General features: G+C 55.7%; 91 protein-coding genes, 5 tRNA genes and 1 pseudogene. 29 read left to right on the top strand and 68 right to left on the bottom strand.

Annotated features, from left to right (window positions below; genetic code table 11):
- Positions 1–92 precede the first annotated feature (92 nt).
- Genes hemG through pepQ form a run of 4 tightly spaced genes read right to left on the bottom strand, consistent with a single transcriptional unit; the run spans position 93 to position 4076 of the window.
- The gene (gene hemG, locus ABLV12_RS10800) at positions 93–626 is read right to left on the bottom strand and encodes a menaquinone-dependent protoporphyrinogen IX dehydrogenase (protein WP_023329109.1); all 534 of its coding nucleotides are present in this window, start codon (positions 624–626) and stop codon (positions 93–95) included.
- Positions 627–637: 11 nt separating this feature from the next.
- A complete protein-coding gene (gene trkH / locus ABLV12_RS10795; RefSeq protein WP_004107802.1) occupies positions 638–2089 on the bottom strand; it encodes a Trk system potassium transporter TrkH in 1452 nt (483 codons plus the stop codon).
- Positions 2090–2130: 41 nt separating this feature from the next.
- Positions 2131–2745, bottom strand: a complete 615-nt coding sequence (locus ABLV12_RS10790; protein ID WP_004107800.1) for an IMPACT family protein — start codon at positions 2743–2745, stop codon at positions 2131–2133.
- Entirely contained in the window at positions 2745–4076 is a 1332-nt protein-coding gene (gene pepQ / locus ABLV12_RS10785; protein WP_064398925.1) for a Xaa-Pro dipeptidase, read from the bottom strand. Before pepQ ends, ABLV12_RS10790 begins: the two co-directional genes overlap by 1 nt.
- Positions 4077–4267: 191 nt before the next feature.
- Here pepQ and fadB point away from each other — a divergent pair, with 191 nt between their 5' ends.
- The 3 genes from fadB to ABLV12_RS10770 all read left to right on the top strand — a co-directional run bounded on the left by fadB (position 4268) and on the right by ABLV12_RS10770 (position 8184).
- Positions 4268–6457 carry a fatty acid oxidation complex subunit alpha FadB gene (fadB, locus tag ABLV12_RS10780; RefSeq protein WP_064398924.1) on the top strand — a complete coding sequence of 730 codons (2190 nt, stop codon included), beginning with the start codon at positions 4268–4270 and terminating at the stop codon, positions 6455–6457.
- Positions 6458–6466: 9 nt separating this feature from the next.
- Positions 6467–7630 carry an acetyl-CoA C-acyltransferase FadA gene (gene fadA / locus ABLV12_RS10775; protein WP_023321885.1) on the top strand — a complete coding sequence of 388 codons (1164 nt, stop codon included), beginning with the start codon at positions 6467–6469 and terminating at the stop codon, positions 7628–7630.
- A 242-nt stretch (positions 7631–7872) separates the two neighbouring features.
- A complete protein-coding gene (locus ABLV12_RS10770; RefSeq protein ID WP_004107793.1) occupies positions 7873–8184 on the top strand; it encodes a hypothetical protein in 312 nt (103 codons plus the stop codon).
- 42 nt (positions 8185–8226) lie between these two features.
- Here the strand turns inward: ABLV12_RS10770 and fre are convergent, their stop codons facing one another.
- Together fre and ubiD are read right to left on the bottom strand one after the other, a co-directional pair.
- Positions 8227–8928: an NAD(P)H-flavin reductase gene (gene fre, locus ABLV12_RS10765; RefSeq protein WP_004107791.1), complete on the bottom strand. Its 702-nt coding sequence runs from the start codon at positions 8926–8928 to the stop codon at positions 8227–8229.
- Positions 8929–8982: 54 nt separating this feature from the next.
- Complete coding sequence (gene ubiD / locus ABLV12_RS10760; protein ID WP_064398922.1) at positions 8983–10452, bottom strand: 4-hydroxy-3-polyprenylbenzoate decarboxylase; 1470 nt, start codon at positions 10450–10452, stop codon at positions 8983–8985.
- A gap of 176 nt (positions 10453–10628) precedes the next feature.
- On the opposite strand from ubiD, the gene rfaH reads away from it, so the two are divergent.
- Positions 10629–11117 (top strand): transcription/translation regulatory transformer protein RfaH, encoded by a 489-nt coding sequence (rfaH, locus tag ABLV12_RS10755; RefSeq protein WP_004097595.1) that lies wholly within the window; start codon positions 10629–10631, stop codon positions 11115–11117.
- Between the two features lie 6 nt (positions 11118–11123).
- On the opposite strand, the gene tatD is transcribed toward rfaH, so the two are convergent.
- The 9 genes from tatD to udp form a co-directional block, all read right to left on the bottom strand.
- Positions 11124–11918: a 3'-5' ssDNA/RNA exonuclease TatD gene (gene tatD, locus ABLV12_RS10750; protein WP_348867033.1), complete on the bottom strand. Its 795-nt coding sequence runs from the start codon at positions 11916–11918 to the stop codon at positions 11124–11126.
- A 30-nt stretch (positions 11919–11948) separates the two neighbouring features.
- The gene (gene tatC, locus ABLV12_RS10745) at positions 11949–12722 is read right to left on the bottom strand and encodes a Sec-independent protein translocase subunit TatC (RefSeq protein ID WP_004107787.1); all 774 of its coding nucleotides are present in this window, start codon (positions 12720–12722) and stop codon (positions 11949–11951) included.
- A 2-nt stretch (positions 12723–12724) separates the two neighbouring features.
- Positions 12725–13264 carry a Sec-independent protein translocase protein TatB gene (gene tatB / locus ABLV12_RS10740; RefSeq protein WP_004107785.1) on the bottom strand — a complete coding sequence of 180 codons (540 nt, stop codon included), beginning with the start codon at positions 13262–13264 and terminating at the stop codon, positions 12725–12727.
- Between the two features lie 3 nt (positions 13265–13267).
- Positions 13268–13519, bottom strand: coding sequence for a Sec-independent protein translocase subunit TatA (gene tatA / locus ABLV12_RS10735; RefSeq protein WP_004107782.1), 252 nt, complete (start codon positions 13517–13519; stop codon positions 13268–13270).
- A 77-nt stretch (positions 13520–13596) separates the two neighbouring features.
- Positions 13597–15237 carry a ubiquinone biosynthesis regulatory protein kinase UbiB gene (gene ubiB, locus ABLV12_RS10730; RefSeq protein WP_024274886.1) on the bottom strand — a complete coding sequence of 547 codons (1641 nt, stop codon included), beginning with the start codon at positions 15235–15237 and terminating at the stop codon, positions 13597–13599.
- The gene (locus tag ABLV12_RS10725; RefSeq protein WP_348867032.1) at positions 15234–15839 is read right to left on the bottom strand and encodes an SCP2 domain-containing protein; all 606 of its coding nucleotides are present in this window, start codon (positions 15837–15839) and stop codon (positions 15234–15236) included. Before ABLV12_RS10725 ends, ubiB begins: the two co-directional genes overlap by 4 nt.
- A gap of 13 nt (positions 15840–15852) precedes the next feature.
- Entirely contained in the window at positions 15853–16608 is a 756-nt protein-coding gene (ubiE, locus tag ABLV12_RS10720) for a bifunctional demethylmenaquinone methyltransferase/2-methoxy-6-polyprenyl-1,4-benzoquinol methylase UbiE (RefSeq protein ID WP_004107776.1), read from the bottom strand.
- A 70-nt stretch (positions 16609–16678) separates the two neighbouring features.
- Positions 16679–18127, bottom strand: a complete 1449-nt coding sequence (gene rmuC / locus ABLV12_RS10715) for a DNA recombination protein RmuC (protein ID WP_064398912.1) — start codon at positions 18125–18127, stop codon at positions 16679–16681.
- A 138-nt stretch (positions 18128–18265) separates the two neighbouring features.
- Positions 18266–19027, bottom strand: coding sequence for a uridine phosphorylase (udp, locus tag ABLV12_RS10710; RefSeq protein ID WP_004097583.1), 762 nt, complete (start codon positions 19025–19027; stop codon positions 18266–18268).
- A 266-nt stretch (positions 19028–19293) separates the two neighbouring features.
- On the opposite strand from udp, the gene ABLV12_RS10705 reads away from it, so the two are divergent.
- A complete protein-coding gene (locus ABLV12_RS10705) occupies positions 19294–20106 on the top strand; it encodes a dienelactone hydrolase family protein (RefSeq protein WP_115240081.1) in 813 nt (270 codons plus the stop codon).
- Positions 20107–20109: 3 nt separating this feature from the next.
- Here ABLV12_RS10705 and ABLV12_RS10700 read toward each other — a convergent pair whose 3' ends face one another.
- The 6 genes from ABLV12_RS10700 to metE form a co-directional block, all read right to left on the bottom strand.
- Positions 20110–20799 (bottom strand): transporter substrate-binding domain-containing protein, encoded by a 690-nt coding sequence (locus tag ABLV12_RS10700; protein WP_160887399.1) that lies wholly within the window; start codon positions 20797–20799, stop codon positions 20110–20112.
- Between the two features lie 95 nt (positions 20800–20894).
- On the bottom strand, positions 20895–22187 hold the full coding sequence (locus ABLV12_RS10695) for an anaerobic sulfatase maturase (protein ID WP_348867031.1): 1293 nt from the start codon (positions 22185–22187) through the stop codon (positions 20895–20897).
- Positions 22188–22227: 40 nt separating this feature from the next.
- A complete protein-coding gene (locus tag ABLV12_RS10690) occupies positions 22228–22950 on the bottom strand; it encodes a GntR family transcriptional regulator (protein ID WP_289178941.1) in 723 nt (240 codons plus the stop codon).
- A gap of 43 nt (positions 22951–22993) precedes the next feature.
- Entirely contained in the window at positions 22994–24739 is a 1746-nt protein-coding gene (locus ABLV12_RS10685; RefSeq protein WP_023321879.1) for a sulfatase, read from the bottom strand.
- A 22-nt stretch (positions 24740–24761) separates the two neighbouring features.
- Entirely contained in the window at positions 24762–26177 is a 1416-nt protein-coding gene (locus tag ABLV12_RS10680; protein WP_032729265.1) for a PTS transporter subunit EIIC, read from the bottom strand.
- A gap of 301 nt (positions 26178–26478) precedes the next feature.
- Complete coding sequence (metE, locus tag ABLV12_RS10675) at positions 26479–28740, bottom strand: 5-methyltetrahydropteroyltriglutamate--homocysteine S-methyltransferase (protein ID WP_064398906.1); 2262 nt, start codon at positions 28738–28740, stop codon at positions 26479–26481.
- A 231-nt stretch (positions 28741–28971) separates the two neighbouring features.
- Between metE and metR the strand changes: the two genes are divergently transcribed.
- Positions 28972–29925: an HTH-type transcriptional regulator MetR gene (gene metR, locus ABLV12_RS10670; protein ID WP_004107703.1), complete on the top strand. Its 954-nt coding sequence runs from the start codon at positions 28972–28974 to the stop codon at positions 29923–29925.
- Here metR and ABLV12_RS10665 read toward each other — a convergent pair.
- The 3 genes from ABLV12_RS10665 to pldB form a co-directional block, all read right to left on the bottom strand.
- On the bottom strand, positions 29813–30712 hold the full coding sequence (locus ABLV12_RS10665; RefSeq protein WP_348867030.1) for a carboxylate/amino acid/amine transporter: 900 nt from the start codon (positions 30710–30712) through the stop codon (positions 29813–29815). The genes metR and ABLV12_RS10665 overlap by 113 nt on opposite strands.
- 78 nt (positions 30713–30790) lie before the next feature.
- The gene (gene yigL, locus ABLV12_RS10660) at positions 30791–31603 is read right to left on the bottom strand and encodes a sugar/pyridoxal phosphate phosphatase YigL (RefSeq protein ID WP_064398904.1); all 813 of its coding nucleotides are present in this window, start codon (positions 31601–31603) and stop codon (positions 30791–30793) included.
- A gap of 43 nt (positions 31604–31646) precedes the next feature.
- Entirely contained in the window at positions 31647–32639 is a 993-nt protein-coding gene (gene pldB / locus ABLV12_RS10655; RefSeq protein WP_004107700.1) for a lysophospholipase L2, read from the bottom strand.
- Between the two features lie 109 nt (positions 32640–32748).
- Between pldB and rhtB the strand changes: the two genes are divergently transcribed.
- Together rhtB and ABLV12_RS10645 are read left to right on the top strand one after the other, a co-directional pair.
- Positions 32749–33369 (top strand): homoserine/homoserine lactone efflux protein, encoded by a 621-nt coding sequence (gene rhtB, locus ABLV12_RS10650; protein WP_004107699.1) that lies wholly within the window; start codon positions 32749–32751, stop codon positions 33367–33369.
- Positions 33370–33383: 14 nt separating this feature from the next.
- Positions 33384–33653, top strand: a pseudogene (locus tag ABLV12_RS10645) (ISNCY family transposase); the annotation flags it as partial.
- Positions 33654–33695: 42 nt separating this feature from the next.
- Here the strand turns inward: ABLV12_RS10645 and rhtC are convergent.
- The 3 genes from rhtC to pldA form a co-directional block, all read right to left on the bottom strand.
- Complete coding sequence (rhtC, locus tag ABLV12_RS10640; protein ID WP_064373712.1) at positions 33696–34319, bottom strand: threonine export protein RhtC; 624 nt, start codon at positions 34317–34319, stop codon at positions 33696–33698.
- A gap of 61 nt (positions 34320–34380) precedes the next feature.
- A complete protein-coding gene (gene recQ, locus ABLV12_RS10635; protein ID WP_016808220.1) occupies positions 34381–36207 on the bottom strand; it encodes an ATP-dependent DNA helicase RecQ in 1827 nt (608 codons plus the stop codon).
- Positions 36208–36274: 67 nt separating this feature from the next.
- Positions 36275–37147 (bottom strand): phospholipase A, encoded by an 873-nt coding sequence (gene pldA, locus ABLV12_RS10630; protein ID WP_023321873.1) that lies wholly within the window; start codon positions 37145–37147, stop codon positions 36275–36277.
- 155 nt (positions 37148–37302) lie between these two features.
- Between pldA and yigI the strand changes: the two genes are divergently transcribed.
- Both yigI and rarD read left to right on the top strand, forming a co-directional pair.
- Complete coding sequence (yigI, locus tag ABLV12_RS10625) at positions 37303–37767, top strand: acyl-CoA thioesterase YigI (protein ID WP_004097567.1); 465 nt, start codon at positions 37303–37305, stop codon at positions 37765–37767.
- Positions 37768–37816: 49 nt separating this feature from the next.
- Positions 37817–38710 (top strand): EamA family transporter RarD, encoded by an 894-nt coding sequence (gene rarD, locus ABLV12_RS10620; RefSeq protein ID WP_004107689.1) that lies wholly within the window; start codon positions 37817–37819, stop codon positions 38708–38710.
- 41 nt (positions 38711–38751) lie between these two features.
- On the opposite strand, the gene corA is transcribed toward rarD, so the two are convergent.
- From corA to ABLV12_RS10585, 7 genes are all read right to left on the bottom strand, one after another.
- The gene (gene corA / locus ABLV12_RS10615) at positions 38752–39702 is read right to left on the bottom strand and encodes a magnesium/cobalt transporter CorA (protein WP_004107687.1); all 951 of its coding nucleotides are present in this window, start codon (positions 39700–39702) and stop codon (positions 38752–38754) included.
- A gap of 354 nt (positions 39703–40056) precedes the next feature.
- The gene (uvrD, locus tag ABLV12_RS10610) at positions 40057–42219 is read right to left on the bottom strand and encodes a DNA helicase II (RefSeq protein ID WP_049127671.1); all 2163 of its coding nucleotides are present in this window, start codon (positions 42217–42219) and stop codon (positions 40057–40059) included.
- Positions 42220–42296: 77 nt separating this feature from the next.
- The gene (gene yigB / locus ABLV12_RS10605; RefSeq protein WP_016808215.1) at positions 42297–43013 is read right to left on the bottom strand and encodes a 5-amino-6-(5-phospho-D-ribitylamino)uracil phosphatase YigB; all 717 of its coding nucleotides are present in this window, start codon (positions 43011–43013) and stop codon (positions 42297–42299) included.
- Positions 43013–43915, bottom strand: a complete 903-nt coding sequence (gene xerC / locus ABLV12_RS10600; protein ID WP_160887383.1) for a tyrosine recombinase XerC — start codon at positions 43913–43915, stop codon at positions 43013–43015. Before xerC ends, yigB begins: the two co-directional genes overlap by 1 nt.
- Positions 43912–44619, bottom strand: coding sequence for a DUF484 domain-containing protein (locus ABLV12_RS10595; protein ID WP_348867029.1), 708 nt, complete (start codon positions 44617–44619; stop codon positions 43912–43914). Before ABLV12_RS10595 ends, xerC begins: the two co-directional genes overlap by 4 nt.
- Positions 44616–45440 (bottom strand): diaminopimelate epimerase, encoded by an 825-nt coding sequence (gene dapF, locus ABLV12_RS10590; protein ID WP_160887381.1) that lies wholly within the window; start codon positions 45438–45440, stop codon positions 44616–44618. Before dapF ends, ABLV12_RS10595 begins: the two co-directional genes overlap by 4 nt.
- 25 nt (positions 45441–45465) lie before the next feature.
- Positions 45466–45669 (bottom strand): lipoprotein, encoded by a 204-nt coding sequence (locus ABLV12_RS10585; protein WP_016808214.1) that lies wholly within the window; start codon positions 45667–45669, stop codon positions 45466–45468.
- Positions 45670–45807: 138 nt separating this feature from the next.
- Here ABLV12_RS10585 and cyaY point away from each other — a divergent pair, with 138 nt between their 5' ends.
- Entirely contained in the window at positions 45808–46128 is a 321-nt protein-coding gene (gene cyaY, locus ABLV12_RS10580) for an iron donor protein CyaY (RefSeq protein WP_004107678.1), read from the top strand.
- 156 nt (positions 46129–46284) lie between these two features.
- On the opposite strand, the gene cyaA is transcribed toward cyaY, so the two are convergent.
- Complete coding sequence (gene cyaA, locus ABLV12_RS10575) at positions 46285–48834, bottom strand: class I adenylate cyclase (protein WP_016808213.1); 2550 nt, start codon at positions 48832–48834, stop codon at positions 46285–46287.
- Between the two features lie 346 nt (positions 48835–49180).
- On the opposite strand from cyaA, the gene hemC reads away from it, so the two are divergent.
- From hemC to hemY, 4 genes are read left to right on the top strand one after another with little or no spacing between them, the layout of a single operon-like run.
- Entirely contained in the window at positions 49181–50122 is a 942-nt protein-coding gene (hemC, locus tag ABLV12_RS10570) for a hydroxymethylbilane synthase (RefSeq protein WP_064398900.1), read from the top strand.
- A complete protein-coding gene (hemD, locus tag ABLV12_RS10565) occupies positions 50119–50859 on the top strand; it encodes a uroporphyrinogen-III synthase (RefSeq protein WP_004107673.1) in 741 nt (246 codons plus the stop codon). The genes hemC and hemD overlap by 4 nt, the downstream gene beginning before the upstream one ends.
- A gap of 21 nt (positions 50860–50880) precedes the next feature.
- Positions 50881–52059, top strand: coding sequence for a uroporphyrinogen-III C-methyltransferase (gene hemX / locus ABLV12_RS10560; protein WP_064398898.1), 1179 nt, complete (start codon positions 50881–50883; stop codon positions 52057–52059).
- 3 nt (positions 52060–52062) lie between these two features.
- A complete protein-coding gene (gene hemY, locus ABLV12_RS10555) occupies positions 52063–53259 on the top strand; it encodes a protoheme IX biogenesis protein HemY (RefSeq protein WP_004107671.1) in 1197 nt (398 codons plus the stop codon).
- Between the two features lie 584 nt (positions 53260–53843).
- On the opposite strand, the gene ABLV12_RS10550 is transcribed toward hemY, so the two are convergent.
- The 19 genes from ABLV12_RS10550 to trxA form a co-directional block, all read right to left on the bottom strand.
- Positions 53844–53920, bottom strand: a tRNA-Pro gene (locus tag ABLV12_RS10550).
- 45 nt (positions 53921–53965) lie between these two features.
- Positions 53966–54052: transfer RNA gene (locus ABLV12_RS10545), tRNA-Leu, on the bottom strand.
- A gap of 22 nt (positions 54053–54074) precedes the next feature.
- Positions 54075–54150, bottom strand: a tRNA-His gene (locus ABLV12_RS10540).
- A gap of 55 nt (positions 54151–54205) precedes the next feature.
- Positions 54206–54282, bottom strand: a tRNA-Arg gene (locus ABLV12_RS10535).
- 105 nt (positions 54283–54387) lie between these two features.
- Complete coding sequence (locus tag ABLV12_RS10530; protein ID WP_004107670.1) at positions 54388–55770, bottom strand: amino acid permease; 1383 nt, start codon at positions 55768–55770, stop codon at positions 54388–54390.
- A gap of 231 nt (positions 55771–56001) precedes the next feature.
- Entirely contained in the window at positions 56002–56742 is a 741-nt protein-coding gene (wecG, locus tag ABLV12_RS10525) for a lipopolysaccharide N-acetylmannosaminouronosyltransferase (protein ID WP_004107669.1), read from the bottom strand.
- 11 nt (positions 56743–56753) lie between these two features.
- Positions 56754–58100 carry an ECA oligosaccharide polymerase gene (gene wzyE / locus ABLV12_RS10520; RefSeq protein ID WP_004116984.1) on the bottom strand — a complete coding sequence of 449 codons (1347 nt, stop codon included), beginning with the start codon at positions 58098–58100 and terminating at the stop codon, positions 56754–56756.
- On the bottom strand, positions 58097–59176 hold the full coding sequence (locus tag ABLV12_RS10515) for a TDP-N-acetylfucosamine:lipid II N-acetylfucosaminyltransferase (protein ID WP_160887377.1): 1080 nt from the start codon (positions 59174–59176) through the stop codon (positions 58097–58099). Before ABLV12_RS10515 ends, wzyE begins: the two co-directional genes overlap by 4 nt.
- Positions 59173–60423 (bottom strand): lipid III flippase WzxE, encoded by a 1251-nt coding sequence (gene wzxE / locus ABLV12_RS10510; protein ID WP_348867028.1) that lies wholly within the window; start codon positions 60421–60423, stop codon positions 59173–59175. Before wzxE ends, ABLV12_RS10515 begins: the two co-directional genes overlap by 4 nt.
- Position 60424: 1 nt before the next feature.
- On the bottom strand, positions 60425–61555 hold the full coding sequence (rffA, locus tag ABLV12_RS10505; protein ID WP_004116980.1) for a dTDP-4-amino-4,6-dideoxygalactose transaminase: 1131 nt from the start codon (positions 61553–61555) through the stop codon (positions 60425–60427).
- Positions 61556–61559: 4 nt separating this feature from the next.
- A complete protein-coding gene (gene rffC / locus ABLV12_RS10500) occupies positions 61560–62234 on the bottom strand; it encodes a dTDP-4-amino-4,6-dideoxy-D-galactose acyltransferase (RefSeq protein ID WP_064398893.1) in 675 nt (224 codons plus the stop codon).
- Complete coding sequence (gene rfbA, locus ABLV12_RS10495) at positions 62212–63093, bottom strand: glucose-1-phosphate thymidylyltransferase RfbA (protein WP_004107659.1); 882 nt, start codon at positions 63091–63093, stop codon at positions 62212–62214. Before rfbA ends, rffC begins: the two co-directional genes overlap by 23 nt.
- A gap of 17 nt (positions 63094–63110) precedes the next feature.
- Positions 63111–64178, bottom strand: a complete 1068-nt coding sequence (gene rffG / locus ABLV12_RS10490; RefSeq protein ID WP_070555236.1) for a dTDP-glucose 4,6-dehydratase — start codon at positions 64176–64178, stop codon at positions 63111–63113.
- A complete protein-coding gene (gene wecC / locus ABLV12_RS10485) occupies positions 64175–65437 on the bottom strand; it encodes a UDP-N-acetyl-D-mannosamine dehydrogenase (protein WP_064343654.1) in 1263 nt (420 codons plus the stop codon). Before wecC ends, rffG begins: the two co-directional genes overlap by 4 nt.
- Positions 65434–66564, bottom strand: coding sequence for a UDP-N-acetylglucosamine 2-epimerase (non-hydrolyzing) (wecB, locus tag ABLV12_RS10480; protein ID WP_004107651.1), 1131 nt, complete (start codon positions 66562–66564; stop codon positions 65434–65436). The genes wecC and wecB overlap by 4 nt, the downstream gene beginning before the upstream one ends.
- A 56-nt stretch (positions 66565–66620) precedes the next feature.
- Positions 66621–67667: an ECA polysaccharide chain length modulation protein gene (gene wzzE, locus ABLV12_RS10475; RefSeq protein WP_024274881.1), complete on the bottom strand. Its 1047-nt coding sequence runs from the start codon at positions 67665–67667 to the stop codon at positions 66621–66623.
- Positions 67668–67688: 21 nt separating this feature from the next.
- A complete protein-coding gene (wecA, locus tag ABLV12_RS10470; RefSeq protein WP_004107647.1) occupies positions 67689–68783 on the bottom strand; it encodes a UDP-N-acetylglucosamine--undecaprenyl-phosphate N-acetylglucosaminephosphotransferase in 1095 nt (364 codons plus the stop codon).
- A 242-nt stretch (positions 68784–69025) separates the two neighbouring features.
- Positions 69026–70285 (bottom strand): transcription termination factor Rho, encoded by a 1260-nt coding sequence (gene rho, locus ABLV12_RS10465; protein ID WP_002883293.1) that lies wholly within the window; start codon positions 70283–70285, stop codon positions 69026–69028.
- Between the two features lie 329 nt (positions 70286–70614).
- Positions 70615–70944: a thioredoxin TrxA gene (trxA, locus tag ABLV12_RS10460; protein ID WP_004097507.1), complete on the bottom strand. Its 330-nt coding sequence runs from the start codon at positions 70942–70944 to the stop codon at positions 70615–70617.
- Between the two features lie 343 nt (positions 70945–71287).
- On the opposite strand from trxA, the gene rhlB reads away from it, so the two are divergent.
- From rhlB to ABLV12_RS10435, 5 genes are all read left to right on the top strand, one after another.
- Positions 71288–72553, top strand: coding sequence for an ATP-dependent RNA helicase RhlB (gene rhlB, locus ABLV12_RS10455; protein WP_004107637.1), 1266 nt, complete (start codon positions 71288–71290; stop codon positions 72551–72553).
- Between the two features lie 126 nt (positions 72554–72679).
- Complete coding sequence (gene gppA, locus ABLV12_RS10450) at positions 72680–74188, top strand: guanosine-5'-triphosphate,3'-diphosphate diphosphatase (RefSeq protein WP_023329098.1); 1509 nt, start codon at positions 72680–72682, stop codon at positions 74186–74188.
- 18 nt (positions 74189–74206) lie between these two features.
- Positions 74207–75127, top strand: a complete 921-nt coding sequence (locus ABLV12_RS10445) for a LysR family transcriptional regulator (protein ID WP_196558224.1) — start codon at positions 74207–74209, stop codon at positions 75125–75127.
- Between the two features lie 136 nt (positions 75128–75263).
- The gene (locus ABLV12_RS10440) at positions 75264–76262 is read left to right on the top strand and encodes an amidohydrolase family protein (RefSeq protein WP_348867027.1); all 999 of its coding nucleotides are present in this window, start codon (positions 75264–75266) and stop codon (positions 76260–76262) included.
- Positions 76263–76323: 61 nt separating this feature from the next.
- Entirely contained in the window at positions 76324–77046 is a 723-nt protein-coding gene (locus ABLV12_RS10435) for a DUF554 domain-containing protein (RefSeq protein WP_142448337.1), read from the top strand.
- Between the two features lie 34 nt (positions 77047–77080).
- On the opposite strand, the gene ABLV12_RS10430 is transcribed toward ABLV12_RS10435, so the two are convergent.
- Positions 77081–77866 carry a GntR family transcriptional regulator gene (locus ABLV12_RS10430; protein ID WP_004107628.1) on the bottom strand — a complete coding sequence of 262 codons (786 nt, stop codon included), beginning with the start codon at positions 77864–77866 and terminating at the stop codon, positions 77081–77083.
- 220 nt (positions 77867–78086) lie between these two features.
- On the opposite strand from ABLV12_RS10430, the gene ABLV12_RS10425 reads away from it, so the two are divergent.
- From ABLV12_RS10425 to ABLV12_RS10415, 3 genes are read left to right on the top strand one after another with little or no spacing between them, the layout of a single operon-like run.
- Positions 78087–79103, top strand: coding sequence for an ADP-ribosylglycohydrolase family protein (locus tag ABLV12_RS10425; RefSeq protein WP_004107627.1), 1017 nt, complete (start codon positions 78087–78089; stop codon positions 79101–79103).
- An 18-nt stretch (positions 79104–79121) separates the two neighbouring features.
- A complete protein-coding gene (locus ABLV12_RS10420) occupies positions 79122–80537 on the top strand; it encodes a cytosine permease (protein ID WP_016808202.1) in 1416 nt (471 codons plus the stop codon).
- The gene (locus ABLV12_RS10415; RefSeq protein WP_023329096.1) at positions 80521–81483 is read left to right on the top strand and encodes a PfkB family carbohydrate kinase; all 963 of its coding nucleotides are present in this window, start codon (positions 80521–80523) and stop codon (positions 81481–81483) included. The genes ABLV12_RS10420 and ABLV12_RS10415 overlap by 17 nt, the downstream gene beginning before the upstream one ends.
- A gap of 3 nt (positions 81484–81486) precedes the next feature.
- Here the strand turns inward: ABLV12_RS10415 and rep are convergent, their stop codons facing one another.
- From rep to ABLV12_RS10395, 4 genes are all read right to left on the bottom strand, one after another.
- Positions 81487–83505, bottom strand: coding sequence for a DNA helicase Rep (gene rep, locus ABLV12_RS10410; RefSeq protein ID WP_016808201.1), 2019 nt, complete (start codon positions 83503–83505; stop codon positions 81487–81489).
- Positions 83506–83607: 102 nt separating this feature from the next.
- Positions 83608–84336 (bottom strand): nicotinamide riboside transporter PnuC, encoded by a 729-nt coding sequence (pnuC, locus tag ABLV12_RS10405; RefSeq protein WP_064398882.1) that lies wholly within the window; start codon positions 84334–84336, stop codon positions 83608–83610.
- The gene (locus ABLV12_RS10400) at positions 84336–85085 is read right to left on the bottom strand and encodes a nucleoside phosphorylase (protein ID WP_004107619.1); all 750 of its coding nucleotides are present in this window, start codon (positions 85083–85085) and stop codon (positions 84336–84338) included. The genes pnuC and ABLV12_RS10400 overlap by 1 nt, the downstream gene beginning before the upstream one ends.
- 25 nt (positions 85086–85110) lie before the next feature.
- Positions 85111–85815 carry a Crp/Fnr family transcriptional regulator gene (locus tag ABLV12_RS10395; RefSeq protein WP_064373722.1) on the bottom strand — a complete coding sequence of 235 codons (705 nt, stop codon included), beginning with the start codon at positions 85813–85815 and terminating at the stop codon, positions 85111–85113.
- A gap of 193 nt (positions 85816–86008) precedes the next feature.
- Here ABLV12_RS10395 and ppiC (ABLV12_RS10390) point away from each other — a divergent pair, with 193 nt between their 5' ends.
- Both ppiC (ABLV12_RS10390) and ppiC (ABLV12_RS10385) read left to right on the top strand, forming a co-directional pair.
- The gene (gene ppiC / locus ABLV12_RS10390) at positions 86009–86290 is read left to right on the top strand and encodes a peptidylprolyl isomerase PpiC (protein WP_016808199.1); all 282 of its coding nucleotides are present in this window, start codon (positions 86009–86011) and stop codon (positions 86288–86290) included.
- A gap of 52 nt (positions 86291–86342) precedes the next feature.
- Positions 86343–86624 (top strand): peptidylprolyl isomerase PpiC, encoded by a 282-nt coding sequence (ppiC, locus tag ABLV12_RS10385; protein WP_004107616.1) that lies wholly within the window; start codon positions 86343–86345, stop codon positions 86622–86624.
- A 169-nt stretch (positions 86625–86793) separates the two neighbouring features.
- On the opposite strand, the gene ilvC is transcribed toward ppiC (ABLV12_RS10385), so the two are convergent.
- Positions 86794–88269, bottom strand: a complete 1476-nt coding sequence (gene ilvC / locus ABLV12_RS10380) for a ketol-acid reductoisomerase (protein ID WP_003018001.1) — start codon at positions 88267–88269, stop codon at positions 86794–86796.
- Positions 88270–88422: 153 nt separating this feature from the next.
- Between ilvC and ilvY the strand changes: the two genes are divergently transcribed.
- Complete coding sequence (ilvY, locus tag ABLV12_RS10375) at positions 88423–89313, top strand: HTH-type transcriptional activator IlvY (RefSeq protein ID WP_004107613.1); 891 nt, start codon at positions 88423–88425, stop codon at positions 89311–89313.
- A 9-nt stretch (positions 89314–89322) separates the two neighbouring features.
- Positions 89323–89712: a hypothetical protein gene (locus ABLV12_RS10370; RefSeq protein WP_004107609.1), complete on the top strand. Its 390-nt coding sequence runs from the start codon at positions 89323–89325 to the stop codon at positions 89710–89712.
- Positions 89713–89781: 69 nt separating this feature from the next.
- Here ABLV12_RS10370 and ilvA read toward each other — a convergent pair whose 3' ends face one another.
- From ilvA to ilvL, 6 genes are all read right to left on the bottom strand, one after another.
- The gene (ilvA, locus tag ABLV12_RS10365) at positions 89782–91326 is read right to left on the bottom strand and encodes a threonine ammonia-lyase, biosynthetic (RefSeq protein WP_024274874.1); all 1545 of its coding nucleotides are present in this window, start codon (positions 91324–91326) and stop codon (positions 89782–89784) included.
- A gap of 2 nt (positions 91327–91328) precedes the next feature.
- A complete protein-coding gene (ilvD, locus tag ABLV12_RS10360; protein ID WP_004107602.1) occupies positions 91329–93179 on the bottom strand; it encodes a dihydroxy-acid dehydratase in 1851 nt (616 codons plus the stop codon).
- A 61-nt stretch (positions 93180–93240) separates the two neighbouring features.
- Entirely contained in the window at positions 93241–94170 is a 930-nt protein-coding gene (gene ilvE / locus ABLV12_RS10355) for a branched-chain-amino-acid transaminase (RefSeq protein WP_004107600.1), read from the bottom strand.
- A 16-nt stretch (positions 94171–94186) separates the two neighbouring features.
- Positions 94187–94444: an acetolactate synthase 2 small subunit gene (ilvM, locus tag ABLV12_RS10350; protein ID WP_004107599.1), complete on the bottom strand. Its 258-nt coding sequence runs from the start codon at positions 94442–94444 to the stop codon at positions 94187–94189.
- A complete protein-coding gene (gene ilvG / locus ABLV12_RS10345) occupies positions 94441–96087 on the bottom strand; it encodes an acetolactate synthase 2 catalytic subunit (protein ID WP_004107597.1) in 1647 nt (548 codons plus the stop codon). The genes ilvM and ilvG overlap by 4 nt, the downstream gene beginning before the upstream one ends.
- Positions 96088–96226: 139 nt before the next feature.
- Complete coding sequence (gene ilvL, locus ABLV12_RS10340) at positions 96227–96325, bottom strand: ilv operon leader peptide (protein ID WP_001311244.1); 99 nt, start codon at positions 96323–96325, stop codon at positions 96227–96229.
- Positions 96326–96675: 350 nt separating this feature from the next.
- On the opposite strand from ilvL, the gene ABLV12_RS10335 reads away from it, so the two are divergent.
- Positions 96676–98196 (top strand): YifB family Mg chelatase-like AAA ATPase, encoded by a 1521-nt coding sequence (locus tag ABLV12_RS10335; RefSeq protein ID WP_004116935.1) that lies wholly within the window; start codon positions 96676–96678, stop codon positions 98194–98196.
- Between the two features lie 23 nt (positions 98197–98219).
- Here ABLV12_RS10335 and ABLV12_RS10330 read toward each other — a convergent pair whose 3' ends face one another.
- Entirely contained in the window at positions 98220–98558 is a 339-nt protein-coding gene (locus ABLV12_RS10330; RefSeq protein WP_004097464.1) for a DUF413 domain-containing protein, read from the bottom strand.
- 118 nt (positions 98559–98676) lie between these two features.
- Here ABLV12_RS10330 and hdfR point away from each other — a divergent pair, with 118 nt between their 5' ends.
- Positions 98677–99498: an HTH-type transcriptional regulator HdfR gene (gene hdfR, locus ABLV12_RS10325; RefSeq protein ID WP_160887351.1), complete on the top strand. Its 822-nt coding sequence runs from the start codon at positions 98677–98679 to the stop codon at positions 99496–99498.
- Positions 99499–99581: 83 nt separating this feature from the next.
- Here the strand turns inward: hdfR and ABLV12_RS10320 are convergent.
- Positions 99582–99657, bottom strand: a tRNA-Trp gene (locus ABLV12_RS10320).
- Positions 99658–99764: the final 107 nt, after the last annotated feature.

Raw genomic sequence — 99764 nt, 5'->3', positions numbered from 1 at the left:
CGCATTATAGGGAGTAATTACGAAGTGACAAGGGGAAATTTCAAAAAACTTTTCATTCGCTCAACTTTGCATCATCGGGGTGATTTAACGCGCTATTTGCTGGTCATTTGCGCAATTTCCCGTGCAAATCTGCCTACCTGCTGCCAGTCGGTATAGACCACTTCTTTACTGACATCGGTCTCGCCGCCGGTCATCTTCATAATAAGACGAATCATAAAGCGATCGTACCAGCGATAGCGTGGATAGCGGAGCGCACCGGCAAACACCGCGCAATGCTGGGGCTGCCAGGGCGAGTTGAGCAGAAACTTGCGCGTGTAGCTATTAGTTTGCGGCGTTCGTTTTTCTGGCTTACGCGCCACGAGGTTAACCGAGAAAAAAGCCCCCGGCAGTGCCTGTAGCGATTGAAGATGCGTTTTTACAAACCGTTCCAGCGCTGGATGAAAATGACCGTAGCGGATTGATGCGCCTATCACAACGCGATCGTATAAAGGCCACTCCACCTCGTTAGTGCGGTTGAGATCAACCGTGTCCGAATCGATCCCCTGCTCTTTTAGTTCAGAGGCCAAAAACGAGGCGATCTCGCGCGTCTGTCCGTCGCGGGTGGAAAAGAGAATCAAAGTTTTCACAGGCACTCCTGTTATTCGCGCCAGAAAGTCGGAGTAAATAGCACCAGTAAGGTGAACACTTCCAGACGACCAAACAGCATATTAGCAATCAAGATCCATTTCGCGACAGGGTTCATCGTGGCAAAGTTATCCGCCACTACGCCCAGTCCCGGTCCAAGGTTGTTCAGCGTGGCGACGACTGAAGCAAAGGCCGAGAAATCATCCACGCCGGTAGCAATTATCGCCAGCATACTGATGATAAACACCAGCGCATACGCGGAGAAGAATCCCCAGACGGCTTCGAGGATACGCTCCGGCAGTGCACGGTTTCCCAGTTTAATACTGTAGACCGCATTAGGGTGTACCAGACGTTTAAGCTCGCGGTTGCCTTGCTTAAAAAGCAGCAGGATACGGATAACCTTTAGTCCACCGCCGGTGGACCCGGCGCAGCCGCCGATGAAAGCCGAACAGAGGAGGAGCACCGGCAAAAATAGCGGCCAGCGCGCAATACTGTCGGTCGTGAAGCCCGCCGTTGTCGCCATCGACACCACCTGGAAAAACGCCTGGTTGACCGTCATTAACGCCGAGCTATAGACGTCATGCAGCCACAGTACAAGGGTGCATACCACCACCAGCGTAAACTGCACGCCGATAAACATACGGAATTCAGGGTCTCGCCAGTACACTTTCAGGCTGCGCCCGCTAAGTAATGAAAAGTGCAGGCCGTAGTTACAGCCAGAAATCAGCAGGAAAACCGCAATAATGGAGTTAATTGTTGGGCTATTAAAGTAACCCACGCTGGCATCATGGGTGGAGAACCCGCCAATTGCGATAGTAGAGAAGCTATGGCCGATGGCGTCAAATGCCGGCATCCCGGCAAACCACAGGGCCAGCGCGCAGGCCACCGTCAGCAGGACATAAATAAGCCACAGCGTTTTTGCCGTCTCTGCAATCCGCGGCCGCATCTTGTTGTCTTTCAGCGGTCCGGGCATTTCAGCCCGATACAGCTGCATCCCCCCGACGCCCAGTATCGGCAGTATCGCTACCGCCAGAACGATGATCCCCATCCCGCCAAACCACTGCAGCATCTGCCGGTAGAAAAGAATAGCATGGGGTAACGAATCGAGCCCCACCAGCGTGGTTGCCCCCGTCGTTGTCAGACCGGAGAAAGATTCAAAGAATGCATCCGTCACCGTCAGGTTCGGCTGCTCCGCAAAGATAAACGGCAATGCCCCCACGCTACCCAGCACGGTCCAGAAGAGAACCACAATCAGAAATCCTTCCCGGGATTTCAGTTCTCCCTTCTCACGACGATTAGGCCACCACAGCAGCGAACCGATGGCCAGGGCAACGAAAAAGGTCTGGGTAAACGCTCGCCCCGCACCATCGCGATATATCAGAGCTATTAATCCCGGAAGGATCATCGTCCCCGAAAACAAAATGACCAACAGTCCAACGATTCGGGTTATCGCGCGAAAATGCATCTCTGGCGCTTCCTTTGATATGCAAAAAAATCAGGTGGGGATTATTCGTCAATCTTCAGTAATTGCAACGAACCGCGACTAAAATCAGCCAGCTTTGCTGAAAATAGCGCCACTTCAGCCTGGGGAAGCGCCACGCGCAGCTGAACAGACGCCTGATATTCGCTTTCGACAATTTTTCCTGAGAACTGAGCCAACAGCGTTTCAATCCCGGCCAACTGCCCGTATTCACACTGCAAAGTATATGCGGTGAGCGGCGTCTTGCGCTGTGTTGTGAGCTGCGCTAGCGCCTGATGTACACCGCCGCCATACGCTTTCACCAGGCCGCCGGTGCCCAGCAGAATACCACCGTAGTAGCGCACGACGACAGCGGTTATCTCGCCGACGCCGCTGCCCATCAGCTGCGCCAGCATTGGTTTCCCCGCCGTTCCCGCCGGTTCGCCATCGTCGGAAAAACCCAGCTGCTGAGAATCATTTGGCGGCCCTGCAACCCACGCCACGCAGTGATGACGCGCATCCGGGTGATCCGCCCTGACTGACTCGACAAACGCCTTTGCCGCCGCTACGCCATCAGTATGGGCCAACAGCGTAATAAAGCGGCTCTTTTTGATCTCTTCAACGACGGTGACCGGCTCGGCCGGTATCAACCAGCTTTCCATTACGCCAGTTTCAGATCGCGCGTCATATTTTCGATGCTGTTTTCGTGGATCACGACGTTGTCTTCGATACGGATACCGCCAAAGGGTTTCAGCGCTTCAATTTTCTGCCAGTTAAAGTGTTTGCTGAACTGTCCTTCGCGCCACGGTGCCAGCAGCGATTCGATAAAGTAGATACCCGGCTCGATCGTCAACACCATGCGCGGCTGCAGAACGCGCGTGCAGCGCAGGTAAGGATATTTTGCCGGCGCGGCCTGGTGGGTACCGGTATCATCCTGCATAAAACCGGCAACGTCATGAACCTGCAGACCTAAGGGGTGGCCAATACCGTGCGGCATAAATGGTCCGGTCAGGTCATTTTCCACCATCGCTTCTTCGCTCATGTCTTTGACTATCTGATGTTTACGCAGCAGTTTGGCGATGCGCTGATGAAACTGGACATGATAATCCACGTAGCTCACGCCCGCCTTCATGGTGCTAATCAGCGCCAGCTGTTCATCATTAACGTCTTTAATCAAGTGAGCATAGTCATTATCGCCATGCGCCGCCCAGGTACGGGTCAGGTCGGCTGCATAGCCGTTGTATTCCGCGCCCGCATCCAGCAGGAAGCTACGCATCTCTGCAGGCGCACGATGATCAAGCTTTGTGTAATGCAGTACGGAGGCATGCTCGTTCAGCGCCACAATATTGCTGTACGGCACATCAGTGTCGCGATGGCCGGTCGCGGTCAGATAGGCCTGGTTGATATCAAACTCGCTCATCCCGGAGAGGAAAGCTTCATGAGCAGCCTGATGACCGTTAACCGCCGACTTCTGCGCTTCACGCATACAGGCCAGCTCATAGTCAGTTTTATAAGAGCGATAGTAGTGCAGATAATCGATCGCCCCTTTCGGGTTGATTTTATCCGCCGCAATATCCAGCCCCAGCGCACGTTCCGGTACCGGTCCGATATAAGCGATATTGCCACGCGCGGCAGGCAGCTGGCTGCCGATACCATCCGCTTTCGGCAGGGCGATCACCTCCACCTCTTCGGTCCAGAATGACGTCGGCAACGGTTCTACGTTATGCCAGTAATCAACCGGCAGATAGAACCACAGCTTTGGTTTGTTGACGCCGTCCACCAGCAGCCAGCAGTTCGGAACCTGCGTAACCGGTACCCAGGCTTTGAACTGTGGGTTGACCTTAAATGGATACGGATGATCGTCAAGAAAGACGTTGACCAGTTCACCGGAGTGAATCAACAGGGCATCCAGCTTAAAGCGGGCCAGAACATCGCGGGTGCGTTCTTGTAAGGTAACGATATGATTTTTATAGAGACCGGCCAGGGATTCCATCTTTTATCCTTTGATTTTATTGGATCGTGAATCTTCGCATCTTAGCACATTGGCTCCAGACGGGGTGATCTCTAGCGGGTGTGATCCGACCAGCATTTATTTAAAGACTTATTTGCATTTTCTTAACATAAATTCCACACTCCGTTGCATCTGGTACGACCAGATCATATTGCTGGATTCAGGAGACTGACATGCTCTACAAAGGCGACACCCTGTACCTCGACTGGCGGGAAGACGGCATTGCCGAACTGGTATTCGATGCCCCCGGCTCGGTCAATAAGCTTGATACCGCAACCGTAGCCAGCCTCGGTGAAGCGCTGGACGTGCTCGAAAAACAAAAAGATCTGCAAGGGCTACTGCTGCGCTCTGAGAAAGCAGCCTTTATCGTCGGTGCGGATATCACTGAATTTCTTTCCCTGTTCCTGGTTCCGCAAGAACAGTTAAGCCAGTGGCTGCATTTCGCCAATAGCGTATTTAATCGCCTGGAAGATTTACCAGTCCCCACTATTTCCGCCGTCAACGGTTATGCGCTGGGCGGCGGCTGCGAATGCGTGCTGGCGACCGATTATCGCCTGGCGACGCCGGATTTACGCATTGGTCTGCCGGAAACGAAGCTGGGTATCATGCCGGGCTTTGGCGGCTCGGTGCGGATGCCGCGGATGCTTGGCGCGGACAGCGCGCTGGAAATCATTGCCGCAGGTAAAGACGTTGGCGCCGAACAGGCCTTAAAAATCGGCCTCGTCGATGGCGTGGTTAAACATGAAAAACTGCTCGATGGCGCGATAGCAATTCTGCGTCAGGCCATTAAAGGTGACCTGGACTGGAAGGCGAAGCGCCAGCCGAAGCTGGAGCCTCTTCACCTGAGTAAAATTGAAGCCGCGATGAGTTTTACCATCGCCAAAGGCATGGTGGCGCAAACCGCCGGGAAACACTACCCTGCGCCCATTACTGCCGTTAAAACCATTGAAGCCGCCGCCCGCTTTGGCCGCGAAGAAGCCTTGAATCTGGAAAACAAAAGTTTTGTCCCGCTGGCGCATACCAACGAGGCGCGGGCGCTGGTAGGTATCTTCCTTAACGATCAATACGTTAAAGCGAAAGCGAAGAAGCTGACTAAAGATACCGACACGCCAAAACACGCGGCCGTACTGGGCGCGGGGATTATGGGCGGCGGCATTGCATACCAATCGGCATGGAAAGGCGTGCCGGTAGTCATGAAAGATATCAACGACAAATCGCTGACGCTCGGCATGACCGAAGCGGCCAAATTGCTGAATAAACAGCTTGAGCGTGGCAAAATCGATGGTCTCAAAATGGCTGGCGTTATTTCCACTATTCAGCCAACCCTGGATTACGCCGGCTTTGAGCGCGTGGACGTCGTGGTCGAAGCCGTTGTTGAGAATCCGAAAGTGAAAAAAGCGGTGCTGGCGGAAACGGAAGACAAAGTCCGTCCGGATACCGTGCTGGCATCGAATACCTCCACCATTCCCATCAGCGAGTTGGCCAGCGTACTGAAGCGCCCGGAAAACTTCTGCGGAATGCACTTCTTTAATCCGGTGCACCGGATGCCGCTGGTCGAGATTATTCGCGGTGAAAAAAGCTCGGACGAAACCATTGCGAAAGTGGTCGCCTGGGCCAGCAAAATGGGTAAAACGCCAATTGTGGTCAACGACTGCCCCGGTTTCTTTGTTAACCGCGTGCTGTTCCCCTACTTCGCCGGTTTCAGCCAGCTGCTGCGCGACGGCGCAGACTTCCGCAAAGTCGACAAAGTGATGGAAAAGCAGTTTGGCTGGCCGATGGGCCCGGCCTATCTGCTGGACGTCGTTGGCATTGATACCGCGCATCACGCGCAGGCAGTCATGGCGGCGGGCTTCCCGCAGCGGATGCAGAAAGATTATCGCGATGCGATCGATGCGCTGTTCGACGCTAACCGATTCGGCCAGAAAAATGGCCTCGGCTTCTGGCGCTACAAAGAAGACAGCAAAGGTAAGCCGAAGAAGGAAGAGGATGCCGCAGTCGATAGCCTGCTGGCGGAAGTCAGCCAGCCAAAGCGTGATTTCAGCGATGAAGAGATTATCGCCCGCATGATGATCCCGATGGTCAACGAAGTGGTGCGTTGTCTTGAAGAGGGCATTATCGCCAGCCCGGCGGAAGCCGATATGGCGCTGGTCTATGGTCTCGGCTTCCCTCCGTTCCACGGCGGCGCGTTCCGCTGGCTGGATACCCTCGGTAGCGCAAAATATCTCGATATGGCGCAGCAGTATCAGCATCTCGGTCCGCTGTATGACGTGCCGGAAGGATTGCGCAGCAAAGCGCGTCATAACGAACCGTACTATCCCCCGGTTGAGCCTGCCCGTGCGCCAGGCGAGCTGAAAACGGCTTAAGGAGTCACAATGGAACAGGTTGTCATTGTCGATGCAGTTCGTACCCCGATGGGCCGTTCGAAGGGCGGCGCCTTTCGCCATGTGCGCGCGGAAGATCTCTCCGCGCACCTGATGCGTAGCCTGCTTTCACGTAATCCATCCCTTGAAGCAAGCGCCATTGATGATATTTACTGGGGATGCGTTCAGCAGACCCTTGAACAGGGTTTCAATATTGCCCGCAACGCGGCGCTGCTGGCAGAAATCCCGCATTCCGTGCCCGCCAACACGGTCAATCGACTGTGCGGTTCTTCCATGCAGGCGCTTCACGATGCGGCCCGCATGATCATGACCGGCGATGCCAGCGTATGCCTGATTGGCGGCGTAGAACATATGGGCCACGTCCCGATGAGCCACGGTGTGGATTTCCACCCGGGCCTGAGCCGGAACGTCGCTAAAGCCGCCGGGATGATGGGGCTGACCGCAGAAATGCTGGCGCGCCTGCACGGTATCAGCCGGGAAATGCAGGATCAGTTTGCAGCCCGCTCCCACGCCCGCGCCTGGGCCGCGACGCAATCTGGCGCATTCAAAACGGAGATTGTTCCGACCGGCGGTCACGACGCCGACGGCGTACTGAAGTCATACAGCTATGATGAAGTGATTCGCCCGGAGACGACGGTAGAAGCGCTGGCTGCGCTGAGGCCCGCGTTCGATCCCGTCACCGGTACCGTAACGGCGGGTACCTCTTCTGCCCTCTCCGATGGCGCCGCAGCCATGCTGTTAATGAGCGAAAGCCACGCCCGCGAGCTGGGCCTGAAGCCTCGCGCTCGCGTGCGTTCGATGGCCGTCGTCGGCTGCGACCCGTCAATAATGGGCTACGGCCCGGTTCCCGCGTCAAAGCTGGCGCTGAAAAAAGCCGGGCTCACCACCAGCGATATCGATGTGTTCGAGATGAACGAAGCTTTTGCCGCGCAGATCCTGCCGTGCATTAAAGATCTGGGACTGATGGAACAGATCGACGAGAAGATCAATCTCAACGGCGGCGCGATCGCCCTGGGCCATCCGCTCGGCTGTTCAGGCGCGCGCATCAGCACCACGCTCATCAACCAGATGGAGCGCAAAGACGCGCAGTTCGGCCTGGCAACGATGTGTATTGGTTTAGGTCAGGGGATCGCGACGGTATTCGAGCGGGTTTAAGCAAAGAGTTAATTCCCTGAATCATTCGCGCGGCATCGCGGCGGCAACCGAGCAAATCCCCGGGAGCATAGATAACTCTGTGACCGGGGTGAGCGAGCGCAGCCAACAAAAAGGCAGCGTGAATGATAACGGGGAGAAGGTTTAGTTGCCGTTCTTCCCGCCTGTCAGGGGCGGGTTTTTTATTTCCGCTATTCAGCTATTATCACCGGATACGTCACGTTGACTAAGGATAATAACGACTTATGAAAACACTCCCTTTCATACTTCTGCTCACCGCATTCTCTGGCGCTGCTCTTGCCAGCGAACAGGATAACGCTCAGGCATGCCTCTCATGGGGAATCAATAAAATGGCGCAGAATCCGGAAAGCGAGCGGCTCAAGGACCTGACCATCACCAATATTAATACCGAACGCTATGATGAGAAGATAGGCAGCCAGCATATCGCGACGCAGTTAGCCGCCACGCTGGAAAAAGAAGGGAACCCCGTAGGGAAAATGCTCTGTTTGCTGGAAAACGATCGACCGCTGTACGTTTACTTTAGCGATGCGCGCTAGAACAGCATCCGGACCAACGCCCGGATGCCTTCACAGCGGCAATCAGATAAAGGCAAACGCGTCACCAAACAGACGCTCTTCGCGGGCGCCGCGCTCGTTGCAGAACAGATCGCGGGCAATTTTAGCCATCTCGAAGCGACCTGCAATATAGATATCATGATCGCCCAGCGTACCGTAATCCTGCAGGACCGCGGTGAGTACGGTTCCGGTACGGCCACGCCACTCAGCGTCAGGCTGCTCAACCACGGGCTCGATGCGTAAGCCCGGATGCTGCACGCTTAATGCTTCCAGTTCCGCCAGATCATAGAGATGCTTCGCTTCGCGTCCGCCCCAATAGATAGCGATATCGCGGTTTGGATTGCGCGCCAGCGCGGTAAGCAAAATCGAACGCACGTAAGAGAAGCCCGTTCCCCCAGCGATTAAAATCAGCGGGCGTTCTTCGTCATCGCGCAGCCAGGCTTCGCCATGCGGCAGATCGACCTCGATTTCACGCTCTTTCAGGATCCGATCCATCACTGCCATCGCATACAGATTAAGTTCAGATGCACCGATATGCAGTTCGATAAACTCCTGTTCCGACGGCGTAGAAGCCATGGAGAATGGGCGCTTATCGCGTTCGTCCATCACGACCATCAGATACTGACCAGCCCGGAAAGAAAACGCCGCTTCCGGCACTAATCGAACGCGATACACAGTATCGGTAATCGCCTCCACCGAGGTCACTTTACAGCTTAAGGTTGTCATGCGTCCCCTCTGTCGGGTCTATTGTGCAAAACAGCGGCGTAGCCCCGCTTACTGTTATTTGAAGATGGCCAGTTCATCCCAGATGGCGTCAACGCGCGCCGTCACCTCAGGATCTTTCTTAATCGGACGACCCCACTCGCGCTGGGTCTCACCGGGCCATTTATTTGTGGCATCCAGCCCCATTTTTGAACCCAAACCGGAAACCGGTGAGGCAAAATCCAGATAATCAATTGGCGTATTTTCTACCATTACCGTATCACGCGCCGGGTCCATACGGGTAGTAATCGCCCAAATCACATCATTCCAGTCACGCGCGTTGACATCATCATCGCAGACGATAACAAACTTGGTATACATGAACTGACGGAGGAAGGACCAGACTCCCATCATGACGCGTTTCGCGTGACCGGCGTACTGCTTCTTCATCGTGACCACCGCCAGGCGATAGGAGCAGCCTTCAGGTGGTAAATAGAAATCCACAATCTCAGGAAACTGCTTTTGCAGAATAGGGACGAAGACTTCGTTCAGCGCAACGCCCAGTACCGCGGGTTCGTCAGGCGGACGTCCGGTGTAGGTCGAATGGTAGATAGCGTCTTCACGCTGAGTAATATGGGTAACGGTAAAGACCGGGAAATTATCCACTTCATTGTAGTAGCCCGTATGATCGCCATACGGCCCTTCCGGCGCCATTTCACCGGCTTCAATATACCCTTCCAGCACAATCTCTGCGCTGGCGGGCACCTCAAGATCGTTAGAGATGCACTTCACGACTTCGGTTTTCGTACCGCGCAGCAGCCCGGCAAATGCATACTCGGAGAGGGTGTCGGGAACCGGAGTCACCGCCCCGAGAATGGTTGCCGGATCGGCACCCAGCGCAACGGAGACCGGGAAACGCTCGCCAGAGCGCGCTGCGCACCACTCCTGGAAATCCAGCGCGCCGCCGCGGTGCGATAGCCAGCGCATAATCAGCTTGTTCTTGCCAATCAGCTGCTGGCGATAAATGCCCAGATTTTGCCGCTCTTTATGCGGGCCGCGCGTCACCGTCAGGCCCCAGGTGATCAGCGGTGCGGCATCTTCCGGCCAGCAGGTCATGATCGGGATGCGGCCCAGATCGACATCATCGCCCTGAATAATTTTTTGCTGGCATGGCGCCCCGCGCAGACGCTTAGTCGGCATATTCAGCACCTGCTTGAACTGCGGCAGCTTATCAAACAGATCGCGGAAACCTTTTGGTGGTTCCGGCTCTTTCAGGAATGCCAGGAGCTTACCCACTTCGCGCAGAGAACTGACATCCTCCTGCCCCATCCCCAGCGCAACTCGCCGCGGCGTGCCGAAAAGATTACACAGCACCGGCATCGCGTAGCCTTTAGGATTTTCAAATAGCAGGGCCGGACCGCCAGCGCGCAAGGTGCGGTCGGCAATTTCGGTAATTTCCAGATGAGGATCGACCGGCAGGGAAATCCGTTTCAATTCTCCCTGCTGCTCCAGTAATGTCAGAAATTCGCGTAGATCGTGGTATTTCATGGAGTTGTTATTGACCTCTATACAGGCGGCTGATTATACGGCGTTCGCCGGAGCTATGCTGTATTTTTGTTAAATTAGCGTGAAAGAACGCTGAAATTTAGCTTTCAACTGCAATGATTTCGCGATCGCCCCGGCCTTTTGTTATGCTTGCTGCTAGTAGAGTGGAAAGAGTCATTATGCAAGCCTGGTATTTACTTTATTGCAAACGTGGGCAGCTTGAGCGCGCCCAGGAACATCTCGAGCGGCAGGCCGTCAATTGCCTGATGCCAACGATCGAACTGGAAAAAATCGTCCGCGGTAAACGCACGACGGTCAGCGAACCCCTGTTCCCAAACTATCTGTTTATCGAGTTTGACCCGGAAGTGATTCATACCACCACCATCAGCGCAACGCGCGGCGTGAACAGCTTTGTGCGTTTCGGCGCGCTGCCCGCGATCGTGCCGTCTGCGGTTATTCATCAGCTCTCCATCTACAAACCGGAAGGTATTACCGACCCGGAAACGCCGCATGAAGGCGACAGCGTGCTGATCACCGATGGCGCCTTTGAGGGTCTCCAGGCTATCTTTACCGAACCGGACGGCGAAGCCCGCTCTATGCTGCTGCTGAATCTGCTTAACAAGCAGGTATTACAAAGCGTCAAAAATACTGACTTTTATAAAATCTGACGGCGTCTAAAAACGCACGCCAAAGAGCCTTCTGACGTTAGCATCGGTAATCTCTTCCAGCCACGGCGCTTCTTCTCCGCGCCACTCCGCGATACGAGACAGAATATGCGGCAGATATGCAGGCTCGTTGCGGCGGGAAGCGGGTTTTGGCTGCATATCCCGCGGCAGCAGATACGGCGCATCGGTCTCAATCAGCAGGCGATCGGCCGGGATATCGGCCAGGAGAGCCCGCAGCTCCAGCCCCCGACGCTCATCGCATACCCAGCCGGTAATGCCAATAAATAATCCCAGCTCCACGCATTCGCGCATCTCTTCGCGGCTACCGGTAAAGCAATGCACCACGGCCCCCGGAAGCTTATCAAGCCACGGGGTTAGCAGGGCCAGGAAACGGTCGTGCGCATCGCGGCAGTGCAAAAATACCGGCATCGACAGTTCCGCAGCCAGCGCCAGTTGGGCGCTAAACGCCGCCTCTTGCTCGTGAGGCGTTGAAAAGTTGCGGTTGAAATCCAGCCCGCATTCACCAATCGCAACGACCTCTGGCTCGCGGGCCAGCTCGTAGACCGCTACCGCGGCCGATTCCGTCCAGCTGCGGCTGTCGTGGGGATGAACACCGGCCGTTGACCAGCATCCGGAATAACCATGCGCCAGCTGCTGCGCCTGCGCGCTTTCATGAAGGTTGGTCCCCGTCAACAGCATTCCTGTGACTCCCGCCGCCCGGGCTCGGGCAATAACCTCGTCCCGATCGCGGGAAAACTGCGAGCTGGTCAGATTCACGCCGATATCAAACATCATCACTCCCATACGGCAACCGCCCTGACGGGCGGTTGCGCTTTATTCTTCTTTGCCCTGCGCCTCTTCGGCTGCGGCATCCTCGTCACGCGTCAGGCGCTTACCGGTATAGAACCGCGCGAAGAAGACCCCGACTTCAAACAGGCAGTACATCGGAATCGCCAGCAGCGTTTGCGAGAACACATCCGGCGGCGTCAGCAGCATCCCAACGACAAATGCGCCAACCAGAACATAGGGGCGTTTCTTACGCAGGTCTTCCGGCGTGGTGACGCCCATCCAGCACAGCAGGACGATGGCCACGGGAACCTCAAATGAGACGCCAAAGGCGATAAACAACGCCATCACAAAGTCGAGGTAGCTGCGAATATCGGTCGAGACCTGTACGCCTTCCGGCGCCGCATGGGTCAGAAAACCAAACGCCAGCGGGAAAACAACAAAGTAGGCAAAAGCCATGCCGATATAGAATAGCAACGTACTGGAGACCAGCAGCGGCATAACCAATCGACGTTCGTGCTTATACAGCGCTGGCGCCACAAAGGCCCAAACCTGATACAAAATGACCGGCACCGACAAAATTATCGATACCATGAAGGTCAGCTTGATCGGCGTGAAGAAAGGCGAGGCCACATCCGTTGCGATCATGGTCGCGCCAACCGGCATCTGCCGAATAAGCGGCGCAGAAACCAGCTGATAGATATCATTGGCGAAATAAACCAACGCCAGGAAAATGACCAGAATCGCAAGAATGCTGTTGATTAAGCGCTTGCGCAGCTCAATCAGATGCGTAATTAGCGGTTGAGTATCGTCTACGCCCATTTTTACTGTTTATCACTCGATACGGGGGAGGAGGAATCGGAAGCCGCCACGGCAACTTTTACTTTCTCTGCCGGGATTTCACTCTGCGAAACGGGGAGCTCTTCAGACACGGGTTCAGGTACGTGCTCAGGCGCGCTGGCCTGATGTTCAGCCGTTGCTGGCGTCACGTCCTTGCGCTGCTCTTCACTCCCTTTTACAACCGGGTTATGAATCGTGTTGGCTTCGTCGCTGGCTTTTTCAGGATCGTGGGCGGAATAGGATCGCTTCATAGATTCAGCCGCTTCTCGCAGCTCATCCATAGATGCTTTTAGCTCAGGCGTCAGGTTATCCAGACTGGCCTTTTCCACCTTCTTAAGGCTTTCCTGAAACTCCTGCAGTTTTAATTCCTGGGTTATTTCATTTTGTACGGTAGCCGCCAGCGACCGCAGCGTACGGATCCAGCTGACTACCGTTTTTACCGCTACCGGTAGTCGCTGTGGCCCCAAAACGATGAGGCCAATCACGAATACCAGCAGAAGTTCACTAAAACCGATATCGAACACGAATTACACCTGCTCTTTGTCGTGGCGTTTAGTCTCGTCTTTTTTTGCGTCATCCGGCTTATCAGCAAGGGTTTTTGCCGCGAAATCTGCATCCGGCGCGGATTTTTCCGGTTTATCGTCGTCGCTCATGGCCTTTTTAAAACCTTTGATCGACGCCCCCAAATCGGAACCGAGCGAGCTCAGCTTTTTTGTCCCAAAAAGCAGAACCACAATGACGACAACAATGAGTAACTGCCAAATACTGATACCACCCATACACATTCCCCTATGACAGATGATGAATTAATAGGACGCATTATACACGTTATGCGCAGTGATAAAGGCGACTGCCGTCAGTTCGTCTTACGCCAGCCGATAAGCCAGGTTACGACGCCAGCGACCATCAGCCAGCCGGGCATCATGCCCCACTCAGGGCGGTGGATGAACAGCAGCGTACCACTCAGTAATAAAACCGCGCCTATACCAAACAGATAACGGGACTGCCCCTGGCGCACGTGCCGCACCTGGATGTCGCGCACGATGGTATCGACGCTATTCTGTAACTGCTTGCTTTGCTGCAGGCTCTGATACACCAGCTCAGGTATTTCCGGCATTCTCTCAATCCAGAACGGCGCCTTCTCTTTAAAAGCCCGCACCAGAGCCGGAATGCCCACCTGATCTTTAATCCACGACTCAAGGAACGGTTTCGCCGTTTTCCACAAGTCTAACTGAGGATAGAGCTGGCGACCTACTCCTTCTACGTAAAGTAATGTCTTCTGCAGCAGAACCAGCTGCGGCTGCACTTCCATATTGAAACGTCGCGCCGTGTTAAACAGGTTCAACAACACATGGCCAAACGAGATTTCCGCCAGCGGTTTTTCAAAAATAGGCTCGCAGACGGTACGAATGGCAAATTCGAACTCTTCGACGTTGGTATCTGCGGGAACCCAGCCGGAATCAACGTGCAGTTCCGCAACCTTACGGTAGTCGCGATTAAAGAAGGCAATAAAGTTTTCCGCCAGATAGCGTTTATCTTCTTTGTTCAGCGAGCCGACGATACCGCAGTCTATACCAATATACTGCGGGTCTTCCGGGTGGTTACGACTGACGAAAATGTTGCCCGGATGCATGTCGGCATGGAAGAAGCTGTCGCGGAAAACCTGAGTAAAGAAGACCTGCACGCCGCGCTCAGCCAGCAGCTGCATGTTGGTCCCCTGCGCTTCCAGCGCGGCGACGTCGGAAACCGGGATCCCGTAAATCCGCTCCATCACCATCATGCCTTCACTGCAGTAGTCCGAGTAAACTTCCGGGACATAAAGCATCGGGCTATCTTCAAAGTTGCGCCGCAGCTGAATAGCGTTAGCCGATTCACGCAGCAGGTTGAGCTCATCGAGCAGCGTTTTTTCGTATTCACGCACCACTTCCTGCGGGCGCAGGCGACGACCGTCCGGTAACAGACGAGGCACCCAGCGGGCAAGGCGGTAGATGAGCTTCATATCCGCTTTGATAACCGGCACGATATCCGGGCGGATCACTTTAATGACCACTTCTTTGCCGTTCTCTTTCAAGCGCGCGGTATGCACCTGGGCAATAGAAGCGGAAGCAAGCGGTTCAACAGAGAAATCATCAAACCAGGCTTCTACCGGCAGGCCGCCCATGGCTTGCTCAATTTGCTTTTTGGCCTGCAGACCATCAAAAGGCGCAACGCGATCCTGCAGCATGGCCAGCTGATCGGCAATGTGGGGAGGGAACAGGTCGCGACGGGTCGAGAGCATCTGGCCAAACTTGATCCACACTGGCCCCAGCTCCTGCAGCGCAAGGCGCAGGCGCTCGCCAAGAGGACGTTCTTTATGGCGGTTTGGCATCCAGAACAGCATCCGCCGCCAGATTCGCAGCGGCAGCGTGATACGCATTTTAGGAATGAGCTCATCAAGCCCGTAGCTCAAAAAGGTGTGGACGATGAAATACAGGCGCCGTAATTCTCCTGGCGTCATTTGCCCTCCAGCGTTTCCAGCCGTTTTTCCAGCGTGGCCAGCGCTCGCTCAACGGCTGCGGTTTCTTCAGCAAACCAGGCCAGCTCCAGCGGACCCGGCGCCAGGCGCCACTCTTCGGTAATCGCTTCCGCAACATAGCGCTGCTGGCGCTGAGCGCCACGCAGAAGAAAACGAGCACCGCCGCGGAATACTTTACTAAAGCCTTCCGCAACCACATCCCCGGTATACGGGGCGAGCAGTTCAGCCGGATCGAACTCCGCGAGATCGCACAGCGTAACGGTATTTTGTACCACCTGCAGATCGCCCTGCACTTCAAGATCGCCGCTGCGAATCAGCGCGGTAAGCTGCTGGCGATTACGTAGCTGCGGAAGCACGCTCAGGCGAGTACGCACGGTGCAGTCTGCCTCGCCTTCCCACGCCCCCAGCACATCGACCTGGCGCTCGCTAAAAACCAGCACCACGGGTTCGGAGAGCTCCTGCAGTTCGACACGCAGCACTTTCCCCAGCAGACGCTGACGGGCAGGTTTCAACGCCCGATCGCGCCAGAGGAAGGTATTCAGAACCGTCTCAAGACCGGCGGTAACCAGTGGTTTGAAAGGCATAGCGTCCCTCCTGTCAGAACTTATAACCGCGGTGTAGCGCAACGATGCCTGCCGTGAGGTTGTAGTAGTCGACGTTTTCAAATCCTGCATCCTGCATCATGCCTTTCAGCGTGTCCTGATCGGGATGCATTCGAATAGATTCAGCAAGATAACGATAGCTTTCGGCGTCTTTCGCAACCAGCTCGCCTACGCGCGGCAGGATATGGAAGGAATAGGCGTCGTAGGCTTTGCTAAGCGGCTCAATAATCGGTTTTGAGAATTCCAGCACCAGCAGACGGCCACCCGGCTTTAATACGCGGTACATAGAGCGCAGCGCTTTTTCTTTATCCGTCACGTTACGCAGACCGAAAGAAATCGTAATGCAGTCAAAGGTGTTGTCCGCAAAAGGTAGCGCTTCGGCGTTCGCCTGGACGTATTCCACGTTGCCGACAATGCCGATATTGCGCAGCTTTTCACGGCCCATTTTCAGCATAGAGTCGTTGATATCCGCCAGCATCACGCGGCCGGTTTCCCCGACCAGGCGAGAAAATTTCGCCGTCAGATCGCCGGTTCCTCCGGCCAGATCCAACACGGTTTGCCCACGGCGGACGCCGCTGCAGTCGATGGTGAAACGCTTCCACAAACGATGAATACCGAACGACATCAGATCGTTCATTACGTCATATTTTGCGGCCACAGAATGAAATACATGCGCCACCATGTCAGCTTTCTGCTCTTTGGCGACAGTCTGAAAGCCAAAATGCGTCGTTTCTTGTGAATCCTCAACCATCTCTATGCCTGCTTACTTATCAAGAAAATGTTCGTTGAGTGTAACAGGTTTAGCGCACTTCCCATACGCTTCAACGCGGCTGAGGACGGTTCTCATACGCAGCGGTAACGGCCTTATCGGCAGAAAAGTCTTTATCTTCCTGCGCGTTACCGTCTTCTGTAAGGAAGTATTCTTCATCCTGCGCGGCTGCCTGTTCGACTAAGTCAGGATTAATCCCACGTTTAACCTCCACCCCCAGCCCGCGAAATGACTCCGCCTGCACCAGCAGGTTACCGCGCCCGGAGGCGAGCTTTTTCATCGCCTGACGGTAGTTATCCTGGGCTTTATCCAGGCTCTGGCCAATGGCCGACATATCGTCAACAAACAGACGCATCTTGTCATACAGACGCCCCGCTCTTTCGGCAATTTTCTGCGCGTTACGGCTCTGATGTTCATAGCGCCAGAGATTGGCGATGGTCCGTAGCGCCACCAGCAGCGTGGTCGGGCTCACCAGCATGATGTTGTTTTTCAGCGCTTCGCTAATGAGTTCCGGCTGGCGATCGATTGCCAGCAGGAAGGCCGGTTCCACCGGGATAAACATCAGAACATAGTCAAGCGAGCGCAGCCCAGGCAGTTGCTGATAATCTTTGCGTCCCAGCAGGCGCATATGGTTGCGTACGGAAGCAATATGCTCCTGCAGCGCCGCCTCTCGGGTGTAATCATCGTCAGCGTTGAAGTAGCGCTCATAGGCCACCAGGGTCATTTTGGCATCGATGACCACATCCTTTCCCTGCGGCAAACGGACGATCACATCAGGCTGCATCCGCGCGCGGTTTTCCGTTTCGATGCTCACCTGAGTTTGATATTCATGGCCTTCCCGCAGCCCCGATGCTTCCAGTACGCGGGTCAACACCACCTCGCCCCAGTTGCCCTGGGTTTTGTTATCGCCTTTTAGCGCGCGGGTCAGATTTAGCGCTTCCTGGGCCATCTGCGCATTTAGCTGCTGAAGATTGCGGATTTCATGGGCCAGGGTGTGACGCTCCCGCGCTTCCTGGCCAAAGCTATCCTGCACCTGCCGACGAAAGCCATCCAGCTGTTCGCGCAGCGGCGTCAGCAGACCGTGCAGGCTCTGGCGGTTCTGCTCATCTACCCGACGATTACTGTGCTCAAAAATACGGTTCGCCAGATTCTCAAACTGCTCGCTAAGCCGCTGCTCGCTGTTAACCATCTGGCGGATTTTGTCTTCCGCATGCAGCTGAGTGGATTCAAGACGAGTGGTCACTTCGCGGAGGTCAGCTTCCAGCGAGGCGTTGATTTCGCGCAGGCTGCGCAGCTCGTTATTCAGCAGTTCACACTCTTCGCGCCAGTGAGACTCCTGTACCAGCCGTTGGCGGGTGGCGCTCAGCTCAATATCCAGCTCGCGCCGCTCTTCGATGAGATCGGCGCGAATTTGATCGGCGTGCGCTTTGGTCGCCAGCCAGCCGACAATCAGCCCCACGGCCAGCGCCACGACGGCACTAATAATAATTGAGATATCCACAACGCCCCCTGCGGCAACGACTTACGGCACAAAATAGAATTGTGCTGTACAAACGTCCAGTTTGAAAGGGTTTTCCTGCGAGGCGCTACGCAAAAAAGAAGGGCCGGAGAATCCGACCCTTATACGAAGAGAGAATAATTACAGCAGGCGGCGCGCCGCTTCCACGACAATTTTCACCGCGTGGCTTTCGGTTTGCTTCATGGTTTCCGCGTTCGGAATCTCCTGCTGGGTACGGTTGACGATAACCCCGGCAACCATTCCGGCGCGCAGGCCCTGGCTGGCGCACATGGTCAGCAGAGTGGCGGATTCCATTTCATAGTTCATTACGCCCATCGCCTGCCACTCTTCCATCGAGCCTTTAAAGCGGCTAACGACGCGGCCGGAGAAGGTATCGTAACGTTCCTGGCCCGGATAGAAGGTGTCGGAAGAGGCGGTCACGCCGATATGGGTGGTCGCGCCAATAGACTTCGCCGCTTCAACCAGCGCGGTAGTACATTCAAAATCAGCCACCGCCGGGAACTCCATCGGCGCAAAGTGCAGGCTTGCACCGTCCAGGCGGACAGAAGCGGTGGTCACCAGAACATCACCTACGTTAATGTGCGGCTGAATAGCGCCGGTGGTACCAATACGCAGGAAGGTACGGATGCCGAGCTGGGCCAGTTCTTCCACGGCGATAGAGGTCGATGGGCCACCGATACCGGTAGAGCAGACAATCACTGCTTTACCATCTAGCTCGGCGCGCCAGGTGGTGAATTCACGGTGAGATGCCAGCTTAACCGGCTTATCCATCAGCGCGGCGATCTTTTCCACACGCTCCGGATCGCCAGGGACGATAGCCAGCGTAGCCCCTTGTAAATCGTTTTTGGTGAGGCCGAGATGAAAAACATCAGACTTGGACATAAAAAACTCCTCTGTGGGTCGAATTATCAGCAGAAGCAAAACGGTACTTTACAGAAGCTGCTGGTTCAGTTTTGTGATACCAATCACCATGAATGAAATTCATTGCAATAAATTTCCATAAAATAGTGATATACATCACATTAACAAGCTAAATCTCAGAACCCTGAACAAAAGATAGCCGGTTTCGGGCACTGTGTTTGGTTAACGTCCTGTCCAGAGCAGCTATAGTTATTGATGCGCTAATCATTGAGGGTACGGAGAATACCATGACGATAATCAAGCCAACCGGCTTTGCACCTGCAGCCACGCCGCACGCCTCAACTGCCGTTCACACATCAGATGAGAACATCGTCTCCGGGGAGACATCCATCCCTTCGCAGGGAGATAACATGCCGGCATTCCATGCCCGCCCGCGCAGCGTCGACGGTTCGCTGCCGGTGGTTATCGTGGTTCAGGAAATTTTCGGCGTGCATGAACATATCCGCGATATCTGCCGCCGCCTGGCGAAGGAGGGGTATCTGGCTATCGCACCGGAGCTGTATTTCCGCCAGGGCGATCCTAACGATTACAGCGACATTCCTTCTCTGTTCCAGGGACTGGTCACAAAGGTGCCGGATTCTCAGGTGCTGGCCGACCTCGATCACGTGGCCAGCTGGGCCTACCGCCACGGCGGCGACGCCCACCGTCTGCTCATTACCGGTTTCTGCTGGGGCGGGCGCATCACCTGGCTGTACGCTGCGCATAACCCGCAGCTAAAAGCCGCCGTCGCCTGGTACGGCAAGCTGGTCGGCGAAAAAACGCTTAATTCGCCGAAGCATCCGGTCGATGTCGCCGTCGATCTGAATGCGCCGGTTTTAGGGCTGTATGGCGCAAAAGATGACAGCATCCCACAGGATACGGTAGAAACCATGCGCCAGGCGCTACGGGCGGCCAACGCCACGGCGGAAATTGTGGTTTATCCGCAGGCCGGCCACGCTTTTAATGCCGACTATCGCGCCAGCTATCATGAAGAGTCGGCGAAAGACGGCTGGCAGCGAATGCTGGCGTGGTTTGCGCAGTACGGCGGTAAGCGGGGGTAAAAATCAACTATTGCCGATATGGTGACTCACCATCCCGGCAATAGTCCCGTCCGCTATCCATGAAGAAAGGCAGCGGCAAATAAATTCATAGTGCTGTGTCGCATTGCGCGGCACGCATATCGCCTGATGTATCTGGCTAAAACTATCGGGTAAAACGCGAAACTGTGGATTATCCCGCGCGGCTTTCTCCAGAGGCTGACGAATACCGGCCACCATATCACCTTCGCCGTTGATGAACGCCTGTATAGCATCCTGCGAAGTGGCATATTGGCGCAGCGTCGCATGTTTCAGCGTGCGAATCAGATACAGCTCGTAGGCCGCACCTTTGCCCACGTTGATTACTGAACCTTCGCGGTCCATCTCCTGAACCGATTGAATCTTGTTCTCTTTTTTAACCATCAGCGAACTCTCGATCGTGATGTAGGAGGGCGTAAAGCGAAGCTTATCTTCCCTCGCCGGGTCGATAGCCAGAAAAGCGATATCCCATTGATCCATCAGTGCCGCATCCACGACCTGCCCGGCCGTTGGCCAGGTCACCAACCGCGCTTCACGCTGGCTCTCAGTCGCCAGTTTCTTTGCCAGTTCGACGGTTATCCCCCCCGGCGATCCATCTGGCGACAGTATCGTAAGAACCGGGTTGCCCAGATTAATGGCAAAACGTAAATACTTCTTTTGCTCGTGGCGTTCAATCATCATTCATCTCCGAAGAGTGACAGTAGACCCATTCAGTAAATGATTAACTCTGGCCATCTCCAGCGCCAGGGCTTTGACGTATTACTTTAAGCATATCAATGCTGCGCGCCGCAGCATTTTTTATATTTACGCCCGCTGCCGCAGGGGCAAGGGTCGTTGCGGGAAGCCGTTTTCGGCTGCTGCTCTTCTTGCGCCAGCCACTGCATCATGGCCGGGAGCGGATAGCCGTTTTCCAGAAGCTGCCGCCAGACGTTCATATACGGCGTCACGTGTTTGAAAAAGTGCTGGTAGCCTGCGCACAGGTAGCTATGGCCGGGGCGACCGCTCGGGGAAACGGCGAAGCGATGTTTCGGACAACCGCCGTGGCAGGCAAAGCGAAACTCGCAGCTGCGGCAATCCGCCGTTAGCGTCTCTTGTTTTGCCTGACCAAAAGCGATGGCCTGCTCGCTATTATTCAGCTCGCGGATGCTCTGCTGATGAATATTACCCAGCTTATGCTCCGGATAAACAAAGTGATCGCAGTTATACAGATCGCCGTTCGATTCCAGCGCAAAAGCGTGCCCGCAGGTTGGCGAATGTACGCAAAGCACCGGCGGCTGACCGGTCCATGCCGCCAGGGCAACGTCAAACATCTGCACGTAGACGCGATCGACGTCGCGACGCACCCAGATATCGAAAATTTGGTTAAGAAACTCGCCGAACTGCCAGGAGGGTACCGTCCAGGGCGCCAGCCGCGCCGCGCTCTCACCCGGGAGCACCAGCTGGAGCGGCGCCGAGGCGTCGCTGCTCATCCGTTCGACCAGCGGGATAAACTGCATATAGCGCGAACCGGCCGCCAGCAGGAAATCATACACTTCACGGGCATGATCGACGTTATGCTTGCCGACGACGGTCAGGGTATTGAACTCGACGTTATGCGCCTTCAGCAGCGCCATCGCCGCAACAACCTTTTCGTGGGTACCCTTTCCGGCGCGGTTAACGCGGTACTGGTTATGCAGATGCGCCGGGCCGTCTATCGACAAACCCACCAGAAAACCCTGTTCGGCAAAAAAACGCGCCCACTCTTCGTCCACCAGGACGCCGTTAGTTTGCAGCGCATGTTCTATCTTCTTACCGTTGGCGTACTGGCCGCACAGCTCAACGACCCGGCGAAAGAACGGCAGCCCCATCATGGTCGGCTCGCCGCCCTGCCAGGCAAAGGCCACCGCATCGCCGGACTGGGCGGCAATATGCTGGCGAATATAATTTTCCAGCGTCTCATCGGACATGCGCCAGTTTTTATTCCGTTCCGGATAAAGCGCTTCTTTTTCCAGATAAAAGCAGTAGGTGCAATCGATGTTACACACCGAGCCGCTCGGCTTTGCCATCACGTGGCAGCCATGAATCATGCTAATTTCCCCAGATTTGATGGCCCGGTAAATGCTGCCATTAACTGTTCTCTACAATGTACTGATAGCAGCTGGCGATATGGCGGGCGATGGTATATTCCACCAGCTCGCCGCGATCGTTAAATCCCTGGCGAGTCTTCACCAGCAGCGGCTCGCCTGCGGCAACCTGCAGAATGTCGCAGTCCTGGGCCGTCGGCAGCTCGGCGGTAATGGTGTCTTTATAGCTGTCAATATTCTCGCCGCGCTGTTCCAGCGCACTATACAAACCTTCTTTAAACGCGTCTAAAGTCAGCTCGCCCAGACGCGGCGTCAGCCAGATATAGTTTACCTGCGCGGGCAGTTCATTTTGTCGATAGATCGTGCGGGTGAGACGCTGAATTTTCTTCCCCGCCGGGAGAGCGAAGGCCTGCGCCACTTCCGCCGGCGGCAACAGCTGCTCGAGTGTCAGATTATGTCGCGAAATAGAGTGCTGCTGCTGGCCATCAACCAGCCGGATACGGGTTTTGACGCCCTGTTTCTCTGAGGTGCTGATAACCATAGTACCGATTCCAGCCTGGCGTTTTACCAGCCCTTTCGCGGCCAGCTCGGCCAGCGCGCGCCGGGCGGTGATGCGGCTGACGCCGAACAGCTCTTCAAACTCGGCTTCGGTCGGCAGGACATCATTCTTTTTGTAGGCCCCGGTTCTCAGCTTTTCCAGCAGGATATCGTGAAGCTGGGCGTACAATGGTTTCGCGCCGCGAGAATAGTCCAGTTCTTCTTTCATTAACTTCGCACTCCTGTTCCCCGGCCGCAGCCGGGGGTACCCCTTAATCAAGTCGCATTTCTAACGCCATCTTATAGTACACGCTCTGATGCTGCTCCTCCGGAACCTCGTTCTGCACGAAAGCCCACAAATTTTGCCGCGCCCAGTCCGGCTGACAGGCGGCCCGCAGTTTGTCAGCCAGAACATGCTGCCCGCTGCCCTCAAGATGCTGCAGTAGCGCAAACAGGCCGTAGCGCACCTGCGGCGTAAAGGCGGCCAGCTCCGGTAGCAGGTGCGGATCCAACCCCAGCAGCGGGCTTTGCGCATCATCCAGGCCATAGCGCGCGTACAGCTCAGCGGGCGCATCGTTCTCCTTCATCATGCAGATCATCTGCTCCCGCAGCCGCCGCGCCGCGTGTTCATCCCGGCACTGGGTTTGCTGCGTCGGATCGGTGTGTAAATCATATAGTCGATGACCGAAGCGATCGGCGCCGCGGGTCATCACCGACTCAGCGGGAATTTTCATTACCGGACAGCCCTTGGTAAAGCGAAACGGCGGATGCAGCGTCGTTTCGCGCAGCTCCTGCGGCGTGAAGCGACGATTGATACGGGTCGGCATCAGGGTGTATTCGAACAGGCCATCGACGCCTTGCTCAACGGGCGAGCGCATATAGACGTAGCGACCATCGGTAATATTAATATGGCAACCGTGATAGCCAAACAGAGCATAGTCGCGGACCGGGGTATCGTCGCGCAGCGCGGGCAGCAGCGACACGCCCTGCATATCCGCCGGTTTATTCAGGCCAAAACAATCCAGCAGCGTCGCGGCGATATCGATGGTCTGCGCCAGTGCCTGACGAGACTCGCCCGCGCCGCCATACTGCGGATGCCAGATAAACAGCGGAATATTTGCCACTTCGTTATACAGCGGCATAATATTTTTCCCCCACCACTCATGCTCGCCGAGCAAAAAACCGTGGTCGGTGTTGACGATCAGCATCGTGTCGCGCCAGAGATCGTAACGATCCATATAGTCCAGCACCTTACCGACGTACGCATCCACCATCGTCAGCAGCGCCATATAGTATTTCTGGATCATGCTCTTGCGTTCGTCGCTTTCGGTGACGAAGTAGTAAGGCGGCCAGCCGTCGAACTGCGCAGGATCGTCAATGCCGTACATCTTGAGATATTTTTCCGGCACGAAAAACGGCTCATGCGGGTCGAAACACTCCAGCTGCAGAAACCAGTTATCGCTGGCATGGTTGGCGTCGATAAACCCCAGCCCTTTGCCGATCGTCTTCGCCAGATGATGATCCTCTTCGTTCTGCATAAACTGCACGTTGATCTGATGCTGAATCCGGCTGGCGATCCGCCGCTGTTTGATCTCCTCCGGCTCGCCGGATTCGTAGCGATATTGCGGCTTATCCACCACCCCTTTCCAGGCATCGCCCTCCTGACCGCGCACAAACTCGTAGGTGCTGTAGCGAGAGTGATAGGTCGCTCCGCCGTCGCGCCAGTAGTGTTTGTGATCCGTCACCAGGTGGGTGTGAATACCGTTCTTCTTCAGCAGCTCGGGAACCGAATCATCGAACGGCTCGATTGGCGACCAGCCGCGATGTAAAAAGTTATAGCGTCCGGTATGCAGCTCCCGGCGTGCGGGCATGCAGGGCATGCTGCCGACATAGCCGTTGTCAAAACGAACCGTACGCTCCCTCAGCCGCTGGAAATTCGGCGTGATCGCCCTGTCGCTGCCGTAGGCCGACAGCAGGCGCTTATTCAGCGAATCAAACATCAACATTATCGCTTTCATGCTTTACTCCTTCACTCTTGCTTCACGCCGTTTCTTTATCGTAACCGCGTACTTTGCCGACGATATAGGTCAGCACGAAGGCTGCAGCGCAGCCGGTTAACCATGAGATGATGTACTGCAAATATTTGCCGTCGGCGATGAGCGGCAGCGCGGACAGCCCGGCTGCGCCAACGCCGTTGGTTGAGACGCCCAGCAGCACCACCATCATTCCGCCGAAACCAGCGCCGATGGAGCCGGTTATAAAGGCAAATCCTGCCGGAATATTGACGCCGAAAATGGTCGGTTCACCCACCGCCAGAATGGAGGTTGGGATCGCCCCTTTAGCGATTTTCTTCATCATCGGGTCGCGCGTCAGCAACAGTACCGCCGTCGCGGCACCCACCATCCCGGCGTTGGACATAATCTGGATGGCAAAGAGCGGCGCGTGGCCGGTCGCGTTAATCATCTCCAGATGAATAGGGAACAGGCCGTGATGCAGACCAAGCGAAATCAGGAAGGGGAAAAGCGCGGAGAGGACAAACCCAGCCGCAATGCCGCCGGTAGAGAGCAGGCCGTTTAGCCCGTGCAGAATACCGTTAGAAATAACGCCCGCCACGGGCATAATCACCAGCAGCAGCGCCGCTGCCATCACCACCAACACAATAGTTGGCGTGACCACAACATCAACAATATCCGGGACAAAGCGCCGCACCCGTTTTTCCAGCAGGCACATTAGCCAGGCGCAAAGAATGACGCCAATCAGCCCGCCCTGCCCCGGGATCAGCCCCAGCGCGGTAATCTGCGGCACGATGGTGATCGCCCCCAGCAGGCCGCCCATCACCGCGTTTCCGTCAAACTCCTTCGCCGCCGTCACGCCGGTATAAATGGCGAGGAAGCCGAACAGCGCTTTAGAGACGATATCAAGGAACTGGCTGATGCCGAGCATATGCCGTTGATCGAGCACCACCTGGGTAGGCGACAGGTCTCCCGGCGCCGCCACATGATGCGCCAGCGCCCAGGAAGCGGCCGAGTTCACCAGCACGTTATTAATTCCCATCAGGATACCGGCGGCAATCAACGATGGCAGGATCGGCACAAAAATATTGGCAATATGCTTAAGGATAACTTTGGTGCGGGTCTGTTTTTTCGCCTTTTCCCGCGCCAGCTGAGCTTTTTGCTCAACGTTGCTTAACGGAGTAGCGTCCGCAGGCTGGCCCTTAAGCAGATCGTTAATCACATTTGCGACCTTCGACGATTTTCCCGGCCCGACAATAACCTGCAGGGTATCGTCCTCAACGACCCCGAGTACGCCTTCAATGCTTTTAAGCGCGGCGATATTGACTCGTGTTTGATCGCTTATCGTCATTCGTACGCGCGTCATACAGTTGGTCACATGCAGAAAATTAGCTAAGCCGCCACAGTGCCCCACAATCGCGTTTGCCACCTGGTTGTAGTCCATACAGAGGTTCCTTTATTATTTTGCTGGCAATTGTTATAACAATATAATGTTATTATGTTTGTGAGGATCGTCATAAAGGCGCACCAGCGATCGATTTTTGGCAGGGAAGAACAAAAAAGGAGGCCGAAGCCTCCTTGAGCAGAGAGTGGTCAGGATAAGCACATTCGCCGGGTTGCGCTGTGCTTACCCGGGCTACCGGCCCGCAGGCGGCGGCGATCCGTAGCCCCCCATCGGGGGAAAGAGCACTGAGTGGCTCAGGGGTTATTATGCTGTCATCCGGACACCGGAAAGCGTGGTTATACTATGCCTGACGCAGGTTCTGCGCGGCTTTAACCATGTTGGCCAGCGCAGCACGGGTTTCCGCCCAGCCGCGGGTTTTCAGGCCGCAGTCCGGGTTTACCCACAGGCGCTCTGCCGGGATGCGCTGCGCGGCTTTCTTCAGCAGCGCCTCGATCCACTCCACGTCTGGGACGTTCGGCGAGTGAATATCGTACACCCCCGGCCCGATTTCATTCGGATAGTCGAACTCTTCAAACGACTCCAGCAGCTCCATATCAGAGCGCGAGGTTTCGATGGTAATCACGTCCGCATCCAGCGCGGCGATAGAGTCCATGATGTCGTTGAACTCGCAATAGCACATATGGGTATGGATCTGGGTGTCATCTTTCGCCACCGCGGCATTGATGCGAAAAGCTTCCACACCCCACGCCAGATAGTCCTCCCAGTCGCTACGTTTCAGCGGTAGCCCTTCGCGCAGCGCCGGTTCGTCAATCTGGATGATGCCGATACCAGCGGCTTCCAGATCCGCCACTTCGTCGCGCAGCGCCAGGGCAATCTGTTTCGCAATCGTTTCACGGCTGACGTCCTCGCGCGGGAAGGACCAGCAAAGAATGGTCACAGGACCGGTCAGCATGCCTTTTACCGGTTTGTCGGTCAGCGACTGTGCGTATTTTGCCCACTCGACGGTGATCGCCTCCGGACGGCTGACGTCGCCAATCACCACCGGCGGCTTAACGCAGCGGGAACCGTAGCTCTGTACCCAGCCGTTCTGGGTGAAGATAAAGCCGTCCAGATGTTCGCCAAAATATTCCACCATGTCGTTACGTTCGGCCTCACCGTGTACCAGCACGTCCAGCCCCAGCCGCTCCTGCTCGACGATCGCCTGCTTGATGTGTTCAGCGATGCCGGTGCGGTAGCGGTTAGCGTCGAGATGGCCTTTTTTGAAGTCCAGACGCAGGCCGCGGATCTCGGGAGTCTGCGGGAAAGAACCGATGGTGGTGGTCGGCCAGGCCGGTAGCTTAAAGCGGGCGCGCTGCGCTTCGGCGCGAACTTCGTAGCCGCTTTGACGCTGACTGTCCTGAGCGGTTATGGCTGCCAGACGCTTCTCTACCGCCGCGTTATGCACGCGGGTTGAATAGCGACGGGCCCGGATCGGCGCGCTCCAGTCAGCAATCGCAGCGGTGTCGCCGCTGTTCAGCGCATCGCGCAGCAGCGCCAGTTCCTGGCATTTTTGCAGGGCGAAGGCAAACCAGCTCTTCACTTCGGCATCAAGCCGCGTTTCCACGCTCAAATCGATCGGGCTGTGCAGCAGGGAGCAGGAAGAGGCGACCCACAGCTCGCGTTTGCCGACAATCCCTTTAACCTGCGCGTATTTTTCGCTCAGATCGGCGCGCCAGACGTTGCGACCGTTGATCAGGCCCGCGGAGAGCAGCCAGTCGGCAGGCAGGCGCTTATGCAGTTCGGCGACATCATCCTGGCCATGGACCAGATCCACATGCAAACCCTGCACCGGCAGCGCGGTAATGGTGTCGAGGTTATCGGTAATGCCTTCAAAGTAGGTGGTCAACAGTAGCTTAACCTGGCCATTAAGCGCCTCATAAGCCGGTTTGAAAGCGTCCAGCCACGTCTGCGGCAGCTCGAGCACCAGCGCCGGTTCATCAATCTGCACCCACTCAATGCCGCGTTTTGCCAGCTCCGCCAGCACCTGCTGGTAAACCGGCAGAATATCGTGCAGCAGGTTCAGACGATCGAACGACTCGCCTTTCACCTTACCAAGCCACAGATAGGTGACTGGCCCAAGCAGGACGGGCTTCACTTTGTGGCCCAGCGCCAGCGCTTCGTCCACCTCATCCAACAGCTGGTTCCAGCTCAGTTTGAACTGCTGGCCCTTCACGAATTCCGGCACCATGTAGTGGTAGTTGGTGTTAAACCATTTGGTCATTTCCGCCGCCGCGGCCGGTTCGCCGGTCGGCGCACGGCCGCGACCCATGCGAAACAGAGTATCGATATCAACGGAGCCGTCTTTGTTCTGATGACGAGCCGGCACGTTGCCAAGCCACAGGCTGGTGGTCAGAACATGGTCGTACCAGGCGAAATCGCCAACCGGCAGCAGATCAACGCCCGCCTGCTTTTGCTGTTCCCAGTGGCGAGCGCGCAGTTCCCGGCCAACGGCCAGCAGTTCTTCGCGGCTGATATTGCCCGCCCAATAGCTTTCTTGCGCTTTCTTCAGCTCGCGACGCAGGCCAACGCGAGGGAAACCGAGGGTGTGATTAATAATTGTCATTTTTTGAGCCTCATAATTGCAATCCGAAAGATTTCGGATTTAGGGAAGGCGGCAAACTTGCTCATCCCCAGGAGCTTACTGAAGTAAGTGACTGGGGTGAGGAAGTACAGCCAACGCACCATAAATTCGAAAGATAAAGGATTTAGCCGTCCAGATGTTTACACATCCATAATTGGCAGTTACTGTATATTCCTCAAGCGCAAATTATTCATGGCGAAGTGAAGGACTTTCATGATCGAAATTAAACACCTGAAAACGCTCCAGGCGTTGCGGAACAGCGGTTCGCTGGCAGGCGCAGCAGCGGCCCTGCACCAGACTCAATCCGCCTTGTCCCACCAGTTCAGCGATCTGGAACAGCGCCTTGGCTTCCGTCTGTTTGTGCGTAAAAGTCAGCCGCTGCGCTTTACGCCGCAGGGTGAAATCCTGCTCCAGCTGGCCAACCAGGTGCTGCCGCAAATCAGCCGCGCCCTGCAGGATTGCAATGAGCCGCAGCAAACTCGTCTGCGTATCGCCATCGAATGCCATAGCTGTATACAATGGCTCACGCCGGCGCTGGAGAGCTTCCGCGCCCGCTGGCCGCATGTGGAAGTGGACTTTCAGTCCGGCGTGATCTTCGACCCGCAGCCGGGCCTGCAGCAGGGTGAGCTGGATCTGGTCATGACCTCCGATATCCTGCCGCGCAGCGGTCTGCACTATTCGCCAATGTTTGATTTCGAAGTGCGTCTGGTGATGGCGCCGGATCATCCGCTGGCGACAAAGACGCGCATTGCGCCTGAGGATTTAGCAACCGAGATGCTGCTGATTTACCCGGTCCAGCGCGCTCGTCTGGATATCTGGCGTCACTTCCTGCAGCCTGCGGGGATCAGCCCGCAGCTGAAGAGCGTCGACAATACGCTGCTGTTAATTCAGATGGTGGCGGCGCGGATGGGCATCGCCGCCCTGCCGCACTGGGTTGTGGAAAGCTTTGAGCGCCAGGGTCTGGTGGTGACCAAAACCCTGGGCGAGGGACTGTGGAGCCGGCTATACGCCGCGGTACGCGACGGCGAACAGCGCCAGCCGGTGACCGAGGCGTTTATTCGCTCAGCGCGGAACCACGCTTGCGACCATTTACCGTTTGTGCGGAGTGCGGAGCGACCCAGCGTCGATGGACCCACAGCGAGGCCAGGATCACCAGAGCTCCCGTAATAAAACTTGGCCAACGGGGCTGCTCCTGCCAGATAGCAAGATTCACCAGCAGCCCGGCAGGTACATGCATATTGTTCATGATGCCGAGCGTACCGGCATCCACCTGGGTGGCGCCGTAGTTCCACATGAAGTAGCCGATCCCCGATGCCGCCACGCCAAGGAACACCAGAATGCCCCACTGTAGAGAGGTTTCCGGCATTTTCTGCGCATTGCCCAGTATCGACCAGGCAACCGCCGCCACCAGAAACGCCCCGACATAGAACCAGGCGAAGGCATTATGCTGCGGCATCGGACGCGTTTCCATCAGGCGCTTGTAGCCCACCATGCCAATCGCGAAGCTGATATTGGAGAGCTGCACCAGGATCAAACCGGTCCAGAAATGATTTGTCACCTGGTCGTAGCGAATAATACCCGCGCCGATCACCGCCAGCAGCGCGCTGCAGGCGTAGCCCAAGCGCAGGCGGCGGCGGCTCATTACATCATAAATCAGCGTGATATAGAGCGGCGTCAGGACGGTAAACAGCAGGAGTTCAGATACCGTCAGGTACAGATAGGCCTGGAAACTCAACATATACATAATGCCGAGCTGCATCGCCCCCACCAGCATATACAGGCCGATGGTGGACAGGCTTTGCCCGCGGGTGCGCAGGAAAGGTAAAAAGACCAGCGCCGCCAGACCAACGCGCGCCAGCACCGCGAAATAACTGTCGACGTGACCTGCAAGGTATTCGCCATAGAGGCTAAAAGAGAAGGCCCACAGAATCGTGGTGATTATCAGTAGCGCCACAATGAATGTCTCATAGAGTAAAGAACACGCATTGTAGCGAAGTGACAGGTTGACAACTGTTTAATTATTACTCAGTCGTCAAGCTTTTTTTTCGTCGAGATAGAGTTTACGCAGATAGTGGGGTACGGCGTCATCAGCGTTGCTGCCGATCACTTCCAGCTCTGGATGCAGGTCCTTCAGCCGCTGGTGCGCGTTGGCCATAATGCAGCCCTTGCCCGCCATCGACAGCATTTCCGCATCGTTCATACCGTCGCCGAAGGCGATACACTCTTTCAGGCTATAGCCGAGCATTTTCGCCACGGCCTCCAGCGCATGCCCTTTCGACACGCCGCCCGCCATCACTTCGAGGCAGGTGACGGTAGAGAAGCTCACGTTCACCCGATCGCCCCAGCGGGCATTGATCGCCTGCTCCAGCGGCAGCAGATGCTCATGCTTATCGCAGGTGAAAAAGACTTTGCTGATCCCTTCCGGATCCAGCTCGCCCGGCTCGTACAGCTTGTAGTTAAACACTGCCTCTTTGAAGAAGCGCATCTCTTCCGGACGGTGGCGGTTCATATACCACTCATCTTCACGATAAACGTTGGTTACGATCGCCGGATCGTTTCGCATCATCTCGAACAGGTCAGCGGCGATATCGCGATCAAGGTTATGAGCGAAGATCTGCTTCCCGTCGCTATCATGTACGCGGGCGCCGTTAGAGGTGATCATATAGGATTTAATGCCGAGATTATCGCGAATTTGCCCAACATCGATGTAGTGGCGGCCGGTCGCGAACACGAAATTGATACCGCGTGCGGTAAGCAGTTTCAGCGTCTCTTTGGCGTAGGGGGTTAAGCAGTGATCGGGAGAAAGCAGCGTGCCATCTAAGTCAGACGCAACAACCTGGTACATAAAAATTTTAACCTCTAAACAGGGCGACGAGCGTTTCGCCGGATTAAGTATGTCGAGCAAAAAAATCGACGATAGCGTTTAGCGCGACCGAGCGCATGGCGTCCTTTTCAAAAAGGATCTCATGGTATGCCCCTTCTATGACAAACGGCTTATTCCCTTCGCAGGGATGGCCGCCTGCGGCGCGAAGTTCACAGTAGCGATCGTGCATACGGTTATCGACTACTCGCTCTTCTTCCGCCTGGAGCAATAATGTTGGCGTAACGTCTTTTTCCGCGCCGGCCAGCACCTCTTCGCCCGCAAGGATCCCCTCGCGCACCCAATGGAACGTTGGCCCGCCGACCCGCAGCTGCGGCTCATCGGCGTAAAAACGCAGGTTGCGACGATAGCGTTGACGGCTGTGCGTCAGTACGTTGACCGCAAAGGGCAGCGCTCGCCAGCGGCCGGTACCGAGGGCATACTCTTCACGAATGCGCTGATGGCCCTCAGCCCAATCGAGAATGTGGCGCACCATCCAGTCAGGCAGGCGCATAACAATGCCGAACATCGGCGCGCAGAGCGCCATCGCGTCGCAATGCTGGTGGTGGCGCTGCAAAAATAGCGTCGCAATAGCGCCACCCATGGAATGGGCAAGAATAAACCGTTTCCGCCAGTGCCCCGGCACGACATGTTGTTGCCAGAAAGCGGCGAGATCGTCAACGTAATCGCTGAAATTTACGACGTGCCCGCGGTGGGTATCGGAAAGCATGCGCCCGGAACGCCCCTGGCCGCGATGATCGATAATCATCACGTCAAAGCCGCTGCGGAAAAGATCGTAAGCCAGTTCGGCGTACTTAACGTAGCTTTCAATACGACCCGGACAGATCACCACGACCCGGTCGTGACTTTTGGCGCAGAAGCGCACAAAGCGCACCGGAACGTCATCCACGCCCGTAAATTCAGCCTCTTCCCGCTGACGCCAGAAATCGGTTAGTGGCCCCATGGTAAAAGCCGCAAACGCGTTTTCTCGCGTTTCCCAGTCCTTTTGCTGCAAAAACATCGGGCTTACACCCCTGATAACCGCTGAAAATCGTTTTTTTGTCGTGCATCACACAATGCTTACACAATAGCGTATTGTGGCATAAAAACAGACAATCAGGGAGTTTCTCATGACGTTCGAGTGGTGGTTTGCCTATCTGCTAACATCTATTATTCTCAGCCTGTCGCCGGGCTCCGGGGCAATAAATACCATGACCACCTCTATTAACCACGGCTATCGCGGCGCGGCGGCCTCTATTGCCGGGCTACAGACCGGGCTCGGCATTCACATCGTGCTGGTCGGCGTCGGCCTGGGGACGCTCTTCTCTCGATCGCTGTTAGCTTTTGAAATCCTGAAATGGGCGGGCGCCGCTTATCTTATCTGGCTCGGCATTCAGCAGTGGCGAGCCGCAGGCTCTCTCGATCTGAATACCCTTGCGAAAGCGCAGACCCGCGGCAAACTCTTTAAGCGCGCGGTATTCGTGAATCTGACCAATCCGAAAAGCATCGTATTTCTCGCCGCGCTCTTCCCGCAGTTTATCGTGCCGCACCAGCCTCAGGTAATGCAGTATCTGGTACTTGGCGTTACCACTATTGTGGTCGATATTATCGTCATGATTGGCTACGCCACGCTGGCCCAGCGTATCGCTGCATGGATCAAGGGGCCAAAACAGATGAAGGCGCTGAATAAGGTCTTTGGTTCGCTGTTTATGCTGGTCGGCGCCCTGCTGGCCTCCGCCCGCCACGCGTGATGTATAGATAAACAAAAATTACCGTACTGATAAAATATATGGCCCAGGCGGGAGAAGAGCAGGATGTTCGGCCGCTATTCTATGAGCTGGCACAGCGGGTGCCGCAACATGGAGGTGTACTGATGACTCTGGCAGAAAAGTGGCTTGAGGAAGGCATAAAAGAGGGCAAACGCGCTGCGCTACTTAACGTCGCAAAGGCCATGCTCGAGCGGGGTATTGATACTACTGCGGTGATGGAAATGACCGGTCTCACGTCCGACGATTTGCAGCAGCTCCATCATTAATACCCGACCCGCCCATAACCTCCTGGGCGGGACGCAGAAGGGTTAGCGTGAAATAATCAGATGAATACCGAAGCCGGCGAATAGCGTACCGGCGATGCCGTCGATCCACTTCGCCATCCGCTGATAGCCACGGCGCATGCCCGGCAGGGCGAACAGGCTGGCAACCACCGTGAACCAGGCCAGCGTCTCCAGTACGATCAGCAGAAAAATCCCCCAGCGCGCGCCAGAACTGACGCTATCGCCGACGAACAGCGAGAACACGGAGCCGAAATAGATAATCGCTTTTGGGTTCGCCAGATTAGTCAGCAGCCCTTTCAGAAAGCTCCGGCCGCTGCGCGCCAGCTCAACCTGAGGCTCTACCGCTGCCGCCGCTTCGCCTTTTTTCAGCGCGCCACGCAGCATCTGGAAGCCCATCCAGCACAGATACAGGCCGCCGCCGACCATAATAATGGTATGCAGCCAGGCCATCCTCTCGATAATCAGGTTCAGGCCGAGCAGCGCTACGCCCGCCCATACCATTACCCCGCAGGTGATACCCAGCACGCCCATCATCGCCTCCTTACGAGAGCGGCTAACGGCGGTTTGCGAAACAAAGAAAAAGTCCGGGCCAGGACTCATCAGCGCAATGATATGCACCAGCGCGACGGTGAAGAAAAGCGTCAACATAATTAACTCGCAGGAAAATAGTCAGGACGAAAACTATATTTGCACTTTTTCGTCCGGCTGACTACTCATCATCGCCATCCACGTGCGCGCGGATCAGGGCCATAAACTCTTTACCAAAACGCTCGAGCTTACGCGTGCCGACGCCGTTGACGCTAAGCATCTCGCCGGCCGTCAGCGGCGTTTGCTCAGCCATTTCAATCAGTGTTGCATCGTTAAACACGACGTAGGGTGGGATATTCTCTTCGTCGGCAATCGCCTTACGCAGTTTGCGCAGCTTGGCAAAAAGCTTACGATCGTAATTGCCGCCAAAGGATTTCTGCATCGCTTTTGGCTTCAGCGCCACAATACGCGGCACGGCAAGCTGTAGCGTCACGTCGCCGCGCAGAACCGGACGCGCGGCCTCGGTAAGCTGTAGCGCAGAGTGCTGGGCAATATTCTGCGTGACCAGGCCTAAATGGATCAGCTGGCGGATCACGCTAACCCAATGCTCATGGCTCTGCTCGCGCCCAATGCCGTATACCGGCAGCTTATCATGCCCCATATCGCGAATACGCTGGTTATTGGCGCCGCGCAGCACTTCCACCACGTAGCCCATACCAAAGCGCTGGTTGACGCGGTAAATCGTCGACAGCGCCTTCCGCGCGTCCATTAAACCGTCGTACTGTTTCGGCGGGTCGAGGCAGATATCACAGTTGCCGCACGGCTCCTGGCGCCCCTCGCCAAAGTAGTTGAGCAACACCAGGCGGCGGCAGGTTTGCGCTTCGGCAAAAGCCCCCATCGCGTTGAGCTTATGGCGTTCAATGTCCTGCAGCGGCCCGGCGGGTTTCTCCTCAAGGCAGCGCCTGAGCCACGCCATATCCGCCGGATCGTAAAACAGCATCGCCTCGGCAGGCAGCCCATCGCGCCCGGCGCGGCCGGTCTCCTGATAATAGGACTCAATATTGCGGGGGATATCGAAATGCACCACAAAACGGACGTTCGGTTTGTTGATCCCCATCCCGAAGGCCACCGTGGCCACCACGATTTGCAGGTCGTCGCGCTGGAATTTCTCCTGTACGTCGGCGCGGATATGATTTTCCAGGCCGGCGTGATAGGCCGCCGCGCTGATGCCGCGACTTTGCAGGCGTGCGGCGGTATCCTCCACTTTCGACCGGCTATTGCAGTAGATAATGCCTGATTTGCCGCGCTGATCCTGCACGTAGCGCATCAGCTGATCCAGCGGCTTAAACTTCTCCATCAGCATGTAGCGGATATTGGGTCGGTCGAAGCTGCTGACCTGGATAAGCGGGTCGTTCAGGCCCAGCAGGCGAACAATGTCGCGACGCGTGGTGTCATCGGCGGTGGCGGTCAGCGCCATAAACGGGATTTGCGGTATCCGCTGGCGCAGCTGCCCTAACGCAGCGTATTCCGGACGGAAATCATGGCCCCACTGGGAAATACAGTGCGCCTCATCCACCGCCACCATCGACAGATTCCAGTGCGTAAGATGCTCGAGGAAGTTATCCAGCATCAGGCGCTCCGGGGCGATATACAGCAGGCGAATCTGCCCGCTGCGGCAGCCGGCCATCACCTCCTGCTGCTGCTCCCGGCTCTGGGTTGAATTCAGGCACGCCGCCGCCACGCCGTTAGCCAGCAGCTGATCGACCTGATCCTTCATCAAGGAGATGAGCGGCGAGACCACGACGGTCAGACCGCCCAGCACCAGCGCCGGCACCTGATAACACAGCGACTTGCCGCCGCCGGTCGGCATCACCACCAGGCAATCGCGCCCGGCCAGTGCCGTATCGATAATGGTTTCCTGGCCCGGGCGAAACTGCTGGTAGCCGAAGGTCTCTTGTAAAACCTGCTTAGCCAGCGATTCCTGATTCAATACTTCCGCCTGCGCCACGTTGACCCCATATGCCTGAAAAGAAAACAGGCGCTATTTTCAGCGCCTGAGAGCCAGAGTGCAACGATTAAAACAGATCGTTGAGCATCAGCCCGACGCCGACGCGGGTTTGATTAAAGTTATAATCGATAAGCGACTCGCCATAACCGCTATAGACCTGAGTATAGACGCGCACGTGTTTGGTGATCGGATAGCTTACCCCAAGCTCGGCGCCGCCGTAGCCGGTATTCCAGTTATATTGCCCCTGAGCGCTGAGAATAGCGTCGCCCAGCTGGTAGCCCACTTTCAGCCGGTAATAACCCATATATTTGGTGATATCCGGGTTATCGTCGGTGCTGCCAATCACGTACCAGGGCTTCACCTCGACCAGCCAGTTGCCATTTTGCGCCATCAGTCGGGTATAGAGGCGATTCCAGCTGCGGGAAGTGGGATCGGAACGGCCGTTAGAGTCGTGGTTATAACCCATTTCAACGTCGCGCAGCGTCCAGCCGGCAAATGAGTAATCGGTCGCAAACCCGAGGAACAGCTGCGGCTCGTAGTTGGTTTCGCGAAACGGCGCGGACTCTTTGCTGTTGGAGAGCTGCCACCAGGATTTTTGCGTATAAGAAGCGCCCAGCAGCGAATTCTCGCCCAAAATCCCGCGCCATAATGGAAACGCCAGGCTAAGCTGGAACTTCACTTCGTCTTTACGCGCGTTTTCAGCCCAGTCGTAGCTGCGAATCGCTTCTTTATTGAGATCGCTGGTCCATGTATAGAGCAGATAGTTGCTCTCGTAGGGATAGAGCAGGAAGGGATTATCATGGTCCTGTAACAGGTTGGCGATAATACTCCCGCGAACGGCCGGAGTGTCGTGGACCTGTTTATTCACCGGCGCGTCCTGCGCCAGAACGCCGGCCGGAAGCGCAACAAGCGCCAGCAGGCAGGCCAAAGAGATACGCATTGCTGTTCTCCTGGATGGATATTTATTATTTCTGTTTAACCCAGGCAGCATTCTACCTATTTATACGTCTTCTGACCTGTTATCCGTTCTTAAAGTAGAAATCAATATTTTAGAAGCATAAAATCAACATTTCATTAACCTATGGAAATGTTGTTATGTCTGAACTGACCGCCGCCGCCGCCCTGAAGCTGGTGGGAGAAATCTTCGTCTACCACATGCCCTTTAATCGCGCCTTAGGGCTGGAGCTGGAGCGCTATGAAAAAGAGTTCGCCCAGCTGAGTTTCAACAACCAACCAATGATGGTCGGCAACTGGGCGCAGAGTATTTTACATGGCGGAGTGATTGCCTCAGCGCTGGACGTCGCGGCGGGGCTGGTATGCGTCGGCAGCACCCTGACTCGCCACGACACCATCAATGAAGAAGAGCTGCGCCAGCGCCTGTCGCGGATGGGCACCATCGATCTGCGCGTCGACTACCTGCGTCCGGGTCGTGGGGAGCGCTTTACCGCCACCAGCAGCCTGCTGCGCGCCGGTAACAAGGTGGCGGTGGCCCGCGTCGAACTGCATAACGAAGAGCAGGTGTATATCGCCAGCGCTACGGCGACGTATATGGTGGGTTGATCGGCTTAAATCGAGTAACATCATTCTCTTTGGCAATGGATTTGTACCGATGGACGCTAAACAAACGCGGGTGGGGGTTCTCCTGGCCCTGGCCGCCTATTTTATCTGGGGTATCGCGCCAGCGTACTTCAAGCTTATCTACTATGTTCCCGCCGATGAAATTCTGACTCACCGCGTGATCTGGTCCTTCTTCTTTATGGTCGCGCTAATCAGCATCAGTCGTCAGTGGCCGCAGGTCAAAAGGCTACTGAAAACGCCGAAGAAGGTGTTTCTGCTGGCCCTGTCTGCCGTGCTGGTGGGCGGTAACTGGCTGCTATTTATCTGGGCGGTCAATAACCATCATATGCTGGAAGCCAGCCTGGGCTACTTTATCAACCCGCTGGTGAATATTCTGCTGGGGATGATCTTCCTCGGGGAGCGTTTTCGTCGGATGCAGTGGCTGGCGGTGCTGCTGGCCGCCTGCGGCGTTCTGGTGCAGCTCTGGACTTTTGGCTCGTTGCCGATTATCGCGCTGGGCCTGGCGTTCAGCTTCGCTTTTTATGGTCTGCTACGTAAAAAGATCGCCGTGGATGCACAAACCGGCATGCTGTTTGAAACGCTCTGGCTGCTGCCGGTCGCCGCGATTTATCTGTTTGGTATAGCCGATAGCCCGACCAGCCATATGGGGCAGAACCCGTGGTCGCTGAACCTGCTGCTGATGGCGGCGGGCGTGGTCACCACTATTCCGCTGCTGTGCTTTACCGGCGCGGCGACCCGTCTGCGCCTTTCTACGCTGGGCTTCTTCCAGTATATCGGCCCAACGCTGATGTTCCTGCTGGCGGTGACCTTCTACGGCGAGGTGCCGGGCGCGGATAAGATGGTGACCTTTGCTTTTATCTGGGTGGCGCTGGCGATTTTCGTAATGGATGCCGTTTACACAATACGTCGTACGCGTAGGGCATAAAGCCAGACCGGTACGCAAAAAAGGAGCCGAAGCTCCTTTTTTTACAGCCAGTTCTTGCGCTTAAAGTACAGATAGGGCGCCAGGCCAGCGAGCATCATAAAGACAATCGCGCCGGGATAGCCAAAGCTCCAGTGCAGCTCAGGCATAAACTCAAAGTTCATGCCATAGCTGGAAGCCACCAGGGTCGGCGGCAGGAAGACGACGGAGACGACCGAGAAGATCTTGATGATGCGGTTCTGCTCAATGTTGATAAAGCCCATCGCCGCCTGCATCAGGAAGTTGACCTTCTGGAACAGCGATTCATTGTGCGGCAGCAGGGATTCGATATCTCGCAGGATTTCGCGCGCCTGCTCCAGCTGCCCTGCCGGCAGACGGGCCTTGCGTACGAGGAAGTTCAGCGCGCGCTGGGTATCCATCAGACACAGGCGGACTTTCCAGCCGATATCTTCCTGTTCCGCCAGCGTAGAGAGCGCCTCGTCGTAATCATCGCCCTGACGACCTTCCATAATCACCCGGCTAAGCTTTTCCAGATCGCTGTAGATGTTTTCGATTTCATCCGCCAGCTGCTCGATTTTGGTTTCGAACAGATCCAGCAGCAGCTCGTAGGCGTTGCCGTCCACCATCGACTGGTTGCGGGCGCGCATGCGATACAGGCGGAAAGCGGGCAGCTCCCGCTCGCGCAGGGTGAACAGACGGCCTTCGCGGATAGTAAACGCCACGGTAGAGTTACCGGCGTGATCCTCAGCATCTTCAAAAAAGAAAAATGAGTGGATATGCAGACCGTCTTCATCCTCAAAGAAACGCGCTGACGCTTCGATGTCTTCCAGCTCCGGGCGCGTCGCCAGGTTCTGGCCCAATTCCGTTTGCACACGGCTTCGTTCATCGTCGTCAGGCTCGACCAGATCGACCCACACCGAACTGGCGAGGTGCTTGATCTCGTCGGCTTCCAGACGCGTTAAACGATTGTTTTCCAGTTGAAATGCGCTCAGCATGACCGGGACTCCCAATGCAAAAAATTATCGGACAGTTCGGTGGGCACACAGAAACAATTTGGGTTTCAGACCATTAAGCCTGACTCAGAGCGACGGGAATAGAACGGGTCGCCGACAACCGCTAAGGCTATCAGCATAAGAGGATAGCCTTAGGAGTTGTTCCTGATGGGCAGGAAATTGAGCCAGCATCTACTGGGTGTGTCCAAGGCGAATGTCCTCTTAGCGTAATCGTGCGCGCATGTTACGCCAGCGCAAAAACGGCGTCAACACGCAACGGAACGCTAAAGAGCAAATCAAGCTCCTTAACGTATAAAGGTAGCAGAATATTACAAAATAATGATATTTTTCTTACTGTTACACTGTTTCCAGCCGGGCGTACGCCGCGACCAGCCATTTGATCCCCTGCCCCTGAAAGGCAACCTGCAGGCGACTGTGTTCGCCGCTGCCTTCGAGGTTCACAATGGTGCCTTCACCGAATTTGGCGTGGCGGACGCGCTGGCCCAGCTTATAGCCGGTGTCGTTTTCCGCCATCGGCGTCCCCATGCGCTGATGGCTGACCGGCCGGCTCACCGTGGCGCGCAGCCGCACCTCTTCCACGCACGACTCCGGCAGCTCGCCGATAAAGCGCGAGGGGCGATGATAAACCTCTTTGCCGTACAGGCGACGGGTTTCCGCGTAGGTCAGCGTGAGTTTTTGCATGGCACGAGTCACGCCGACGTAGGCCAGGCGGCGTTCTTCTTCCAGGCGGCCGCCCTCATCAAGCGCCATCTGGCTCGGGAACATCCCTTCTTCCACGCCAACGATAAATACCTGCGGAAACTCCAGCCCTTTCGCCGAGTGCAGGGTCATCAGCTGTACCGCATCCTGCCAGGTGTCCGCCTGCCCTTCTCCCGCTTCCAGCGCCGCATGCGAGAGGAACGCCTGCAGCGGCATTAAATCTTCATCTTCTTCGTTGTAGCTAAACTGGCGCGTCGCCGTCACCAGCTCCTCTAAGTTTTCGATACGCGTCTGGCCCTTCTCGCCTTTCTCCTGCTCGTACATCATGCGCAGGCCGGAATCTTTAATGACCCGGTCGGTCTGCACGTGCAGCGGCATGTCGGCTGTCTCCTGCGCCATGGCGTCAATAAGCTCCATAAAACGCTGCAGAGCGCTGGCAGCGCGCCCGGCGAGAACTTTCTCTTTTAACAGCTCGCGACAGGCCTGCCACAGCGTCAGCTGCCGGTCGCGCGAGGTCTGGCGCACCACGTCCAGCGTGCGATCGCCAATGCCGCGCGTCGGGGTATTGACCACGCGCTCAAACGCCGCATCGTCGTTACGGTTGGCAATCAGGCGCAGATAGGAGAGCGCATCTTTGATCTCCTGACGTTCGAAGAAGCGCATGCCGCCATAAATACGATAAGGCATGCTGGCCTGCAGCAGCGCCTCTTCCAGCACTCGCGACTGGGCGTTGCTGCGATACAAGATCGCGCACTGCTCCAGCGCCCCGCCGTTTTCCTGCCAGGTTTTGATACGATTGACGACAAAACGCGCCTCATCAAGATCGTTAAACGCGCAGTAGAGCGAAATCGGCTCGCCGTCGGCGCCGTCGGTCCACAGCTTTTTCCCCAGCCGTCCGCTGTTGTTCTCAATCAGGGCGTTCGCCGCGCTGAGGATATTGCTGGTCGAGCGATAGTTCTGCTCCAGACGGATAGTTTCCGCGCCGGGGAAGTCATTGAGGAAGCGCTGGATGTTTTCTACCTGCGCGCCGCGCCAGCCGTAAATCGACTGATCGTCATCGCCAACGATCATTACCTTACCGGTATCGCCCGCCAGCAGTCGGATCCACGCGTACTGAATATTGTTGGTATCCTGGAATTCATCCACCAGGATATTGGTAAAGCGCTCGCGGTAGTGCTGAAGGATATGCGGCTTGTTAAGCCACAGCTCGTGGGCGCGCAGCAGCAGCTCGGCGAAGTCCACCAGCCCCGCGCGATCGCAGGCTTCCTGATAGGCCTGGTAAACCTTCTGCCAGGTCTGCTCAACCGGATTACCGTAGCTCTGAATATGATGCGGGCGCAGCCCTTCATCTTTCTGGCCGTTGATGTACCACATCGCCTGCCGCGGCGGCCACTGCTTCTCATCGAGATTCATCGCCTTAATCAGGCGCTTAAGCAGGCGCAGCTGATCTTCGCTGTCGAGGATCTGGAAGTCCTGCGGCAGCCCGGCGTCAAGGTGATGAGCGCGCAGCAGACGGTGCGCCAGACCATGGAAAGTGCCGACCCACATACCGCCCTGAGTGGTGCCCATCAGTTGACCAATACGATGACGCATTTCCGCCGCCGCTTTGTTGGTAAAGGTCACCGCCATGATGGAGTAAGGGGAACAGTTCTCAACGCTCAGCAGCCAGGCGATGCGGTGTACCAGGACGCGCGTCTTGCCGCTGCCCGCTCCTGCCAGAACCAGCATATTAGTACGTGATGCCGCAACGGCTTCACGCTGTTTGTCATTGAGGCTGTCGAGCAGGTAAGAAACGTCCATTGGCACCGCCGGAAATGAGGCGCCCGGCTACGTTTGGCTCGCCGGGCTACTGTTAATTTATACAGAACTACTGACGATTATATCAGCGAGGTCAGAGATGCCAACCGTGAAATTTCGATGTGCGGCAGCAGGCGGCCATCGGCGGCGCGCATCAGGTCTGCGCCCTGCGGTTTGATCCAACAGGCCTGCATGCCGCAGCGAATAGCGCCTGCGACATCGGTCGTCAGATCGTCCCCGACGTGCAGAATCTGCCCCAGAGGAAGCTCCAGCCGCTCCGCTGCGAGATGATACATATCGGCAAAGGGCTTAGAGCGCCCGTCAGGGCCCGCGCGCAGCACGAAGCGGAAGTAGTCGCTCAGGCCAAAGAGTTCCGGCTGGGCGTTGCCGTTGGTAATGGCCACCAGCGGCCACTTTTCCGCCAGCTGCGCCAGCGTATCGTGCGTCTCCTGCGGAACGTCAATCAGGCTGCGCCAGTGAGCGAAATTCGCCATCGCTTCATCGGCCCCCGTTTTCGCCAGCGTCGCTGAAAGCCCGGCGTTGATCATCCCCAGCTCCAGCGCGCGGCGGCGCCATTCGGTCACATCGTGGTAAATTTCCGGCTCTGACGCCAGCAGCGTCTGGCGCAGCCGGTTAAGCTCGCTGGCGTCAAATTGGCTCAGAGAAGGGTGGTAGCTGCGCACAAAGCTCAGCGACTCATGCAGCGTCCGGTCAATCACCGGGCGGTTGTCATAAAGGGTATCGTCCAGGTCAAACGTCAATGCTGAAATCTGGCCCAGAGGTCGGTAAAAACGCATCATTTCCCCCGTTTGGCGCGCGGATGTGCCGCATCGTACACCGACGCAAGGTGTTGAAAATCGAGATGGGTATAGATTTGAGTGGTGGAAAGGTTAGCATGGCCCAGCAGCTCCTGCACCCCGCGCAGATCGCCGCTCGACTCCAGCATATGGGTCGCGAAGGAGTGGCGCAGCTTATGCGGGTGCACGTGGCTGTTGAGCCCCTGCTTTATGCCCCATTCGGCAAAGCGCTTTTGCACGTTACGCGCGGAAATTCGCTTCCCCAGTTTAGATAAGAACAGAGCGTCCTCATCGGCGCCGAACAGTCCGCGCAGATCGAGCCAGTGCTCAATCCACACCACCGCATTGCGGCCAATCGGCAGACGGCGCTCTTTGCTGCCTTTGCCCATCACCCACACCTCGCCGGATTCCAGATCGAGGTGCTTAATATCGAGATTCACCAGCTCCGAAAGACGCAACCCCGCGCCGTACATCACTTCCAGCATCGCTCTGTCGCGTACCGCCAGCGGATCGTTGAGATCGATATCCAGCAGGCGATTAACGTCGTCGACGTCGATATTTTTCGGTAGATGGCGGGGTATTTTCGGCGCCGAAATCCCCTTCGCCGGATTCGCGGTCAGTTCGCCCTGGCTCACCAGCCAGTCAAAGAAGCTGCGTAAGGCGGAGAGACGTAAGGCCAGGCTGGCAGGCCCCAGCCCCTGACGACGGCTGCGCACCGCCAGGCTACGGACCTGGGCGGCATCACACTGCTGCCAGCTTTTCAGCCCGGCGCTATCCGCCAGCGCGATAAGCGTTTCCAGCTGGCGGCGATAGTTCAGCAGCGTTATCGGGCTCAGCTGACGCTCGACGCCGAGATAGCGTAAGAAGCGTTCTACGGGAGCAAACAGAGGCGAGTCGGTCATGCGCGTTCAATCCAGCGCTCCAGCAATCCCGGGAGCATCGACGCGATTTCCTGCAATAGCTGCGTTCCCTGCCCTTGCTGATAGTGCTGGGGGTCGCGACTGCTGAATATCATCACTCCGGGGGCGTCGTCTCCCCCCAGCAGCGACATCGCCACCGATCCGATGGCTTTAGCTTCCGGCAGCACGACCAGCAGCTCGGGGCCGTTTAAAGCGCCAAGATAATGGCGCTGTTGTCCAAGACGCTGAATGCGAATAGGCTCAAACGCCTGCCGGCTTATCGCCAGATGGGTGAATTTGGAAGGCGCGCCGAGCCGCCAGCGGTCGGGAAACAGGCGCACCGTGGCGCCCGCCAGACCCAGCTCGCGCGCCCAGCGATGAAAGCGGTTCAGCATTTCGTCAAGGCTATCGGCCGCCGCCAGCAGCGTTTGCAGGTGAAACAGGCGCTGAAACAGGCTTTCGTTAGCCGTCGCCTGCTCCATCAGCAGCGTCATATTTTCTTCCAGCACGTTGATATGGTTCCGCGCCCGCGCCATGTGCCACTCCACCAGCGAGACCGAACCACGCACCGGATGCGGCACTGACATGTGTTCCACCAGCGCCGCATTACGAATAAAGAATTCAGGATGTTGCAACAGATAGTCCACCACTGCGCGATCGTTTAGCTCGCTGGCAAGTTCCTGTTGTTCTTCCCCGACTTGTTTCATAAATGAATAAATCCGTCATAGACATGTGCCGCCGGGCCAGTCATATACAACGGTTGGCCCGGACCTTTCCAGGCGATATCAAGACGTCCGCCGGGTAATTCCACGCGGACCTCCTCGCCCAGTAATCCCTGCTGGATACCGACTGCCGCCGCCGCACAGGCGCCGCTGCCGCAGGCCTGAGTTTCCCCCGCACCGCGTTCATACACGCGCAGGCGAATATGAGAGCGGCTGAGCACCTGCATAAAGCCGATGTTCGCCCGCTCCGGGAAGCGCTCGTGGTTTTCCATCACCGGGCCGAGCGTTTCCACCGTCGCGGTTTCCACATCATCAACCTGGATAACGCAGTGCGGGTTACCCATCGACACCACGCCGCACAATACTGTCTGTTCAGCGGCGCGCATAATATAGGTCTTTTCCGCTTTGTTGGCGCGGAACGGCACCTGGGACGGTTCGAAGTTTGGCTCACCCATATTGACGCGCACCAGATCGTCTTCCGTGACGCTTAATACCATACGGCCATTCGAGGTACTGACGCGGATATCACGTTTATTGGTCAGGCCTTTCAGACGCACAAAGCGGGCGAAACAGCGCGCGCCGTTGCCGCATTGCGCCACTTCGCTACCGTCGGCATTGAAGATACGATAGTGGAAGTCGAGCTCCGGATCGTAAGGCGGCTCCACCACCAGCAGCTGATCGAAACCCACGCCAAGATGCCGATCCGCCAGACGACGGATCAGTTCAGGTGAGAAAAAAACATTCTGCGTTACTGCGTCAACGACCATAAAGTCGTTACCCAGGCCATGCATTTTAGAGAACTGCATTTTCTACTCCAGCTGCGCGGAACTGTCAGTAATTCACCTGGGTCGGGCCACCGCTATCGCCGCGATCGTTCCGATCCGGCGTAGAGCTCTGGATACCGCTATCAACCGGCTTAGTCGGCGGAGGCGCAGTCTTATCCGCCGGCGGGAAGTAAAGCGGCCCTTTCAGACCACAGCCGCTAAGGCTGAGAACCGCTAATAAAACGGCAAGCGCTGGGAAAACGTTTTTCATGGATAGTTGCCCGTGATTCATTCTTACTGCTTTCTATCATCGCAGGAGAAGACGTAAAAGCAAGCGTTTAGCATCCCACTGCGCGCGCTTTTGTTTCGCGCTATACTGCCGCCACTATCAAAAAAGCGGGAAAGAACCATGAACGACAGTGAATTCCATCGCCTGGCCGATACCCTGTGGATGACCATCGAAGAACGCCTTGACGACTGGGACGGCGACAGCGATATCGACTGTGAAATCAACGGCGGCGTACTGACTATCAGTTTTGAAAACGGCAGCAAGATTATTATCAACCGTCAGGAACCGCTACATCAGGTGTGGCTGGCAACGAAACAAGGCGGCTACCATTTCGACTTAAAAGGCGACGAGTGGGTATGCGACCGCAGCGGCGAAACCTTCTGGGATCTGCTGGAACAGGCGGCGACCATGCAGGCCGGTGAAGCGGTGAGTTTTCGCTAAGAGAGCGTGATACGAATTCCCCGGATTGCGGCTAACGCCTTATCCGGGCTACAAAAATCCCTATCGCCCTGTAGCACGGGCAAGCGCAGCGCCCCCGGCAAGTCCACCCGTAGAAGATTTCAAACATATCACACCCTCAAGGCCCGCAGTTCAGGCTCAGGAGTAGTGTTGTAGCATCGGCGATGAGGCAGCATCCTGACCGGCTGAAGCGGTGGCAGCGGCAATCACCTGGCTGCGGAACGGAATCACCTGCTCGCGACCGTCAACGTCGACGATTTGATAAAACTGCGGCAGGTTAAAGTTGATAAAGCTGGAACCGTAGGTAAAACGGTCATGGGATGAAGAGTAGAAGCGGCTGACGTCGCGCACCAGCTCCTCTTTGCTACCTTCGCAGTGGTGATACACCTCGGCGCGGTTGCTCTCATCGAGGATATAGATGTTAAAACCGTTATCGTTATCCGCATCTTCGAAGAAGAACTGAATAATTCCTTCGCTGGCAAAGCCGTCCACTACCTGCGGCAGCCTGACGTGGTTAGTTTCCACCTGCACCGACAGCCCGTGCAATTTGTTATGGGAAATCGCGCCATAGAATTCGATGGCGTTTTCCAGTTTCTGAACCGAAACGTTAAGACGCTCGAAGAACAGCCCCCAGGTCTGCCCGGAAACGCGTAGCGCTTTAAAGCGGCCGGTATCCTGACGGGTGCTGGAAAGACGCAGCTCAACGCATTCAGACACCAGCTGCTGTACGCGAGTGCGGATCAGACCGCGCAGATGCTGGCTATAGCAGAAAACCTCCACGCTATCCGGCGGCGCGGCGTCCTGGTGCATCTTGCCAAGAATGGTTTTCAGCGCTTCGATCATCGCCTGCTCGCCGTTAAAGTGCAGCGTACGCACCTCGTTCCACGAGTTGCGGTACAGCAGGTCGATGCTGCCAATCAGGCACTTTTGCTCTTCGCCGAAGCTGAAAACATCCAGCTTGCGGAAGTCAAAATGCACCACCTGATTGCGGAAGGCCGCCGTCGGGTCATATTCCAGGTTGACGATAATCGCCAGATGGCGGATTTCGCACGGACTGTACAGCGCTTTCGGCGTCGGAGAAGGCAGGCGCAGCGGGAAGTGATGCGCCACATCGGCCACCATCTCCTGCAGCTTCGCCAGATCGACAATGCCGTTGCCCTTAATAAACAGGCGCGTACGTGACGTCAACAGGCCGTTAAACCAGGCCCAGGCCACCAGCTTATTAAGATAACGGTTATATTCCAGCGGCTGATGGCTGATGATCGATTCCATGTCCGGCGCCCGGTTATAGACATACCAACCGGTACGGTTGGCACGGCCCGGCGGCACGTGGATAAAGGTCAGATTCGGCTCAGACAGATCCGGTGAAATTTGCGGGTTTACCAGGGTGACTTTCCCCGGCAGCGCTTCAAAGGCGGCGTACAGCTTACGCGTCAGCACGCCAATATCCTGCGGGCTGGCGGAAACGCTCAGGTTATTGCGGCGCGCAAAACGAATCAGGTTGCGATAGCTCTGCATCATCGCATCAAGCAGTTCGTTGTGCGCTTTACGGACTTCGTCGATCTTCCAGTTGGCCCGGTTGTCGAGCATCATCAGACGCTTTTCATCCCAGCCCCACTCTTTCACCAGGTGACTGACGACTTCGCGACGCCAGCCGACGCAGGCGCGCTCGCGGCTCAGCTTCTCGCAGACTTTTAAATAGAAACATCGACGCACCAGATCGAGGCGCGTTTCATCTTCGATGGCCTGCAGATAGAGCGTCACGCGCTCCAGCATCATGCAGTAAGGATCGAGGCCAAACGAAACGATCTCACCGTCATGCAGGCGCTGTTTGATATCTTTCGCCAGCAGGCGGTTATTGGGGTACTCCCAGGAGTACGCTTCCAGCAGCAGCGTTTTCAGCACGGCCTTATAGGGCGAGTCGATGCTTTTATACAGTTGCCAGAGGCTGGCGCCGAAGTACTCTTCGGCCGACAGAGAACTCAGGCCGCCGAGATCCAGCCATTCGTTCGGCGTCAGTACGCCCTGCGCGTAGAGGCTCATGACGTAATCGTCGTAATGCTCTTCTTCATCGCACGGCACCATATTCCACAGAATACGTTTGCCGGCAAGGCGCACCGCGGTACGGTAAAACTCATCCAGCAGCAGGATATGCTGGGTGGAGCCGCAGTCTTCGCCGCCCAGGCTGCCGCTTTCGTTATGACGGAAGCGGTTTTCGTCGATCAGGAAGAAGCTGACCTCGACGCCCAGCGATGCCGCCCAGCTCTCCAGCAGGCTACATTTACGCTGCAGCAGCTGACGCTCTTCAGTGTCAAGCCAGGACTGGTGGCAAACCCAGATATCCAGGTCAGACGAACAGCTTTGGCCGACGGAAGATGTGCTGCCCATAGAGTAAAGGCCGGTGATCGGCAGCTCGCCTTTCGGCGGCTCCTTGGCCAGCATGCCACGGTTGAGCTCGAGCTCATCAAGATAGTGACGTTGGGTTTCATCAGGCGTGTAGAGGCAAATGCCACGGGGAACGTTACCGTCAAGGTAACCCGGCATCAGCGGATGATGATAATGTAGTAATGTCGGCAGTAGACTGTAAACCTGCTGGAAAGCGGGTCCCATGGCAGCAAGGGCGCGATCCACGCGCAATTGGTTGATGGCATCCAGTCTCTGTTTCAGTGTCTCAATATAGAGGTACAAGACATATCGCCTGATGTTCAAAAACCCGACGTACAATAGTACGGAGAGTTTCAGTATTTCAACAAAAACCGTCACCATTCGTCGTCGGTGTGGTTGTGGTGAACTGCGGACTGACAAATGGTTTAAAACGTGATCAATCTAACACCTTGCTGATTGACCGTAAAGAAAGATGCGCTACATACAAGTGTAGCACCCTTTACTACGTGTAAATTCTTCACTACGTTTGCGGCAACCCGCAAACGCATGAAAGGCTAAAAAGATGGCCGCGACCCTTAACCCCACAAAACTAACATCCCTAAGACAACAATGTTAGGATGGTTAGTGGTCGACAATGACGGTAACAAGCATGTTAGACAAAGTTTTGAGAATTGCCACACGGCAAAGCCCGCTTGCGCTATGGCAGGCACATTATGTGAAAGAGCGTCTGGAGTCCTGCCACCCGGGGCTTTCCGTTGAACTGGTGCCTATGGTCACCCGCGGCGACGTGATCCTTGATACGCCCCTTGCAAAAGTGGGCGGTAAGGGTCTATTTGTGAAAGAGTTAGAGCTGGCGATGCTGGAAGGCCACGCCGACATCGCCGTCCATTCGATGAAAGACGTACCGGTGGAGTTTCCCGCAGGGCTTGGGCTGGTGACCATCTGCGAGCGTGAAGATCCGCGCGATGCGTTTGTCTCAAACCACTACGCTTCCATTGATGAACTGCCGCACGGCAGCATCATTGGCACGTCAAGTTTACGCCGTCAGTGTCAGCTGGCCGCAGCGCGGCCGGATCTCACGATCCGCTCCCTGCGCGGCAACGTAGGCACGCGTCTGGGCAAGCTTGATAGCGGCGAGTATGACGCCATTATTCTTGCCGCCGCAGGGCTTAAACGCCTGAACCTGGAGGCGCGTATTCGTCAACCGCTATCGCCGGAGCAATCGCTGCCCGCCGTTGGCCAAGGCGCGGTCGGCATCGAGTGTCGTCTTGACGACGAATGGACCAAAGCGCTACTGGCCCCGTTAAATCATACGGAAACGGCCATACGCGTACGCGCTGAACGGGCGATGAACACCCGGCTGGAAGGCGGCTGTCAGGTGCCAATCGGCAGCTATGCCGAACTGATCGACGGTGAGCTATGGCTGCGCGCGCTGGTTGGCGCGCCGGATGGCTCACAAATGGTGCGCGGCGAGCGGCGCGGCCGTGCGGAAGAGGCAGAAACGCTCGGCGTCTCTCTCGCCGAAGAGCTTCTGAATAACGGCGCACGTGACATTCTTGCCGTCGTCTATGCAGGAGAAGGTCCACAATGAGTATCCTGGTCACCCGTCCGCTGCCGCAAGGCGAAGAGTTAGTCAGCCGCCTGCGCGCGCTGGGGCGCGTGGCCTGGAGCTTTCCGCTCATTGAATTTACCCCTGGACGTCAGCTTCCTGAGCTGGGCGGCCAGCTGGAAAACCTCGCGGCTGGCGATTTGCTCTTCGCACTGTCCCAGCACGCCGTTGAGTTTGCCCACTCTCGCCTCCAGCAGCAAAGGCTGCGCTGGCCTTCGGCGCCTGACTATTTTGCCATTGGCCGCACCACCGCGCTGGCCCTGCATAAAGTCAGCAATCGTCATGTTCGCTATCCGTTAGATCGGGAAATCAGCGAAGTCTTGCTACAATTACCTGAATTACAAAACATTGCGGGGAAAAGAGCGCTCATCCTGCGCGGTAACGGAGGGCGGGAATTACTCGGTGACACACTTCGCGAACGCGGTGCTGATGTCACTTTTTGTGAATGTTATCAACGTAGTGCAAGGCACTATGATGGCGCAGAAGAAGCAATGCGCTGGCAGTCTCGCGGTATTTCAACGCTGGTCATTACCAGCGGCGAGATGCTGCAGCAGCTCTGGACGCTGATACCACAGTGGTATCGCGAACGTTGGCTCCTGAGCTGTCGCATTTTAGTTGTCAGTGAACGTCTGGCCGAGCAGGCCAGAGAATTGGGCTGGCAGGATATCCAGGTTGCCGATAGCGCCGACAACGATGCGCTGCTACGCGCATTACAATAACTCTCAACATTGGAAGCCATAATGACGGAACAACAGAATCAATCCGCCGTGGTTGAAGAGACCAGGGAGGCCGTGGACACGACGTCACAGCCAGAAAATAACGTAGAAAAGAAAAACGGCGGCAGTAAAACCAGCCTCGCGCTGAGCGCAATAGCTATTGCTATCGCCCTCGCCGCTGGCATAGGTCTTTATGGCCTGACGAAGACCCAGGCAACCCGCCAGAGCGAAGCCAGCGCCGGGCTATCCAGCCAGATCGCCGCGCTGCAAAAAGCCCAGGAAAGCCAAAAAAGCGAACTCGAAGGCATTATTAAGCAGCAGGCCGACCAGTTGACGGAAGCGCAGCGTCAGCAGGAGGCTCTGGCGAAGAAGCTGGAAGAAGTTCAGGAGAAGGTTGCGGTTATTTCCGGCAGCGACGCAAAAACCTGGCTGCTCGCGCAGGCGGATTTCCTCGTGAAACTGGCCGGACGTAAGCTGTGGAGCGATCAGGACGTAACGACCGCTGCCGCGCTGCTGAAAAGCGCCGACGCCAGCCTCGCCGATATGAACGATCCGAGCCTGATCGCCGCGCGTCGCGCCATTACCGACGATATTGCCTCGCTTTCTGCCGTGAGTCAGGTCGACTACGACGGCATCATTCTGAAGGTGAACCAGCTCGCCAACCAGATCGATAATCTCCGTCTGGCGGACAACAACGATGACGACACGCCGATGGATTCCGATAGCGATGAGCTATCCAGCTCCATTACCGAATGGCGTGTAAACCTGCAAAAAAGCTGGCAGAACTTTATGGACAGCTTTATTACCGTTCGCCGCCGCGATGAAACCGCCGTGCCGCTGCTGGCGCCGAACCAGGACGTCTACCTGCGCGAAAATATTCGCTCCCGTCTGCTGGTCGCAGCGCAGGCTGTCCCTCGCCATCAGGAAGAAACCTACAAACAGGCTCTGGATAACGTCTCGACCTGGGTTCGCGCTTACTACGACACGGAAGACGCCACCACCAAAGCCTTCCTTGAGGATGTGGATAAGCTCAGCCAGCAAAGCATCACCATGAACGTACCGGAAAACCTGCAAAGCCAGGCGCTGCTTGAGAAACTAATGCAGACGCGAGTGCGTAATCTGATGGCGCAGCCGGCTGAACCCCAGACCAGCGCGCCGGCACCTGCAGCCCACGCGCCAACGCCTGCGCCACAAGGAGAGTAACGCATGTTGAAAATTCTCTTACTCTTCGCGCTGCTGCTTGCCGGGATTGTGGTCGGGCCGATGATCGCGGGTCATCAGGGCTACGTGCTAATCCAGACCGATAACTACAATATTGAAACCAGCGTGACCGGGCTTGCGATCATCCTGATCCTCACCATGGTGGTACTGTTTGCCATTGAGTGGCTACTGCGGCGGATTTTCCGCACCGGCGCACACACCCGCGGCTGGTTCGTTGGCCGTAAGCGTCGTCGCGCCCGTAAGCAAACCGAGCAGGCGCTGCTGAAGCTGGCGGAAGGTGATTATCAGCAGGTTGAGAAGCTGATGGCGAAAAATGCCGATCACGCTGAACAGCCCGTTGTGAACTACCTGCTGGCAGCGGAAGCCGCCCAGCAGCGTGGAGATGAAGCTCGCGCTAACCAACATCTGGAGCGCGCTGCTGAATTAGCCGGTGACGATCTGATCCCTGTCGAAATAACCCGCGTACGTCTGCAGCTGGCGCGTAATGAAAACCACGCCGCCCGCCACGGTATTGACAGGCTGCTGGAAATCACGCCGCGTCATCCGGAGGTTCTGCGCCTTGCCGAGCAGGCCTACATCCGTACCGGCGCCTGGAATTCGCTGCTGGATATCATTCCGTCAATGGCGAAAGCCAACGTCAGCGATGAAGAGCATCGCGCTGAACTGGAACAGCTGGCGTGGATTGGTCTGATGGATAAAACGCTGGCCGACGGCGGTAGCGAAGGTTTGCGCGACTGGTGGAAAAGCCAGAGCCGTAAAACCCGCAGCCAGGTGGCGCTACAGGTGGCGATGGCGAATCGTCTTATCGAAAGCGACGATCATGATACCGCGCAGCAGATTATTATCGAAGGTCTGAAAAAGCACTATGACGACCGTCTGGTTATGCCGATTCCGCGGCTGAAAACCAATAACCCTGAGCAGCTGGAAAAAGTGCTGCGTCAGCAGCTTAAAACGGTCGGCGATCGTCCGCTGCTGTGGAGTACGCTGGGGCAATCGCTGATGCGCCACGGTGAGTGGCAGGAGGCCAGCATCGCGTTCCGCGCAGCCCTCAAGCAGCGCCCGGATGCGTTTGACTACGCATGGCTGGCGGATACTCTTGACCGCCTGCATCAGCCGGAAGAAGCGGCGACGATGCGTCGCGACGGCCTGCTGTTAACCCTGCAAAACAATCCGCAGCAGTAATGTCACTCTCGCCTCCGCCGGGGGCGAGAATCACTTCCTCTCCCGCCGGAACGTTTCCCGCTCCCTGAAAAGAAAAAAACGCCTGCTCTGAAACCAGGGCAGGCGTTAAAACAGGTCTGTTTGACAACAAATTGGGTGCTTCACTCAACGTAGTGTCCATGGTGTTTGATGAGGCTATATGCTTCATCCTTCACGCTGTCTCTTCGTTAGCTGCACACGCTCACTCCAGTCACTTACCTTTGTAAGCTCCTGGGGATTCCCGTGCTGGCCGTCTCGACACATCATGAATGATTTAGCATATAAAATGCGACATCTGTCAGTGGACGATAAGCACCGTAAAACGGCTCTGCATCATTCCTGAGTTTATGAGGCACTAAGGCGAACATAAGAGATGGAATGAGCATCTACCCGATTATTATCGCACAGGATCTGGAGAAGATGCATCTATCTGAACAAAGAATTGGGACTATTCTGGACAATAAATGACGTCAGGGTTAACGAAGTATTGTTTGCGATATCAGGGAGATAAACGTTTTTTTGCAGAATCAGAAAACAAAAAACCCCGCCGAAGCGGGGTTCAAAATTGGTCGGCGAGAGAGGATTCGAACCTCCGACCCACTGGTCCCAAACCAGTTGCGCTACCAAGCTGCGCTACTCGCCGATGTACTGCTTTTTTGAATTTTTAGTTCAATTCTTTATAAAGTCGTGGTGCGAGGGGGGGGACTTGAACCCCCACGTCCGTAAGAACACTAACACCTGAAGCTAGCGCGTCTACCAATTCCGCCACCTTCGCAATTTCACAACTTTCTAAATAATGGGGTGGCTAATGGGATTCGAACCCACGACAACTGGAATCACAATCCAGGGCTCTACCAACTGAGCTATAGCCACCACTGCAAATCTTTTACGCGGTATTGAAACCACCGCAGCTCCAGCACCGGGTAAATGGTGCGCCCGACAGGATTCGAACCTGAGACCTCTGCCTCCGGAGGGCAGCGCTCTATCCAGCTGAGCTACGGGCGCTTAGCGCCGTTGCGGGGTCGGATAATACGGACTTCCTACCCCGCTGTCTAGTGCCTTTTAAAAGAAAATTATCGTTTGCTCATGCTTTGTGCGTTTTGTTGCTTATTACGCCACATTATCAACATTTCCGCGTCGACCAAGGCCAAATACCTTATAAATAAGCGTCACGGCGGCGAGGAAAATAATTCCGACAAAGAGCGACATACGCGTATCGTCGTTAAATCCCATCCCTATCAGCACGCAAACCAGGAACGCCATGGTTAAATAGTTTGCCCACGGGAATAGCAGCGAGCGGAAAGGATGGCTGGCCATCGCTTCTTTATGTACCAGACGAAAACGTAGCTGGCTAATCAGAATTACGAACCATGGCACCATTCCCGGCAGCACGCTGGCGCTGTAGACGTAAACAAATACCCGCTGTGGATTAGGAATAATGTAGTTCAGGCACGAACCGACCAGCAGAATCAGGATCGACAGCGCCACGCCCGCCGACGGCACGCCGTTACGCGAAACTCTGGCGATGGCCGCAGGCAGCTGGCGATTCTTTGCCAGCGCGTAGAGCATCCGTCCACAGCTATACATTCCGCTGTTACAACCGGAAAGCGCCGCCGTCAGCACCACAAAGTTGATAATCCCTGCCGCTGCGGTGATACCGATTTTGGCAAAGGTCAGCACGAACGGACTGCCGTTGGAGCCTATCTGATCCCACGGGAAAATAGTGACGATCACAAAAATCGCCCCGACATAGAAAATCAGGATTCGCCACAGCACTTTGCCGACCGCGCTACGCAGAGTGACCTGCGGATTTTTCGCTTCACCGGCGGTGATCCCGATAAGCTCGACGCCCTGATAGGAGGCGACCACGATGCATAGCGCCGTCAGAAAGCCCTTCCAGCCGCCGGCAAAGAAACCGCCGTGCTCGGTCAGATTGCTAAAGCCAATGGAGTGTCCGCCGTTGCCAAAGCCAAAGAAGATGACGCCCAGCCCCACCACGATCATGACAATAATGGTGGTCACTTTAATCATGGCAAACCAGAATTCAATTTCGCCGTACAGACGTACCGCCGCCAGATTCGCCAGCGCGACCAGCCCAACCGCGATAAGCGCCGGTATCCACTGCGCCATCTCCGGGAACCAGAACTGGACATAGACTCCGATCGCCGTAATCTCCGATATCCCGACCGCCATCCACATAAACCAGTAGGACCAGGCGGTCAGATAGCCAAAAAACGGGCTCATATAGCGGTGCGCATAAACAGCGAACGAGCCGGTAACCGGTTCGAGGAACAGCATTTCGCCCATCGAACGCATAATAAAGAAGACGAAGAGCCCCGCGATAATATACGCCAGCAGAACCGAAGGTCCGGCCCACTTCAGCGTACTTGCCGCCCCCATAAATAGTCCCACGCCAATCGTGCCGCCAAGGGCGATTAGCTCAATGTGCCGCGCCTCCAGTCCCCGCTGAAGTTCCGCTTTTTTCTCAGTCATATAGCCTCTTGTGTTTGCCCTGCTCCGGATTTAAGCGCATCCCAGGCGAGATGGGCTTATGCCGGTTATTTTTATGAACGAATAGCCCTGCCTGCGCGACGGTATACCTTACCGTCGCGTTTTAAGCATGCGAATGGTTAATGAATTTGAGGGAAATGGCAAATAAAGTATCAGGCGAGTGAAGACATTACACAGAATATCCAGGTAAACCCGCCCGCTCGCAGTGGAATATCAAAGCTTATCGGTATAATACCAGCGTAAATAGCGCAGCAGACGCGCCTGCCTTTTTATTCGGCTCGGCTGCGAAACCAGGCGATAAAACCACTCCAGCCCCAGGTCCTGCCAGAACTTCGGCGCTCGCTGAACATGACCGGTAAAGACATCGTAGGTTCCGCCTACGCCCATATAAAGCGCCTGCGGATAAACTTCCCGGCAATCGCGCATCAGGATCTCCTGACGCGGCGACCCCATCGCCACGGTGACGATCTTCGCCCCGCTATCGCGAATACGTTCAAACAGCGCCTGACGCTGGTCAGCAGCGAAATAGCCGTCCTGGCTGCCGACGATGTTTACGTTCCAGCGCTGACGAAGCTGCTGTTCCGTCTGCGCCAGCACTTCGGGCTTACCGCCGATCAGAAATACCGGCGTTCCCTGAGCGCCAGCGCGCGCCATCAGCGCTTCCCATAAATCAGCCCCGGCGACGCGCGATACCTGCGCCTGAGGGTATTTTTTACGTAATGAGCGCACCACGCTGATGCCGTCAGCATATTTAAACTCTGCGGCTTCGATCAGCGCCCGAACTTCGGGGTTATCCTCTACCGCCAGCATCTTCTCTGCATTAATCGCCACCAGCGTACCCGTACGGATCTCGCCATCGGCATACAGATAGTCCAGAGCATGTTGCATATCGCGCCAACCAATGAGTTGCAACCCTCTCAGCAGGTACAACGGCGCGGATGTAGTCTCAGTCATGTACACCCTTATCAGACTTGAGGTTGCGTCAGCGGTTTAGCCCGCTTATGAATCAGCCCGACGCTATCGAGGAACCAGTACAGCAGTTTCGCCGCCAGTAGGCAGATCCCAAAGATAACGAGGAAAAAAACCACGCGAGAGCCAAAGGAATCCAGCCCTTCACGCGCCAGCACGATCATGTTGAAGATAGCGCCAAAACAGAAACTGTGCAGGATCGCCGCTTTATAGCGGTTCGTTTCCCGGTTGCCAAGCTCGTACAGCCAGTCAAACCATTTAATAATCAGCCCAACCGCTACCGCGCCCAGCGGCACGAACCAGACGCCCCCCATCACCACCAGCGAGCCAATCAGGGTTGGCGAAATCGCCAGGCCAGAATGGTTATTCAGCACTTCCCAGGTGAAATAGTTCGCGGTATTGAGCACCATTGTCGGTCGACCGTGCCACAACCAGCTGGGGATAAAAACATAGAAATCGCGGACGATTGGCGCCAGGCCCTGAAACTCAATCTTGTCGTAATTTTGCAGCAGCAGAGCCAGGTTCTCCCACGGCGAGAAGGTATCGCGGGTCAGATAGAGGAAAGTATAAAACGCTTCATCGCCGCTGACGTTCATTCCGTAGCGTTTGAGCGCCAGCCAGAACATGCCGACGATGCCCAGTACGCCCGCCGCCGCCAGCATCCACAGGCTTATCCAGCCGCGAATGATGCCAATAAACAGGAAGATAGCAAACGCAATGATGATATTCGCCCGGGTCCCGCCAACGATGGCGTAAGTCAGCAGACCAAATGCGACGGTGCTGACGAGGAAGAATATCCACGCTTTATAATCCTGACGCAGAAAATAGACCACCAGCATTGCCGGAATGAAAAAGTAGAAGAAACGCTTTAGCGCCACGCCGGAAACTTCGCTGGAGAAGATCTGGCTATAGGAGTTGAGCTTGAATAACAGAAAGCCGTTATGCGCAAAGAAGATCCCGACGCAGAGCAGCGCCAGTCCCAGCAAAATCCCCCAGGCCAGATGGGTCTCCACGCGGTTCATCGTAAACAGCGGACGATGCTGATGGCTCTGCGCCGCCGAGCGTAGCCGCGTTTTATAAGTCACGTAGTAAACCGCATAAAAACAGACGGAAACCAGCAGAGTTTGCAACAGAATTTCCGGCGGGGCGACCGCCACGTCGAAGCGAAACACCAGAATACTGGTCAGCGGAAAGCCAAAGAAAAAGGTCAGCAGAAACAGCAGCGAGAAAAAGACGTTGAAGTTGAAGCGCACCCGACGAAATTCAAACCAGGTGGCGGTGGCGATAAAAAGCGTCGACAGCAGCCAAACCAGCAGCAGTCCGCTAAATTGCATTAATGTCATGCATCCACCCCCGCGGCAATCCGCAACGCCCGTCGCCAGCCCGTCAGATAATTAGGACGGAAGAAGGCAATCTGATTCTTATCCACGCCGGCCAGCTGGCGCTGCGCTTCACGCACCAAGGCCGCGTCCAGCGTATCGCTGGTAAAGAGTACCGGAATATGCTGCTCCGACATATCCTGCCAGAAGGGATTCTCCCGGTTCAGCACGCAGGGGATCCCCGCCTGAATCAGCAGACACAGCGTGCCGATCCCCTGCTGGCGGGCAAACAGGAAGTAGCCAAGATCGCAGCGGCGCAGCAGGGCCAGATAGTCATCAAACGCCAGCTTATCGCCCAGTACCTGAAGATGCGGCGGGCTGAACAGCGCCGCGCCGGCCGCGCGAACTTCATTGATGTAGTCACTATTATTGGCCGGATAACCCATCGGCACGACAACGTTGACCGTATCGCCAAACTGCTGATGAATCGCGCGCAGCGCGGCGATATGCTCGTTGCTGCGGTCGCCGGAATTCCCCACCAGGATAGTCAGCGTCTCGCCGCGCGGCGCGCTTTCAGCAAGCGAGTTCAGCGCCGGATCCATGCGGGTCGGGAAATAGAGCAGTTCGCCCGGCACGCCCGAATGCCGGGCGGCGAACCAACTGAGATCGCCGCGGGTCGCAAAGACGCGCCCTACCCGCCCCTGCGCCAGGCGCCGCAGCGGATAAAACAAGCGAAACTTCAGGCTGGCGGAATTCTCATACAGATCCGCGCCCCAGATGTGCCAGTTAAACTGCGCCGGGCGGATCCCCCCGCTGAGCAGCGCCAGCCACAGGCCGGTATTAAACTGGCCGTGAAAGAAAAAGCGCTGCTGCCGGGTCGCCTTTGCCAGCGCGATAACCGCCTTTGCCAGCGACTTCTTCCCCGGATAGCAGCTGATGGAGAGCGCGGGGTACGCTTCGCGAATTCCTGTCGCATCACCGACGACCATAAACAGGCGAGCCTGCTCGTCATTGACGGCCAGCTCATCATTAAAGAACCGCAGAACGGTCTGGTTGTGGTGCGGGATATCCGATCCCAGTACATGTATCAGTGCTGTCATGCCCGTTTACGCCAAAGTAAAAACACGCCGCTACAGAGGGCGAAATAAACAATATAAGTAGCCATATACGCCTGCGCCGCGCCGATTGCGCCGTGCGCCGGTATAAGCCAGTGCGAGAATGCGGTCAACAGCGTGAACTGGCTGATTTCCGTCAGAATATAAAAACGCAGCGAGGCTTTGGCGATCACCAGATAGCCATAAACATATGCCCCGACCTTCAGCACATCGCCCACCAACTGCCAGGCAAACAGATCGCGCATTGCCGTAAAGCGGTCGGAAAACAGCAGCCAGATAGCGAAATCGCGCAGCAGCCATACGGTCAGGCTGGCTGCAGCTACCGCCGGGAGAACAAATTTTAACGATTTGCCAATCTCACGGGTGATATCCGCTTTCGCCGTCAAGCGGGACAATGTCGGTAACAGATAAACGCTAAATGATGCGGTGATAAACTGTAAATAGGCGTCGGAGATGCTGCTTACCCCCTGCCAGATCCCCACCGCGTCCCAGCCATAGTGGGCCGCCAGCAGGTTACGCATCATCACGTAGGCTACCGGCAGCGTCACCGAAGTAATCAGCGCCATCAGGGTAAATTTCGACAGCTGCCCTGCGAGGCCGTTGTCCCAGCGCGGACGCAGCGCGCTCAGCGGTATATTGCCGCGTCGCCACAGTACGATAGCCGCCGGCACGACCACCAGCGCAGGTACCAGCGCCAGTCCCAGCAATGCGCCCTGATAGCCGCCGAAACGGTAGCAGGCATAGTACGCCGCCACGCCAATCAGGCTCCCGGCGATAAGCGACAGCGCATTGCCCGCCGCATCGCGAAACCCCTTCACCAGCGCTAACAGGAAGTTCGCCCAGGCAATGCCCATCTGTACCAGCGCTACCAGCCGTACCAGATTCTGATAATGCTGATGACCGAACAGACCCTGGCTTATCGGCGCCGCCGCCAGCAGGAATATCAGCGCCAGCAGGGTGGAGAACCCCAGCACCATCGCTGAAGCGGTGCCGACGACGTTGTGCAACTGCCGGCGATCGTCATGATGCTGGGCTACCAGCTTCGTGACGCCGTTAAAGATTCCGGCCCCCGCCAGCACGCCAAGCACTGTCACCAGCTGGCGGAAGTTGCCCGCCTGCCCCACGCCTGCCGGGCCGAACGACACCGCCAGCAGTTTAACTACCAGCAGACCGGCGCCGATTTTGACCAGCGTGGACGCTGCGGTCCACAGAGAAGCTTTAGCCAGCGACATATCAGGAGAAATAGCTCAGCAGCGAGTTAATCACCGTGCGCTGGTTTACGCTCGACAGGTTGTAGAATAACGGCAAACGCAGCAGGCGTTCGCTCTCCTGAGTCGTGAAGCGATCCGTCCCGTGGAACACGCCGAAGTTCTCCCCGGCCGGGCAGCTATGCAGCGGAATATAGTGGAACACGGCCAGAATCTCCGCCTCTTTCAGCCAGGCAATCAGCTTACTGCGATCGTCAATATCGCGCAGCTTGATGTAGAACATATGCGCATTGTGCCCGCAGTCGGCAGGCACGATCGGCAGATCGATACGCCCGGCGCGCGCCAGCGGCAGCAGGGCCTCGTAGTAGTTCTGCCACAGCGCCAGGCGCTGCTGGTTAATTCGCTCCGCCGCTTCCAGCTGCGCCCACAGATAGGCCGCCTGTAAATCGGACATCAGGTAGCTGGAGCCGATATCACGCCAGGTGTATTTATCCACCAGACCACGGAAAAACTGGCTGCGGTTGGTGCCTTTTTCTCGAATGATCTCCGCGCGCTCTACCAGCTTGCGATCGTTAATCAGCGTCGCGCCGCCTTCACCGCCCGCAGTGTAGTTTTTGGTTTCATGGAAGCTGAAGCAGCCAATATGGCCGATAGTACCGAGCGCCCGGCCTTTATAGGTCGACATCACGCCCTGAGCGGCATCTTCCACGACAAACAGATTATGTTTGCTGGCGATAGCCATAATGGTGTCCATTTCGCAGGCCACGCCGGCGTAGTGGACCGGCACAATCGCGCGGGTTTTGTCGGTGATCGCCGCTTCAATCAGCGTTTCATCAATATTCATGGTGTCGCGACGAATATCAACGAAGACGATTTTTGCGCCACGCAGCACAAAGGCGTTGGCGGTGGAGACGAAAGTATAGCTCGGCATAATCACTTCATCGCCCGGCTGGATATCCAGCAGCAGCGCCGCCATTTCCAGCGAAGCGGTGCAGGACGGCGTCAGCAGGGCTTTGGCAGTACCGAAGCGCTGCTCCATCCACTGCTGGCAGCGGCGGGTAAAACCGCCATCGCCGCACAGCTTGCCGCTTCCCATCGCGGACTGCATATAATCAAGCTCGGTTCCCACCACCGGCGGCGCGTTAAATGGAATCATCATGTCACCTGTATAACCAGTACGCGGTGCTTTCGACATTCGCACCGCTAAGAATGTAACGTTTAAGCGCGGCGGTGTTGCCCATCTGGGTCGCCACCCGCAGTGTCTTCAGCCCGCGCAGCGCGGTCCAGCCCTGAGCTGCCTGCATTAATTCCGCTCCGGCTCCGCGTCCGGCCAGCAGGCCAATCCTTGCCTCGTGCGCGCTGAGCTGGCGCAGGGAGACAAACGCGCGGATATCGCCGCCAGGGGCGCGAAACACCAGACACTGATGATCGAAGGTGCCGCGCACCGCATTTTCAATCCACTGGGCATAGAAACGGCCGCTGGCATCGGCTGCGTACCAGGGCGCGCGAAAACGGCTCTGCGCAAAGGCCAGCGCGGCCAGTTCACGCAGCCGGGGAATATCCGCCTCGGTCGCCGACTCGGCACCACTATCACCATAAGCGGCTGGCGAAAGCGCGAGATCGACCTCGCCCTCCACCAGTCGGAAGCCCAATGCCTGCAGCGCATCCAGGCGTGCGGTATCATCCGCCGCAACTTTCGCCTGCACCCGCGACCAGTTCGCCAGCGCGTCCACCGTCAGCGGCGGCGCATCATCGCCAAAGCGCAGGATAGCGCTATTGACGCCGAAGAAGCGGTTCTCCCACTCCAGGGACTCAATACTGGCGCGGGCGGGCACGGAGTAAATCCAGTAAGTATTGACCGTAGCCGGTTTTTTCCAGCCTTTTCGCCGCGCGCTTCACGCCGTCGTCGTCCAGCCAGCCGTTGCGCCAGGCGATCTCTTCCAGGCAGGCAATCTTGAAACCCTGACGCTTTTCCACCGTTTGCACAAACATGCTGGCTTCGATCAGGCTATCGTGCGTGCCGGTATCGAGCCAGGCAAAACCGCGGCCCAGCAGCTCAACCGTTAGCGCGCCATCGTCGAGATACATTTGATTGATGGAGGTGATCTCCAGCTCGCCGCGCGCCGAGGGTTTAACCCGTTTTGCGTATTCCGCGACTTTACCGTCGTAGAAATAGAGGCCGGTTACCGCCCAGTTGGATTTGGGCTGCTTTGGCTTCTCCTCCAGCGAAATCGCGCGGAAATCGTCATCAAATTCCACCACGCCAAAGCGTTCCGGGTCCATCACCTGATAACCAAACACCGTCGCCCCGGAAGTGCGGGACGCGACGCTACGGAGCTTCGGGCTAAAGCCCTGGCCGAAAAAGATATTATCGCCGAGCACCAGGCATGAGGGCTCACCGTTGAGGAACGCCTCGCCGATGATAAAGGCCTGCGCCAGCCCGTCCGGGCTTGGCTGCGCGGCGTAGCTGAGCTGAACGCCGAACTCCGAACCATCGCCAAGCAGGCGCTGGAAATCGCGCTGGTCGTCCGGGGTGGTAATGATCAGCACTTCGCGAATCCCGGCCAGCATCAGCACCGAGAGCGGATAGTAGATCATCGGCTTATCGTAGATGGGTAGCAGCTGTTTTGAGACGCCGCGCGTGATCGGATGCAGGCGGGTACCCGATCCGCCTGCCAGAATAATACCTTTCATTTTACCCCCTCAAGCGCTCAGGCTTGCAGCCCCAGGCGTTCACCCTGATAGCTGCCGTCCAGCACCTGCTGCCACCAGGCTTCATTAGCCAGGTACCACTCAACGGTTTTGCGCATCCCGCTGGTGAACGTTTCGGCCGGCGTCCAGCCCAGTTCACGCGCTATTTTCGCCGCATCAATAGCGTAGCGCAGGTCGTGGCCGGGACGATCGGCAACAAAGGTGATGAGATCGCGATAGCGCGCAAGGCCTGCCGGTTTGCGCGGCGCCAGCTCTTCCAGCAGATCGCAAATGGTTTCCACTACCTCAATATTTTTCCGCTCGTTATGGCCGCCGATATTGTAAGTTTCGCCCGGCTCACCGCTCGTTGCCACCCGATAGAGCGCCCTGGCGTGATCTTCAACGTACAGCCAGTCGCGGATCTGCTGCCCGTTGCCATAAACCGGCAGCGGTTTACCCGCCAGCGCGTTCAGGATAGTCAGCGGGATCAGTTTTTCCGGGAAATGATACGGTCCGTAGTTATTCGAGCAGTTTGTGACCAGCGTCGGCAGGCCATAGGTTCTCTTCCAGGCGCGCACCAGATGATCGCTGCTGGCTTTCGACGCCGAATAGGGGCTGCTGGGCGCATAGGGCGTGGTTTCGGTAAAAAACGCGCCGCTGTCGTGCAGATCGCCATAGACCTCATCCGTTGAGATGTGGTGGAAACGAAAGGCTGATTTTTTATCGTTCGCCAGCGTATTCCACCAGGCCCTGGCCGCTTCCAGCAGCGTCCAGGTACCGACAATGTTGGTTTCGATAAACGCCGCCGGGCCGTCAATAGAGCGGTCAACGTGGCTTTCAGCGGCCAGATGCATCACCGTATCGGGCTGATAGTGGCGAAATACCCGGTCCAGTTCAGCGCGATCGCAGATATCCACCTGTTCAAAAGCAAAACGCGGATCCCCGGCGACAGGCGCCAGCGACATCAGATTCCCCGCGTAGGTCAGCTTATCAACCACCACCACGTTATCGCTGGTTGCAGTGATGATTTCACGCACCACCGCAGAACCGATAAAACCGGCGCCGCCGGTGACCAGAATCGTTCTCACCGCCAGACCCCTTTGGTATCGACGATAAACTGCTGGCTGACGCTATCCCCGCTAATCGCTTTAAATTCTTTATGATCGACCAGCATCACCAGCACATCGGCGCTCGCCAGCGCTTCGTCGAGCGATGCCAGTGCGCACAAGCCATCAAGCTTCTTCGGCAACTGGTGGATATTCGGCTCAACAACCAGGGTTTCGCCGCCGTGCCAGCGGGCGATTTGTGCGGCAATGGCCATGGCCGGGCTTTCGCGCAGATCATCAATATTCGGCTTAAACGCCAGGCCAAAGCAGGCGATTTTTATCTCGCTGGCGCGTTTGTTGCTGGCGGCAAGACAGTCGGCGACCCGCGCTTTAACTTCATCGATCACCCACTCTGGTTTATGGTCGTTAACTTCACGCGCGGTACGGATAAGCCGCGCCTGCTGCGGGTTTTGCGCCACGATAAACCACGGGTCGACCGCGATGCAGTGGCCGCCAACGCCCGGACCGGGCTGGAGAATGTTCACGCGCGGATGACGATTCGCCAGGCGAATCAGTTCCCAGACGTTAATCCCCTGATCGGCGCAAATTAGCGAAAGTTCATTGGCAAAAGCGATATTAACGTCGCGGAAGCTGTTTTCTGTCAGCTTGCACATTTCGGCGGTGCGAGAGTTAGTCACCACACATTCGCCTTCGAGGAAAATTTTATACAGCTCGCTGGCGCGGGCTGAGCAAACCGGCGACATACCCCCGATCACGCGATCGTTTTTGATCAGCTCAACCATGACCTGACCCGGCAAAACGCGCTCCGGGCAGTAGGCGATATTCACGTCCGCCGCTTCGCCAGCCTGCTGCGGGAAGCTCAAATCGGGGCGCATTTCCGCCAGCCAGTCCGCCATCTGTTCGGTTGAACCTACCGGCGAAGTGGACTCGAGGATAACCAGCGAACCTTTCTTCAGCGTCGGCGCGATAGATTTAGCCGCCGACTCGACGAAAACCATATCCGGTTCGTGCAGGTCTTTAAACGGCGTCGGCACCGCAATCAGATAGGCGTCAGCTTCTACTGGCGCGGTGGTGGCGCTCAGATAGCCCTGCTCGACCGCCGTTTTAACGACGCTCGCCAGATCCGGCTCCACGATATGAATTTCACCACGGTTAATGGTCTCCACGGCGTGTTGATTGACATCAACGCCGACCACCCGCTTTTGCCGGGAGGCGAACGCGGCAGCGGTTGGCAGGCCAATATATCCAAGGCCAATCACTGAAATGGTAGAAAAATTCATAGCGTTACCTGATTATTTTTAAGTGCAGACAAAATACGATGACACGCTTGTCCATCGCCGTACGGGTTATGCGCCCGGCTCATGGCCTGCCAGGCGGACTCATCATGCAGCAAGCGCGTGACTTCATTGACGATGCGCTGGCTGTCGGTACCCACCAGGCATACGGTTCCCGCGCTGACCGCTTCCGGACGCTCGGTCATTTCGCGCATTACCAGCACCGGTTTGCCGAGCGATGGCGCCTCTTCCTGGATACCGCCGGAATCGGTCAGAATCAACCACGCGCGATTCATCAGCCAGACGAACGGCAGATAATCCTGCGGCTCAATAAGCATGACGTTCTCAACGTGGCCGAGAATACGGTTAACCGGTTCGCTGACGTTCGGGTTCAGATGCACCGGATAGACAATCTGTACGTCTGGGTTATTGGCAGCGATCTCTGCCAGCGCGTGGCAGATTTGCTCAAAACCGCGGCCAAAGCTTTCCCGACGATGCCCGGTGACCAGAATCATCTTCTTACCGTTGGCGAGAAAAGGATAACGCTGAGTCAGCTCGTTACGCAGCGCTTCATCGCTCAGTACCCGATCGCGCACCCAAAACAGCGCATCAATAACCGTATTGCCGGTTATCGTGATCCGATTATCGGCAATATTTTCCCGCAGCAGGTTCTGCCGCGAGGTTTCCGTCGGCGCAAAATGGTACGTTGCCAGATGCCCGGTCAACGTGCGGTTCCCCTCTTCCGGCCACGGCGAGCTCAGATCGCCCGTGCGCAGTCCGGCTTCCACGTGCCCCACCGGAATGCGCTGATAGAAAGCGGCAAGGCTTGCCGCCATCGTCGTGGTGGTATCGCCATGCACCAGCACCACATCTGGCTTAAACGACTCCAGCACCGGCTTTAAGCCCTCAAGGATGCGGCAGGTAATCTCCGTCAACCCCTGACCCGGCTGCATGATGTTAAGGTCGTAGTCCGGAACAATAGAAAAAAGTTTCAACACCTGATCGAGCATCTCCCGATGCTGCGCGGTCACGCAAACTTTCGCCTCAAAATGAGGATCCCTTGCCAGCGCATGAACCAGAGGCGCCATTTTGATGGCTTCTGGTCTCGTGCCAAATACCGTTAGTACTTTCACATCGATTCTCTTCGATTAGGCGATGAAGGCTGGATGTCCTTCACCACAGGTCGCATTCACTGGACACGGCGACGCGTTAACGCAACGCCTGCGCCGATGAGCGCGCCCACAATCCCCCACATCACCATCAGAAACGCGCGGCGCGGGCTATCGCGTTTTACCGGTTCTTCAGGCGTTCGCAAATACCTGTAAGTCTGAAAACGCGGGTCCAGGGTCGGTCCCACGTTTAACGTCGTTAACATGGCGCGGCTTTGGTCATAATCAAGATCGTACTGCGGCCCGACCGCCTGCAGATTTTCCAGACGGGCCTGCAGCATCGGCCGGCCCAGTAAAAACAGTTCGGAATCCGGCAGCTGGTCTGGTGGAATGTCGGTTTCGCTGCGGGAAATATTGTGTTGCTGGGCGACTTTCAGCGCCTGCTCCACGCTATGCATGCGGCGATTGAAAATTTCGCGCGCCACCTCTTCCTGGCGCTTAACCTGCGCTTTCATCTGCACGGTTCGCGCGGCCCAGGCGCCCTTAAGCTCGTCATTCAGGTGACCCGCCGCGCGCTGGCTGGCGAAGGCGACATACTGACGCAGCAGATTATTGGCATCCGGGGCGGTTTCCGCCGTCAGCTTCACGCTGTCGTTAACGCTTTTGAGCGCATCGCCGGGCATAAACTGAATGTCGTTAATCAGATCGTCCAGCAAAGCGGCATCGGCGCGGGCGTTACCCGACTGGCGCTGCTTGTAGTAGTCCGTTTGCAGCCAGAAATCGCGGCGGGTATCCCATGACGCCTGCTGCATAATGAACTCTTTATACGCTTCATCCATTACCGAAGGTTGATCGACCGAGACGAGATTGGCCTTGATATCGAGATTGCGTAAAAACTGCTGTTGCGAATAGTACCCGCCCAGCATGTTCACCGTCGGCCGGTCGGTAATTGCCGTCGCGCTCCACTCCTGGCGAGCAAAGAAGGTATAGACCAGAACAATCAGTGCAAAGAGCACCGCGAAACCTGCTATCCAGCTTTTTCCTGCCCACAGGGCGCGAAACAGCCCGCGAATATCCAGCTCATTCTCAACGTTCACTGTTTGTGCTCCCGGTAATGGTTGAGTCATCACGTCCCCAGATTGACTTGGTTAATTTGGATTATTGCCGCTGTGTCGCCGTATTCTGCGTCTAATGCGCTTAACCATGCGCGCCACTTTCCAGGCGCGTTTAATACAGTAGCCATAAAGAAAGAAGGCCACCAAAAAGAGTATTAACATCACCCATTCAGGAACAATACGGGTGTATTCCGCTGCCACCCCAACCAGCGCCAGCAGCGCGGCGGCCAGGGTGATCAGCACGAATGCCTGGCGGGAAGTAAACCCGGCGCGCATGATCAAGTGATGAATATGCTGACGGTCCGGGGAGAACGGACTCATTCCTTTACGCAGGCGGCGGTACATAATCGCCACCATATCCATCAACGGGATCGCAATAATCCATAGCGCAGTGACAGGGCTAATGGGATGCGTCTTTCCCTGCGTGGTCTCCAGCAGGATCCAGATGATAGTGAAGCCAATCATGGTGCTGCCGGCGTCACCCATAAAGACTTTATAGCGACGGCCAAGCGCCCCGAGGTTAAGTAAAATATAGGGCAAAATGGCGGCAATCATCGCAAAACACCACATTGCCAGGCTGTACTGGCCATCAAACCACAGAATGATACCGGTTGCCGCAAAAGAGACGGAGGAGAGGCCGCCCAGCAGGCCATCGATGCCATCAACCATATTGAAGGCGTTGATCGCGGCCCAAACGGCGAAAAGCGTGAGGAAGAAGCCAAAGGGGCCGAGCACCAGCTCCCATGAGCCAAATATAAAGCCGAGGCTACTTAGATGAAGATTTCCCACCATCATCATAATGACGGCGATGGCGGCCTGAATTACCGCGCGAATTTTTACGCTGATATCAAAGCGGTCGTCTAACGCGCCGACCAGCACAAGCACCCCGGCACACCCCAGGTATAACTTTGCGTGGGGAATGTAATAATCGGCGATGGCAAACGTAAAACAAATACCTGCGAAAACTGAAATACCACCGACTAACGGAATCAAACCCTGATGCCGTTTACGATAGTTAGGTTTATCCACGAGCCCAACTCTTTTTGCCGCCTTGCGGGCGACAAATATAAACAGGGTGGTGAATAAGAAAATACTGATTAATTCAGTAATAGCAGTGAGTAAATTCACAACGCATGTGCTCTCAGCATAGTTAATCCGGGAAGTATAACGACGATGCCTCAACTCCAGAAGGGGCAAAGCAGAACATTACAAATTTATTGTAGAAATTTTAGACTGTTAAAGCTGTCTCTGCCTGCCATCCTGCTGCGCACATCATACGTTAACGCCCATTTTGTTTTCCCTTCCTGGATCATACAAACCCGGAAAACAAAACGCCACGCAATAGCGTGGCGTTCTCTGGCTTTTTTAACTTACGAGCGCTTCATCATATCGAAGAAGTCGTCGTTAGTTTTGGTCATCGCCAGTTTATTGATGAGGAATTCCATCGCGTCGATTTCACCCATCGGGTGAATGATTTTACGCAGGATCCACATCTTCTGCAGCTCTTCCTGAGTGGTAAGCAGCTCTTCTTTACGGGTACCGGAACGGTTGTAGTCGATAGCCGGGAAGACGCGTTTCTCAGCGATCTTACGTGAGAGGTGAAGCTCCATGTTACCGGTGCCTTTAAACTCTTCGTAGATAACTTCGTCCATTTTAGAACCGGTATCGATCAGCGCTGTTGCGATGATGGTCAGGCTACCGCCCTCTTCCACGTTACGCGCGGCGCCGAAGAACCGCTTCGGACGATGCAGGGCGTTGGCGTCCACACCACCGGTCAACACTTTACCGGAAGCCGGAACTACGGTGTTGTAGGCGCGCGCCAGACGGGTAATCGAGTCGAGGAGGATGATAACGTCTTTCTTGTGTTCAACCAGACGCTTCGCCTTCTCGATAACCATTTCGGCAACCTGAACGTGGCGAGAGGCCGGTTCGTCAAAGGTAGAAGCAACCACTTCGCCTTTAACCAGACGCTGCATCTCGGTCACTTCTTCCGGACGTTCGTCGATCAGCAGTACCATCAGCACGCAATCAGGATGGTTGTACGCAATGCTCTGCGCAATATTCTGCAGCAGCATGGTTTTACCCGCCTTCGGCGGCGCAACAATCAGACCACGCTGACCGCGGCCGATCGGCGATGCCAGATCCAGCACGCGAGCGGTTAAGTCTTCCGTTGAGCCATTACCGCGTTCCATACGCAGACGTGAATTTGCGTGCAGCGGGGTTAAGTTCTCAAACAGAATCTTGTTACGGGCGTTTTCCGGCTTATCGTAGTTAACTTCGTTAACTTTCAACAACGCAAAGTAACGCTCACCCTCTTTAGGAGGACGAATCTTACCGGAAATGGTGTCACCAGTGCGGAGGTTGAAGCGGCGGATTTGGCTGGGAGATACGTAGATGTCGTCGGGACCGGCGAGGTAGGAGCTGTCTGCTGAACGGAGGAAACCAAATCCATCCTGCAGTATCTCCAGTACGCCATCGCCAAAGATATCTTCGCCACTCTTCGAATGCTGCTTGAGGATGGCAAAAATAATATCCTGCTTACGCATACGGGCCAGGTTTTCCAGCCCCATATTTTCGCCGAGAGTAATCAGCTCAGAAACCGGCGTATTCTTTAATTCGGTAAGATTCATAATGGTGTGGGTTCTTAAACTCGGGGTAATTCTCGAACTTAATGTTGTGAATGGTATGGCAGGAACATCCATGCCTGTTAACGGCCTTCATCTCGTGTCTGTACGTTGCCTGGTCACAGGAAAGAACGCAGAACTGAAACGACTAAACGGAATGAGTGATAAGCCCGGATTATAAGCCTCACGCGCATTTTTGCGGGACGCTTTGGGTAAAACAAGATTCAAACAAAGGTATGTTTAAAACGAAGTCTGAGATTAACTTAGCACGACTCTCGCCGGGCGTCCAGAGATCCGCAAAAAATAGGAGCCTGGACGCCGGAACAGCAAGCCGCTTACGCCAGGTTGGCGTCAAGGAACTCTTTCAGCTGGCCTTTAGACAGCGCGCCGACTTTAGTCGCTGCAACTTCACCATTTTTGAACAGCAGCAGGGTCGGGATGCCGCGAATGCCGTATTTCGGCGCAGTACCCGGGTTCTGATCGATGTTCAGCTTCGCAATGGTCAGTTTGCCCTGATACTCTTCAGCGATCTCATCCAGAATCGGGGCGATCATTTTGCACGGACCACACCACTCTGCCCAGAAATCGACGAGGGTTAGCCCGTCAGCCTTGAGTACGTCCGTGTCAAAACTGTCGTCAGTCAGGTGAATAATTTTATCGCTCATATTTAACTCCACAGGAATAAGCCTGGTGTGTTGGTGTCGCAGTCATCAACGACGTGTCAATGCTACGTTATGCACGCTGTTCTTCAGAATGCCTCTTTTATAACGCTCTGCGTCACAATGTCCATCATGAACTTTGTCCCACAGAAGTTAAAGCAACCAGCGTTCAAACCGGCTTATCGCAGATTTGTCACCCTCGCCTTGCTTAGTAGTCTAAGCTTTCGAAGATTCGTTCAGTTGCCGCAGACGCACCTTGAATAATTTCATACATAGCCAACGAAAGGTTGACGTTATTTCACCGGATACGCTTTCTTAATGCAATAGTTAGCTGATATTCTACCACACTATGAGCAAAACACATTTAACAGAACAGAAGTTTTCCGACTTCGCCCTGCACCCGGCAGTGATTGAAGCCCTTGAAAAAAAAGGGTTTCATAATTGCACACCCATTCAGGCCCTCGCCCTCCCGCTAACGCTGGAAGGTCGCGATGTCGCCGGGCAGGCGCAAACCGGTACCGGTAAAACGATGGCGTTTCTGACGTCAACGTTTCATTATCTTCTCACACACCCGGCTATCGCTGACCGTCAGGTCAATCAGCCGCGGGCGCTAATCATGGCGCCGACGCGTGAACTGGCGGTACAGATCCATGCCGACGCTGAACCACTGGCGCAGGCGACCGGTCTGAAGCTGGGACTCGCGTACGGCGGCGACGGCTACGATAAGCAGCTGAAAGTGCTGGAAAGCGGCGTGGATATTCTGATCGGTACCACCGGTCGCCTTATCGATTACGCTAAACAGAACCATATTAACCTCGGCGCTATACAGGTTGTCGTGCTCGACGAAGCCGATCGCATGTACGATCTCGGCTTTATTAAAGATATTCGTTGGCTGTTCCGCCGTATGCCGCCCGCGAATCAGCGCCTGAACATGCTTTTCTCCGCCACCCTTTCTTATCGCGTACGTGAACTGGCGTTCGAACAAATGAACAACGCCGAGTACGTTGAAGTTGAGCCAGAGCAGAAAACCGGCCACCGAATTAAAGAAGAACTGTTCTACCCTTCCAATGAAGAAAAAATGCGCCTGCTGCAGACGCTGCTGGAAGAAGAGTGGCCCGATCGCGCGATTATTTTCGCCAATACCAAGCATCGCTGTGAAGATATCTGGGGTCACCTGGCGGCGGACGGCCATCGCGTTGGCCTGTTAACCGGCGACGTCGCGCAGAAAAAACGTCTGCGTATTCTCGACGAATTTACCCGCGGCGATATCGATATTCTGGTCGCAACCGACGTAGCTGCTCGCGGTCTGCATATTCCAGCCGTGACGCACGTCTTTAACTACGATCTGCCGGACGATTGCGAAGACTACGTTCACCGTATTGGCCGTACCGGCCGCGCTGGCGCCAGCGGTCACTCCATCAGCCTGGCCTGTGAAGAGTACGCGCTGAACCTTCCGGCGATTGAAACCTATATTGGTCATTCGATTCCGGTGAGCAAATACAATTCGGACGCACTCATGACTGACCTGCCTAAGCCGCTGCGCCTCACGCGCCCGCGTCCGGGCAACGGCCCGCGCCGCAACGGTCCGCCACGTAATCGTCGTCGTTCAGGTTAAAGAAATATGCCATACACAAAATCGTTCAAGCAGCATCAAGGCCGCAAGAAAGCGAATCGCAATAAGCTGACGCTGGTCAGCGATTCGGGTACAGAGAACGCAGCCAAAACAGAGGCAGCTTGAAAGATGAAGTGTATGAGTTCCACCTCGCTCTATGCCGCTATCGATCTGGGATCTAATAGCTTTCATATGCTGGTTGTACGCGAGGTGGCCGGAAGCATCCAGACCCTGAGTCGCATCAAACGCAAAGTACGCCTGGCCGCAGGCCTGAACAGCGACAACACGCTCTCTGCGGAAGCTATGGAACGCGGCTGGCAATGTTTACGCCTGTTTGCCGAGCGTTTGCAGGATATTCCTCCGGCGCAAACCCGCGTGGTGGCTACCGCGACGCTGCGGCTGGCGGTGAACGCCGGCGAGTTTCTGGAGAAAGCGCGGGACATTCTCGGCTGCCCGGTGCAAGTTATCAGCGGTGAAGAGGAAGCACGCCTGATTTATCAGGGTGTGGCCCATACTACCGGCGGTGCAGATCAGCGTCTGGTTGTGGATATTGGCGGCGCCAGTACCGAACTGGTTACCGGCACCGGTGCGCAAACGACCTCGCTTTTCAGCCTGTCGATGGGCTGTGTGACCTGGCTGGAACGCTACTTTGCCGATCGAAGCCTGACCAAAGAGAACTTTAGCCAGGCCGAAACCGCTGCGCGTGAAGTGCTGCGCCCCGTCGCCGATGTTCTGCGCTACCACGGTTGGAAAGTGTGCGTCGGCGCATCCGGCACCGTGCAGGCGTTACAGGAAATCATGATGGCGCAGGGGATGGATGAACGCATCACCTTAGCCAAGCTACAGCAGCTCAAACAGCGCGCGATTCAGTGCGGACGTCTGGAAGAGCTCGAAATTGAAGGCCTGACGCTTGAACGCGCGCTCGTCTTTCCTAGCGGCCTGGCGATTCTGATTGCCATTTTCAGCGAGCTCAATATTCAGTGCATGACTCTCGCGGGCGGGGCACTGCGCGAAGGCCTCGTTTACGGCATGCTGCATCTGTCGGTCGATCAGGATATTCGCAGCCGTACGTTACGCAATATTCAGCGCCGGTTTTTGGTAGATACCGAGCAGGCACAGCGCGTTGCTCAGTTAGCCGCCCATTTCGCTCATCAGGTAGAAAAGAGCTGGGAAATTGAGCCGTTATGCTTTGATTTGCTGCAAAGCGCCTGCCAGTTGCATGAAATCGGTTTGAGCGTGGAGTACAAACAGGCGCCGCTGCACGCCGCCTGGCTGGTGCGCAACCTGGACCTGCCCGGCTTTACCCCCGCGCAAAAGAAGCTGCTGGCGACGTTGCTGTTAAACCAAACCAACGCCGTCGATCTTTCTTCCATTCATCAACAGAATGCGGTGCCGCCGAGAGTCGCTGAGCATATGTGCCGTCTGCTGCGCCTGGCTATTTTATTTGCCAACCGCCGACGCGACGATCTGCTGCCGATGATGACGCTGGCCGCTGAAGATGAGCGCCTGACGCTGACCCTGCCGCAGGGATGGCTGGAAAACCATCCTCTGGGTCGGGAAATGGTCGAGCAGGAGTGCCAGTGGCAGAGCTACGTTCACTGGCCGCTGCAGATTATCGAGGATAGCGCAGCAATGTAGCCCAATGAGGGGAGTATCATGCGAGAAGAACTGGACTTCAAATCGCTGCGTTTTTTTTCCGCCCTCTTCCGTCTGGGCAATGTCTCTCCCGCCGCCGAAGCGCTTAATATCAGCCAGCCGACCGGCAGCTTATTGTTGAAAAAACTTCGCGAGCATTTCGACGATCCCCTGTTTGTGCGAATCGGACAGCGTATGGTGCCCACGCCGCGCGCAGATGATATTGCTCAGACCGTTTTTACTATTCTTCAACTGGTCGATAACCAGCTCCCTGGCAACCCTGAATTTACCCCCCAAACCAGCACACGTAATTTCACTATCGGCATGACTGATATCAGCCAGATGACGTTGTTGCCGCCGTTGCAGGCACAGCTACAGCAGCTTAACGCCGAAGGCATTACTATTTCGGTGCTGAATATCGACGATCAAACATTGGGCGCGCTTGAGTCTGGTAAGTGCGATTTAGCTATAGGCTATCTTAGGCAGCTACCGGATAACATTTACCAGCAGCGCCTGTTTGATCAATCCTACGTATGCCTGACAGCAGAAAACCATCCGCGGATCCGAGCCGCGTTTACCGCCGAGAACTGGCGCCAGGAAAAGCATCTGGCCGTTCACGTCAACGGGACCGGGCATGGAGATATCGATAGATTACTTAACGAGTACGGTATGCCGCGACGCATCGCCCTCACTCTTCCCAGCTTTTTAGGCGCAGGCGAGCTGGTTGCGGGCAGTGAATTGATTGCCGTCGTCCCCGAGCAGCTGGCAAATCATATTATTACTCGCTATCCCTGCTGCAGCTGGCCGCTGCCATTTTCGCTGCCGGAAATTGCTATTCGCCAGGTCTGGCATCAGCGTCTGCACCGCGATCCCGGGCACATCTGGTTGCGGTCGCTGATCGTAAACTTACCCACAACCGGCAGTAGCAAAATTCCCTATTAATTTTCCGGCTCCCGGAGGTCATGCTGTATTAGCTTTTCTGATACCCTGTATTGCATTCTGTTTATTGCTGCCAGTACGTAAAAAATCCTATTCTCCTCGCATCAGGTCATATTAAAACCAAATAGAGGAATAGAGTATGCGTGGAAAAATCGCGTTAGAAGAACACGTTTCAACACCTAAAAACAATAGCCTTTGGGACTCTACTGGTGAAGCCTCAAGAAACGGTTCAGAATATATGATGGACGTTGATCGCCGCTTATTAGATCGTAGCTATCAACTGGATGAAATGGCCCAGAGAAATATCGACCATGTTATTCTTTCTCTAACTTCCCCTGGCGCCCAATCTATTTTGGATAAAGCCACAGCCGTATCTTTTGCGCGCGAAACCAACGACTACATCATCGAGAATTATGTTAAACCTAATCCGGATAAATTTAGCGCATTCGCTACTCTGGCATTACAAAACCCCGAAGCTGCGGCCGAAGAACTGGAACGTGCGGTAAAAAAATTGGGCATGAAAGGCGCGCTGATTAACGGTTACACCAACGTCAAGGATAATGAGCACGGTCTGTACCTGGATGATGAATCAATGCTGGTATTCTGGGATAAAGTCAACGAACTGAACGTTCCCGTTTATCTGCATCCGCGTGAGCCCTTAGAAGGCCCGGCGCGCGGCATCTACACCGGTTATGAAAGCCTGATCGGATCCGCCTGGGGCTTTGCCCAGGAAACCGCGGTTCATGCGATTCGCCTGATGATGAGCGGGTTGTTCGATCGCTATCCCAACCTGAATCTGGTGTTGGGTCACTCAGGCGAAGGCCTGGTTCATATGCTGCCACGCACCCAACACCGTCTCTATCGTCAGCGTTTCGGCTGCGGCCTGGGCAAAGCAGAAAAACCGTTAATGCACTATTTGCAGAATAACTTTATCGTCACCACCAGCGGCCATTTTAATACCTACTCTCTGCAAAATGCGCTAGCTATTATGGGTCCGGATCGCGTGATGTTCTCCGTCGATTATCCGTATGAAGATATTCATCAGGCCTGTGATTGGTTCGATCCTCTGGAAATGGATAGTGAACTGAAGAATAAAATCGCCTGGGGTAATGCCAGCCGCGTATTTAATATTAAATAATTCCATCCAGTATTAATGAAAGGGCCTGATAACAGGCCCTTTCAATTATGGAGAATATATCATGCCGGTAGGAATCTTTGTTTGCAGTGGCTCACTACTTGTCGGCGCAATTTTTGGCGCATCACTCAATCGATTTATTCCCGAACATTTAAAAAAGACCTTACCTTTAATCGCCGGGTTAATTTCTATTAGCATGGGCGTGTTTTTTCTCAATAAGCTGATGAATCTGCCGCCCATTGCCCTGGCTGTCATCGTCGGCACCATTATCGGTAGCCTGCTGCATATCGAAAAAGTTATCGAAAATGCTGGTATAAAGCTTCGGGGCCCCGTTGAGAAAGTATTTCCCGGCAAAGGCAGTGCCGATATTGATCCCCAGGATTTCACTAATCAGTTTATCGCCGTACTGATCCTGTTTTGCGCCAGCGGAACCGGTATTTTTGGCGCATTAACCGAAGGTATGACAGGAGATGCGACCATACTGCTCACCAAATCCATTCTCGACTTTTTCACCGCCGCTATTTTTGCCTCCGCGCTGGGGTACATCATCGCCGTTATCTTTGTGCCCCAGCTTATTGTATTCGCGATCCTTTTCTTCGCCGCCAGCGTTATTATGGCGTTAATCACCCCTTCAATGATCGCGGATTTTACTGCCTGCGGCGGCATCATCATGCTGGCAACGGGCTTTCGACTCTGCGGGATTCGCGCTTTTCCGACGGCGAACATGCTGCCATCGCTACTGCTGGTGATGCCCTTCTCCGCCGCCTGGCAACAGTTGATCGTCTGAACGCTATGCTACCAGCATCGCCCGGATGCTGGTGTTACGCGTCTTTTTTGTGAGCGCTGCCCGGTTTACCGCCAGACGCAGACTGGAGTTTCACCCGGAAATCAAAGTTAAAGTAATTGCTCAGGCAAAATGCAGTACCGTACTCAAGCACCTCTCCCTGAGCATTACGACTTTTCAGCGTAATTTTCATCAATGGCACGCCTTGCGGCAGGTCGAGCAAATTCAGTTCTTCGCCGGAAGGGATATGTACCGTGAGTGAGTAGTCCTGGAGATCGGGAAAAATATTATTTTCCGCCCAGTGCGCGTACAGCGACCCTTCAAGCAGATCCGGACGGGGTAAAAAACGCTCGGGAATAAACATGGTTTCGATGGAGACCGGAAGCGCATCGACTAAACGCACGCGTTTTATTTTCGCCACCCGATCGCCGACGGCGATCTCCAGTTCACGAGCCAAAAAATCATCCGCCGCCAGTTTTTCCCTCACCAGCCATCGGTTAGATACCGTCCCCGAATTTTGCAGCTGGGCAGAAAATCCCCCGCTGGCAAGGTTATAGCTTACCGGCAAATTGACCTCGGTACCCTTTCCGTGACGCTTAATCACCAGCCCGGCTTCCAGCAGGGCATCCAGCGCCTTCACCACCGTCACGCGCGAGAGCTCAAGCGTCTGCGACATTTTACGTTCTGAGGGCAAAATACTGCCGTGCGTCAGCAGCCGCTCCGTCATTGCCGCTTCAATGGCTTGTTTAAGTTGAATATAAAGCGGCGCGGGGGCCTCTGCATTCAGACGCCCTTTTATATACTCAAGCAACGGTTGCGACATCGTTTCGTGGCCTTCCGGAATTTAGTAGCAGTGGATTTATCCTAGTGGATCCATACTGGAATTAGTAGCCCCATCATAACGTCTCCCCGCCCTTTTGAGCGCCGCATTTTTCTTGCAGAATGCGCCTGCGATCACAGCATGACCATAAAGGACTTTAACTGGACTTAATCTGGATCTATTTTTAGGATAACTTTTATTCACTTGTTTCCGGGAGTCGACGATGTCTGATATTCGCCCTACTAATACCGCCGAAAGCCGCATCCTTGGCTGTCTTTACGGGCAAGCCATCGGTGATGCGATGGGCATGCCTTCCGAACTGTGGCCTAAACGCCGCATTATCAATCACTTTGGTTGGATTGAACGCTTCCTTCCTGGACCGAAAGAGAATATTGCGGCCTGCGAATTTCACGCCGCAGAGTTTACCGATGACACCCATCAGTGCATCGCACTAATGGATGCCCTGAATGATACCAACGGTGTGACCGATCCACTGGCTATTGCCAGGCATATTCTGCTATGGGCCAGACGCTGCCAGGCTTTTGAAAAAAATATTCTCGGCCCAACCTCGAAGGCCTCCCTGCTGGCGCTTGAACAGGGGCAAGCGCTCGATGAGATCGCGGCCAACGGCGTGACCAACGGTGCGGCAATGCGCGTGGCGCCCATGGGCTGTCTGCTGCCGACCCGGAATAAGGCATTTTTCATTGAGCAAGTTCGCCTCTCCTGCCTGCCGACGCACAAATCAGATATCGCCATCGCCGGCGCGGTAGTTATCGCCTGGGCGATCAGTCGCGCCATTGAAGGAGCCGGATGGCTGTTAATTAAAACGGAGCTGGCATCGCTCGCCAATGAAACCCAGCGCCAGTATGAGTCCACTTTTAGTCCACTTCTCGGTAACCGAATTAATCTCGCGCTGACCACGATCGCCAGCGAAACCGACCATCTGACAGGAATTGAACGTATTTATGAGGATATCGGCGCCGGAATGGATATTATCGAGTCTGTCCCCGCGGCGATTGCGCTGGTCGAGCTGGCAAAAACGCAGCCTATGAAATGCGCTATGCTGGCGGCCAATTTAGGCGGCGACACCGACACGATAGGCGCGATGGCAACCGCCATCTGCGGCGCGCTTCATGGCATAGAGGCGTTTCCTGAGGAACATATCCAACAGATTAATCGGGCCAATAGCATAGACTTCGCGCCTTACGCACAGCGGCTTGCAGGATACCGCTTCGCTTAATTGACAGAGGGCATCAATATGGACAGCAAAGCTTCATACGATGGAAATATCCAGACAGCAGATCCCGGAATGGCGGAGTTGGGGATTGATCTGGTCCCCCCGGTCCACCAGACCCAAAAACCGATCCAGCTATTTTTCGTCTGGTGCGCCGCAAACATCGGCATTCTTGGCGTCGTTTACGGCGCAGTCATTGTATCGTTCGGCCTCTCCTTCTGGCAGTCGATTCTTGCCGCCGTGGCGGGCGTCGCCTCCTTTGCGCTGGTCGGCGTCACCAGTATCGCCGGAAAAATCGGCCGCACCACGACGCTGACGCTTTCACGCGTCATTTTTGGCAAGCGCGGCAACATTGCACCTACCAGCTTCTGCTGGGTAAACCTGATGGGCTGGGAGTCGGTCAATATCATTACCGGTACGCTCACCCTCGTTGCGCTGTTTGCCGCCATGGGTTTTGAAGAGAGCCTGACCACCACCGCGCTGTCGCTTTTTCTGTTTGGCGGCCTGACCGTGCTGGTTAGCGTGCTCGGCCAAAATGCCGTGCTGATGATGCAAAAGTGGATCACCCGCATCTTTGGCGCCATGACGCTGCTGGTCGTCATTTATCTGCTCTTCACCGCGGACTGGCAGGCCATACTCGCGCTGCCGTCAGGTAGCTGGCTGACGGGCTTTCTACCGGCGGTCTCTATTATTGCCGCGGGCACCGGCATCAGCTGGGCGATCGCCGGCGCCGACTATAGCCGCGATCAGCGCCCTGACTCCGGCGAAAAGGGGATTTTCCTCGCCGTTGTCAGCGGCGCAGCCCTTCCCCTGCTGCTGCTAATGCTGACCGGAATACTGCTCACCGCCCAAATCCCCGATCTGGCCTCCAGCGAAAACCCCATTTCAGCGATCGGTAAACTGCTGCCTTCATGGATGGCAATCCCCTATCTGGCTGCAGCTACCGCCGGGGTTGTGACTATCGCCGTGCTGAGTCTCTATTCCGCCAGCCTTAACCTGTTAAGCATGGGAATTAAACTACAGCAGCGTTCCGCCGTAGCCATTGATGCCGTGCTGGTTCTGGGGATCGCCCTCTACGTGCTGTTTGTCTCGAAAGATTTTCTCGGGCCATTCATCGCGTTTCTGATTTTCTGCGGCGTATTTCTTGCCGCCTGGGCCGCCATCTTTATGGTCGATTTTTATCGGATGCGCCGCCGTGTCGGCTATTCTGAAGCTGATTTGTTCAGAGAAAGCGGTGCCAACCGTACCGCGCTGGGCTGCTGGATTGTCGGCGCGCTGGCTGGGTTGATGGTCTCTAAAACCGGGTTTATCGACGGACCTTTCGCGGTCGGCATTTTCGCGGACTCCAGCCTCGGGCTATTCGTCTCTTTTATTCTGAGCCTGGTGCTCTATCTTGTCTTCGGACCAAAAAAGGGGGACAGCCGTGACAATCAGCGCTGACCAGCTATCGCCGCGGCGGCCGATCGTGGTGATCGGCGCCGCTTTTGGCGACATAATTCTCCATCTCGATGCGCTGCCGCAAAGCGGTAGCGATGTCCCCGCGCGCGACGGCGGACGGCAGATTGGCGGCTGCGCGTTTAACGTCGCCCGTGCGCTCTCGCGCCTCGAGCTGTTTCCCGTTAACGCCATACCGGTAGGCAATGGCGACTGGGGGCAGGCCGTTGCGCAAAAAATGGCGCTGGAAAACTTGCCCGTCCTCTTGCGTCATCCCACCCACGATAACGGCTGGTGTCTGGCTCTTGTTGAAGCCGACAAAGAGCGGACGTTTATCACCATTGAGGGCTGCGAACAGCACTGGACTGATGAACTATTAGCGCAAATACCGCTGCCGAATGACGCGATTATTTACGTCTCGGGCTACGAACTGGCCAGCGAAGCGCTGCGCCAGTGGCTCCTTGCCCAGGCAGAAGATAAAACGCTGTTTGTCGATTTTGGCCCACGCCTGGGCGATCTGGATATTCGCTTTATTCAGGCGCTGCTGCGCAAACGCCCCGTTCTCACCCTTAATCGCGATGAACTTAGGGTGCTATGCGCGCGTTTATACGATCGGGATGGCGCCACGCTTGACGACGCCACTCGGCTCGCCAGCGACTGGCAGCTACGAGCAATTTGTCGGTTTGATAAGGATGGTGCGTGGGTAGTTGAACCTGACGCGCAACCGCAGCATATTCCGGCCTACCGTGTACAGGTTCACGACACGATTGCCGCAGGAGACAGCCACTGTGCCGGTACTATCGCCGGGCTGGCCTGCGGGATGGATCTGCAGCAGGCAACGCGGCTGGGCAATCAAGTGGCGGCCATTGTTGTCAGCAAACCTGGTTCAGACGGCGCTCCGAATCGCGAAGAGCTACGCCAGTTCCAGCGTCGAGAGGGCAACGGCCGCTAGCCGCTATTTACGCGCTTTCGCCAGCATCGCCCGGATGTTGGCGACGTTCGCTTGCCCTTTATGCATGCGCTCTTCCGGCGAAATAACTTTGCGCTCCTGCTCCCAAATCAGATCATCCTGCGGCAGTTCCAGCAGAAAACGGCTCGGCTCCGGCCGCACCAGTTCGCCGTACTGACGGCGCTCTTTGCACAGGGTAAAAGTCAGCTCTTTCTGCGCGCGGGTGATACCAACGTAGGCAAGGCGACGCTCTTCATCGACGTTGTCTTCATCAATGCTGCTCTGGTGCGGCAGCAGCCCCTCTTCCATACCAACCAGATAGACGTAGGGAAACTCCAGCCCCTTTGACGCGTGAAGCGTCATTAGCTGCACCTGATCCGTCTCCTCATCCGACTCGCCGCGCTCCATCATGTCGCGGAGGGTAAAGCGGGTAACGACCTGGGTAAGCGTCATCGGTTCATCGATCTCGCTGCCTTCGAGCATTTCGGTCATCCACGTGAACAGCGTATTGACGTTTTTCATCCGCATCTCGGCGGCTTTCGGGCTGGGCGAGGTCTCATAAAGCCAGGATTCATAATCCACGCCGCGGATCAGATCGCGGACAGCCGCAATCGGCTCGCGCTCGGAAAGCTGTTGAATCTCACGCAGCCAGTGGGTGAAGCGGGTCAAAGACTCGTAGCCGCGTCCGCTCAGCGTCTGGGTCAAACCCATGTCGAAGCTGGCGGTAAACATGCTTTTATTGCGTCCCATCGCCCATTCGCCCAGCTTTTTCAGGGTCGCCGAACCGATCTCGCGCTTTGGCGTATTGACGATACGCATGAAGGCGCTGTCATCATCAGGGTTAGTCAGCACGCGCAGATAGGCCAGCAGGTCTTTAATTTCCGGGCGGGAAAAGAACGACGTGCCGCCGGAAATTTTGTACGGGATGCGGTTCTGCATCAGCATCTTTTCAAAAACCCGCGACTGATGGTTGCCGCGATACAGGATCGCGTAGTCCTTATAGGCGGTTTTATTAATAAAGTGATGAGCGATGAGTTCACCGGCAACGCGCTCCGCCTCATGGTCTTCGTTATTGGCGGAGAGCACCTTCAGCTCTACGCCATAGCCCAGTTCGGAAAACAGGCGCTTCTCGAAAACGTGCGGATTATTGGCGATCAGGATGTTCGCCGCCTTCAGGATGCGCCCTGATGAGCGATAGTTTTGCTCCAGCTTGATCACCTGCAGCGCCGGGAAATCCTGGCTTAGCAGTACCAGATTCTGCGGCCGCGCGCCGCGCCAGGAGTAGATCGACTGATCGTCATCGCCGACCACGGTAAAGCGCGCCCGCTGTCCCACCAGCAGTTTTACCAGCTCGTACTGGCTGGTATTGGTGTCCTGGTATTCATCCACCAGCAGATAACGGATCTTATTCTGCCAGCGTTCCCGCACCTCTTCGTTACGCTGCAGCAGCAGCGTTGGCAGGAGGATCAGATCGTCGAAATCGAGTACGTTGCAGGCTTTCATGTGCGCATCGTACAGGCCGTAGCAGTGAGCGAAGATCCGATCCCGCTCCCCTTTCGCGCCGGCGGCGGCCTGAGAAGGTGTTTTCAGATCGTTTTTCCAGTTGGAGATCGTGGAGATCAGCTGCTGAAGCACCACTTTATCGTCTTCGATCAGCCCCTCGGTGAGCTCTTTTAACAGCGCGACCTGGTCAGTATCGTCGAACAGCGAGAAGTTTGATTTCATCCCTAACGCGGCGTATTCGCGCTTGATAATGTCCAGCCCCAGCGTATGGAAGGTGGAAATCATCAGCCCGCGCGCCTCTTTGCGCCCCAGCGTTTGCCCGACGCGCTCTTTCATTTCGCGCGCCGCCTTATTGGTAAAGGTGACTGCCGCAATATGGCGCGCCTGATAGCCGCAGCCGCGGATCAGGTGGGCGATTTTATTGGTAATAACGCGGGTCTTACCGGAACCGGCACCCGCCAGCACCAGGCACGGTCCGGTAACGAATTCGACGGCTTGTTGTTGGCCAGGGTTTAAACGCATGGGAGTCTTTTGCTCAATCTTCGAACGGGGTGGGGATTGTAGCAGAAAGAGGGGCACAGAGAGCAACAGGCTGCCCTTTCAGGCAGCCTGTAAATCGCTAAATCAGGATCCGGCGGCGGCAAGCGGCGCATAGCCATTATGCTGCGCGCTCTTGATCCAGCTGTATGAGCCCATGACCGCGATAGCCGTCAGCAGAACATACTCAAGCGACATTGCGTAAACGCCCTGTACCGCGTAGATAACCACGCTAATCACGTCGATAACGACCCACAGCAGCCAGTTTTCGACAAACTTACGCGTCATCAGTACCATGGCGGCAATTGACAACACCAGCATGGTGGAATCCCAGAACGGGAAGGCGTCGGGCTGGAGGTCGGGCATCGCCACCTGCATGCCGAACGTTTGCAGCAGGGCAATCATGATGCGGGTCAGCATCGCAAACACCGGATCGATAAACAGCGTCATTAGCACGATCGCCACCGCGCAAACGGCGCCCAGCACCAGCGTTTGCTGACGGGAAAGCCAGCGAACCTTGAGCGTAGCTTCCTGCGCCTCGTTTTGCCGGCTCCATGCGTACCAGCCGTAAATGTTGGCGGCGAAGAAAAATACCTGCAGCAGCAGGCTGGCATAGAGCTGAATCTGGAAGAAAATGGCCGCAAACAGCGTGACGTTAATCAGGCCAAACAGATAATTGATGATTTTTTCCCGGCTTGCGCACCAGATGCACAGCAGGCCGAATACGGTACCGATGGCTTCAATCCACGATAGCGCATAGCCGCCTTCGCCGAGAGGAATATTGACCATCACATTGTTAATGCTAAAAAAGTCCATCATAAACCTCCTTGCTGGCTAGCGGAATAAATGGCGCGCAGCGCCAGAGTAATTTGCCGTTCTTCGCCCTGCTGGCACAGAGCCTCCTGCTGAACATAATCATTGATGCTGCTATCCAGGCAACCGTTGTGGGCAACTACTACGTTGAGCAATGAGGCTGTACGTAACCCGCGCAGCGCGCCGATGGTCATCAGGGCGGCGCTTTCCATATCTGCACCCAGAATGCCAAGCGCCGACCATTGTGCATCCAGCTCCGCCTCGCGATCGGTATAAAAACTGTCATGGCTGCGCACCAGTCCGCACGCGGCGGGGATATTCATTTGCCGCGCCTGCGCCATCAGCTCCCAGGTCAGCTGCGGGTCGGCGCAGGCCGGATAGCCTGCCGGCGCATAGGTTCGGCTGGTGCCGTCATCCATAACCGCGCCGTGGGCGATAATTACGTCGCCGAGCGCAAGATTATCCTGCAGGGCGCCGCAGCTGCCGATACGAATCAGGGTCGTAACGCCGATCTGGCGCAGCTCTTCAATGGCGATCGCAGTGGAGGGGCCGCCAATTCCGGTGGAGAGCACCAAAATTTCCACGCCCTGGTACCAGCCGCGTGCGGCGCGAAACTCCCGGTTCTGACCGAGCGGCTCGGGATTATCAAGAAAACTGACGATACGGTCGACCCTCTGGGGGTCGCCCGGCAGCAGCGCGTACCGCGCGCCGGTCATCTCTTTGTTTAACTGGATATGGGGTTGCAGCGACATACTCGCGCCTCCTTCACTCTTGCGGTTATCCGATATCAGCCTCCTGTTTAAGTTTTTCAGGAGCTAACAACACAATGCGTTCACCATCGGTATCAATAATTTGTAGCGCTTTCAGATCATGCAAAATACGGTTAATACTGCGGGTCGTCGCCGCAAATTCCTGGCTGAGATTCTGCTTATCCAGCAAGATTTCATTGGCGCCATCCTGCTGATAACGCAGCCATAGGGCCTGGCACACCCGCTGATGCAACGAATAAAGATTGTCGCTGCTGGCCTTTTTCGACAGCTGGTAATATTGCTGGCTAAAGAAGCGCAGCATCCGCTGGTTAAAATGGTTATCTAACGCCAGCCAGCGGCAGAAATATTCCTGTGACAGGCTGAGAAGCTGCACATGTCCCACCGCCGCCACCGAGCAGATGTACTGACGCGACTCAAAGATCTCGAGCTCGCCCACCATATCGCCTTTTCGGTAGCGGGCCTGGCGATAGCGGCGCCCATCTTCAGCCTCGTAGAAAACATCCACCTCACCGGCGATAATCAGCGAAAAGCGCTGACACACCTCCCCCTGTCGACAGATCAAATCGCCGCGCGGGATCTCTTCGAAGCGCCAGCGCTGCATGATCTCGAGAGGACAATATTTTAGTAATTCATAGAGCTGTGGATCGCTCACGATCTCACTCAGCCCCGAAAGCCAGCCAACTGAAAATTCAGGTTTTTTCATTGTATCCATGTTATCTCGCTCCAGGATTATAAGGACAGGACGGCTGTCCCTGGCCAGAGGGAATACGCCGGATAAAAGTGTTGCTCATCTCCCGCTTCCGTTTATCAGGCGAGACATCTGTCCCGCGATGGCGAAGAGTATAGGTCCACGGCCAAAGCGGGTGGTAAAGTAACGGGATATCTTTGCGACTGAGAACACCATAATGGCAAAAAGCGCAGCAGCCCTGCACATCCTGGTTAAAGAAGAGAAACTGGCGCACGAGATCCTCGCCAAACTGGAACGTGGTGTCAGCTTCGATCACCTGGCAAAGCGCTATTCGAAATGTCCATCAGGACGCAACGGCGGAGATCTTGGGGAGTTTAATCAAGGCGTTATGGTCGGGCCGTTTGATAAAGCGGTCTTCAGCTGCCCGCTGCTCAAGCCATATGGACCGGTCAAAACCAAGTTCGGCTACCACATCATTAAGGTGCTCTATCGCCGCTAGCCCATGCTACTATTGCGCCCTGATTTATCCCCCATTCACTCAAGGTACGATCATGGCAAAAACGGCAGCAGCACTGCATATTCTGGTTAAAGAAGAGAAGCTGGCACTGGATCTTCTGGAGCAAATTAAAAACGGCGCCGATTTCGGCAAACTGGCGAAGAAGCACTCGATCTGCCCGTCAGGCAAACGCGGCGGCGATTTAGGTGAATTCCGCCAGGGTCAGATGGTGCCGGCGTTTGATAAAGTCGTCTTCTCCTGCCCGGAGCTGGAGCCAACCGGCCCGCTGCACACTCAGTTTGGTTATCACATCATCAAGGTGCTGTACCGCAAATAAAAAAAACCGGCGTCTTATTTGCACCGGTTTTTTATCTCACAGCTTTCCCCTAAGGATTTCAGCTTGCAGGAAGGCGGCAAGTGAGTACAGCCCCAGGAGCATAGATAACTATGTGACTGGGGTGTACGAACGCAGCCAACGCATCTGCAAGTTGAAAGGCGACGGGGAATTAGCCCGCTACCGCAATACGTTTCATATCGGTCATATAGCCGCGCAGTTTCTTACCAACCTGCTCGATAGCGTGGCTGCGAATAGCTTCATTCACGTCGCGCAGCTGAGCGTTATCTACCGCGCCTTCGGCAATCGCTTTGCCCAGGTCGCCGGTCTGCAGGGTAGTCATGAACTCTTTCAGCAGCGGTACGCAAGCGTAAGAGAACAGGTAGTTACCGTATTCTGCGGTATCGGAGATAACCACGTTCATTTCGTACAGGCGCTTACGGGCGATGGTGTTGGCGATCAGCGGCAGCTCGTGCAGCGATTCATAGTAAGCGGACTCTTCGATGATGCCGGAATCGACCATGGTTTCGAACGCCAGCTCAACGCCTGCTTTCACCATCGCGATCATCAGAACGCCTTTATCGAAGTACTCCTGCTCGCCGATTTTACCTTCAAACTGCGGCGCGGTTTCGAACGCGGTTTTACCGGTCTCTTCACGCCAGGTCAGTAGTTTTTTATCGTCGTTGGCCCAGTCAGCCATCATACCGGAGGAGAATTCACCGGAGATGATGTCATCCATATGTTTCTGGAACAGCGGCGCCATAATCTCTTTCAGCTGTTCGGACAGCGCATAAGCACGCAGCTTAGCCGGGTTAGACAGGCGATCCATCATCAGGGTGATACCGCCCTGCTTCAGCGCTTCGGTGATGGTTTCCCAGCCGAACTGAATCAGTTTCTCAGCGTATGCCGGGTCGGTACCTTCTTCCACCAGCTTGTCGAAGCACAGCAGAGAGCCAGCCTGCAGCATACCGCACAGAATGGTCTGCTCGCCCATCAGGTCGGATTTCACTTCCGCCACGAAGGAAGACTCCAGAACGCCCGCACGGTGACCGCCGGTGGCCGCAGCCCAGGCTTTAGCGATGGCCATGCCTTCGCCTTTCGGATCGTTTTCCGGGTGAACCGCGATCAGAGTCGGTACGCCAAAACCACGTTTGTACTCTTCGCGCACTTCGGTACCCGGACACTTCGGCGCTACCATCACAACGGTGATATCCTTACGGATCTGCTCACCCACTTCCACGATATTGAAACCGTGAGAGTAGCCCAGCGCCGCGCCATCTTTCATCAGCGGCTGAACGGAACGCACAACGTCAGAGTGCTGCTTGTCCGGCGTCAGGTTAACCACCAGGTCAGCCTGCGGGATCAGCTCTTCGTAGGTACCCACTTTGAAGCCGTTTTCGGTCGCTTTACGCCACGATGCGCGCTTCTCGGCGATCGCTTCTTTACGCAGCGCGTAGGAGATATCGAGACCGGAGTCGCGCATGTTAAGGCCCTGGTTCAGACCCTGAGCGCCACAGCCGACGATGACCACTTTTTTACCCTGAAGGTAGCTTGCGCCATCGGCGAATTCGTCGCGACCCATAAAGCGACATTTGCCCAGCTGCGCCAGCTGCTGGCGCAGGTTCAGTGTATTAAAGTAGTTAGCCATGGTGATACCTCGTGATGTTGTGTGTCTTATTTTTTTCGGTTCGCGGTTCAGCGAGAATGTACCCACATTACAACAGGAAATTTATTGCGGAAATTGATATATTCACAACGTCACGTTGCAATTTCTGCAATGTAAAATCGTGGAGTGCCGCCGGTGGATTTACGCGATCTAAAAACCTTCCTGCATCTGGCGGAAAGCCGCCATTTTGGCCGCAGCGCGCGGGCAATGCACGTCAGCCCTTCCACGCTGTCCCGGCAGATTCAGCGCCTGGAAGAAGACCTCGGGCAGCCGCTGTTTGTCCGCGATAACCGCACGGTAACGCTTACCGAAGCGGGAGAAGAGCTACGAACGTTTGCCCAGCAGACGCTGCTGCAGTATCAGCAGCTGCGCCACACTATCGATCAGCAAGGGCCGTCGCTGTCGGGCGAGCTGCATATCTTCTGCTCGGTAACCGCCGCCTACAGCCACCTGCCTCCCATACTCGATCGCTTTCGCGCCGAGCATCCTTCGGTGGAAATTAAGCTCACCACCGGCGATGCCGCCGATGCGATGGAGAAAGTGGTGACGGGTGAAGCCGATCTGGCGATAGCCGGTAAGCCAGAAACGCTTCCCGGCGCGGTGGCCTTCGCAATGCTGGAAAATCTGGCGGTGGTGCTAATCGCCCCGGCGCTGCCTTGTCCGGTTCGCAACCAGGTCTCGGTGGAGAAGCCTGACTGGGCAACGGTACCCTTTATCATGGCCGACCAGGGCCCCGTGCGCCGCCGCATTGAGCTGTGGTTTCGTCGCCATAAAATCAGTAATCCATCAATTTACGCGACGGTGGGCGGACATGAAGCCATGGTATCCATGGTGGCGCTCGGCTGCGGCGTCGCGCTGCTGCCGGAAGTGGTGCTGGAAAATAGCCCGGAGCCGGTGCGCAATCGCGTAATGATTCTGGAGCGTAGCGACGAAAAAACCCCTTTTGAGCTGGGCGTCTGCGCGCCCAAAAAGCGACTGCATGAACCGCTGATTAATGCGTTCTGGGAAATCGTTCAAACAAAATAAGGAGATAACATGCGTTCAGGGACGTTGCTATTAACCATTGCCATGGTGTTATGTTGTACCGTCCAGGCAAAACCGAAGGGCATTACCGTGCTGGATATCAAACATCTGGCGCTTCAGCAATGCCTGGTGGCGAATTACAAAGCCCGAACGCCTGAAGGCGCGCGATCGGCCCCGTCGCAGGATGCGTCATTTATGATTGAGAGATACGCCCTGGATAATGCCGGCGTGTGGAAGGCATTTCAGACGTTCGTCGCCAAAGAGACGAAAGATTTTGATCGGCTAACGATGTCATTACACCCTGACCATGCTCAGACTGCCAATAACGTGCTGGCGCAATGCATGAACTTTTATGAATCGGACAAGCTGGATAAGTATGTACGTGGGACGGTGATGAAGTAACCCATGCTGCCATTTATGTCATTCTGACAGATGACCGGAAGAGGCGGTTTCTTCCGGTCATCATAATAACTACCCCGCCAGGAAGAACCGGAACGCCGGGTTATGGGTTTCATCGTGGCAGTCGTAGCCCAGCTCATGCAGGCGGGTTTCAAAATCAGGCTCGTGATCGCCCAGTTCGAATGCCGCCAGCACGCGGCCATAATCGGTACCGTGACTGCGGTAGTGGAACAGTGAAATGTTCCAGTGGGTACCCAGCGTATGCAGGAACTTCAGCAGGGCGCCGGGCGATTCCGGGAACTCGAAGCTGAACAAACGTTCCTGCAGCGGCTGCGAAGGTCGCCCGCCGACCATGTAGCGTACGTGTAGCTTGGCCATTTCGTCGTCGGAGAGATCCACCACGCTGTAGCCCCCTTCATGCAGCAGATTGAGGATCTCTTTCCGCTCTTCCAGACCGCGACTCAGGCGCACACCGACAAAAATGCAGGCATTCTTTGCATCGGCGAAGCGGTAGTTAAACTCGGTCACCGACCGGCCACCCAGCAGCTGGCAGAACTTGAGGAAGCTGCCCTTCTCTTCAGGAATGGTGACCGCCAGCAGCGCTTCACGCTGTTCTCCCAGTTCGCAGCGTTCGGAAACGTAGCGCAGACCGTGGAAGTTGACGTTCGCACCGGAAAGCACGTGCGCCAGGCGTTCGCCGCGAATATTATGCTGAGCGATATATTTTTTCATTCCCGCCAGCGCCAGCGCGCCGGAAGGTTCTGCTACCGCACGCACGTCTTCAAACAGGTCTTTCATCGCCGCGCAGATGGCATCGCTATCAACGGTGACGATGTCGTCGAGATACTCCTGACAGAGACGGAAAGTCTCATCACCGATACGTTTAACCGCCACGCCTTCGGCAAACAGCCCCACGCGGGGTAAATCAACCGGATGGCCCGCATCCAGGGCGGCTTTCAGACAGGCAGAATCCTCAGCTTCAACCGCAATGACCTTAATCTGCGGCATGAGCTGTTTGATCAGCACCGCCACGCCCGCCGCGAGACCTCCGCCGCCAACCGGTACGAATACGCGGTCGATATGGGCATCCTGCTGCAGCAGCTCCAGCGCCAGCGTCCCCTGCCCGGCAATCACCATCGGATGGTCGAAAGGCGGTACCCAGGTGAATCCCTGCTGCTGCGCCAGCTCAATAGCTTTGGCTTTGGCTTCATCGAAGTTCGCGCCGTGCAGCAGCACTTCACCACCGAAGCCGCGAACCGCATCGACCTTGATATCCGCGGTGGCGGTTGGCATGACGATTAGCGCCTTCACGCCCAGGCGAGAGGCGGAGAAAGCCACGCCCTGCGCATGATTACCCGCCGAAGCGGTGATCACGCCGTGCGATTTTTGCTCTTCCGTCAGCCCGGCCATCATCGCGTACGCCCCACGCAGCTTAAAGCTGTGCACCGGCTGACGATCTTCACGCTTCACCAGCACAACGTTATCGAGGCGCGACGAGAGCTTTTCCATTTTTTGCAGCGGCGTAATCTGCGCGGCTTCGTATACCGGCGCGCGCAGTACGGCTCTGAGGTATTCCGCCCCCTCGGGGGCGGCGGACAGGGGTTGCGACTCGGCCATCATTAACCCCCAAGTTTCGATTTATCGCGCACCGCGCCTTTGTCGGCGCTGGTTGCCAGGCTGGCGTAGGCGCGAAGGGCAAAGGAAACCTGACGCTCGCGATCTTTCGGCGTCCAGGCTTTATCACCGCGTGCTTCCTGAGCTTCACGGCGCGCCGCGATCTCAGCATCGCTCAGCTGCAGCTGAATACCGCGATTTGGGATATCAATGGCGATCATGTCGCCATCTTCAATGATCGCGATATTGCCGCCGCTGGCGGCTTCCGGAGAAACGTGACCGATGGAGAGGCCTGAAGTGCCGCCGGAGAAACGACCGTCGGTAATCAGCGCGCAGGCTTTACCCAGCCCCATGGATTTCAGGAAGGTGGTCGGATAGAGCATTTCCTGCATCCCCGGTCCGCCTTTCGGACCTTCATAGCGAATAACCACCACATCACCCGCAACCACTTTACCACCGAGGATGGCATCCACGGCCGCGTCCTGGCTTTCGTATACCTTAGCCGGGCCGGTGAATTTCAGGATGCTATCGTCTACGCCGGCAGTTTTCACGATGCAGCCATTTTCGGCAAAGTTGCCGTACAGAACGGCCAGACCGCCGTCCTTGCTATAAGCGTGTTCCAGCGAGCGGATACAGCCTTCTGCGCGATCGTCATCCAGGCTGTCCCAGCGGCAATCCTGAGAGAAAGCCTGCGTCGTGCGGATACCCGCTGGCCCGGCGCGGAACATCTTTTTAACCGCTTCATCCTGCGTGACGGTGATATCGTACTGCTCCAGCGTCTGCGGCAGGGTCAAACCGAGCACGTTCTTCACATCGCGGTTCAGCAGTCCGGCACGATCCAGCTCGCCTAAAATACCCAATACGCCGCCCGCGCGGTGCACGTCTTCCATATGATATTTCTGCGTACTTGGCGCCACCTTACACAGCTGCGGTACTTTGCGTGAAAGCTTATCGATATCGCTCATGGTGAAGTCGATTTCCGCCTCCTGCGCTGCCGCCAGCAGATGCAGGACGGTATTGGTGGAACCGCCCATGGCGATATCCAGCGTCATGGCGTTTTCAAACGCCGCTTTGCTGGCGATATTACGCGGCAGCGCAGAAGCGTCGTCCTGCTCGTAGTAACGCTTAGTCAGCTCGACGATACGCGAACCCGCATTGAGGAACAGCTGTTTACGATCGGCGTGAGTCGCCAGCAGCGAGCCGTTACCCGGCTGCGACAGGCCCAGCGCTTCGGTCAGGCAGTTCATGGAGTTGGCGGTGAACATCCCGGAACAGGAACCGCAGGTCGGGCAAGCGGAGCGTTCAACCTGATTACTCTGATCGTCAGAGACTTTCGGGTCAGCGCCCTGAATCATCGCATCGACCAGGTCGAGTTTAATGATTTGATCGGACAGTTTGGTTTTCCCGGCTTCCATAGGGCCGCCGGAAACAAAAATTACCGGAATATTCAGGCGCAGAGACGCCATTAACATCCCGGGAGTGATTTTATCGCAGTTGGAGATACAGACCATCGCATCAGCACAGTGGGCGTTAACCATGTACTCCACCGAGTCAGCGATCAGTTCGCGGGATGGCAGTGAATAAAGCATACCCCCGTGCCCCATCGCGATCCCGTCATCCACCGCAATGGTGTTGAATTCTTTAGCGACGCCGCCAGCGGCTTCAATTTGCTCAGCAACCAGCTTGCCGAGATCGCGCAGGTGAACGTGCCCCGGCACGAACTGGGTGAAAGAGTTCACCACGGCGATAATCGGCTTACCGAAATCATCGTCGGTCATTCCAGTGGCGCGCCACAGCGCGCGGGCACCCGCCATATTACGGCCGTGAGTGGTTGTGGCGGAACGGTACTTAGGCATGCTTTAGTTACTCCCAGTGTCTGTTAAATGGGGCGTTGCGTGCCGCCCCATCTTTTTATACTTAGTTATTAACCTGATCCAACCAGCCCCATTTATCCTCGGTTTCACCGGTGAAGAGGCCAAAGAATGCTTGCTGAATGCGTTTGGTGACCGGGCCGCAGCGTCCTTCGCCCACCTGAATACCATCAACGCTGCGCACCGGCGTAATCTCTGCAGCCGTGCCGGACATAAATACTTCGTCGGCCAGATACAGCGACTCGCGAGACAATACCTGTTCGCGCACTTCCAGACCCAGCTCTTTCGCCAGTTTGATGATCGCGTCGCGGGTGATGCCCGGCAGCGCGGAGGAGGTGAACGGCGGGGTAAACAGCACGCCATCCTTCACTTCAAACAGGTTTTCACCGGCGCCTTCAGAGATATAGCCGTTCACGTCCAGCGCGATACCTTCCTGATAGCCATGACGACGCGCTTCGCTGCCGACCAGCAGCGAAGAGAGATAGTTACCGCCGGCTTTGGCCGCGGTCGGAATGGTGTTCGGCGCTGCGCGATTCCAGGAAGAAACCATCGCATCGATCCCCTGATCCAGAGCTTCGGCACCCAGGTAGGCGCCCCACGGGAACGCCGCGATGATCACGTCAGTGTTATAGCCCGGAGGCGGGTTGACGCCCATGCCCACGTCGCCGACAAAAACTAACGGGCGAATATAGGCGCTGGTCAGATTGTTTTTACGAATGACTTCACGGCAGGCTTCCATCAGCTCATCAACGCTTTGCGAAACCGGGAAACGGTAAATTTTGGCTGAGTCATGCAGACGCTGCATATGTTCACGGTGACGGAACACAACCGGCCCCTTGTGAGAGTCGTAGCAACGGATGCCTTCAAATACGGAAGTCCCGTAGTGCAGCGCATGGGACATCACGTGAACTTTCGCCTCTCCCCACGGAACCATCTCGCCATTGAACCAAATGTAATCAGCTTTTTTCGTCGTCATTATTCTTCCTTTGCGCTCAGGCGCGAATTTGTTGTGATGTAGGTTGCTGGATCTCGACGCAGGCGACGTCCACCAGTTTGCTTAATTGACTAAACAGTAATTCGACGGGCCGCTGGCTGGCAACGGTCAGTTCGATATTAATATTCCGGGCATCGGCGGCGGTTTCCATATTCATCGCGCAAATCTGGAACCCGCGATGACGCACGACGCGCAGCACGCGTTCTAAGGTTTCTGGATTAAAGCGAGCCTGCAAGGCGACCTGATGTTGCATCATGATAATTTCTCCAGCATTTCTGCATTACTGGCACCGGGCGGCACCAACGGCCAGACGTTCTCAAGTTCGTCGATTGAGACATGAAGCAGGTAAGGCCCCTGGCTCGAAAGCATGGTGTCGAGTGCCGCTTCAACCTGGTCTTTACGGGTGATGTGTTGACCAGGAATGCCGAAGGCGCTGGCCAGAGTAAGAAAATCGGGATTATCGGTAAGGGTGGTTTCGCTATAACGTTCCTGGAAAAACAGCTGCTGCCATTGTCGAACCATTCCTAAACGCTGGTTATCCAGTAACACTATCTTCAGCGGCAACTGCTTGCGTTTTACGGTGCCCAGCTCCTGCACGTTCATCATGAAGGAGCCGTCACCGGAGATACAGATTACCGTATCATCAGGACGGGCCACCTGCGCGCCCACTGCTGCCGGCAGGCCAAAGCCCATGGTCCCTAATCCACTGGAAGTGATGAAATTCTCCGGACGCGTATAGGTCATATGCTGCGCTGACCACATCTGATGCTGGCCCACATCGGTGGTCACGACGCAATCTGCTGGTTTGCGCTCGGAAAGCTGCTTCAGCAGCAATGGAGCATAGATGGCCTCGCCCGGATGATCGTAGCGCCATGCGTGCTCGGCGCGCAGCTGAGCATTACGTTGACGCCAGGCGTCGATGGACAGCGGCTGTTGCAACGCCGGCAGCATCACGTTCAAGTCGCCAGTCAGGCCAATATGCGCCTGACGGAGCTTGTTCAGTTCTGCCGGATCGATATCCATATGGATAACTTTGGCGTGCGGGGCGAACGTATTCAGCTTGCCGGTCACGCGATCGTCAAAGCGAGCGCCTACGGCAATCAACAGATCGCACTCCTGCACCGCCAGATTGGCCGCTTTAGTTCCATGCATCCCCAGCATGCCCAGATAGTATGGATAATCAGCTGCCACCACGCCCAGCCCTTTCAGGGTAGACGTTGCCGGCATCTGCGTGACGGCAAGAAATTCACGCAGCGCCGGTACCGCCTGCGCCATCCCCACGCCGCCGCCAACGTAGAGCATCGGCTTCTGCGCCTGAGTCAACATCTGCAAAGCGTATTCGATATCCGCATATGGGAAGTCAACGTCATCGGCTACCATGGAGAAATGCGGATCGAGATCGCCCTGAGCCAGCTGGATGTCTTTGGGGATATCGACCAGTACCGGGCCGGGGCGCCCTGAGTTTGCCACATGGAATGCTTCGGCAATGACGCGCGGCAGCTCTTCCAGCGACTGCACCAGAAAACTATGCTTAGTGCATGCCAGCGATAAACCGAGAACATCCACTTCCTGGAATGCATCAGTACCAATGAACGGAGCGGCAACCTGGCCGGTGATGGCAACGACGGGAACGGAATCCAACAGCGCGTCGGCGAGGCCGGTGATCAGGTTGGTTGCGCCCGGTCCTGACGTCGCAATACATACGCCGGTTTTGCCAGTAGCCCGGGCATAGCCGATAGCCGCCATGGCTGCGCCTTGTTCATGCCGGCACAGTAAGTGTTCCACGCCGCCGTCATACAATGCATCGTAAACCGGCATAATTGCGCCACCCGGATAGCCAAAAACAGTATCGACACCCTGTGCTCGCAAAGCATGTACCACCCACCGCGCCCCATTCATAGTTACTTCCCCGTCGTAGATCGAGAGAAACAGAATTTTATGCTACCAACCATCATCTGCTCCTCTTTTCTGTTTTTAAGTTATAAAAAAACCCCCGGACCTTTCGGTGCGGGGGTCTTAGTTCGTTAAGGCTTGTTTTTTAAGCCTTTCCTCGTCCAAGTGCAGCCCCGCACGGTGGGATAATAATCACCACCACGCTAATCACGACCAGGCTAATCACTCGTAGAAGGGCTGTCATTTTATGTTCTTTCTGGCTTCATGTTCGAAGGAATACCTAAAGAGGTACCACAGACATCGCATTAAATACAAGATTTTTTTATGACCCTATTTCTTACCTTGCTAACCATTCACGAAAAAACAATTGTTTTTAATAGGAAAAACAGGAAATGAAAATATTTCAATTTGTGGCGAGCGCCACAGCTTTTTCTCGCATCGCTGGCTGATAACAATGTTTTGCGAGTCTGTATCCGCAACGAGTGCAAAGCGGCAATTCACGGAAAATTGGCTGGAAGCGAACGCCTGAAATTTAAAATTGCTGAATTACCCGACAAAAAATCCCCGACATAATGCCGGCTCTCAGGAGGTTTTATGTCACTCGCCATTGTTTACACCCGCGCCGCTCTTGGGATCGGCGCCCCCCTTATCACAGTTGAAGTTCATATCAGCAACGGACTCCCTGGCCTGACGATGGTAGGGTTGCCTGAAACAACGGTCAGAGAAGCGCGTGACCGGGTACGTAGTGCGATTATCAACAGCGGCTACGCCTGGCCGGCGAAAAAAATCACCATCAATCTGGCGCCAGCCGATTTGCCAAAAGAAGGGGGAAGATATGATTTACCTATCGCTCTCGCGCTTCTGGTGGCCTCTGAGCAGCTAAATGCTCCCAGGCTAAATCAGTACGAGTTTGTCGGCGAGCTGGCGCTTACAGGCGCTCTACGTGGCGTTCCTGGGGCTATATCCAGCGCGATGGAGGCGATAAGAGCGGGCAGAAAGATTATTGTCTCTCATGAGAATTCTCCTGAGGTGGGTTTAATCGGCGGCAGTGACTGTCTTATCGCCGCCCATCTTCAGGAGGTCTGCGCCTTTCTGGAGGGAAAAAACCCGCTAAATCATCCCATTCCGGAAGCGGAGACCTCAGATGAGTCTTCATTAGACCTGCGCGAGGTTATTGGTCAGCAGCAAGGAAAGCGAGCGCTGGAAATTATCGCTGCAGGCGGACATAACCTGCTGATGATAGGCCCACCCGGCACAGGGAAAACGATGCTTGCGAGTCGGCTGCCTGGGCTACTACCGCCGCTGAGTAACCAGGAAGCGCTGGAAAGCGCGGCAATACTTAGCCTGGTCAATTCCAGTTATGCGATGAAAAACTGGCGCCGCAGGCCATTTCGAGCTCCGCATCATAGCGCTTCCCTGGCTGCGATGGTGGGTGGCGGCTCTATTCCAACACCGGGAGAGATCTCTCTCGCTCATAATGGCGTGCTGTTCCTGGATGAGCTGCCCGAATTTGAACGCAGGGTTCTGGATGCATTAAGAGAACCGATTGAATCCGGGGTAATCCATATCTCCCGCACGCGCGCGAAAATCGATTATCCCGCCCGCTTTCAGCTTATTGCAGCAATGAATCCCAGCCCCACGGGCCATTATCAGGGTCAGCATAATCGCGCATCTCCAGAACAGACGCTACGCTACCTGGCCCGTTTATCTGGCCCATTTCTTGACCGTTTCGATCTCTCACTGGAAATTCCTCTGCCGCCGCCGGGGGTGCTTAGCCGGGGAACAAACGAAGAAGAGAGCAGCGCCTGCGTACGCCAACGCGTTTTGGCTGCGCACGAAAGGCAACTGTCACGACAGAAAAAACTCAATGCAAATCTGGGGAATAATGAGATGAAAATCTGGTGCCAGCTTCATCAAGATGACGCAATCTGGCTGGAGCAGACGCTTACGCAACTGGGGCTCTCAATCCGGGCCTGGCAGCGCCTGCTTAAAGTTTCACGCACGATTGCCGATATTGAGAAGGTCGATCGTATTGAACGCCGTCATTTGCAGGAGGCTCTTGGCTATCGGGCAATAGACAGAATGTTGAGCCATCTGCAAAAAATGATGACGTAAAAAAAGGGCTTACGCCCTTTTTCTTAATCATCGCTTTCCGTGTAATCTTCCGTGCCTTCCACCTGCGGCTTGCCGCCGGAAAGAGTATGGAAACGCTTCGGACGCTTAATGCGCGCCATGTACTTGATCCAGACGCGTTCTGCTTCCGTTGCGGGCTCACGTTCACCACGGCAGACCGAAACAAACTGTTTTTCATCGTCGGTGACAGGCTCGCGTTTACCTAGTTCGAGTTCATTAAAGGCATAACCATGACGTTCCAGCAGTTGCGCCTCTTTGATGGTGAAATCTCCATGACGGGAAAACCCGCGCGGATAATTTTTATTGTCGAAAAAACGATTAGTTGTCGTAAAGCTTTCCGCCATCCTACACGCTCCTGATTCTTTGGCCGAGCTATTTATGGCGCGGAGTATTAGTTACGCTTGACAGAGCGTCAAACAAAACATTTAAATCATCACGACAAATAATTTTGCGGAGAAGAGTGTGGATACGGAATTGCTCAAGACTTTCCTCGAGGTGAGCAGAACTCGCCACTTTGGCCGAGCCGCAGAGGCGCTTTATCTGACGCAGTCAGCAGTTAGCTTTCGTATTCGTCAGCTGGAGAACCAGCTGGGGGTGAATCTTTTTACCCGCCATCGCAATAATATCCGCCTGACTTCAGCCGGAGAGAAACTGCTGCCTTATGCCGAAACCCTGATGAACACCTGGCAAGCTGCGCGCAAGGAGGTCGCAAATGCCTCCCGGCATAACGAATTTTCAATCGGAGCCAGCGCTTCGCTATGGGAATGCCTGCTTAACGAGTGGTTAGGAAAGCTCTATACAGAGCCCTATAACCTACAATTTGAGGCGCGAATCGCGCAGAGGCAATCGTTGGTCAAACAGCTGCACGAACGTCAGCTTGATCTACTGATCACGACAGAATCGCCGAAGATGGATGAACTAAGCAGCCAGTTGCTGGGTAATTTTACCTTAGCGCTTTATTGCGCCTCGCCGGCTAAAAATACAAATGAATTGAATTATTTGCGCCTGGAATGGGGTCCTGACTTTCAACAAAATGAAGCGGGATTGATCGGAAATGATGATATTCCTCTCCTGACTACCAGTTCTGCCGAATTAGCGTATCAGCAGCTCAGCGCGCTTAACGGCTGCACGTGGTTGCCTGTGCTCTGGGCGCAGGAAAAAAATAACCTGCATACTGTCACTGACAGCGTGACGCTTTCAAGGCCTCTTTATGCGATTTGGCTACAGAACAGCGATAAGCAAGCGCAAATCCGTGAGATCCTGAAGCACAGCATATTACAATAGGATGACTCCTCCAGGGACGGAGGATGAATGAAGGGAAATTTAAAGCAAAAAAAAATCCTTTGCCTGAGCAAAGGATTATTATATGGCAGGGGCGGAGAGACTCGAACTCGCGACACCCGGTTTTGGAGACCGGTGCTCTACCAACTGAGCTACGCCCCTAAAGTTTCTTATCATTAAGCCTGCTTAATCAGCAGGCTTAATTTTTTTAATAAGTGGCGGAACGGACGGGACTCGAACCCGCGACCCCCTGCGTGACAGGCAGGTAT

It is taken from the genome of Klebsiella sp. CN_Kp100, from assembly GCF_040065315.1.
Taxonomy (GTDB): Bacteria; Pseudomonadota; Gammaproteobacteria; order Enterobacterales; family Enterobacteriaceae; genus Klebsiella; species Klebsiella oxytoca.
This window is presented reverse-complemented; position numbering and strand designations above follow the sequence as displayed.

Bases quoted from the DNA above. Each gene is read 5' to 3' on its own strand.
- ABLV12_RS10335 (WP_004116935.1), top strand. From the start codon at position 96,676: ATGTCACTCGCCATTGTTTACACCCGCGCCGCTCTTGGGATCGGCGCC.
- ilvM (WP_004107599.1), bottom strand. From the start codon at position 94,444: ATGATGCAACATCAGGTCGCCTTGCAGGCTCGCTTTAATCCAGAAACC.
- ABLV12_RS10395 (WP_064373722.1), bottom strand. From the start codon at position 85,815: ATGGATACAATGAAAAAACCTGAATTTTCAGTTGGCTGGCTTTCGGGG.
- ABLV12_RS10705 (WP_115240081.1), top strand. From the start codon at position 19,294: ATGACGATAATCAAGCCAACCGGCTTTGCACCTGCAGCCACGCCGCAC.
- ABLV12_RS10420 (WP_016808202.1), top strand. From the start codon at position 79,122: ATGGACAGCAAAGCTTCATACGATGGAAATATCCAGACAGCAGATCCC.
- hemD (WP_004107673.1), top strand. From the start codon at position 50,119: ATGAGTATCCTGGTCACCCGTCCGCTGCCGCAAGGCGAAGAGTTAGTC.
- ABLV12_RS10370 (WP_004107609.1), top strand. From the start codon at position 89,323: ATGCGTTCAGGGACGTTGCTATTAACCATTGCCATGGTGTTATGTTGT.
- rfaH (WP_004097595.1), top strand. From the start codon at position 10,629: ATGCAAGCCTGGTATTTACTTTATTGCAAACGTGGGCAGCTTGAGCGC.
- rffA (WP_004116980.1), bottom strand. From the start codon at position 61,555: ATGATTCCATTTAACGCGCCGCCGGTGGTGGGAACCGAGCTTGATTAT.
- fre (WP_004107791.1), bottom strand. From the start codon at position 8,928: ATGACAACCTTAAGCTGTAAAGTGACCTCGGTGGAGGCGATTACCGAT.
- ABLV12_RS10680 (WP_032729265.1), bottom strand. From the start codon at position 26,177: ATGGACTACAACCAGGTGGCAAACGCGATTGTGGGGCACTGTGGCGGC.
- uvrD (WP_049127671.1), bottom strand. From the start codon at position 42,219: ATGGACGTTTCTTACCTGCTCGACAGCCTCAATGACAAACAGCGTGAA.
- ABLV12_RS10530 (WP_004107670.1), bottom strand. From the start codon at position 55,770: ATGACTGAGAAAAAAGCGGAACTTCAGCGGGGACTGGAGGCGCGGCAC.
- fadB (WP_064398924.1), top strand. From the start codon at position 4,268: ATGCTCTACAAAGGCGACACCCTGTACCTCGACTGGCGGGAAGACGGC.
- trkH (WP_004107802.1), bottom strand. From the start codon at position 2,089: ATGCATTTTCGCGCGATAACCCGAATCGTTGGACTGTTGGTCATTTTG.
- ilvE (WP_004107600.1), bottom strand. From the start codon at position 94,170: ATGACGACGAAAAAAGCTGATTACATTTGGTTCAATGGCGAGATGGTT.
- ABLV12_RS10400 (WP_004107619.1), bottom strand. From the start codon at position 85,085: ATGTCGCTGCAACCCCATATCCAGTTAAACAAAGAGATGACCGGCGCG.
- wecG (WP_004107669.1), bottom strand. From the start codon at position 56,742: ATGACTGAGACTACATCCGCGCCGTTGTACCTGCTGAGAGGGTTGCAA.
- tatA (WP_004107782.1), bottom strand. From the start codon at position 13,519: ATGGGTGGTATCAGTATTTGGCAGTTACTCATTGTTGTCGTCATTGTG.
- pepQ (WP_064398925.1), bottom strand. From the start codon at position 4,076: ATGGAATCCCTGGCCGGTCTCTATAAAAATCATATCGTTACCTTACAA.
- xerC (WP_160887383.1), bottom strand. From the start codon at position 43,915: ATGACCGACTCGCCTCTGTTTGCTCCCGTAGAACGCTTCTTACGCTAT.
- wecC (WP_064343654.1), bottom strand. From the start codon at position 65,437: ATGAATTTTTCTACCATTTCAGTGATTGGCCTTGGATATATTGGCCTG.
- ABLV12_RS10445 (WP_196558224.1), top strand. From the start codon at position 74,207: ATGCGAGAAGAACTGGACTTCAAATCGCTGCGTTTTTTTTCCGCCCTC.
- ABLV12_RS10440 (WP_348867027.1), top strand. From the start codon at position 75,264: ATGCGTGGAAAAATCGCGTTAGAAGAACACGTTTCAACACCTAAAAAC.
- wzyE (WP_004116984.1), bottom strand. From the start codon at position 58,100: ATGACATTAATGCAATTTAGCGGACTGCTGCTGGTTTGGCTGCTGTCG.
- ABLV12_RS10425 (WP_004107627.1), top strand. From the start codon at position 78,087: ATGTCTGATATTCGCCCTACTAATACCGCCGAAAGCCGCATCCTTGGC.
- ppiC (WP_016808199.1), top strand. From the start codon at position 86,009: ATGGCAAAAAGCGCAGCAGCCCTGCACATCCTGGTTAAAGAAGAGAAA.
- ABLV12_RS10700 (WP_160887399.1), bottom strand. From the start codon at position 20,799: ATGATTGAACGCCACGAGCAAAAGAAGTATTTACGTTTTGCCATTAAT.
- udp (WP_004097583.1), bottom strand. From the start codon at position 19,027: ATGTCCAAGTCTGATGTTTTTCATCTCGGCCTCACCAAAAACGATTTA.
- ilvC (WP_003018001.1), bottom strand. From the start codon at position 88,269: ATGGCTAACTACTTTAATACACTGAACCTGCGCCAGCAGCTGGCGCAG.
- rep (WP_016808201.1), bottom strand. From the start codon at position 83,505: ATGCGTTTAAACCCTGGCCAACAACAAGCCGTCGAATTCGTTACCGGA.
- hemX (WP_064398898.1), top strand. From the start codon at position 50,881: ATGACGGAACAACAGAATCAATCCGCCGTGGTTGAAGAGACCAGGGAG.
- ABLV12_RS10690 (WP_289178941.1), bottom strand. From the start codon at position 22,950: ATGAAAGAAGAACTGGACTATTCTCGCGGCGCGAAACCATTGTACGCC.
- rho (WP_002883293.1), bottom strand. From the start codon at position 70,285: ATGAATCTTACCGAATTAAAGAATACGCCGGTTTCTGAGCTGATTACT.
- ubiE (WP_004107776.1), bottom strand. From the start codon at position 16,608: ATGGTTGAGGATTCACAAGAAACGACGCATTTTGGCTTTCAGACTGTC.
- ilvA (WP_024274874.1), bottom strand. From the start codon at position 91,326: ATGGCCGAGTCGCAACCCCTGTCCGCCGCCCCCGAGGGGGCGGAATAC.
- ABLV12_RS10695 (WP_348867031.1), bottom strand. From the start codon at position 22,187: ATGATTCATGGCTGCCACGTGATGGCAAAGCCGAGCGGCTCGGTGTGT.
- pnuC (WP_064398882.1), bottom strand. From the start codon at position 84,336: ATGGACTTTTTTAGCATTAACAATGTGATGGTCAATATTCCTCTCGGC.
- rhtC (WP_064373712.1), bottom strand. From the start codon at position 34,319: ATGTTGACGCTTTTCTTCACCGTCGCGCTGGTGCATATCATTGCGCTG.
- ubiD (WP_064398922.1), bottom strand. From the start codon at position 10,452: ATGAAATACCACGATCTACGCGAATTTCTGACATTACTGGAGCAGCAG.
- ABLV12_RS10430 (WP_004107628.1), bottom strand. From the start codon at position 77,866: ATGTCGCAACCGTTGCTTGAGTATATAAAAGGGCGTCTGAATGCAGAG.
- ilvD (WP_004107602.1), bottom strand. From the start codon at position 93,179: ATGCCTAAGTACCGTTCCGCCACAACCACTCACGGCCGTAATATGGCG.
- corA (WP_004107687.1), bottom strand. From the start codon at position 39,702: ATGCTGAGCGCATTTCAACTGGAAAACAATCGTTTAACGCGTCTGGAA.
- hemC (WP_064398900.1), top strand. From the start codon at position 49,181: ATGTTAGACAAAGTTTTGAGAATTGCCACACGGCAAAGCCCGCTTGCG.
- ppiC (WP_004107616.1), top strand. From the start codon at position 86,343: ATGGCAAAAACGGCAGCAGCACTGCATATTCTGGTTAAAGAAGAGAAG.
- pldB (WP_004107700.1), bottom strand. From the start codon at position 32,639: ATGTTTTTGCAGCAAAAGGACTGGGAAACGCGAGAAAACGCGTTTGCG.
- rfbA (WP_004107659.1), bottom strand. From the start codon at position 63,093: ATGAAAGGTATTATTCTGGCAGGCGGATCGGGTACCCGCCTGCATCCG.
- wzzE (WP_024274881.1), bottom strand. From the start codon at position 67,667: ATGACTCAACCATTACCGGGAGCACAAACAGTGAACGTTGAGAATGAG.
- rhlB (WP_004107637.1), top strand. From the start codon at position 71,288: ATGAGCAAAACACATTTAACAGAACAGAAGTTTTCCGACTTCGCCCTG.
- ubiB (WP_024274886.1), bottom strand. From the start codon at position 15,237: ATGACGCCAGGAGAATTACGGCGCCTGTATTTCATCGTCCACACCTTT.
- ABLV12_RS10435 (WP_142448337.1), top strand. From the start codon at position 76,324: ATGCCGGTAGGAATCTTTGTTTGCAGTGGCTCACTACTTGTCGGCGCA.
- ilvG (WP_004107597.1), bottom strand. From the start codon at position 96,087: ATGAATGGGGCGCGGTGGGTGGTACATGCTTTGCGAGCACAGGGTGTC.
- ABLV12_RS10585 (WP_016808214.1), bottom strand. From the start codon at position 45,669: ATGAAAAACGTTTTCCCAGCGCTTGCCGTTTTATTAGCGGTTCTCAGC.
- ABLV12_RS10770 (WP_004107793.1), top strand. From the start codon at position 7,873: ATGAAAACACTCCCTTTCATACTTCTGCTCACCGCATTCTCTGGCGCT.
- tatD (WP_348867033.1), bottom strand. From the start codon at position 11,918: ATGGGAGTGATGATGTTTGATATCGGCGTGAATCTGACCAGCTCGCAG.
- rarD (WP_004107689.1), top strand. From the start codon at position 37,817: ATGGACGCTAAACAAACGCGGGTGGGGGTTCTCCTGGCCCTGGCCGCC.
- ilvL (WP_001311244.1), bottom strand. From the start codon at position 96,325: ATGACAGCCCTTCTACGAGTGATTAGCCTGGTCGTGATTAGCGTGGTG.
- gppA (WP_023329098.1), top strand. From the start codon at position 72,680: ATGAAGTGTATGAGTTCCACCTCGCTCTATGCCGCTATCGATCTGGGA.
- trxA (WP_004097507.1), bottom strand. From the start codon at position 70,944: ATGAGCGATAAAATTATTCACCTGACTGACGACAGTTTTGACACGGAC.
- metE (WP_064398906.1), bottom strand. From the start codon at position 28,740: ATGACAATTATTAATCACACCCTCGGTTTCCCTCGCGTTGGCCTGCGT.
- rhtB (WP_004107699.1), top strand. From the start codon at position 32,749: ATGACGTTCGAGTGGTGGTTTGCCTATCTGCTAACATCTATTATTCTC.
- fadA (WP_023321885.1), top strand. From the start codon at position 6,467: ATGGAACAGGTTGTCATTGTCGATGCAGTTCGTACCCCGATGGGCCGT.
- hemY (WP_004107671.1), top strand. From the start codon at position 52,063: ATGTTGAAAATTCTCTTACTCTTCGCGCTGCTGCTTGCCGGGATTGTG.
- dapF (WP_160887381.1), bottom strand. From the start codon at position 45,440: ATGCAGTTCTCTAAAATGCATGGCCTGGGTAACGACTTTATGGTCGTT.
- metR (WP_004107703.1), top strand. From the start codon at position 28,972: ATGATCGAAATTAAACACCTGAAAACGCTCCAGGCGTTGCGGAACAGC.
- cyaY (WP_004107678.1), top strand. From the start codon at position 45,808: ATGAACGACAGTGAATTCCATCGCCTGGCCGATACCCTGTGGATGACC.
- ABLV12_RS10790 (WP_004107800.1), bottom strand. From the start codon at position 2,745: ATGGAAAGCTGGTTGATACCGGCCGAGCCGGTCACCGTCGTTGAAGAG.
- yigI (WP_004097567.1), top strand. From the start codon at position 37,303: ATGTCTGAACTGACCGCCGCCGCCGCCCTGAAGCTGGTGGGAGAAATC.
- yigB (WP_016808215.1), bottom strand. From the start codon at position 43,013: ATGCGTTTTTACCGACCTCTGGGCCAGATTTCAGCATTGACGTTTGAC.
- pldA (WP_023321873.1), bottom strand. From the start codon at position 37,147: ATGCGTATCTCTTTGGCCTGCCTGCTGGCGCTTGTTGCGCTTCCGGCC.
- yigL (WP_064398904.1), bottom strand. From the start codon at position 31,603: ATGTACCAGGTTGTTGCGTCTGACTTAGATGGCACGCTGCTTTCTCCC.
- ABLV12_RS10725 (WP_348867032.1), bottom strand. From the start codon at position 15,839: ATGCCTTTCAAACCACTGGTTACCGCCGGTCTTGAGACGGTTCTGAAT.
- ABLV12_RS10515 (WP_160887377.1), bottom strand. From the start codon at position 59,176: ATGACAGCACTGATACATGTACTGGGATCGGATATCCCGCACCACAAC.
- ABLV12_RS10330 (WP_004097464.1), bottom strand. From the start codon at position 98,558: ATGGCGGAAAGCTTTACGACAACTAATCGTTTTTTCGACAATAAAAAT.
- tatC (WP_004107787.1), bottom strand. From the start codon at position 12,722: ATGGGCGTAGACGATACTCAACCGCTAATTACGCATCTGATTGAGCTG.
- ABLV12_RS10685 (WP_023321879.1), bottom strand. From the start codon at position 24,739: ATGAAAGCGATAATGTTGATGTTTGATTCGCTGAATAAGCGCCTGCTG.
- ABLV12_RS10595 (WP_348867029.1), bottom strand. From the start codon at position 44,619: ATGAAACAAGTCGGGGAAGAACAACAGGAACTTGCCAGCGAGCTAAAC.
- wzxE (WP_348867028.1), bottom strand. From the start codon at position 60,423: ATGTCGCTGGCTAAAGCTTCTCTGTGGACCGCAGCGTCCACGCTGGTC.